Source organism: Streptomyces sp. NPDC001530, from assembly GCF_042894545.1.
GTDB lineage: Bacteria > Actinomycetota > Actinomycetes > Streptomycetales > Streptomycetaceae > Streptomyces.
In genome coordinates this window covers 1-113383 of record NZ_JBIAVS010000010.1, presented here as the reverse complement: position 1 = coordinate 113383, position 113383 = coordinate 1, and the positions used below count along the sequence as shown (strand labels likewise).

The window sequence follows — 113383 nt, the reverse complement described above, 5'->3', positions numbered from 1 at the left end:
CCCTGTTCAGGCGCCCTTGCCCTGACGTCTAGAAGAAGCCCAGCTTCTTCGGCGAGTAGCTCACCAGCAGGTTCTTCGTCTGCTGGTGGTACAGGCGTCACGCGTCGCTGACCTGCGTAAAACGTGGCCACGTATGGCTCGTTGGAGCCGTCGGCCCGGCAATGGTCCGGATCTTGTCCTCAGCGAGACGGGACTGGTCATCTGTCGACGCCGCATCCCTCGGCTCGTGGACTGCTCCAAGCGGATGTGTCGGCCCGTCGAGTGCTACATCGAGGTGGGCAGGTGCGGGGAGCGGAGCACGAGCAGGGTGATCTCGCTGGGGGCGAAGACGCGGAACGGCGGGCCCCAGAAGCCGGTGCCGCGGCTGGTGTAGAGGAGGGTGCGGGGGCCGTGGTGGCTGAGGCCGGCGACGGCGGGCTGGTCGATGCGGACCAGGTGGTGGAAGGGCCAGATCTGGCCGCCGTGGGTGTGGCCGGAGAGCTGGAGGTCGATGCCGTCGGCTGCCGCCCGGTCGATGAACTTCGGCTGGTGTGCCAAGAGCAGGACGGGTAGGTCGGGGTCGGCGCCGTTCAAGGCTCCGGCGAGGTGGGCGCGGTGGCCTGCCAGGCCGGAGGACTCGGCGGTGACGTCATCCACGCCGGCGACCACGAGGGTGTCGCCTCCGCGTTCGAGCAGCAGATGGCGGTTGCGCAGCGGCTCCCAGCCCAGCTCGTCCATCAGGTCGACCCAGCCCTGGGCCTCGCTGTAGTACTCGTGGTTGCCGGTGACGTATACACGGGCCCGGGTGGCCCGCACGGTTCCGAGTGGGGCGGCCTGGGCGCGGCGGCGTTCGGCCGTGCCGTCCGCGATGTCACCGGTGTGGCAGACCAGGTCGGCTTCCAGGGTGTTCACCGTCTCGCATACCTGTGCCGACCAGCGAGTGCGATCGAGGGGACCGTAGTGGGTGTCGGTGATGAGGACGACGCGGATGCCGTCCAACCCGGCACCCAGCCGTGGGAGTTGCACGTCGAGTCGGCGCACGCGTGGCACGCGGCGGGCTTCGGCGTACCCCCAGGCGAGTAGTACGGCGGTTATGCCGAGGACGGCCCAAGTGACAATTCGAGCCCGGTCCTGACTCTCGTCGACGCCGGCCACGGTCAGGACGAGCCACAATGGGACGCCGAGCAGAATGGACCAAGTGAACAGAACCCAACTGGTGCCCAGCAGGGTGTCACCGACGATCGCCGCCCGGTCCTGCTGGCGCCGGCCGTGGCCGCGCACCATCGCGAGCGGCATACCGACGAGGCCGAGGGCGAACAGGGCGGTGCCGGCGAGCGTGACGGGCAGCGGCCAGTGCTGGCCGCTGTGCAGGAGCACCCAGCAGGGCACGGCCCACAGCAGGACGGGGGCGATCAGGGGGATGTAGCGCATCAGGCGGTGCAGTCGGCTCTGCCGCGGCGCTTGCGCTTCACTGTCGGCGGGTCGGGTGTCGCTGGTGTCGGTCACGCTTCCCCTCACAAACCAGGCTGCCGTCCCGCGCACTGTATCCGGTCGCCCTCGGGCCGGCCGGACCGGCGTTCATGGGGGCGGCCTCTTGGGGCGAAGGGTTCTCTGCGGGATGGCAAGACTCCGCCGCAGACACCTCCCTTGGCATGAGCCGCGATCAGGGCGCTACTGCCCCGGCTTGGTACTGCCGCCAGTGGAGCGCGCGCCGGCGGGACGATGGCCTAAGCCGATGATGGCGAGTGCCGGCCTCACTGAAGCCGGTCAATGCACTCCCGCAACAGGGCGTTTATGTACCCCGAGTTGGGGAGGTCGTGCTTGGTGATGACGCCACGGCTGGTGCGAATCTGTCGGTGCATCACGTCATCCGCCTGCACCTTGAACTCCAGGAGCCGTTGCACGTACTTCTTGTCCGTCTTGGTCCACTTGTAGCTGCTGGCGGCCTGCTCGAACGACTGGCATCCCAGGATGGGCGGCACGTGGTCGATGATGGCCCGCACCAGGGCGTGACAGGCGTAGGCGTGACCGTCTCGGAAACAGGCGTTCAGCTCACGGACGAGCTGCAAGAGCTTGTCCGGACTGAGCCGGGTCTGGCCCTGCTTGGCCTCCAGCTCCTTGATGAGGTCTTCATTGACGTACTGCGGCGGTTCCTCGGCCGGGGTAACGGAACGCGGGCTGATGGCTCCCGTGACCGTCGGCAAACCAGCCGAGAAAGAATCAACGATCGAAACCCTGCCTGCGGGCCCAAGAATCCGCGACAGCGCAGGCCGTGGACTCGCCGGGATCGTCAGGGTGATGGTGCCTGCTGCCTTAGTTACCTTGGTGACCCGCTCCACATAACTGCGCAAGTCGTCAATGTCCCGGTACTCCTTGAGCCACTTGTGGAGCTCAAACCGCCAGTCGCCGGGATTCGTGCCCCACGGCTGATGACCACGTCGCAGCACCGGCTCATGCTGGAAGATGCCCGGCAAGGCCGCCACGAACTCTTCTGTGACAACGGGGAAATCGCGCTTGAAGTCATCCGAGGTGATATATGCAGCCACTGCGTGGTCGGGAGACGGCTTAATCGCCCGCTGGTGCTTAACGAAGTACTGCAGCACGGTGATGAAGTTGTCGCCGAAGATGTGTCGCAACTCGGGCGAGTGGAGGCCAGCGGCGGCGGTGAGGGCGGGACGATCGTCATCCGCCGGGTGGTGGGACCGGTCGTACCAAGCCAGACCATACGAAACGCCGCCGAGTGCAGTACCCCCGACCACCGGCAGGGACCTGAGCACCTGCTCGGCGTCGTCGTGCCCCAGATGGTCCATCATCTGCTCGACGTACCGCCAGACCGGCCACTGGCCGCTCTTCCGGTAGGGCTCGGCCATGACCTTGAGCAAGGTGAGCTGGGCATCGTGCCCTGTATTGCATGTACTTCGCGGCTATGCGGCCAGCTGAGGTCATCCATCTTCGGATCGATCAATGCCACTTGCCGAATACTGGATGGGGGATGCTCAACCTCTCGGGCGGGGTTGTCACGTCTGGCAAGGAGTGGACCGACGTCGGCGAGGTGCACGAGGTGCACGAGGTGCACGAGGTGCACTCGCCCAAGCGTTGCGCGGCAAGCGCGACGCGGCCTGTTCCCATCCCGCCGCAATTCGTACGCATGTTGCGTGCCCACGTAAAACGGTTCGACGTGGCACCTGACGGTCGACTTTTCCGGAACCAGGCTGGCAACTACGTGGACGCTGCCGCCTACGGCATCACGTGGGCGCGGGCCCGGGAACACGCCCTGACTCGTACTGAGCGCACTTCTCGCCTGGCCAAGCGGCCTTACGATCTCCAGCACGCCGGGATCTCGTTCTGGCTCTACTCCGGAGTGGCCCCGGCCGAGTGCGCCCGCCGCGCCGGCCAGAGCATCGAGGTTCTCTTTTCGCCTCTACGCCAAGTTCCTTGACGGCCTTCGAGAGCAGCCGAACCGCCTCATCGAGCAGTCCATGAACGAGTGGCAGCGCGTCAGTCAAGGTGACGTACTCGAGGGCTGAACCGGGGTTTGGTCCGTGACAGGTCCGGAGGCACTGGTCAGGAGGGGTGCAGCCGTGGGAGGAATTGGGAGTTAGCGCGCAAGCCGGGCTCGGTCGAGAGCGGGCTGAGTGAAAGGCGCCTGACGGGTGAAAACCCAGGTCAGGCGCCTTTTCGCATGCGTCTAGAAGAAGCCCAACTTCTTCGGCGAGTACGACACCAGCAGATTCTTCGTCTGCTGGTAGTGCTCCAGCATCATCTTGTGGGTCTCGCGGCCGATCCCGGACTGCTTGTATCCGCCGAACGCGGCGTGTGCCGGGTACGCGTGGTAGCAGTTCGTCCAGACGCGGCCGGCCTGGATGGCGCGGCCCGCGCGGTAGGCGGTGTTGATGTCGCGCGTCCACACGCCGGCCCCAAGTCCGTACAGCGTGTCGTTCGCGGTCTTGATGGCATCGTCGAAATCATCGAACGACGTGACCGAGACGACCGGGCCGAAGATCTCCTCCTGGAAGATCCGCATCCGGTTGTCGCCCTCGAAGATCGTCGGCTGGACGTAGTAGCCGCCCTTCAACTCCCCGTCGTACTCGATGCGTTCACCACCGGTGAGGACCTTGGCGCCCTCCTGGCGGCCGATGTCCAGGTAGGAGAGGATCTTCTCCAGCTGGTCGTTGGAGGCCTGGGCGCCGATCATCGTGTCGGTGTCGAGGGGATGGCCGGGCTTGATGAGTTCGGTGCGGGCGACCGCCGCCTCCAGGAACTCGCGGTAGTGACCGCGCTGGACGAGCGCCCGGGACGGGCAGGTGCACACCTCCCCCTGGTTGAGCGCGAACATCGTGAAGCCTTCGAGCGCCTTGTCGCGGAAGTCGTCGTTCTCGGCCCAGACGTCGTCGAAGAAGATGTTCGGGGACTTGCCGCCGAGCTCCAGCGTGACCGGCTTGATGTTCTCCGAGGCGTACTGCATGATCAGCCGCCCCGTCGTGGTTTCGCCCGTGAACGCGACCTTCGCCACCCGGGGGCTGGACGCGAGCGGCTTTCCCGCCTCCACGCCGAAGCCGTTGACGATGTTCACCACGCCCGGGGGCAGCAGATCCGCGATCAGGCTCATCCAGTAGTGGATGGAGGCCGGGGTCTGCTCGGCGGGCTTGATGACGACCGCGTTGCCCGCGGCCAGCGCCGGGGCGAGCTTCCAGACCGCCATCAGGATGGGGAAGTTCCAGGGAATGATCTGCGCGACCACGCCGAGCGGCTCGTGGAAGTGGTACGCGACGGTGTCGTCGTCCACCTCGCCGAGCGAACCCTCCTGGGCGCGGATCGCGCCCGCGAAATAGCGGAAGTGGTCGATCGCGAGCGGGATGTCGGCCGCCAGGGTCTCGCGCACCGGCTTGCCGTTCTCCCAGGTCTCGGCGACCGCCAGCTTCTCCAGGTTCGCCTCCATCCGGTCGGCGATCTTGAGCAGGATGTCGGCGCGCGCGGTCACGGACGTACGTCCCCAGCCGGGCGCGGCCGCGTGCGCCGCGTCCAGTGCGCGCTCCACGTCCTCTGCGGTGCCCCGCGCGACCTCCGTGAACGGCTGTCCGTTCACCGGACTCGGGTTCTCGAAGTACTGTCCGCGAGCCGGCGGTACGTACTCTCCGCCGATGAAGTGGTCGTAACGCGCCTGGTAGGAGACGATCGCGCCCTCGGTGCCGGGCGCCGCGTAACGGGTCATGCTGGTCTGCCTCCCGGAGAAGCGCTGCCCGCCGTTGGGCAGCTCTCGGCGCGAGGCTAGGAACGGGGACGTTGCATGGACGTTGCGGGGGCCTGGCACTGGCAGCTGTGGGGCTCGGGCCTGCGTGACGCTCGGCGCCTGCGCGGGCTCCGGTACTTGCGGGGCATCCGGTACGTGAGGGGCACTCGGTACCTGCGTGGCACCCGGCGCCTGCGTTGCGCCGGGTACCGCGTGTCGTCCGGTCCTCGGTTCGTTCGTCGGGCCACGTCGGGTCCCGGGTTACGGGTGCGAGTGACTGGGTGAGTCGTGACGGGTGACGGGTGACGGGTGACGGGTGACGGGTGACGGGTGACGGGTGACTGGTGGCCGGTAGCCGGTGGCTTGGGGGCGCGCCGAGGGGCTTGGGGCGCGTCCGTCAGCGCGGTGCCGGTCGTGCGCGCCCACGCGCTACGGGACGCGCCCGGCCCGGGGGCGCCGACAGCTCGGATTCCAACGCCTTCAGACGCGCCCGCACGGCCGCCGTCGGGCGCACCGCGGCCAGCGCCCGCCAGACGTCGAGGTCGTCCTCGCCCCATGGCACGCGGGCCCAGTCGGCCAACAGGTCGGGGTCACGGCGGGCGATGAGCGCCGTACGCAGCCCGTCGGCGAGCCTGTGCCGCAGCCGCACCACCGCCGGAGCCCCCGAACCCGGCAGCAGCGGACCGGCGTACGCCGCCGCGGCCGCCGTGACCGCGCCGGTGCCGAGCCGCCGCTCCACGACCGCGACGTCGGACTCGACCGGTGCCGTCAGCCGATAGGGACGCGAACCCAGCAGACCCGGGCCGAGGACCCGGCGCAGCCGTGCCAGTTCGGCGCGCAGCGTCACCGGCGTCACCGACTCGTCCTCGTACAGCGCGCACAGCAATTCGTCGCCCGTCAGTCCCTCCGGGTGCCGGGCCAGTAGCACCAGGATCTCGCTGTGTCTGCGACTGAGCCTGATCTTCCGGCCGCCCGCGAGCAGTTGGGCCTCGTCGCGGCCGAGCGCGGTCAGCTCGACGGTGTCGGCCATGGCCTTCGGCGGTGTGAGCAAGGCCAGTTGGGACTCCGCCGCCCGCGCCACCGCCTGGACGAAGCCGAGACTGTGCGGATGCGCGAGCCCGTCCCCACCGGTGATGTCCACCGCGCCGAGCACCCGCCCCGTGCGCGGATCGTGCACGGGCGCCGCCGCGCAGGTCCAGGGCTGGACGCGCCGGATGAAGTGCTCGGCCGCGAACACCTGCACCGGCCGGTCGACGGCAACCGCCGTACCCGGCGCATTCGTCCCGACCGCCGTCTCTGACCACTGCGCCCCCGGCACGAAGTTCATCCGCCCCGCCTGCCGCCGCGTCACCGGATGGCCCTCGACCCACAGCAGTCGGCCCTGCGCGTCGCACACCGCCAGAAGGTGCTCCCCGTCCGCCGCGAACGTCCCCATGAGCTCCCGGAACAGCGGCATCACCCGAGCCAGCGGATGCTCCGCCCGGTACGAGCCCAGATCCCCGTCCGTGAGCTCCACGCTCGCGGTGCCGTCCGGTACGACACCGGCCCGCGCCGAACGCCGCCACGAGTCGGCCACCACGGAACGCACCGGTCGCGGCACCGTGCCCGCCTCGGTGAACGCCTCGTGGGCGCGGCGCAGGGTTCGCACCCGCTCGACGGGATCGGTCCCCGGTTCCAGGGCCACCCATGGATCGGTCAATTCGGCCTCCCGGAAGGCGATGCGGCTGGAACCATCGTCACTCCCGGTGCGGGCGCGGACAAGCTGTGTGACGCCGACCCGGACAAGACGTGTGACGCCGACCCGGACAAGACGTGTGACGCCGGCCCCGACAAGACGTGTGACCGTGCTCCGCGCCTGTCGGCCGCGCGACGAGGCGCCGTGCGGACACCTGGAGGGCGTTCCGCCCCCTTGGATCAGGCGAAGTTGACGAGCCTTATGTAGCGGGTCCAGTCCCAGTGCGGCCCGGGGTCAGTGTGGTCGGTGCCCGGTACCTCGTAATGGCCGATGATGTGCTCCCGGTCCTTGGGGATGCCGTATCTGGTGCAGATCGCGGCGGTGAGCTTGGCCGACTCCTCGTACAGGGCGTTGGTGAAATAGGCGGGCCGGTCCACCCAGCCCTCGTGCTCGATGCCGATGCTGCGTGTGTTGTAGTCCCAGTTCCCCGCGTGCCACGCGATGTCGTGCTCCCTGACGCACTGCGCGACATGACCGTCGGCCGATCGCATGAGGTAGTGGGCGGACACGTTCTTCTGCGGGTTCTGGAAGATGGACAGGGTGTCGGAGTAGTTCTCCTGTGTGACGTGGATGATCACGTAGTCGAGGGGATAGCTCGTCGGCCGCTCGGAGGCCGTGTAGTTGGACGTGCTCGCCTGTGTCCATTCGGCGCCCGGGTAGTCGACGGTCGTGGTCTGCGCCGTGGCCCGCGTGTCGGGGAGTAACGAGTAGGGGAGGGCGGCGAGGGCTGCGCCCTTCAGCAGCCGCCGCCGGCTCGGGAACGATCTGGCCCGCTCCATGGAGTGTCTGCCTTTCGATGGTGGGGGGTGGCGACGCCTGCTCAGCGTCGGAGTACCGCTGCTGTGTCGCGCAGCTGCGTGTGCAGTCCGCGATGAGTCTCGCGCGCGGGCAGCAATTCCTTGCGGAGCTTGGCGAGCATGTGTAGTTGGTGTCGCAGACGTTGGCGAGCGGCGACTCGACCGCCTGGGTCGCGAACTGGTACGCGTCCAGGTTGCTGAACCCGTAGTCGCGCACCAGCCACTGCACCAGGTCGAACTGCGATATCCGGAACGCGTCCTCCAAGGGGCGTGCCGAGCCGGTCGAGATGATGTGCGTGTCGGACTCGATGCGCGGCCAAGGAGTAGCCGCCCCCTTGAGCAGTTCGACGATCACCACCGTGTTCATCGCGCACTCCGAGGACGGTTCCGAAGCGGGCCGAGGCGCGCACTCCGAAATAGCCCGCCGCCGTGATGACTGCCGCGCCCGCGAGCGACCAGGGCCACCACAGGTCGTCCGGGTACGAGGGCCACTCCTGGTGCAGCGTGCCCGCCGTGGTGAAGCCGAGTTGCAGAAGCAGCAGCGGCGGTACCAGCGCCTCGACGAACACATAGCCCCAGCCCACGAGGAATCCGACGGCCGGGTGCAGCCCCTGTGCCGCATAGGTGGCCACCGAGCCCGCGGCGGTAACTGCCGTGCCAGCTCGGCCACACACGATGCCGTGAACAGACACGCCATCAGAGCGATCAGCACGGACAGCAGCAGACTGCCGCCCGCGAAGGCCGCGCCGGACGGAATGGACGCGGCGACCGCCGCGGCCGGCGCCATGGCCGTGATGCTCTGGAACAACACCTCGCGCAGCCCGATGGCCTCACGCCGCAGCCCTGGAACCGTCTCCCCCGACATGTGAACCCCCCGATTCGCCCGCACACGCAGCCATCGGTCCGGCGGCTGCGCCTCGCGTGAATTACGGTACGGCGCTTGCCGGTTGGGCAGGAAGAGAGAGGCGTGAGTCAGTGGACAAGCCCGGGACTGTGGACAACTCGGCCACCCGAAAGGGTGGCAGCCGCCCTGTGGAGACGGTCTCGACGTACGCCGGCCGTCGGCCCGCTATGCCCCCGTGGGCTGCGACCGCCCCGCCACCGAGGCCGGATCGTCGAGCACCGCCCGCACCACCGAGTGCGCCGCGCCGAGCAGCGGACCCTCGGGCCCCAGTCGCGAGACGGACACGGCACAGGCGGGACCCGCCGTGCGTCGCGCCAACTCACGCTCCAGCGACGGCAGCAGCCATGGCGCGAGACCGGACAGTTCTCCCCCCAGGACGACAGTCTCCGGGTCCAGCAGATTGACCGCCCCGGTCAGTGCGATGCCGAGCGCGGTTCCGGCCTCGCGCAGAGCACGCCGTACCTCCGTGTCGCCCTGGGCGGCGCGCCCCGCCAGCAGCCCCACCCGGTCCTCGCCCGGCTCCAGACCGGCCGCGCGCAGGACGGCTTCCTCACCCGCGTACTGTTCGAGGCACCCGCGTCCACCGCAGGGGCACTCCGGCCCCTCCGGACGCACCGGTACATGCCCCAACTCGCCCGCGAAGCCGCGCGTTCCGCGCAGCAGCTGACCGTCCACCAGCACCGCGGCGCCGATGCCGATCTCCGCCGACACATGCAGGAAGTCACGCGGAGTCGTCTCGCCCAGCCAGAGCTCCGCGAGACCGCCGAAGTTGGCCTCGTTGTCGACGGTCAGCGCCGACACCGCTGGCAGCAGCGCGCCGAGGTCCGTGTCGTGCCAGCCAAGGTTGGGGGCGCGGACCACGGTCCGGGCGTCGCGTGCCACCAGGCCGGGCACGGCGACCGCGAGGCCCGCGGGCCACAGCCCCGCCCGCTCCGCATCGGCGATGACCTGACGTATGAGCGTCGTCAGTTCCGCTATCACCGGCTCGGGTGACCGGCCGCGGTTCGTGCCGTGCCGCACGGCCCGGGCGCGCACCGCACCGCGCAGATCGACCGCGCACACCGCGAGATGGTCGACGCCCACCTCCGCGCCGATCCCGGCGGGACCGTGTCCGCTGACGGCGAGGGCCGAGCCCGGTCGCCCCACCCGGCCGGGCCGCTCGGGGCCCAGCTCCTCGAGGAGCCCCGAGCGGATCAGCTCGTCCACCAGCGTCGACACGGCCGCCCGCGTCAGGCCGATGCGCGAGGCGACAGCCGCACGCGACAGCGGTCCCTCGGCGCTGACGGTGTGCATGACCCGGGAGAGGTTGCGGCGGCGCATGCCCTGCTGGGTATCGGGCAGCCGACGGCCGGAACCGGTCGGGTGGGCCTCGTGCAGCGGTGCGGTCATGCCTCCGTCAGTCCTCGTCCGACCGGTCCCCTCGGGGCGGTCCTCGTCAGTGCCTGGTCAGTTACGGTTCGGCTCCCGCTCCAGCAGCGGGGCCGCGTCGGAGAGTACCCCGGCGATCCTCGCGAGCGTCTCCTCGTCGCGCTCCACGGCCTCGAGCACGGGCCCGCGGGCGGTGTCCCAGCGCCGGGCGACCGCGGCCGGATCCTCGCCGGTCAGCAGGCCCGCGGCCTGCGCGGCAGCTCCGAGCGCGACCAGCTCCTTGGCCTCGGGCACCTGTACGGGCCGCCCCGACAGGCGGCGCACCGTCTCCTGCCAGGCCGTTCCCCGGGCGCCGCCGCCGATCAGCAGGAGCGGAGCGGAGCGGTCGGCGTCCGTGTCGAGCACCAGGTCGAGGGCGCCCAGCAACGAGTGGACCGCGCCGTCGTACGCCGCCTGCAGCAGCTGCCCGCCCGTCGTGTCGTGCCGCAGCCCGTGCAGCAGCCCGGAGGCGTGCGGCAGGTTCGGCGTGCGCTCTCCGTCCAGGTAGGGGAGCAGCGTCACATGGGCGCCGGGCTCGACGGCCTCGCGGTCGAGGCCCAGCAGCGCGGCGACGCGGTCGACGGCCAGAGTGCAGTTGAGGGTGCAGGCCAGCGGAAGCCAGTCGCCGCGCGCGTCGGCGAAGCCCGCCACAGTGCCGGTCGGGTCGGCGGGGCGCCGCGTCGAGACGGCGTACACCGTGCCGGAGGTGCCGAGGCTCAGCACCGGGGTGCCGGGGCGCAGACCGAGGCCGAGCGCGGCGGCCGCGTTGTCCCCGGTGCCGGGCGCGACCAGCGTGCCCCTCGAGAACGGCACGTCACCGCCGGCGTGCACGGTCCCGGCCACCTCGCCCGGGCGAACGATGTGGGGGAGCAGGGCCGGGTCGAGGCCGACGTGCGCGAGGACCTCTTCGTCGTACGTCTCGGTCCCGGACGCCCACCAGCCCGTACCGGAGACATCGCCGCGGTCGGTCGTGCCCTGTCCGGTGAGACGTTCGGTGAGGTAGTCGTGGGGCAGCCGGACGGCGGCGGCCGCACGGACGGCGTCCGGCTCGTTCTCGGCCAGCCAGGCCCATTTCGTGATCGTGAAGGACGGGCCCGGCACGCTGCCGGTCCGCTCGGCCCAGGCCTTCGGGCCGCCCAGCTCGTCGACCAGCCGACGCGCCTGCGGCGCCGACCGCACGTCGTTCCAGAGCAGGGCAGGGCGTACGGGATCGCCCTGGGCGTCGAGTGTGACGAGTCCGTGCTGCTGCCCGCCGATCGACACGGCCGCGGCCTCGCGCGCGGGCTCGCCGCACTGGTGCAGCGCCTCGCAGAGCGCGTCCCACCACTGTCGCGGGTCGCTCTCGCGGCCTGCCCCGGTGGACACGGTGTGCGGCGCCTGCCCGCTCGCCACCACCTGTCCGGTCGACACGTCGACGACCAGGGCCTTGGTGGACTGGGTGGACGAGTCCACCCCGACGACGAGCGGACCCTCGGCTGCTGACATCGGGCACTCCCTCTTCCGCGGCTCCGCGGGATCTGTCCTGGTTGTGGGGCTGCCCGGACCGGCACGGCCCGGGTCTCACACTTCGTCTCTTCCCAGAGACGCGTTCGCATACTAATTTGTTAAGCGCCATGACGAAATAGTCGGAGCTAGCAAGGAGCCGCGGCATGAACTACCAGCCCACCCCCGAGGACAGGTTCACCTTCGGCCTGTGGACCGTCGGCTGGCAGGGAAGGGACCCGTTCGGCGACGCCACCCGGCGCGCCCTGGACCCGGTCGAATCGGTGCAGCGCCTGGCCGAGCTCGGCGCCTACGGAGTGACCTTCCACGACGACGACCTGATCCCCTTCGGGTCCTCGGACAGCGAGCGCGAGTCGCACATCAAGCGGTTCAGGCAGGCCCTGGACGCCACGGGTCTCAAGGTGCCGATGGCCACCACCAACCTGTTCACCCACCCCGTCTTCAAGGACGGCGCGTTCACCGCGAACGACCGCGACGTCCGCCGCTACGCGCTGCGCAAGACGATCCGCAACATCGACCTGGCGGTCGAGCTGGGTGCCCAGACGTACGTCGCCTGGGGTGGCCGGGAGGGTGCCGAGTCCGGCGCCGCCAAGGACGTACGTGTGGCCCTCGACCGCATGAAGGAGGCCTTCGACCTCCTCGGCGAGTACGTGACCTCCCAGGGTTACGACCTGAAGTTCGCGATCGAGCCGAAGCCGAACGAGCCGCGCGGCGACATCCTGCTGCCCACCGTCGGCCACGCCCTGGCGTTCATCGAGCGCCTGGAGCGACCGGAGCTGTACGGCGTCAACCCCGAGGTGGGCCACGAGCAGATGGCCGGGCTGAACTTCCCGCACGGCATCGCGCAGGCCCTGTGGGCGGGCAAGCTCTTCCACATCGACCTTAACGGCCAGTCCGGCATCAAGTACGACCAGGACCTGCGTTTCGGAGCGGGCGATCTGCGTGCCGCGTTCTGGCTGGTCGACCTCCTGGAGAGCGCCGGGTACGCGGGGCCGAAGCACTTCGACTTCAAGCCGCCACGGACCGAGGACTTCGACGGCGTGTGGGCGTCGGCGGCCGGCTGCATGCGCAACTACCTGATCCTGCGCGAGCGTTCCGCGGCCTTCCGCGCCGATCCCGAGGTCCAGGAGGCGCTGCGCGCCTCGCGCCTGGACGAGCTGGCGCAGCCCACCGCTGCGGACGGTCTGAAGGGGCTGCTCGCCGACCGTGCGGCCTTCGAGGATTTCGATGTGGAGGCGGCCGCCGCGCGCGGGATGGCCTTCGAGCGCCTGGACCAGCTGGCGATGGACCACCTGCTGGGGGCGCGGGGCTGATCGCGCCCTTGAGGGGCTCGCGCCCCGTGAGGGGGCCGGACCCGTCCTCAGGCGGCTGGTGAGGCGTGGGCACGTCTTGGGGCGGGTGGTTCGTGAGGCGTGGGTCCACCGGCCGTTCGTGAGGTGTGGGCCCACTGTCCGTCCGGGAGTCCACGCCTCACGTTCTCCTTCTGTGGATCTCTGCGCGGAATTCGCCGGAATCATGCGATCCATGGCATGAGTCCGTACCAACTTCCGTGCAGGGGTCGCATCATGACCGGTTCGAGGCGACTCTTGACGGTATGGCCATGCCGCCCGTACCACCTCAGCCCCCTTGGTCCTCGGGAGACACGCCGCCTCCGGGTGGTGGCTTCGGCCCTCCACCGGGCGGCTACGGCCCTCCGTCCGGCGGCTACACACCTCCACCCGGTGGCTATGGTCCGCCTCCTGGCGGCTACGGACCGCCGCCTCCTGGATCGCCCGGTGGGCCCGGAGGCCATCGTGGTGGCGGACGGCGCCGCACCACGCTGTTCCTCGTGCTCGCCGTGATCGTGGCCTTGGGTGCCGTCGCCGTGGCCGTCGTGGCCACCGGAGGCGACGGCGAACAGGACAAGAAGTCCCCGACCGAGAGCACGCGCCGCTCGCCCAGCCCCTCGCTGAGCATTCCGTCCGAACTGCCGTCCGTGCCCTCGGAAGTGCCCAGTGTCGTTCCGACGTTGCCCTCGGACGTACCCAGCGGAGTGGTGCCGAGTGACCTCCCATCGCTCTTCCCGACTCTCGCGAACGACGAGGTGCCGTACTACATGCTGAAGAAGGGCGACTGTTTCGACACGGACGACAGCCTGCCCGGGCAGGCCGCCAAGCGCTCGTGCACGAAACCGCACGACGCCGAAGTCGTGAAGGTGGCCGAACTCAACGGCAGTTACTCGACCGACGCCGCGCTCAAGAAGGCCGCATCCGCGCTGTGCGAAGCAACGCTGGAACGCTCGGCGGCCCGGCAGCCCGCGGGAACCGTGCGCGGCACCCTGGTGCAGTACCCGGACTCCAGTGGCTACAAGATCGGCATCGACAACGTCGCCTGCAGCCTGTCGGCGGACATCGGCAAGGGCACTCGCAAGCTGACGAAGCCACTGAAGTGAGCGTCACGCGCGCGTGACGGCTGTTCACCGCTCACGCGCGCGTGGCCGCTGCTCACCGTTCATGCGCGCATGGCCGTTTCTCACCGCTCCTGCGCGCGTGCCGTATGAAGAGTGTCGGCGAGGTCAGATCCCGCGCGGCAGTCGTACGTAGGTAACCGTCGTCTCGATTCCGCTGTCGATCAGTCGGCCCTGAGCGTCGAACGCGCCCGCCCCGTCGGTCATCCCGAAGTCGTTGTCGTTGATGAGGGCGAGCGTGTCGTGGTCCACGCGTGCGACGCCCTCGATCTTGCCGGGCACCCCTTCGACCGTGCCCAGGTCCACGACCAGACGCTTGCGCAGCACCGGCACGCCGGCCGCCGCCGGGTCGTCGAGCTGCTCCAATGAGGGCGACGTGGTGTCGTCGTCCCAGGCCTCGCCAAGGATGTCCGCATCGCGCGTGAGCTTCACCAGTTGCAGGCGGGCGGCCTTGTCGGTGCGCTCCTCGACGAGCAGCCGATCCCCGCCGACGGCCACCACGGAGGAGATCTTCAGCTCGGAGGTGTCGTCCTCGCTCGGGTCGACCACGTTCACCGGATCGAAGCGGTAGGCGTACTCGGCCGTCACGGCCCGCTTCTTGGGCGAGAAGCGCAGCAGCCGCGTCGTGCGCGAGGCGTCTCCCGCGTCGCCGTCCGGCAGCGAGAGCGGGCTCTGTACGGCCATCACCAGGTCGCCGCCCGGGAGTTGGGCGAGCCCTTCGAAGCCGCGGTTGGTCTTCCGGTGCAGCAGAACGGCCGGCAGCGCCTCGACCACCGGGTAGTCCGTGCCTGTCAGGTTCAGCCCCTCGGGCACGTAGCGCGTGAGCACCTTCCCGCGCGCGGAAACATGGATCAGCGACCGGCCGTACTCGTCGACGAGCCAGAAGCTGCCGTCCCCGGCTCGCACGATGCCCTCGGTATCCACACCGTTCGCGTTGTACGTGAGGGGGGTCTGCGCGTCATAGGAGTACGGCGCTTCGTCGCGCCCCGGCTGGTTGGGCAGCCCGGTGACGGGCTTCCCGGAGGACGTGGTGATCGGGATCGCGTCGAGCACGTGCACGGTGTCACCGGACACCCGGATCTTCACGATCGCCGGGTCGAAACCCGGCACCGGGAACGTCCGCCGCTTCTTGCCGTCCACCTTGATCTGACCGTTGGGCCCGCGGTCGGTGACCGTCCAGAACTCGCCCTTGCGCCCGGCCGGACAGATGTCACTGCCGATGCCGCCGAGGTCCACGCCCCGGTCGTCGTCCACCGTCCCGGGCAGCAGCGCGTTGCTGAAGGCGCCCAGCGGGATGTCGCCGAGCGTCGCGGTACGCGTCACCTGGGCCTGTGACGGGTCGTCCGCCGCGCTCGCGGTGCCGGACACCATGAAGGCGGCCAGCACGGCGAGCGGCACGCCCGCGGCGACGGATCGGTGGACGTGGCGCCGGCCGACGGCATGCGGGGACATCGGGCCTCCTGAGTACAAGTTCGGTGACAGCGGCCAGAGTTGGCCCCGCCACCGAACGTCGCACGACCTGGAGGTGAACGCCGGGCGTCAACCATTCATCGGGTCTCCCTCCGCCGTGGCCAGGGCCGTTGCCGGATCCCTCACCGGCGGTCCCGCCGGGGCCCAGCGGCCCCGCTCCTTGCGGTACGGCCACCACCGGCCGTCGCGCCCCAGACGCAGCTGAGTGGACGTGCCGACCGCCGTCCAGCGGTTGTGTGTCGCGCGCAGCCGTGGCCGCTCGTCCTCGTCCCAGGCCGATTCCAGGGCCGCACGCGCGCGTGCCAGCGATTCCGCCTCCACGGCCCACTCGTCCTCGAGGACGGACAGCGCGGCCACGCCCCCGTACCGCCAGGCGCACACGGCGAGTTGCAGGTCCTCGCGATCGCGTCCCGAACCGCCGGCGAGTCGCTGGGTGATCGCCTGGTCCGGGCTGCCCGCGGCCAACCGAACCGCGTCCTGGGCGAGTGTCAACTCCGCCTCGACCGCATGTCCTCCGTGCCCGGAACCACGTGCCTCGGCGAGCAGCCGGTACGCCTCGCCCGCGGCAGCGGCCGCGAGGAACTCCACGGCGACCGGGTCGACTCCTGGCGCGGGCGTGGTCTCCGTCTCCAGCGAGGGCGGCTGCCCGGGCCCGTCGGGCAGTTCCGGAAGGGCCGGCAACGGCGGCAGGATGTCCCCGGCGGCATACGCTTCGGCCGCGTCCACGCCTTCCTGACTCAGGTCCGGCGACTCCTGCACGGGCGCACTGCCGCGCTCCTGGAGCTCCTCGAGCAGGGTGCGTTCGCCCCGCCCCCGCATCAGCAGCAGGACGAATGGATCCTGGTCCAGCAACCGCGCCATCTGGTAGCAGAGCGCGGCCGTGTGCCCGCAGTGGTCCCAGGCGTCGCAGTCGCACTTGGGCTCCAGATCGCCGAGTCCGGGCAGGAGTTCGACTCCTTCGGCCGCCGCGTCCTCGACCAGATGCGGCGGCATGTCGCGGTCGAGCAGCGCCGCGATGTGCCCGGCGCGCTCGACGGCCATGTCCAGGAAGCGGTTCCACTGCTCCTCGGACAGCTCCTGAAGCAGCACATCCGCGCGGTGGGTGGTGTGGTCGCGGTCCTGGACGACGGCCGTGATGCGCCCCGGACGCACCGACACGGCGCCCACCGCTCCGGCGCGCGCGAGCCTGCGGCCCGTCTTCACCTGCTCCGAGTCCAACGCCGCGTCCTCCAGGGCCTTCAACCATGCCTGGCCCCACCACGTCTGCGCGAAACCCCGCCCGGGCGCGGGCGGCAGCGCGGCGAACGTACGCTCCTCGTTCCGATCCGTCATCGTGCGCCCCCTCGCAGCTCCACCAAGTCGGCCAGTTCCGCGTCGGTCAGTTCCGTGAGCGCCGCCTCACCGGCGCCCAGGACGGCGTCGGCCAACTGCTGTTTGCGCCGCAGCATGTCGGCGATACGGTCCTCGATGGTCCCCTCGGCGATGAGCCGGTGCACCTGGACCGGACGGCTCTGGCCGATGCGGTACGCGCGGTCCGTGGCCTGTGCCTCGACGGCCGGGTTCCACCAGCGGTCGTAGTGCACGACGTGTTCGGCCCGGGTCAGGTTCAGCCCCGTGCCCGCGGCCTTCAACGACAGCAAGAAGACGGGGATTTCGCCTTCCTGGAAGCGCCGCACCATCGCCTCGCGCGCATTGATGGGCGTCCCTCCGTGCAGGAACTGCGTCGACACGCCGCGTGCCGCCAAGTGACGCTCAATGAGGCGCGCCATCCGCACGTACTGCGTGAAGACCAGAACGCTCGCTCCCTCGGAGAGGATGGTGTCGAGCAGTTCGTCCAGCAGCTCCAGCTTCCCGGACCTGCCCGGGATCTTGGGCCGGTCCTCCTTGAGGAACTGCGCAGGGTGGTTGCAGATCTGCTTCAGCCCGGTGAGCAGCTTCACGATCAGGCCGCGTCGCGCCATGCTGTCCGCGCCCGAGATCTCCGCGAGGGTCTCGCGGACCATGGCCTCGTACAGAGCCGCCTGCTCCTTGGTGAGCGCCACGGCACGGTCGGTCTCCGTCTTCGGCGGCAACTCGGGCGCGATGCCCGGGTCCGACTTGCGGCGGCGCAGCAGAAACGGTCGTACGAGCTGGGCGAGCCGCTCGGCCGCCGCGGGGTCCTGGCCGCTCTCGACGGCTTGCGCGTAGCGCGTGCGGAACGTGCCGAGCCTGCCGAGCAGACCCGGTGTCGTCCAGTCGAGGATCGCCCACAGCTCCGAGAGGTTGTTCTCCACCGGGGTGCCGGTGAGTGCCACGCGCGCGCGTGCGCCGATGGTGCGCAGTGCCCGCGCCGTCGCCGAGTAGGGGTTCTTCACGTGCTGGGCCTCGTCCGCGACGACCATGCCCCAGGCCACTTCGGCGAGCCGCGGCGCGTCGAGCCGCATCGTCCCGTACGTCGTGAGCACGAACTCACCGTCGGCCAGACCCTCCAGGCTCCGCCGAGAACCGTGGAAACGCCGTACCGCGATGCCAGGAGCGAACCTCTCGATCTCGCGCTGCCAGTTGCCCATCAAGGAGGCCGGGCAGACCACGAGCGTGGGGCCCGCGGCGGACTCGTCGGTCTGCCGGTGCAGATGCAGGGCGATCAGCGTGATCGTCTTGCCCAGGCCCATGTCGTCGGCCAGACAGCCGCCCAGTCCCAAGGAGGTCATCCGGGCCAGCCAGTTGAGACCTCGCGCCTGGTAGTCCCGCAACGTCGCGTGGAGCGCGGCGGGCTGCCCGACCGGCTCCTGCCCTTCCGGGTCCGCGAGCCGCTCCCGCAGGGTCGCCAGCCATCCCGTGGGACGTACCTCGACCCGGCGGCCGTCGACCTCGGTGGAGCCCGTCAGGGCGGCGCTCAGTGCGTCGATGGGCGTGACCTTGCGGTCCTGCTGTGCCTGGGCGCGGCGCACCTCCCGCGGGTCCACGAGGACCCATTGGTCGCGCAGCCGCACCATGGGCCGGTTCGCCTCGGCCAGCCGGTCCAGCTCCTGCCGGGTGAGCTGCTGATCGCCGAGCGCGAACCACCAGTTGAAGGCGAGCAGCGCGTCCGCGGACAGGAACGAGGGCGCGTCCGACGAGACCTTGCCCGGAGCTTCTTGCTCGTCCGGCGGGCCGATGACCGCGCGGGCCGTCAATTTCCGTGCCAGCTCCTTCGGCCAGTGCACGTCGACCCCGGCGAACGCCAGCGTGCGGGCGCCTTCGTCGAGAAGCTCGGCGACTTCCTCGTCGGCGAGCTCGACGGCGTCCGGCACGGCTGCCGAGAGCAGGGGAGTCAGCGGGGCCCAGGCCCGAGCCGCTCGGCGCAGCGCGAGCAAGGCGTCCATCCGCGCGCGCGGTCCGAAGCTCGAGGATCCGGCCCAGACGGCGGAGGCATCCGCCACGAGAGCCGGATCGCTCACACTGTGCAGCTGCAGCACCGCGCGGAACCGTAGCCGCGTCTCGTCCGACACCGCTGACGCCAGCCCCGGCACCTCGACGCGCAGGGAGATCCGTACGTCCGCGTCGTGTACCGCGGCGACGTCTGTGGCCCAGGCGCGCTGCTCGGGCACGTGCTGCGGCTCTGGCGCGGCGAAGGCCGGACCGCCTGCCGCGACCGCCGCCGCGGGGGAGCGGGGCAGCGCGTCGGCGACCGCGTCCAGGAAGGCGCGCAGGAGCCGCTCCGGATCGGGCAGCCGCAGTGGGTCGGCGCCGTCGACCGGGACCGCGTGCGCGTGGGGCGGCATGGCTGCGGCCAGCTCGCGGACCCGCTCCAGATCCGCCGCGCGCAGCGGACCCGCGCGCCACGCGTCGTGGTCGCCGGCCGTAAGCCCCGGCAGAAGCAGTCCGCGCGCGGCGAACTGGAGGGCGAGCACGGCGGCCGCGCCCCAGAACGCGGTCGCCCGGTGCACCTGCGTGGCGGCACGCGCGCGCGTGAGGACCGGGAGCGCGCCCCGCACAGGAAGCAGCACGGCGGGCACGGTCACGAGCTCGACACCCTTGTCCGCGGGCAGCACGACGGTCAGGTCCTCTGTGGTTCCGGACGCCACCACGGGTGGGGAGTCGCCTTCGGGGTACCAGAACGCGACGCTGCCGGTACGGGACGGCTCGGCGGGCACGAACACGGCACAGCAGCGGGCCAGTTCGGAGATCTCGGCGGGAGTTGCCGCGGGAATCCTCTGCACAGCGATGGCGCATTCCTCAAATTTGACTACTGGGGGCCGGGTCGCCGAGGGTACAGCACTCCGGAGGGCAGACGGGCACGGCCGCGCCATGACCTGGGTCACCTCGCCAGGGGGGTGTAGCCAACACCCCTACGGCGCGCCGGGGAGCCCCCGGACAGACACGGGTGGTGGCGCCATGGTCGCCGAAGGTCGCTGATTCGTACGTTTCATCAGGTCAGCCCTTTCCCTGAGAAACCGGAGACCCGCCATGCCCGAGACCGCCGCCGTCCTCGCGGAACACCCTCCACAGGCGAGCCCCGGGCAGGCCCCAGGAAGCGAGTTCGCGCCCCTCCTGCGCACCGTCAAGGACCAGGGCCTCCTGAAGCGGCGCCACGGCTGGTACGCGCGGGAGATCGCCGTGAACGCGCTGGCCCTGGCCGGTGTCGTGACCGGCGTCGCCCTGATCGGCAACTCCTGGTGGTCGCTTCTCCTTGCTCCAGTGCTCGCCGTCCTCGCCGCCCGAACGGCATTCATAGGCCACGACGCGGGCCACGCCCAGATCACCGGCGACAAATCCGCCGGCCGCCTGATCGGCCTGCTCCACGGCAACCTGCTCCTGGGGATGAGCTACTCCTGGTGGAACCACAAGCACAACCGCCACCACGCCAACCCGAACCACATCGACAAGGACCCCGACGTCGTCGCCGACGTCCTGGTGTTCACCAGTGAGCAGGCCAAGGGCCGGGCCGGCTTCCGGCGCTGGCTCACCCGCAACCAGGCCTGGCTCTTCTTCCCGCTCACCCTTCTCGAAGGCATCGCCCTGAAGGTCCACGGCTTCCAGGACCTTCGCAGGCAGCTGCCGCGTGAGCGGGCCGTGGAGGCCCTGTTGCTGGTGACCCATGTGGTCGCGTACGTGACCCTGCTGCTCACCTCCATGTCCCTGGGCAAGGCCCTGGCCTTCGCCGCCCTGCACCAGGCACTGTTCGGCCTCCACCTGGGCATGGCCTTCGCGCCGAACCACAAGGGCATGGAGATGCCCGACCCGGCTGGCGAGAACTGGGGGCACCTGCGTCGTCAGGTGCTCACCTCGCGCAACGTTCGCGGTGCCGCTCTCACGGACTGGTTCCTCGGCGGTCTGAACTACCAGATCGAGCACCACTTGTTCCCCAGCATGCCCCGCCCCCATCTGCGCCTCGCTCAGCCCCTGGTGCGCGCACACTGCCAGGAGTTGGGTATCCCCTACACAGAGACCGGGCTCGTCGACTCCTACCGGCAGGCCCTGCGCCACATGCATGAGGTGGGGGAGCCTCTCAGGGTTGAGTAGGGGGCGCGCCTCAGGGACGTATCAGGGTCGCGGTCCGGAACCGTGAGAGGCAGGCACCCGTTCTCAGGACAGAGAGCGGCAGCAGCCGCGAAGGAGGCGACACACATGTCGAAGAACGCGAAGATCGCCGCAGGAGGCGTGGCGGTCGGCCTGATCCTGCTGATCTGGCTGCCCTGGTGGGCCGCCTTCCTGATCGTGCTGGGAGTCCCGGCGGCCGCATATCTTGCGCTGGACCCCTCGCAGCGGCGCAGGCTGCGCCGCGTCACACGCAAGGAGCTCGGCCGCTGAGGAGCCACCGCCCTGGTGCTACTCCGTCCAGTGCGCCCGAGTTCATCGTGCCGCCGCTCGCGGACGTGCCATCGGGTACGGTCCGCGAGCGGGGCCGCGACGCCGGGCAGGTCCACCGACCTCGCCGATCCACACGAAAACCCTTTGCGGACCTGATCGCCGCACCACCACGATGACGGGCATGACGTATGGAAAGGAGGCCCAGCGACTCCACGGTGAGCGCTGATGGCCGAATACGAGGCGTCGCAGACGCCGCAGTCCCAGTCCCGGCAGCCCCAGACTCCGCCGGCACCGCTGACGCCCGCCTGGCTGAGGGCCCACTTCGACCCCCTGCCCTTCCCGGCACGGATGAGCGCCCTGGCGCGCTACGCCCGCACGCTCACCCCGCACGCGTACGAATCCCTCCACCGCGCCCTCGACGCCGGTGACCCCGACGAACGGCACACGGCGCTGTTCCTGGCCGTTACCCGCCGCGATCTCCGCCGGGTGACCGAGGCCCTCGCCGACCCGCTGCTGAGCCGCCGCGCACGCTCGGCCGCCCTCCGGCTGCCGATCCCGGAACACGCCCTGGAACGCCTGGCCCTGAGCGACATCAGGGCGACCCGCCACGACACGTACCGGCTCCTGAGGCTCAGCCGCCGCCGTGCCCTCGCCGCCGAACTGCTGCCACGGGTGTACGAGCGTCACGGCGCCGGGGAAGCGGCGCGCCTGCTGTCCGCCTGTCCCGCCGACACCGTAGAGGCGTGGATGCCTCGCCTCGATGTGCCCCTCGGGGCGCTGAACTCGCTGGCCCGCACGGCCCCATGCGCAGTGGCGAGATATCTCGCCGCACGCCGGGACGACCGGGCACGCCAGGACGCGTACAGGTTCATGCGCCGCTACCGGGCCGTCGCCTCGGTCGCCGCGCAGCGCGACGCACACGCGGCACTGATCCTCCTGGAACGAGCACCCGACCTCCTCACTCCACCAGCAGTCCTCTCAGCGCTCCGCCTGCCCGCCGAAGCGCTCGCGGTTCTACGCGCGGCGCGGCCAGAGACCACGGGACGGCCCTTGGAACATCTGATTCCCGCAGGACCTCTGCCACCCTCCCAACGACGAGCTCTGAAGGAACTGCCCGTCGACGACCTCGTCGCTCTGGCCGAATACTGCCCGTCCACCGGTAGCCGCGAGCGCAGCCCGGGCCGCCGCGACGTGGCGCCCGACGGGATGTTGCGACGGCTGCCGGCTGCCGAGCGGCGGCGCATCGTCGAGAGCCGCACGGTGGGCCGGGCCCGAACCCGCGGCGCCGCGCTGACCATGCTCGCGGCCCTCGACCCCGCAGATCGTGCGAGCCTGCTCGCCCCCTGGCTGGAGCGACACGGCCGACCCTCCTGGTCGACGGCGCGCCTGGCCGCGGCCCTGCCCCTGGCACAAGGCGAACCCCTGCTGCGCGCACTCGCCGCCCAACACCGCATCGACCACCGCGCTCATGCCTGGCCGGCCCTGCTGGCCTGTGCGGAACTCGAAGGGGACCCCGACCAGTTCGCTCGGATCGCCACCGATTGCGAACGGGCCTGGCACGACCAGGACGAGGTACGCCGCGCCGTTCTGCAGCAACTCGCGGGCGCCGCACCGCGATTGCTGGCCGCCCTGCCCGAACGCGTCCTGTGCGACGCCGTCCTCACCACGGTCCAGTCGCGCGACTCCACCGCCGCCACGCTGTCCGCCGCCGAACGGCTGCTCCGCCGTATCGCTGAGCGAGCCGTGGCCACCGGCCACCATGAACGGGCCGCGTACGCGGTCGAACTGCTCAGCCAAGTCGTCTCGACGGCACGGCACACAGGGCCCGTGATGCCCCTGAACGTCGACGAGGCCGCGGCCGTAGTCATCGGGTCCGCTCTGTCACCGACGGCATCGGCACGCCCCGAGCTGAGTACGGCGCTCGCCGAACTCCTCAATCACCATCTCGCCGCGCTGCCCGAACTCGACGCACAGACACGCCGGACCGCGCTCGAGGGGAACGACCCGCAACTCGCGGCCCGCGCCGCGGCCGCGTGGGTGCGGCCACCTCGATCACGGGAACAGCGCTGCGCCGAACTGGTCGGCCTGGACGCGACGTTCGCGACCGTGCCCGTGGTCCTGCGGACGATCGCGGCTCGGCGCACCGACCTTCTCGATCCCGTCCTGACCGCCGTTCGCGAACGGTTCACCGGCCGTATACGCCCCCACGCCACCGCCTGGACGCCCAAGCTGCGCCCCGGTGTCGTCGGCCGGTGGCTGCCCCGGCAGCGCGAGCAGTGGGGAGAGCACCACGTGCGCGTGGCGACCGACGAAGCGGCCCCCCTGCGCACCAGGGCCGACGCGGCGATTCTGCTCCGGGAGCCCGGCCGGCTGATGGAGCTGGCCGACAGCGCCCCGCAACCCGTGGCCGCGGCGGCTCTCACGGCGCTGGGCGAAGGTCCCGGTGCGGAGCTGAGCGTCGCGCTGCGGGACGAGCTCCTCCGGCACGCGGCGGCGGGTGGCGTGCGCGGGCGCGCCGCGATGGCCTCGGTCCGGCGGCTCCTGGAACGGCGGCCCGACCGCGAGGCCGTGTCCCTGCTGGCGCCGGTGGCAGCTTCGACCCGTACCCCGGTCGGCACCCGCAAAGAGGCGGTCCGGGCGCTGGGCACGCTCCCTGGAGACGATGCCTTTGCGGCCCTGGTGAGGGCGTGGGACGTGCCCGGACAGCATCCCGATGTCCGCGCCGTGCTGGCCCGCTGCCTCCTGGCGGGGATCCACCGCCCCGGCGTGGCACGGCGGCTCGCCGACGCCGCGGGGCAACCCGCCGTGCGGGATGCCGTCGTGCACGCGCGCGTGGGCGTCGTACCGGATGCCGGCCGCGAGGCCTATGCGGCATTCCTCGTACGGCTGGTCGAGGACGGTGACGAAGACACGGTCGTTGACGCGTGCCGTGCCCTGCCGGTCTGGCTGACCCCGGGGGCGAGCGATGCCATGAGGGCGCTCGGCGACGCGTTCGCCGACCCGGAGCGGCCCCGCAGGGTGTGGGACGCGGCGGCCAACCAACTCGCCCTGCTTCCGCGGGGTGCGGCAGCCGAAGCCGTTCTCAGGGGCGTCTTCGACACCCTGAGGGAACGCGGTGGGTCGCAGGACGCACTGGTCCGCGTCGACGCCCTGCGGCGCCTGCACGGGTGCTCAGACCTCCTGGAACCGGGCCGTGGGGGCGCGGAGAACGTGCGCCTCGCCGACGCGCTGGCGGACACGCTGGAAGGCGTGGGCCTGCGCTCCGACGCCGCGCGCCTCACATGGAACGCCGCCATGGCCTGCGTACGCCGGGGCGAGTTCGCAGCGCACTGGTGGGAACGGCTGCTGCGGCTGTGCGAGGAGGGACCGCAACGGCTGCGGGCCCTGGACCACGTGCCCGTGGATCCAGCCTGCCCCCACGTGCGGACGGCTCTGCTTGCCGCGGCAAGGGCCCTGCGGATGCGTGGAACGCCGGCGTCCGGCCGGCTCGCCCTCACACTGGTCCAATGGGGCGGGCGCGGGACCGCCTGGGACGACCCGTGGCGGGCTGAACTCGACGCCCTGTGTGCGCACGAGGACCATGACACGGCGAACGGAGCCGTGCTCGTCGACCCGGACGAGAGCCGCTGACGAGAGCCGCTGACGAGAATCGCCGACCGGAGCCGCTGACGGGGGCCGTGCCACGGAGTTCCGCGTGGCACGGCCGCTCAGCTGGGACGTACCGCCATCTTGTCGAGGGCCTCCAGGAGGCCGGGCAGTTCCGGTCCGCGACCGACTGGCAGGACCTCTCCCGGCTCCTCGTCGAGGAGGACGAACGCGATGTCGTCAGTCCTGGCGACCAAGGACCAGCCGGGGCCGTCGGCGCGCAGGGTCCGGGCGTCGCCCGTGGCGAAGGACGAGCGCACACGGCCGAGCGGAGGCGGCGTGTCCACATAGGAGCGCGCCTCCGCGAGGACCCGGCGGACGCCGCTGCGCGTCTCGCCGTCGCCGCTCTCCTCCTGATCCGCGTCCTCGACCCGGGACTCACCCTCCGACGTCACGAAATCGCCGTCGTCGATCTGCTCCCGCCAGGTCGCCCACTGCAGCGCGATCTCATCGGCGCCGAGGCGCCGCTGGGCCGGACCCCACGTGGCGGTGTCCGGTGGGCTGAGCGGGGGCCGCTCCGTGAGCTCGGGCGAGGGGTCGTGCGGGGCCGGCACCCCGGGGGCCGAAACCGCGACCTCAAGGGGCCAGCCGGGCAGCGCAGCGACGACCGTGCGCTCGTCCGGCGACAGATCGTGCTCCATTCCGCAGTCCCAGGACGCGATGGCGACGGCGACCAGCGAGACGTCGTCGATGACGACCGTCCACCGCGCGCCCCCGCCGTCCTGGCCGAGCACGAGACCGTACCCGCCGGCGAAGGGCGCGAGGCCGAGCGTCGCGCAGGCCTCCGGGTAGTCGTCTCCGAGCACGCTGGGGAACTTTGCGGGTGTCAGCAACACCGCGGTCAGCACAAACAGCGCGTCGTCGTCGAGTGCGTCGTCGTCCCCGGTGGCGACGGCGCCATCGTCCGTCCCGGCCATCCCAGCCTCCCCATCGCTACGTTCGTCGGCGCACCATAATGCGACCGCAAGGCGCTTGTCACGGGCCCGAAGCACACGCGGAGCTGCAGTTATCCGGCTGGACAGGGGCGAAACGACCGTCCCGGCCCCTGAGGGTCAGGCCACGGGCAGTCCGAGCAGTGCGCGGGCCACCGTCTGCGGCGACTCGTCGCGTTCCCGCGCCAGGGCGATCACAGCCCGGCAGGCCAGCTCGTTCACCCCGAACGACAGAGCCTCCGGCGACACCCAGGCGGCTGCCTCGTCGATCTGGTCCTGGTCGTCCTCCGCGCACGCCGACACATACGCCGCGGCCGCCTCGAACAGGTTGTGTGCGCGTTTCTCCGGCCGTGGTGTCACGGGCCGCGGCTCCTCGGACCGCTCCGCGGTCGTCTTGCGCCATATCTTGCGGAGTCTGCTTAACATGCCGGACATTGGGCCACCTTCCCCCTGAGCGATGGTCATCGCTGATCTTTCATCTGCTGCTACTCAACGTAGAGTTGGAGCCGCGGCGACAGAAGGGGGACGGCCCGTTGAAGCGTTACGAGCGGCTCGCACAGATCCGGCGGATGGACCCGGAGAAGGAGGCGTCGGAGATCTACCGGCTCACCTCCGCGTACGAGTTCCCCTGGGACTTCACTCGCGCCCTGGAACTGGCCCTCTACCGCACTTACGCCGTCCCCAGCATCGGTCGGCTCCTCGCCGAGACGGCGGAGCTCACCGACCGCACCCAGAAGCGCTACGACGACACCGCGCTGCTCCTCGACGCCATCGTCGAGCACGGCTTCGACGGGGAGGAGGGCCGTACGGCGATCCGCCGCATCAACCAGATGCATCGCAGCTACGACATCAGCAATGAAGACATGCGTTACGTGCTCTGCACCTTCGTGGTGATGCCCAAGCGATGGATCGAGGCCTACGGGTGGCGCAGGCTGTCGCGGCACGAGATCGTCGCGTCGAGCGTGCACTACCGCACCCTGGGGCGGCACCTGGGCATCAAGGACATCCCGGAGACCTACGAGGAGTTCGAGGCCTGCCTCGACGCCTATGAAGAGGCCCATTTCGGGTGGGACGAGGGTGCGCGCCGAGTCTCCGACGCGACGCTGGACCTGATGGCTTCCTGGTACCCGCGCCCGCTCGCACCGCTGCTGCGCACCTCGACCCTGGCCCTGCTCGACGAACCGCTGCTGCGCGCCTTCCGGTACGAGCCCCCGGGCACCGTCACGCGCGCGCTGGTCCGCCGCGCGGTACGCGCGCGTGGCCGACTGGTCCGCCTGATGCCGCCGCGCCGTGCGCCGCACTTCGCGCGGCAGAACTGGGAGATCAAGGGCTACCCGGACGGCTACCGCGTCGCCGAGCTGGGCACCTGTCCGGTGCCAGGTGTGCGGGGCTGCCCCGTCTCACCGGCCGCCCGCGCCGAGTCACCGGTCGTCCCCTTCGAGTGAGTCGATCGTGGCCCGCAGCCAGGCCAGTTCGGCCCGGCTCGTGGCCCGCGCGATGGTGAGGATGCCGCGCCGGAAGGGGTCGTCCAGCTCCTCGGCGCGCATCGGCCGATCACCGTCGTAGAAGAAGCTCGCGGGCTCCTCCAGGAAGGCGAGCCTGCGCCGCAGCACGGCGGCCTGCGTCGCCGGGTCGTCCAGGTGCCTGAGGAAGGCGAGCACCGTGAACCAGCGGTTCTCGTCGGTGATGTCGCGCCGCTCCGGCTCCGCGAGTCGGCGGCGCAGCTCGCGTCTGCCCGCTTCGGTGAGTGTCAGGACGTGACGCGGGGCGGCCACTGAGCCGGGCTGCGTTGCCCGTTCCAGCAGGTCCGCCTTCTCCAGCCGCTTGATCGCGGGATACAGCGTGCTCTCGGCCACGGGCTTCACATGCCCTGTCAGCGCGGTGATGCGCTTGCGCAGCTCGTAGCCGTGCAGCGGGGCGTCGTACAGAAAGCCGAGGATGGCCAGCTCCAGCATGCCCCCATTGTGCCGCACCTTCGTTGTACATCGTCTCGTCTATACATCGGTACCGATGTATCCTCCTGGAGGCGTCAGGAAGCTTGAAGCGGCACAGGGGAGTGCGTGATGAAGCAGGCCGAATTCGACGGCAAGGGAAGCCTGATCCGCTGGACGGAGGCGGCGGGTGCCGAACCGGTGCGGGTATACGTGCACGGTCTGGGTGCGGCCTCGACGGTCTACCACGCCCATATCGCGGCCCGGCCTGAACTGGCGGGCCGCCGCACCCTGTTCGTCGACCTGCCCGGTCACGGCATCAGTGACCGGCCCGCGGACTTCGGCTACACCCTGGAGGACCACGCGGACGCGCTGGCGGCGGCCCTGGACGCGGCTCACGCCACCGGCGCGGAGCTGGTCGCGCACAGCATGGGCGGCGCTGTCGCCATCGTGCTCGCCCATCGGCGACCCGACCTCGTCTCACGGCTGGTCCTGACGGAGGCCAACCTCGACCCGTACCCTCCGGTCACCGCGGGCAGCAGCGGCATCGCCTCCTACGAGGAGGACGACTACGTGGAAAACGGCGGCCACGCGCGCGTGCTGGAGAAGGTCGGCCCCTCCTGGGCGGCCACCATGCGACTCGCCGATCCGCGTGCCCTGCACCGCACGGCGACGGGGCTCAGGCACGGCACGATCCCCACGATGCGCAAGATGCTGGAAGAGCTGACGGCGGACCGTGTCTACCTTCAGGGCGAGCTGAGCGGTGAACTCCCGGGCAGGGAAGACATGGAGGCCGCCGGCGTACGGGTCGTGACTGTCCCCGGCGCCGGGCACAACGTCATGTTCGACAATCCCGACGCCTTCGCGGCGGAGATCACAGGGATGGGCTGAGGCCTCGGCCGCGCCGGGAAGGACCGACGCCTCAGCCGCGGAGGCACGGGCTGACGCGTCAGCCGCGACGTACGGCCAGCGCGAGGAAGCGGGCGTCCTCGTCGACGTACGACGTCATGTCCCAGCCGGAGGCGGCCAGCAGCGGACGGAGGTTGGTCTCCGCGCGCAGGTCTGCCGGGGTGATCTGCCGTCCCTGGCGGGCCGCGAGTGCCGCCCGGCCGATCGGGTGGAAGAGCGCCAGGGTGCCACCGGGCCGCACCACACGCGCCAATTCCCGCAGATTTTCGGCGGGGTCCGGCAGATGCGCGATGAGGCCCGCCCCGAACACGGCATCCAGCGACTCCGTGCGCAACGGCAGCGCGGCGACGTCGGCGAGCAGCAACTGTCCGTCGCGGTCCCGGCCGGCCCGTACGGCGGCCTCCAGCATGGCCGGGGTCAGATCGGCCCCGATGACCACTCCGGAGGCCCCCACGGCCGCTCGCAGCGGCGGCAGGGCGCGGCCGGTGCCGCAGCCCGCGTCGAGTACGCGGTCGCCCTCGCACAGACCCAGTTCGGCGACCGCCGCCGCGTACGCGGGCGCGTCGTCGGGGAATCTGGCATCCCAGTCGGCGGCACGCGCCGTGAAGAACTCCTGGACGTGTGTGTGGTCGTCGCTCATGTTCCGCATGATCCCTCACCGACACGAAGGACGCCGCGGTGCACACGTTCGAGCGTGACGCGATCGTTCAGGTACATCTCTTCGTCATATTCCAACAGCTTTCGAAATGCGCCCCCTTTGCGCGCCCCTGCCCGGACTAGCGTCCCGGAGCCATGGGACACCTGGACCACGCCGCCTTCGGCTGGCTGACCCCCGTGCTGTCGTACGTCATGGCCTGCATAGGCGCCGCCCTGGGGCTGCGCTGCACGGTCCGCGCGCTCGGCGCCACCGGGCGGTCGCGCCGCAACTGGCTCCTCACCGCGGCCTCCGCGATCGGCACCGGCATCTGGACCATGCACTTCGTGGCGATGCTCGGCTTCAGCGTCACCGGTACGGAGATCCGCTACAACGTGCCGTTGACCATCCTCAGTCTGCTCGTTGCCATGGTCGTCGTCGGCGCGGGCGTCTTCGCCGTCGGATACGGCCGCGACCGGGGCCGCGCGCTCGTCCTCGGCGGACTCACCACCGGACTCGGGGTCGCGAGCATGCACTACCTCGGCATGGCCGCACTGCGGCTGCACGGCCAGGTGCACTACGACCCGACGCTGGTCGGGCTCTCCGTCGTGATCGCCGTGGTCGCGGCGACCGCGGCCCTGTGGGCGGCGCTCAACATCAAGTCGCCCGTGGCGGTCGCCGTCGCCTCCCTCGTCATGGGCGGCGCGGTGAGCAGCATGCACTACACCGGAATGATGGCGGTGAGCGTGCGCGTCAGCCCCTCCGTGCAGGCCCTGCCCGGGGCCACGGCGATGCAGTTCATCTTCCCCCTCGCCGTCGGCCTCGGGTCCTACCTCTTCCTGACATCGGCGTTCGTCGCGCTGTCGCCGACGTCCGACGAACGCGAAGCATCCGCATCGGCCCAGCAGCCAATCGAGAGCGTCGCCCGCTAGCTAGGCGGGCCCGGAGCCACGACGGCCCGGATGGCACGCCCCGAACCTTTCCGAGCGAGGAGGCCATGCGCACACCCCGAAAGACCCCCACAGCCGGCGCCGAGCCGCCGCCCCAGCCCCTGGCACGCGGTCGCCGTGCGCACGCCGGCCCGCCGGCCGACGAGAGCGCGGACACCGACGAGATCCTCGCGGGGACGCCGCCGGAGACACCCACGCGCGCGGGACGGTGGCGCATCCGGCCCCGCACCGTGCGAGCCAAGATCGTCTGCCTGCTGATGGTGCCGGTCATCTCCTTGCTCGCCCTGTGGGCGTACGCCACGGTGAGCACCGCCCAGGACGTCGCGCGGCTACGGCAGTTGCAGCGCGTGGACTCGACGGTCCGAGCCCCGGTCGACGCAGCCGTCGCCGCCCTCCAGGCCGAACGCGCCGCCGCCGTCCGCTACGCCACCGACCCCGCCGCCGAGCAGCCGAGCGACCTCAAAGCACTGGCGCGGCGCACCGACCGCGCGGTGGCGAAGCTGCGACTCGGCGACCACAACACCGTCGCCGACGGTGCCGACCTGCCCCCGGGAGTCGCCGGGCGCCTCGACGCCTTCGTCACCGGAGCCGAGCAACTGCGGTCCCTGCGCACCGCCGTGCTGGACCGCCGTACCGGATGGGACGAGGCATACGGGCAGTACACCAAGACCATCGCGACGGCCTTCGGGGTGGGCGGCGCGCTCACCGGCATTCAGGACGCCGACCTGGGCTCCGACGCGCGCGTGCTGCTCGAATTCTCCCGGGCCGGGGAAGCGCTCGCCCAGGAGGACGCGGTGCTGGCCGGCGCCCGGCTCGAGGGAAGCCTGGACGGCGAGCGGCTGCGGCTGTTCACCGGCGCCGTCGACACCCGCCGTACCCTGACCGACTCCGCCGTGGCGGATCTGCGCGGGCCCGAACGAGCCGCCTGGCGCGACCTCGTGGAGGGGAGCGCGTACAACGACGTACGCGCCGTCGAGGACAAGGCGCTCGTCTCCCGCCCCGGTGGCAAGGCGATCGACGCCGCGCCGGAGGCCGACTGGAACACCGCCCATGCGCGCGTGCAGGACGGAATGCGCACGATCGAGGCGAACGCGGGCCGCGGTGTCGCGCACCGGGCCGACCCGTTCACGCGCGGTCTGCTCACCCCAGCCGGCGCCGCGGTTCTCTTCGGACTCGCCGCCGTCGTCGCGTCGCTCGTCATCTCCGTACGCATCGGACGCGGCCTCGTCGTCGAACTGGTGAGCCTGCGCAACAGCGCCCTTGAGATCGCGCGCCGCAAACTGCCACAGGCCATGCGCAAACTGCGCGCCGGAGAGGAGATCGACGTCCGCGCCGAGGCCCCGCCCGGGCCACCCGCGGAGGACGAGACCGGACAGGTCGCGGAGGCCCTCGGCACGGTGCACCGAGCCGCCCTGCGCGCCGCCGTCGAACGCGCGGAACTCGCCAGCGGGATCTCCGGGGTCTTCGTCAATCTCGCCCGCCGCAGCCAGGTTCTCGTGCACCGCCAACTGAGCCTGCTGGACAGCATGGAGCGCAGGTCGGAGGATCCGAACGAGCTGAGCGACCTGTTCCGGCTCGACCACCTCACCACACGGATGCGGCGTCACGCGGAGAGCCTGATCATTCTTTCCGGAGCCGCGCCCGGCCGGGCCTGGCGCATGCCGGTCTCACTGACGAACGTGGTCCGCGCGGCCGTCTCCGAAGTCGAGGACTACGCGCGCGTGGAGGTACGACAGCTCCCCGAGGCATCCGTGGTCGGTGCCGCGGTGGCCGACCTCACACACCTCCTGGCCGAAATCGTCGAGAACGCCGCGCAGTTCTCGCCGCCGCACACCCGGGTGCGGATCACCGGCGAACCGGTCGGCAACGGCTACGCGGTCGAGGTGGAGGACAGGGGGCTCGGCATGGGCAAGGAGACGCTCGCCGAGGCCAACCGGCGCATCGAGCAGTCCGAGGCGCTCGACCTGTTCGACAGCGACCGCCTCGGTCTCTTCGTGGTCAGCAGGCTGGCGGCCCGGCACGGCATCAAGGTGCACCTGCGGACCTCGCCCTATGGCGGCACCACCGCGGTCGTCCTGCTGCCCACGGCCCTGCTGCACGGCGGCGCGGCGGAACGTTCCCCCCGCAGGACCGACACCGAAAGGCCCGCGGAACGGGAATACGCACGCGTGTCGGCCGCCCCAGAACAGGAGTCCGTCCAGGCCATCACCGAGCGGCCCGCCCTCGTGCCCCCGGTGCAGGCCGCCGCCGAAGCCCCCGTTAACGGCTCGTCGGAAAACTCACCGCCTGGAGTCACCACGCTGCGACTGCACCGTCCCTCGGACGACTCCGAAGGCTCCGACGACCTGCCACGACGTGTACGGCAGGCGAGTCTCGCCCCCCAACTGCGCGAACAGCGCTCCGGGGAGCCGGTGGAAACGCCGGGTCCGCGGAGCGAGGACGAGCGCACCCCCGAACTCGTACGGGACCGCATGGCGGCCTACCGCGACGGCTGGGCACGTGGCGGCGGCAGGTCACCCGGCCTCGGCGCCACCCCCGACCCCGAAGCGGGCAGCGACAGCAGCGAAGGAGACCCCGCATGATCCAGGACCCGAGCATGAGGGCCGCCCAGCGGTCCGGCGAACTCGACTGGCTGCTGGACGACTTGGTGCTGCGCGTGGCTGAAGTACGACACGCCGTGGTGCTGTCGAACGACGGACTCGCGGTGGGCGCGTCCACCGGCCTGCGGCGCGAGGACGCCGAGCACCTCGCCGCCGTCGCCTCCGGCTTCCACAGCCTGGCCAAGGGTGCGGGGCGCCACTTCGGCGCCGGCGGGGTGCGCCAGACGATGGTGGAGATGGACGAGGGCTTCCTCTTCGTCGCCGCGGCGGGTGACGGTTCCTGCCTCGCCGTGCTCACCGCCGTCACGGCCGACATCGGCCTGGTGGCGTACGAGATGGCGCTGCTGGTCAAGCGTGTCGGCGAGCACCTCTACACGCCGCCGCGCGTCGCCGCACAGCCGCCCGCCACCGGATGACCGAGGACGGTCGGTGCAGATGACCGAGGAGACGCCGGGCGCCCCGCCACAGGCGGGCAGCCAGTGGTACGACAACGAGGCCGGACCGCTCGTCCGCCCCTACGCGATGACCGGCGGGCGCACGAAACCCGGACCCACCGGGGTGCGCTTCGACTTGATCGCCCTGGTCACGCTCGACACCGGCGCACCCGGCGTCGACGACGACACCTCGCTCGGCCCGGAGCACCGGGCGCTGATCGAACTGTGCCGTATCGAGACGCAGTCGGTGGCCGAACTGGCCGCGGGCGCCGACCTGCCGGTGGGCGTGGTCAGGGTGCTCCTCGGCGACCTCCTGGAGTTGGGCTGTGTCACCGTCAGCCGCCCGGTGCCGCCCGCGCAACTGCCCGACGAGCGGATCCTCCGCGAGGTGATCGAGGGACTGAGGGCGCTGTAGATGAACCACGTCGGCCTGGACCCGGACCTCTTTGTGCCCCCATCCGGACACCGAATGGGCGCGGCCGGTCACAACGGTCACATTGCGGTCCAATCCCTCGAAGGGGAGCCGCAGTTGTCATGATGCTGACTTCGCAGACCCGCACAGATATACCGACGCACGCCCGCACGGATGTGACGCGCACCCCGCACAGAAGTACTGCCGTCGACCGTTGTCGGCACTCCCGAGAGAAGTGATCGATGGTCTCCGAGAACTCCGACGCCTCGGGTGGCGAGATGACCGCCCTGGCACTGAAGATACTGGTCGCCGGCGGATTCGGCGTGGGCAAGACCACCCTGGTGGGCGCGGTCAGCGAGATCAGGCCGCTGCGCACCGAGGAACTGCTGAGCGAGGCCGGTCAGTCGGTGGACGACACCGATGGTGTGGACCAGAAGGTCACGACCACCGTCGCCATGGATTTCGGACGCATCACGATCAGGTCCGGCCTCTCGCTCTACCTCTTCGGAACACCGGGCCAGGACCGGTTCTGGTTCCTTTGGGACGAACTGTCCCAGGGCGCCCTCGGCGCCGTCGTCCTCGCGGACACCCGCCGACTCGAGGACTGTTTCCCCGCGGTGGACTACTTCGAGCACCGGCACATCCCGTTCGTGGTGGCCGTCAACTGCTTCGCGGGCGCCCGCACTTACGGCGCCCAGGACGTGTCCCGTGCCCTCGACCTCGACCGGGGTACGCCCGTGGTGCTCTGCGACGCACGTGACCGCGACTCCGGGAAGGAAGTGCTGATTCGCCTCGTCGAGTACGCCGGGCGGGTGCACACCGCCCGGCTGCTCGACTCCGTCGGCTGAGACGATGAGAAGCCGCCCTGGGTGGGGCGACCGACCGGACGTGGCCCCAAGCTCTCAGTCGGCCAGGGAGGCGTAGGCAATGACCTTCCCGATCCTTACGCGTACGAGGAGTTCACCGGGAACTCCGTTGCGTTTCCCGAACTCCTCGGCGCGCTCCTCACCCATGTAGCGGGCGCCGATGCGAGCGGCCCAGTGCCGCAACGCGTCGAGGTCCTCCGAAAGCTCGGCCCGCCCTTCCAGCACCACGAAGTCGAAGGGCGGCCGGTCGTCGTCCACGCACAGCGCGACCCGCCCGTCCCGCGCCAGGTTCCGTCCCTTGACGCTCTCCTTTCCGGTGTTGAAGACCACGTCGTCGCCGTCCAGCAGAAACCAGATCGGCGTCACATGCGGACTGCCGTCGGCTCGGACAGTGGACAGCTTTCCGGTGCGGGTGCCGTGCGACACGAACGCCCGCCATTGCTCGTCGGTCATCTTCTGTGCCATGCCGCCCATCCTCCTTGCTCGGACGGCGGCTGTGGGGAAGGCTGGCTGGTCAGATCCTCCGGCCAGGGGGAAGGACACCACGGGGAGACCGGATCATGGCGCAGAACACGGGGCTCGGCTGGTTGCTGGACGACCTCACCGAGCGCGTCGAACACATAAGGCACGCGTTGGTGCTGTCCAACGACGGGCTGGTCACGGGTGCCAGCACGGGACTCCGGCGCGAGGACGCCGAACACCTCGCCGCGGTCTCGTCGGGCCTGCACAGCCTGGCCAAGGGCTCCGGACGTCACTTCGGTGCGGGGCAAGTGCGCCAGACCATGGTGGAGTTCGATGATGCGGTGCTCTTCGTCACCGCCGCGGGCGCAGGCAGCTGTCTGTGCGTCCTCAGCGCCGCTGAGGCCGACATCGGCCAGGTCGCCTATGAGATGACTCTGCTCGTGAACCGCGTCGGCGAACACCTCCGCGTGGACGTACGGCAACCGGAAAGCGCACCCGTCGTAGACCTCTGACCTGCGTATACGTCGCCGCGGTCAAAGTTATCCACAGGCTCGCCGCGATGTCGGCCGAGCCGGATACGGTTTTTCCCGAAGCGAGCGCACGCCAGCGCGAGCATCTGACTCCACGGGGGGAGAACCACCATGTCCGGCAACACGATGACCAAGTCCGCCACGTCCTCGCTCAGCCGCGCCGCACGAGAACTCGAGCTCAAGCGCGGCGAGTTCGATCTCGCCCTGAACCTCGGATGCATCCGCTCCGTCCCCGACGAGGGCGGAGGCGGACGTCGTGTCACTCGCGCGGAGATCGAGCGAGTGCGCTCCGAGGACGGCTTTCCCGAGGCACTGCGGGAGCGCGTCAAGGCCGTCGGCACTACGGAGGGCGCCGCCCTCATGGGCGTGACGACCGCCAGGTTCACGCGCTTCGCGCGACTGGGACTGGTGGTACCGGTGAAGTTCTACTTGAACCGCTATCGGGCTGTGGTGTGGCTGTACCTCGCCGAGGAACTGCGGCAGTTCGCGGCCGACGAGCAGAACGCGCAGCTGCTGAGCGGCCGTACGCCCGAGGGACTCCGCGACCAACTGGAAGCCGGCCTGGACCTGCGCCCCCGCAACTGGCGGGGACGGCACATGGGCTTCCTGTTGCGGCAGACCGAGGCCCCCTGGGCACGGGCGGCGGTCGTGGCATCCCTGCTCGACCCCGTGCAGGTGGCGGAGATCGTCAGGGATCCGTACGAGCGCGCCCACCTGAACCGCTTCCGGCCCGAGCGGGTCTCCCACGGCGCGCCCGACTCTCCCGCCGCGCACCTCGCCTCGCGGATCATGACCGCCGAGGACCCCGACGAGATCAGCTGGCTTCGGGCCGACTTGGGCCAGGCCCTCGTCGAAGCCCGCGAGCTCCGTCCAGCACCCCGCCCGACACCGAAGGCCGCACGGTCCGAGGCGTCACCACCCAAGTCTTCACCAGCTGCGGCGTCACCCCGCATGTCCTCACCACCCGCGGCCTCACCAGCGATGGCCTCGCGGTCGGGGTCGGCCGCTCAGGAAGATCGGCCCGCGACGGAGGAGTCCGAGCGGCCACGAAGTCTGCTGGGGTGGCTGCGTCGCAGAAACCCCTGAGGCTGTCGGGCGCTTTCCCGCAGCGCGCTGAAGAGGCCTCCTGGGACGGTCGGGTACTTCCCTACAGCGCCCGGAAGAGCCCTTCCTGGACGACCGAGACGAGCAGGCGTCCCTCCAGGTCGTAGATGCGCCCGCGGGCCAGCCCGCGGCCGCCCGTCGCGATCGGGGACTCCTGGTCGTACAGGAACCACTCGTCCGCGCGGAACGGCCGATGGAACCACATGGCGTGGTCCAGCGAGGCCATGTCGAAGCCCCGCGGACCCCACAGCGGTTCCACCGGGATGCGGACGGCGTCCAGGAGGGTCATGTCGCTCGCGTACGTGAGGGCACAGGTGTGCACGAGCGGGTCGTCGCCCAGCGGCCCGACGGCACGCATCCACACCGCGCTGCGCGGCTCGGCGTCCTTGATCTCCTCGGGGGTCCAGCGCAGCCGGTCCACATAGCGGATGTCGAACGGCTGGCGCCGTGCCATGCGCTCCAACGCCTCGGGGAGCGCGCCCAGATGCTCCTTGATCTCCTGCGTCACCGTCGGCAGCGACTCCGGGTCCGGAACCTCGCGGGCCGGCGGCAGCTGGTGCTCGAAGCTCCCATCCTCAGGCTTGTGAAAGGAGGCGGTCAGATTGAAGATCGTGCGGCCCTGCTGGACGGCGGTGACGCGGCGAGTGGTGAACGACCGCCCGTCCCGGACCCGTTCGACCTGGTACACGATCGGCACGCCCGGTCGGCCCGGGCGCAGGAAGTACGCGTGCAGGGAGTGCACCGGCCGGTCGCCCTCGGTGGTACGCCCGGCGGCGACCAGCGCCTGGCCCGCCACCTGGCCGCCGAAGACCCGCTGCAGTGACTCCTGCGGGCTGCGGCCACGGAAGATGTTGACCTCGATCTGCTCCAGGTCGAGCAGGTCGACGAGCCTCTCGGCTGGGTTCGTCATGTGTGGGATTCTCCTGCGCTCACAGCTGGCCGACGTCGGTGACCCGGACAATGGCACGACCCTCCGCGTCGGAGGCCGCGAGATCGACCTCCGCGCTGATGCCCCAGTCGTGGTCGCCGTTCGGGTCGGCAAAGGTCTGGCGTACGCGCCACAGCCCGTTCTGCGGCTCCTCCTCGATCAGCAGCAGCTTGGGGCCGCGGGCGTCGGGGCCGGTACCGAGGTCTTCGTACTCGTCCCAGTACTTGTCCATCGCCTCGCCCCAGGCATCGGCGTCCCAGCCGGAGTCGGCGTCCATCTCGCCGAGCTCGTCGACGTTGTCGAGGGCGGCGAGCTCGACGCGGCGGAACATGGCGTTGCGGACGAGGACACGGAAGGCGCGGGCGTTCGCGGTGACCGGCTTGACCTGGTCGGCCTTCTCCTGGGCCTCCTCGGCCGTCATCTCCTCGGGGTTGGCGAGCTGTTCCCACTCGTCCAGGAGGCTGGAGTCGACCTGGCGCACCATCTCGCCCAGCCAGGCGATCAGGTCCTCCAGGTCTTCCGACTTGAGGTCGTCCGGGACGGTGTGTTCAAGGGCTTTGTAGGCACTCGCGAGGTAGCGCAGGACAATGCCCTCGGTACGGGCGAGCTCGTAGAAGGAGACGAACTCTGTGAAGGACATGGCCCGTTCATACATGTCGCGGATCACGGACTTCGGGGACAGCGGATGGTCGCCGACCCACGGATGGCTCTTGCGGTAGGTGTTGTAGGCGTGGAAGAGCAGCTCCTCCAGCGGCTTGGGGTACGACACGTCCTGGAGCCGTTCCATGCGTTCCTCGTACTCGACGCCGTCCGCCTTCATCGCGGCCACGGCCTCGCCACGCGCCTTGTTCTGCTGGGCCGCGAGGATCTGCCGCGGATCATCCAGCGTGGACTCGACGACGGACACCATGTCGAGGGCGTACGAAGGGGATTCGGGGTCCAGGAGCTCGAACGCGGCGAGCGCGAAGGTCGACAGCGGCTGGTTGAGCGCGAAGTCCTGCTGAAGGTCGACGGTGAGGCGCACGATGCGGCCGGTGGCGTCCGGTTCCTCGAGCTTCTCGACGATGCCGCCGTCGAGGAGCGAGCGGTAGATCGCGATGGCCCGCCGGACGTGCCGCAGCTGCTGCTTGCGCGGCTCGTGGTTGTCCTCCAGCAGATGCCGCATGGCCTCGAAGGCGTTGCCCGGCCGGGCGATCACCGACAGCAGCATGGTGTGCGTCACGCGGAAGCGCGAGGTCAGCGGCTCGGGCTCGGAGGCGATGAGCTTCTCGAAGGTGTTGTCCGTCCAGCCGACGAAGCCCTCGGGAGCCTTCTTGCGCACCACCTTGCGGCGCTTCTTCGGGTCATCGCCCGCCTTGGCGAGCGCCTTCTCGTTCTCGATGACGTGCTCGGGCGCCTGCGCCACGACGAAGCCCGCCGTGTCGAAGCCGGCTCGCCCGGCGCGGCCGGCGATCTGGTGGAACTCGCGGGCGCGCAGCGTCCGGACCCGGTTGCCGTCGTACTTCGTCAGAGCCGTGAACAACACGGTGCGGATCGGGACGTTGACACCGACGCCGAGGGTGTCCGTGCCGCAGATGACCTTCAGAAGACCGGCCTGGGCCAGTTTCTCCACCAGCCGGCGGTACTTGGGCAGCATGCCCGCGTGGTGCACGCCGATTCCGTGGCGTACGTAACGGGAGAGGTTGCGGCCGAACTTGGTGGTGAAGCGGAAGTTGCCGATGAGCTCGGCGATCTGGTCCTTCTCCTCGCGCGTGCACATGTTGATGCTCATCAGCGCCTGTGCCCGCTCCACGGCCTGGGCCTGGGTGAAGTGCACGATGTAGACCGGAGCCTGCTTGGTCGCAAGGAGCTCGGTGAGCGTCTCGGTGAGCGGAGTCAGCACGTACTCGTAGGAGAGGGGCACGGGCCGCGTTGCCGAGCGCACCACCGCCGTGGGGCGGCCGGTGCGCCGGGTCAGGTCCTTCTCGAACATCGAGACGTCGCCGAGCGTCGCCGACATCAGGATGAACTGCGCCTGCGGCAGCTCCAGGATCGGGATCTGCCAGGCCCAGCCGCGGTCGGCCTCCGCGTAGAAGTGGAACTCGTCCATCACGACCTGGCCCACGTCGGCGTGCTTGCCGTCCCGCAGCGCGATGGACGCGAGCACCTCGGCGGTGCAGCAGATGACCGGCGCGTCGGCGTTCACGGACGCGTCGCCGGTGAGCATGCCGACGTTCTCGGTGCCGAAGAGCTTGCACAGCTCGAAGAACTTCTCCGAGACGAGCGCCTTGATCGGTGCCGTGTAGAAGGTGACTTCGTCCCGGGCCAGCGCCGCGAAGTGCGCACCCGCGGCGATCATGCTCTTGCCCGAGCCGGTGGGCGTCGAGACGATCACGTTCGCACCCGAGACCACCTCGATCAGCGCCTCCTCCTGGTGGGGGTAGAGCGTGAGACCGCGTTCCCCGGCCCACGACTCGAAGGCTTCGTAGAGGGCGTCGGGGTCTGCGGTCTGCGGCAGCTGATCGATAAGGGTCACGCCCCCATCTTGCCTGTCAACCCGCTCGATGGGGGAATCGGATGCTCGTCGGAAGATCACGGAGGCTACGCTGTGGCGCCGACCAAGGGTCAGCGCACACGGGCAACTGAACAGCGGCACAAGAGGAATGGGGCGGGAAACGGCCATGATGGGACCAGCACACTCACTGTCGGGAGCCGCGGCCTGGCTCGGCGTCGGAGCGGCGGCCGCCGCGACCGGCCACACCATGCCCTGGCCGGTCCTTCTGGTCGGGGCGCTGATCTGCGCCGGCGCCGCGCTCGCGCCCGACCTGGACCACAAGGCGGCCACCATCTCGCGCGCCTTCGGACCGCTCTCACGGGGCCTGTGCGAGATCGTCGACAAGCTGTCGTACGCCGTCTACAAGGGGACGAAGAAGCCGGGCGACCCGCGACGCTCCGGCGGCCACCGCACGCTGACGCACACCTGGCTGTGGGCGGTGATGATCGGCGCGGGCACCTCGGTCGTGGCGATCACGGGCGGCCGCTGGGCGGTCCTGGCCATCCTCTTCGTCCACATGGTGCTCGCCATCGAGGGTCTGCTGTGGCGGGCGACCCGTGGTTCCAGCGCCGACATCCTGGTCTGGCTGCTGGCCGCGACGAGCGCCTGGATCCTCGCCGGAGTTCTGGACAAACCGGGCAACGGCTCGGACTGGCTGTTCACCGCGCCGGGGCAGGAATACCTGTGGCTCGGGCTGCCAATCGTGCTGGGCGCCCTGGTGCACGACATCGGGGACGCGCTGACGGTGTCCGGCTGCCCGATCCTGTGGCCCATCCCCGTCGGCCGCAAGCGCTGGTATCCGATCGGCCCGCCCAAGGCGATGCGCTTCCGCGCCGGCAGCTGGGTCGAGCTCAAGGTCCTGATGCCGGTGTTCATGCTGCTGGGCGGAGTGGGGTGCGCGGCTGCGCTCAACGTCATCTGAGGTCGGTCGCGGCTCGCGCCATCCCTCTATGGACCGCGGTGGGAGGGGCGTGCAGCAGTCCGCTCGCCGTTGCCACGTCGCGCAGCAGATCGCTCGGATAGCGGTGCGGGATCTTGATGCCCGCCCGGCTTGTGAGGAGCGGGCCGCCGTGGGTGGCGTCGCGCGGACGGCGACGGTGGGGGAGATAGGACTGGACGGCGTCACGGATCAGGGCCGGGAGCCGTACGAGGCGCTCATGGCCGCCGGAGTCGTACAGCCGCAAGGTGTCGGAGCCCCCGGCGATGTCACAGGTGGTGAGGAGGTCGTTGAGGGTGATGCGCAGGATTTCGGCGGAGCGTAGGCCCAGGCCGACCTGTAGGTAGCCGCAGACGCGGTCCACCTGGGGCTGCGGCGAGTCGGTCCTGCGGCGCTCGTCCAGCGTGGCGAGCAGGACCGCGGCCTGCCAGGGGTCGAGGCGGGATGGCGTGAGCTGGGCGTTACTGGTCAGCCGGGGGCCGCGGGCGGCGGGGTTGTACGGGAGCGCGTTCTGCCGCACGGCGTAGGCGTAGAACGAGCGAACCGCGGAGACCCGTTGTGCGGTTGACCGGTGGGGCGTTCCGGGCTCGTGTGCCCACAGCGCGATGTGCTGCGCGGCGACTCTGCCCCACGCCAGGTCCTCTTCGGTGCAGTGGATCAGCCAACGTTCGGCGGAACGACGGTAGTTCTCGCGAACACGCAACGGATAGGTGCTCGCCTCCAACCACTCTTGGAGCATCTCCCGAGGTCCCCAGGCCACCACGCACACCTCCCGGTGCATCGTCTCACGCGGTAGCCGTCCGTGTACGCGGTGTGCCTGAGCAACCGCGCACGACTATGTGACCTTCGGCCGCTCCCTAGGTCGTATCGCCCCCGCCGGAGCCCTGCCCCCCGCTCCCGTACCGCCGTTCGAACTGAGCGATCCGTCCCTCCGTGTCCACGGTGCGGGCCTTGCCCGTGTAGAAGGGATGGCTCTCCGAGGAGATCTCGACGTCGACGACCGGGTAGGTCTCGCCGTCGTCCCATTCGATGGTCTGGTCGCTCGTGGCGGTGGAGCGGGTGAGGAAGGCGTAGCCGGCGGCGCGGTCGCGGAAGACGACGGGGTGGTAGTCGGGCTGCTTGTCCTGCTGCATGGGGGCTCCTTGGGGGAGAGGAGGGGCGGGGATGGTCAGCCGGACAGGGTGTCCTCCTCGTCGACGATGTGCATGGCGGCTTCCTCGGCCGAGGCCGCGGCGCCGTCGATGCCCACGTCCGTGGCGATGAGTCCGCTCTCCTCGTCCTCATGTGCGCCTTCGTCGGGAGCCACGAGACGGCCGGAGCGCGAGGCGCCCACTTCGTTGTCGAGGGGCTCGCCGTCGGTGCCCTGGCAGTCACCGATGCCGTCTCCGTCGGGTTCGGTGATGTCGGGCAGTTCCTCCGCGAGGCGCTGGTCCAGGGTCTCGCCCTCCTGGCGCTCGGCCGCGGTCACCCCGGAGTGCTCCACAGCCCACGGTCGCTCCGGCGGCGACCAGCCCCGGTCGAGGGGATCGCCGACGCCGTCGGCGAGCAGCGTGTCCTCGGCGTCGAGCAGCCCCGCGTCGTCCTGTACCTCGGATCCGTCGGGCTGGTAGACGTCGTCTCCCCATCCGTCGGCGCTGTTCACGGCTACCTCCAGGGGGTGCGGGCGGTGTCCGGTGCCGCCGTACTGCACGGCGGGCGCGCGGGCCACTGGACACAGGCGTCGCCCCGCGCGAACCGGGTGGTTCACGAGAGTCCCCCGAGCCGGTGTCCACATCCAGCCTTCCACCCCCCGTCGGCACCGCGCAACGCCACACGGCCCGACCATGGGACCGGCCGCCTGCGACAAGGCGGCTCGGACGCCGGCCCGCTCACCCCCACAGGGCTCTTGCGGGCCCTCGACGCTCACCGGTCGTCCCGCAGTGCGGGTAGCCGGTATTCACTGGTCCCGCAGTGCGGGTAGCCGGTACTCACCGGTCCCGCAGTGCCGGCACCCCGTACTCACCGGTCCCACGGTGCCGGCACCCCGTACTCACCCGTGCCAGGACCTCCACAACGCCGCGTACGCGCCGTCGGCGGCGACCAGCTGGTCGTGGCTGCCCAGCTCGCTGATCCGGCCGTTCTCCACGACGGCGATGACATCCGCGTCGTGCGCGGTGTGCAGCCGGTGGGCGATGGCGACGACGGTGCGGCCGTCGAGGACGCGGGCCAGCGAGCGTTCCAGATGGCGGGCCGCGCGCGGGTCGAGGAGCGAGGTCGCCTCGTCCAGGACCAGCGTGTGCGGATCGGCCAGCACAAGGCGGGCGAGCGCGATCTGCTGGGCCTGGGCCGGCGTGAGCGCGAGCCCGCCCGAGCCGACCTCGGTGTCCAGGCCGTCGTCCAGTGCTCGTGCCCAGCCGTCCGCGTCGACCGCGCCGAGCGCCGCCCACAGTTCGGCGTCGTCGGCGCTCGTCCGGGCGAGCAGCAGGTTGTCGCGCAGGGAGCCCACAAAGACGTGGTGTTCCTGGTTGACGAGGGCCACGTGGGAGCGGACTGCCTCGGCGGGCATGCGGGACAGTTCGGCGCCGCCGAGCGTGATCCGGCCGTCGCGGGGCGCGTAGATCCCGGCGAGCAGCCTGCCCAGCGTGGACTTGCCCGCGCCGGACGGGCCGACCAGGGCGAGCCGGGTGCCGGGCGCGACCTGAAGGGAGACCTCGCGCAGCACGTCCACTCCGGCCCGGTAGCCGAAGTGCACCTGGTCCGCGTGGACGTCGCGCCCGTCCGGGGCCACCGCCGCGTCGCCCGCGGCCGGCTCGATGTCCCGGACACCGACCAGCCGGGCCAGCGAGACCTGGGCGACCTGCAGCTCGTCGTACCAGCGCAGGATCAGGCCCACCGGGTCGACAAGCATCTGCGCGATGAGCGCGCCCGTGGTCAGCTGGCCCACACTGATCCAGCCCTGGAGGACGAAGACCCCGCCGATCATCAGGACCGAGCACAGCACCGTCACATGGGTGAGGCTGACGACCGGGAAGAGGACCGACCGCAGCCAGAGCGTGTACCGCTCCCATGCCGTCCATTCCTTGACCCGGCGGTCGGAGAGGTCGATGCGGCGCTCGCCCAGGCGGTGCGCCTCGACGGTGCGCCCGGCGTCGACCGTCTCGGCGAGGACGGCGGCGACGGCGGCGTAACCGGCGGCCTCCGAGCGGTACGCCGACGGCGCCCGCTTGAAGTACCAGCGGCAACCGACCACCAGCAGTGGTACGGCGACCAGCACGGCGGGAGCGAGCGGCGGTGCGGTCACGGCGAGGCCGCCGAGCAGCAGCGCCGCCCACACCACACCGATGGCCAGCTGCGGCACGGCCTCGCGCATCGCGTTGGCGAGCCGGTCGATGTCGGTGGTGATACGGGACAGCAGGTCACCCGTTCCGGCCCGCTCCAGGACGCCGGGCGGCAGCCCCACTGACCGCACGAGGAAGTCCTCGCGCAGATCGGCCAGCATCCGCTCGCCGAGCATGGCGCCGCGCAGCCGTACCTCTCGTACGAATACCGCCTGCACGACGAGCGCGACGACGAACAGGGCGACGGTGCGCCCCAGATGGAGCTCGCGCGCGTGGTCCGAGACCCGCTCGACGACCGAACCCAGCAGATAGGGCCCGGCCATCGAAGCGACGACGGCCACGGTGTTGACGGTGATCAGGAGCAGGAAGGCCCTGCGGTGCCGTTGGAACAGTTCGGTCACGTAGGCGCGTACGGTCGCGGGCGCGCCGACGGGCAGGGTGTTCGCCGTCGTCGGGGCGGCCGGGTCGTACGCGGGTGGCGCCACGCCGATCATGCGGTTTCCTCGATTTCTTCCAGGGCTTCCAGTACGTCGCCCAGAGCGGCCTCGTCATCCGTCTCCCGGGTCACCACGGCCCGGTACCGCGGCTCGCTGTGCACCAGTTCGCGGTGCACGCCGACCGCCGCGACCTCGCCCTCGTGGACCAGGACGACCCGGTCCGCGTGGTCCAGAAGGAGCGGCGAGGAGGTGAAGACCACCGTCGTGCGCCCGGTGCGCAGGGAGCGCACGCCGTCGGCGATCCGGGCCTCGGTGTGCGAGTCGACGGCGGACGTCGGCTCGTCCAGGACGAGCACCTCGGGGTCCGTGATCAGCGACCGGGCCAGCGCGAGACGCTGGCGCTGGCCGCCCGACAGGGAGCGTCCGCGTTCGGTGATACGGGCGTCCATCGGGTTCTCGGCGTCCAGCGAGCCCTGGGCGAGCGCGTCCAGCACGTCGCCGCACTGCGCGGCGGCCAGCGCGGCCTCGGCAGTGACGAGACCCGACGCGGGCACGTCGAGCAGCTCGCGCAGCGAGCCGGACAGCAGCACCGGGTCCTTGTCCTGGACGAGGACGGCGGTACGGGCGGAGTCCAGCGGCAGTTCGTCCAGCGGGACGCCCCCGAGGAGGACCGAGGTGCCCTCTTCGGAAGGGTGACCGCCCAGCCGCTCGGCCAGCAGCCCCGCCGCGTCCGGATCGCCGCACACGACGGCGGTGAGCCGACCCGCGGGGGCGAGCAGCCCCGTCGCGGGGTCGTACAGATCGCCGCCGGGCACCTCGGCCGCACGGGATCCGTCGCTGTCCATGGCTCGTTCGAGGGACAGCACACGGGCGGCCCGCTTGGCGGACGGGCGCGAGAAGGAGTACGCCATGGCGATCTCCTCGAAGTGCCGCAGCGGATAGGTGAGCAGCATGACCGCGCTGTACACGGTGACCAGTTCGCCGACCGTGATCTTGCCGTCGCGGGCCAGATGCACGCCGTGCCAGACGACCGCGATCAGCAGCAGACCGGGCAGCAGCACCTGGATCGCCGAGATCAGCGACCACATCCGGGCGCTGCGCACGGCTGCCCGCCGGACGTCCTGGGAGGCGCGGCGGTAGCGGTCCAGGAACAGTTCCTCGCCGCCGATGCCACGCAGCACCCGCAGGCCGGCGACGGTGTCCGAGGCCAGTTCGGTGGCGCGTCCGGCCTTCTCGCGCTGGAAGTCGGCGCGCCGGGTGGCGCGGGGCAGCAGCGGCAGCGCGGCGAGCGCCAGGACGGGCACGCCCACGGCGACGATCACGCCGAGGGCCGGCTGGTAGACGACCAGACCGATGCAGACCAGCACCACGGTCAGGGCGGCCGCCGCGAACCGCGACACGGCCTCGACGAACCAGCCGATCTTCTCGACGTCGCCGGTGGAGACCGCGACGACCTCACCGGCCGCGACGCGCCGCGTCAGCGCCGAGCCCAGCTGGGCGGTCTTGCGGGCCAGCAGCTGCTGGACGCGCGCGGCCGCCGTGATCCAGTTGGTGACGGCGGTGCGGTGCAGCATGGTGTCGCCCAGCGCGATGCAGGCGCCGCAGAGCACCATCAGCCCGCCGGTCAGGGCGAGTCGGGCGCCGGAGCGGTCGACGACGGCCTGGATGGCGAGGCCGACGCAGAACGGCAGCCCGGAGACGGCCACGAAGTGCAGCAGACCCCAGGCGAGGGCCTTGAACTGCACGCCGAGCTGATTCCGGCCGAGCCACCACAGGAATCGGGGACCCGAGCGCGCGTCCGGCACACCCGGGTCGGGATACGGAAGGTCTTGAATCTGCATGACGTCCCAGTGGCTCGTGTCAGGGGTGGAGGGAGCCGCGAAGTCGGCGACCGACCGGCCGTGAAGGCCGGCAACAAACCGTGAAAGGTTCGCGTCGCAGCGTGGTCGGAAGCAAACGATTTATCGCCGCGGGGGAAGGAATCGGCCCCAACCGCTGGTGAAGAGCCGGGAAGTGGGGGGAGGGGGATTCGTCCGATAAGTGGTGCGACGATGGACGGCATGCGAAGGAACGGTGCGATGCGTACGGGGCTCGCCGCGGCCGCTTGCGGCGTCCTCGCCGTCGCCCTGTCGGCCTGCGGCGGCTCGGGCGGCGGGAGCGGGAGTGGGGAGAAGGGCGAGGGAGGGGCCAGTAGCGAGGCCGTTCAACCTCCGGCGCGTACCGTCGATCCGAAACGCATCCCCGACGTCGGCGACCGGTTGCACAAGCGGATCCCGTCCGACTCCCGTCAGGTCGTGGCGGTCTACGGCGAGGGCAAGGACTCCGCGAACGCCACGGTCGTCCTGTACACGAAGTCCGGCTCGACGTGGGACAAGACCCGCAGCTGGGCGGCGCACAACGGGAAGAAGGGCTGGACCGACGACCATCACGAGGGCGACAACCGCAGCCCCGTCGGCGTGTTCACGCTCAGCGACGCGGGCGGGGTGCTCGTCGACCCGGGTGCCCGGCTCCCGTACACCCGGTCGGCGTCCTTCCAGGCCCCGCGCTCCTGGGCCAAGTCGCACTGGCACGACTTCGACTACGTCATCGCCATCGACTACAACCGCGTCAAGGGCACCGCGCCGAACGACCCGACCCGGCCCGAGGGGCAGTCGAAGGGTGGCGGCATCTGGCTGCACATGGACCACGGCAGCGGTACGTCGGCGTGCGTGAGCCTGTCCAAGTCGGGCATGGAGTATCTGCTGCGCACGCTCGATCCGCATCAGCACCCTGTCGTGGTGATGGGGGACAAGGCGGATCTGAAGGCCTAGTCGTCGTGGTGGAGGGGCGACACCACGAGGTGGGGTGCCCGAATGCAGGCGTCGTCGGTGGCGAGCCGTTGCGGAGTGGCGGGCCTTTGCGGGGCGGACCGTTGCGGAGTGGCGGGCCTTCGCGGGGCGGACCTTTGTGCAGTGGTGCACCGTTGCGGGGCGGGCCAACTGCCCCGTAGAACACCGCACATGAGAAGACCGGTCATCATGTCCATGCTCGCCGGAGTGATCCTCGTGGCGAGCACCCTCCTTGGGGCGAGCCCCGCACCGGCGGCCCCCTCCTCCGGTTCCACGACCACCGAACTCGCCGCACCGCCCGCCGAGTTCGGCACCGACTGGCACGACCCGCTGACCGCCGCCCCGCCGATCACCAAGCCCACCGCCAAGTCCTGTGAAGTGACGCTGGCCGAGGCGCAGTTCCGCGACTTCACGCCGTACAAGGGCACGTACGCGCCGCCGAGCGGCTGCGGCGACCGCTGGAGCAAGGTCGTGCTGCGGCTCGACGGCAAGGTCAAGGGGCGGCAGTTCGACCGGCTCGGATATCTGCACGTCGGCGGGGTCGAGATCTTCCGTACATCCACTCCGGAACCCTCGCCCGACGGGATCGCGTGGTCCGTCGAGAAGGACGTGACGCGCTACAGCGACACGTTCCGGCAGAGCCGTGACGTCGAAATGCTCATCGGGAACGTCGTCGACGACACGTACACGGGCGTCATCGACGTCAAGGTCACGCTGACGTTCTACGAGGGCAAGCCCGCCACGACCCCCGATCGCGTCCTCACCCTCCAGGACGGCACCCTCACGACCCCGCGCAACAGCGAACGCGTCGTCGCCGAGGTGTACGCGACCGGGTCCGGCGGAGGCTGCGAGGAGTACTGGTACCTGACGGTGCCGGACCCGGCGCCGTACTCGTGTCGGGCGGACAAAGGCCCCTACCGCGAGGTGCAGATCAAGGTCGACGGTCAACTCGCCGGTATCGCCGAGCCGTTCCCGACCGTGTGGACCGGCGGCTGGTCCAATCCCTTCCTCTGGTACGTGATTCCGGGCCCGCGCGCCTTCGACATCAAGCCCATCGAGTACGACCTGACGCCCTTCGCCGGGCTGCTCAACGACGGCCGTCCGCACCGGGTCGACGTCTCGGTCGTCGGTGTTCCGGAGGGGCAGTCCGGCTGGAGCGCCCCGGTGAACGTGCTCGTCTGGCAGGACTCCGGCAGCCGGCACGTCACCGGCGCCCTCACCCGGGCCGAGGCGGGGGACCTCGTCAACTCCTCGACGTACACGCCCGGTTCGGAGTACCGGATCGACACGAAAGGCGGTCACCAGCTAACGGTCGCCGGATATGTGAACACCTCGCACGGCCGCGTGACGACCACCGTCACCCGCACCCTGGCCAACAACGCCCTGCACCGCTGGACCGACGGCGAGAACACGGACGGTCTGGATGCGACCTGGACTGACGACGAATCGGTCACGGTCGACGGGCGCGGACCGGCCCGGACCACGCGCACCCAGCGCACGTACACGATGAACGGCACCACGACACTTGGCTCCGACGACCGGCTGCGGACCGTCCTGACCCTCGGCGACCGGGCGGCGGTCGTCGAGACGCGCGGCGGTCGGCGGACCGCATGGTCCCGGCTCGACGACACCTACGCGGGCGACGCGACGTATACCGCCAATGTGCCGCGCGACCAGCGCCACGCTGTCGGCACGACGAGCGAGCGCTACCGGCTCCAGGGCTCCGCTGGCTGCTACGACCGCAGACTCGTCACCGTGCAGGGGGTGTTGACGCTGGATCACAGTGACTGCTGAGACGGGTGTCACGGCGGTTCCATGATTTACATGGACGTGACACCGGAGTATCCGACGGGATCAACAACTCCTCAATAGTGATCGGCGCGGAAGCACTTTTCCGCATACCAGAAGTTCCTTCGGAGGAGTGCCCGTGCCGCCGTCTGTACCGTCCCCGCGACGCGTCGCACGCATATTGCGTACCTCACTGTTCGCGCAGGTCGCCTGCGCGCTCGTACTCGGAATCGTCGTCGGAAAGGTGTGGCCCGACGTGGCCACGAATCTTCAGCCGCTCGGCGACGGTTTCACACGACTCATCAAGACGGTGATCTCACCGCTCGTCTTCTGCGTGGTGGTCGTCGGCATCGCCAAGGCCGGCGACCTGAAGGCCTTCGGCCGGATCGGGATCAAGGCCCTGATCTGGTTCGAGGTCGCGAGCACGGCCGCGCTGATCATCGGTCTCGTCGCCGCCAACGTCGTGGGTCCCGGTAACGGGATGAACGTCGACCCGTCCAAGCTCGACGCCTCGGCGGTCGACAGCAAGACGGGGGGCGGCTCGCTGCCGTCGACCACTGAGTTCGTCCTCAACGCGCTTCCGCAGAGTTTCATCGGATCCTTCGCCGAGAACTCGCTGCTCCAGGTGCTCGTCCTGGCCTGTCTGGTGGGCGCCGCGCTGCTGCACCTCGGCCACACCAAGGTGCCCAAGGTGTTGCCGGTCATCGAGCAGGCACAGGAGATCATCTTCGCGGTCGTCGGCTTCGTCATGCGGCTGGCGCCGCTGGCGGTCTTCGGCGCCATGGCCTACCTGGTGGGCCAGTACGGACTCGGCGTGATGAAGACGTACGCCAAGCTGATCATCCTGTGCTACGTGGCAGCGGCGCTCTTCGTCGGGCTCCTCGCCATCGCTCTCAAGGCGGTGACCGGGCTCAGTCTCTGGAAGTTCGTCCGCTACATCCGCGAGGAGATGCTCCTCGCGCTCGGCACCGCGTCCACCGAGTCCGTCATGCCGCGCGTGATGCAGAAGCTGCGCCGGGCGGGCGCCCGCGACGACGCCGTGGGGCTGGTGCTGCCCACGGGATACTCCTTCAATCTCGACGGAGCCTCGCTCTACCTGTCCATCGGCACGCTGTTCATCGCGCAGGCGGTGGGCGTCGACCTGAGCCTGAGCCAGCAGATCACCGTCGTCCTGGTGCTCATGCTCACCAGCAAGGGCATGGCGGGCGTGCCCGGTTCGGCCTTCCTCGCCCTGTCCGCGACCGCGTCCTCCCTGGGGGCCATCCCCGCCGGTGCCGTCGCCCTGCTCCTGGGCGTCGACCGCATCATGGACTCGATGCGCGTCGTGACGAACCTGCTCGGCAACTGCGTCGCGGTCTTCGCGGTGTCCCGCTGGGAGGGCGCGCTCGACACGGAGCGGGCCAAGAAGGTGCTGGACGGGGAGATCGCATTGGTGGAGGAAGACGACACTCCGGAGGCTGAGGCGGAGGCGGCTGCTCGGCCCGAGGTGGCCAAGGCCGACATAACCGCTCCGGCGGCCGGGGTCGACGTACAGGCTCAGGACGTCATGGCCGACGTACCCGCTCAGTCGGCCAAGGAGCCCACACCCGAGGCCAGTTGACCGGTTCCGGACGGGTCGCGCGCTCCAACTCCAGCAGTACGGAGTCGTAGCCGCGACCCGTCGCGTGGTCCATCCCCACCTCGTACATACTGGCCTCCCCGCGCGCGTGGAGACCGCCACGACGGCCTGGGCGAGCGACACGCCCCCGGTCCGACGCAGGCCGGGTGGTAAACGGCCGCCGCTCCCTCGGGCGCGGTGCGGGGCAGTTTGGCGGGGGCGGCTCCGAGGGTCCCCGGCAGCCATTCGGGCATGAGATCCGGTCGTACGACCTTGCGAGCCGCGCGCGTCACGGTGGTCACCCACTGGTCGTCGATACGGTCCGCGGCGGCCACGGCGAGCCGCGCCGCCGCCTCGACCGCCCGGAAGTTCCGCGCGGCCAGTGCTGCCGCCCGCTCCTCGCACGGCGAGTGCCGCGCGTGCCGGAATCCCCTCATCAGCGTGCCCGTATCGCCCGTATCGATGCCGACGGGGCAGGCGAGCCTGCCGTGCGCTGGGCGGCCTCCATTCAGCAGCGGCGCTCCACGCTGGGCATGCCGTCCACCAAGGTGTCCAGCAGCCCGCCGAGCACCTCACGCTGCTCGTCCGTCAGTGGAGCCAGGATCTCCTCCGCGGCGGACCGGCGCGCGCCGCGCAGCTCGCGCAACGCCTTGCGGCCCTCGTCCGTGACCTCGATGCGGATCACGCGCCGGTTGGTGGGGTCGGGCACCCGGCGCACCTTGCCGCTCGCCTCCAGGCCGTCGACCAGGGTGGTCACGGCGCGGGGCACGACTTCCAGGCGCTCGGCGAGATCGGCCATGCGGGGCGGGGAGCTGTAGTGCGCGAGCGTGCGCAGCAGCCGGGACTGCGCCGGAGTGATGCCCAGCTCGCGCTGCTCCAGATGGCGCTTCTGGATGCGGTGCACGCGGCGCGTCAGCCGCAGCAGCTGCTCGGCGAGCAGGCCGTCGGCATCGGGGGTGGTCATACGGGAACAATATCAGGACCCCGTTCATTGTGAGTATAGGTAACAATGAGCTAAGCTCCGTCAGTCATCGTCGTCCCGCCCCTCGAGGGACACCCTCACCTCCCGTAGGAGCCCATGCATCCCGACAAACAGACCTGGACCCCGTCACCTGCCGACGCCGAACAACCCCGGCAGGTGCGCCGTATCCTGAAGCTCTTCCGGCCCTACCGCGGCCGTCTCGCGATCGTCGGCCTGCTGGTCGGCGCCGCGTCCCTCGTCTCCGTCGCCACGCCCTTCCTGCTGAAGGAGATCCTGGACGTCGCGATCCCCCAGGGGCGTACGGGCCTGCTGAGCCTGCTCGCGCTCGGCATGATCCTCAGCGCCGTCCTCACCAGCGTCTTCGGCGTGCTGCAGACCCTCATCTCCACCACGGTCGGCCAGCGCGTCATGCACGACCTGCGCACCGCCGTCTACGGCCGGCTGCAGCGCATGTCGCTCGCCTTCTTCACCCGAACCCGCACGGGCGAGGTCCAGTCGCGCATCGCCAACGACATCGGCGGAATGCAGGCGACCGTCACCTCCACGGCCACCTCGCTGGTCTCCAACCTCACCAGCGTGGTCGCCACCATGGTCGCGATGGTCGCCCTGGACTGGCGCCTCACCGTCGTCTCGCTGCTCCTGCTGCCGGTGTTCGTATGGATCAGCCGCCGGGTCGGCAACGAACGCAAGAGGATCACCACCCAGCGCCAGAAGCAGATGGCGGCGATGGCCGCCACGGTCACCGAGTCGCTCTCCGTCAGCGGCATCCTGCTCGGCCGCACCATGGGCCGCGCCGACTCGCTCACGAAGTCCTTCGCGGAGGAGTCCGAGAGCCTGGTCGACCTCGAAGTGAGGTCGAACATGGCGGGACGCTGGCGCATGTCCGTCATCGGCATCGTCATGGCCGCCATGCCCGCCGTCATCTACTGGAGCGCCGGCATCGCCTTCCAGCTGGGCGGTTCTTCGATCTCGATCGGCACGCTCGTCGCCTTCGTCTCGCTCCAGCAGGGCCTGTTCCGGCCGACGGTGAGCCTGCTGTCCACCGGCGTCCAGATCCAGACCTCGCTCGCCCTCTTCCAGCGCATCTTCGAGTACCTCGACCTGCCCATCGACATCACCGAGCCGGAGCACCCGGTCCACCTCGACCAGGTCAAGGGCGAGATCCGTTTCGAGGACGTCGCGTTCCGCTACGACGACAAGAGCGGCCCGATCCTCGACGGCATCGACATCACCGTCCCCGCCGGCGGCAGCCTCGCCGTCGTCGGCCCGACCGGCTCCGGCAAGTCCACGCTCAGCTATCTGGTGCCGCGGCTGTACGACGTCACGGGCGGGCGCGTCACCCTGGACGGGGTCGACGTGCGCGACCTCGACTTCGACACGCTCGCGCGCGCGGTCGGCGTCGTCTCCCAGGAGACGTACCTCTTCCACGCCTCGGTCGCCGAGAACCTGCGGTTCGCCAAGCCGGACGCCACCGTCGAGGAACTGCACGCGGCGGCGCGAGCGGCCCAGATCCACGACCACATCGCGTCTCTGCCCGACGGGTACGACACGATCGTCGGCGAGCGCGGTCACCGGTTCTCCGGTGGTGAGAAGCAGCGCCTGGCCATCGCCCGCACGATCCTGCGCGACCCGCCCGTGCTCATCCTCGACGAGGCGACCAGCGCCTTGGACACCCGCACGGAGCACGCCGTCCAGGAAGCCATCGACGCCCTGTCGGCCAACCGCACCACGCTCACCATCGCGCACCGGCTGTCCACCATTCGGAGTGCCGACCAGATCGTGGTCCTCGATTCCGGCCGTACGGTCGAACGGGGCACGCACGAGGAGCTGTTGGAGCAGGAAGGGCGCTATGCCGCCCTCGTCCGCCGGGACGCCCAACTGGAGCCGACAAGATGACGATATGCCGGGTTTGGTGTGTTTAGCGGGTTAACGTGCCCGCATGCAGATGAACACTCCGCCACGGAGCACGATTCGACTGACGCGCCGGGGCCGGGTCGCCCTCATGGTGACCGGAGCCGTCGTGGCGGCCACCGCCGTGGCGGTGCCGCTGCTGACCCTGGGAGGCCCGGAGGCCGAGCCCCCGAGGTCCCTCGTCATCCCGGAGGGCTGGCGCGCCCGCCAGGTCTACGAGGCCGTCGACAAGGTCCTCCAGGTGCCCCCGGGCACCACCAAGAAGTCCCTCGGGAAGGCCAACCTGAAGCTGCCGAACGACGCCGAGGGCAACCCCGAGGGCTATCTCTTCCCGGCGACGTATCCGATCGACAAGAAGGCGACTCCGGAGTCGCTGCTGTCGTTCATGGTCGACACCGCGAACCAGAGGTTCAACAAGGCGCCGGTCGCCGCCGGAGCGCAGCGCAACGCGATGAACGTCTATCAGGCGGTCACCATCGCGAGCATCGTCCAGGCCGAGGCGGCGACCAAGGCGGACATGGGCAAGGTGGCCAGGGTCATCTTCAACCGCCTGGAGCGGGGCATGCCGCTGCAGATGGACTCCACCATCAACTACGCCCTGAACCGCAACACCGTGAACACCAGTCAGAACGACACGAGGCTCAACAGCCCCTACAACTCCTACCAGCGCATGGGCCTGCCACCCACGCCGATCGCCAACCCCGGCGAGGACGCGATGCACGCGGCGACCAACCCGCCCCCGGGTGACTGGCTGTACTTCGTGACCGTCAAGCCGGGCGACACCCGCTTCACGGCCAGCTACGAGGAGCACCAGAGGAACGTGGTCGAGTTCAACCTCAACCGCAGGAGCGCGTCCCCTACCGGCACGTCCACCGGCACCCCCGCCACCGGCACCCCCACCACCGGCACCCCCGCCACCGGCGCCCCGGCCGCCACCCCCACCCGCTGAGCCGCCGCAGGGGCATCAGGCGGCGACCGGTTCGCCCGCCAGCAGCTTCCCGATGTCCCGTACCGCGGCACGTCCGGCCCGGTTGGCGCCGATGGTGCTGGCGGAGGGCCCGTACCCGACCAGATGGATGCGCGGATCGGCGACCGCGCGCGTTCCCTCGACGCGGATACCGCCGCCCGGCTCGCGCAGCCGCAGCGGCGCCAGATGGTCGACGGCGGCCCGGAAGCCGGTCGCCCACAGGATGACGTCGGCGTCCACGCGACGACCGTCGGCCCACTCGACGCCGTCGGGCGTGATCCGGTCGAACATCGGCTGCCGGTCGAGGACCCCGTCGTCCAGGGCCTGCCGGATCGCGTCGTTGAGCGGCAGCCCGGTCACGGAAACGACGCTCTTGGGCGGCAGCCCCTGGCGGACCCGTTCCTCGACGAGTGCGACGGCGGCGCGGCCGATGTCCTCGGTGAAGGGCCCCTCCCGGAAGACGGGCGGGCGCCGGGTAACCCACGTGGTCTCGGCCGCGTACGGGGCGATCTCCATCAGGTGCTGGGTGCCGGACGCGCCACCGCCCACGACGATCACCCGCTGTCCGGCGAACCCCTCGGGGCCGGGGTACTGCGCCGTGTGCAACTGCCGCCCCCGGAAGGTCTCCTGGCCCGGATACCGCGGCCAGAACGGCCGGTCCCAGGTGCCCGTGGCGTTGATCAGTGCCCGCGCCGACCACGCATCGCCGTCGGTCTCGACGAGCAGCCGCTCTCCCGAACCCTCTCGTACGGCTTTGACGTCGACGGGGCGCCGGACGCGCAGGCCGAAGGCGCGCTCGTACCGGTCGAAGTACTCGGCGATGACCTCTGAGGACGGACGCGCGGGGTCCGCGTCCGTCAGTTCCATGCCGGGCAGGGAGTGCATCCCATGCACCTTGCCGTACGTCAGTGACGGCCAGCGGAACTGCCAGGCGCCGCCGGGCCGCGGCGCGTGGTCGAGGACGACGAAGTCCCGCTCGGGCTCGAAACCGGTGCGTCGCAGGTGATAGGCGCTGGACAGTCCTGCCTGCCCAGCGCCTATGACGACGACATCGACTTCACGCGCGCGTGCCCCGGTGTTGTTCACGCTTCCACTAACTCGACCGGGTTCCTGGATCTTCCCGGGAGTGACCTTTTGTGAGCCAGGCGACGCGTGTCTTGCGAGCCATCCGGCGCATGGCCAGTCGGCCACCCGGCACGTCGGCTTGTGGGCCACCTGGCGCGTCGGCTTGTGGACCACCCGGCGCGCCTCCGTCAGCGGCCGCCCGCCACCAGGAGCGGGGCGCCGCGCCCCGCAGTCGTACGAGGCAGCAGCCCGCGCGCCGCCAGATCCGGGATCACACCCTCCCCGAACCAGTACGCCTCCTCCAGATGCGGATACCCGGAGAGCACGAAGTGCTCGATGCCCAGCGCGTGGTACTCCTCGATCCGGTCGGCGACCTCGGCATGGCTGCCCACGAGGGCGGTGCCCGCGCCACCCCGTACGAGCCCCACACCCGCCCACAGGTTCGGTGAGATCTCCAACCCGTCGCGAGAGCCGCCGTGCAGCGCCAGCATGCGCTGCTGGCCCACCGACTCGCTGCGCCCGAGCGCCGACTGCGCTGCCGCGATCGTGTCCGCGTCGAGGTCGTCGAGCAGCCGGTTCGCCGTCGACCACGCCTCGGCCGACGAGTCGCGCGAGAGGGTGTGCAGTCGGATGCCGAAGCGAACCGTCCGGCCCTCGCGCTCGGCGAGTGAGCGAATCCAGTCGATCTTCTCCTTGACCTGTGCCGGAGGCTCGCCCCAGGTCAGATACACATCCGCGTGCCGGGCCGCGACCGGCCCCGCGGCCGCCGACGAACCGCCGAAGAAGATCTCCGGTAGCGGATCCGGCGGCAGCGCCGTCAGCCCGCCCTCGACCTGGAAGTGAGCGCCTTCGAAGTCGTACGGCTGCCCGCTCCACACCCCTCGCACGACCGACAGGAACTCGTCGGTGCGCGCGTACCGCTGATTTTGGCCGAGATGGTCGCCGAAACGCCGCTGCTCCGCCGAGTCGCCGCCCGTGACGACATTCAGCAGCAGCCGCCCCCGAGTGATCCGCTGATACGTCGCCGCCATCTGCGCCGCGAGCGTCGGCGAGATGACGCCCGGCCGGAACGCCACCAGGAACTTCAGCCGCTCGGTGTGCTGGGCCAGCGCCACCGTCGTCAGCCAGGCATCCTCGCACCAGGTGCCGGTCGGAGTGAGCACCGCCTCGAAGCCCAACTGCTCCGCGGCTTTGGCGATTTGGGCCAGATACTCGACGTCGGGGGCACGGACCCCGCTGACCGGCCGGGCGCGGTCGATGTCGTTGGAGGCGTACGCGTGCCGGTCGACGAGGGTGCGGCCGTCGCCGCCGGTTGGCAGGAACCAGTGGAGATGGACGGTCATCGGGATTCCTTCGAGACGCGGGGCGTGGTCGTGGACGGCGGCAGGCTGCCGTTGAACCGCGGGTCCACGAAGTCGGCGAAGTCGACCTTGCGGGGGATCAGCTTCAGGGTGGTGAAGGTGTCCGCGATCGCCTGCTCGGAGGCGATGAGCGGCTTGTCGACCGCGACGGCGATGCGGCTGGCGTTGGTCCGCTTCACCGAGGCGAGCGCCACCTCGTACGGCAGCCCGGTGTCCTTCGCCCACACCTTGGCCCATGCCTCCGGGTGGTCGTAGACCCAGTCCTGGGCACGCCGCAGCCGCTCCAGGTAGTCCTTGATGGCGGCGGCCTTCCTCTTGTCCCGGGATGGCGGGTTGGCGCGGACCTACGACGCACGGATGGCTGGTCGGTGCGGTTCCACGGCGTGGGGTGGCCGGTCGGGTGCGGTCCCACGACGTACGGGTGGCCGGTTCGGGTACGGACGCCGACGTATGGGTGAGGATTGGGGCATGCCCGATGCCTTCACCACCCGTGTCCTGAACGTCGCCACCGGTTCGGCGGAGACGGTCGTCGACCTCACCCGCGACTGCGAGGCCTTCCTCCGGGAGGCGGCGGCCGGCCGCGACGGTCTCCTGAACATGTTCGTGCCCCACGCGACCGCCGGAATCGCGATCATCGAGACCGGCGCAGGGAGCGACGACGACCTCCTCACCGCCCTCCACTCCCTGCTCCCCGCCGACGACCGCTGGCAACACCGCCACGGCAGCCCCGGTCACGGCCGCGACCACGTACTCCCCGCGATCGTCCCGCCGCACGCGACACTGCCGGTGCTGCGCGGGAGGCTGGAGTTGGGGACGTGGCAGTCCGTGTGTCTGGTGGATACGAATCGGGACAACCCGAGCCGTCAGGTGCGGTTGAGCTTCCTTGCGGGTTCGTGATCCGGCCTTTCGCGGGTGCGGAGGACCGCTACCTCAGCCAGCCTTCGTCACCTCCACGGAGAGGTCGTTGTCGACGGTGTAGTAGGGGCGCAGGGCGGCGCCGCCGACCGTGAGTGTCGGGTACACGAACACCTCCTTGCGGTCCGCCACGTCGTCGAGGAGGCGGGCGACCCGGATGCGAGGTGCTTCTGCCGCGGGCTGGACGAAGACGTCCCAGACGCCGCTCCCGACGCCCGTCTCGGCGGCCAACTCCTCGTAGTCGACGGTGAAGGAGAAGGTTCGGCCGTCGTTTCCGGCCCGTGGCTCCAGGGTGCGCTGGGTGCCGCTGGCGCCCCGCAGGCGCAGGCGCACGACGGCTCCCTCCAGGAGTGGGGCGCCGTGCAGGCGTGCGCCGACCGTCATCGAGCGGTCGGTGACGTCGATGCCGTCGACCTCCGCATGGGCGGGACGCAACCAGGCTCGCACCGCGAGATGACCGTCCTTGGTGACGTAAGGAATTCGGACGGCCAGCGGTGACGGCCGGTCATGGAGGTGCCCGTCGACGAGGGCCCGTAGGTCGCGCAGGCCCGGGCGCAGGCGCTGCCGCTGGGATTCGGGTCCCCGCAGCAGGTACACGTCCCACCGGCCCTCCGCGAGAACGGGTTGCGGGCCCAGGACGGCCCGTCGGCGACCGTCGTCGGCGGGCTCCAGGTCGAGGACGTGGAGGACCTTCTCGGGCTGTCCCCTCTTCGGGCGCAGCCGCAGCAGCAACTGCTGACCTTCGTGCTCTTCGTCCGACCGCAGCGGCAGGTCGAAGGTGATCCGGCCGTCCGCATCGACCGTGCAGCCGACGCGTGGTTGTGCAGCGTGTTCCGTGCTCACCGCTGTCGCCTCCGTACCACGCGCAATGCGCTGCTTGCCGCGGTGAATGCGGCGTCGCGGACGGCGAAGCCCTGGCCGGCCAGAACGCGGTGCACGCGGGCGCGTTCTTGTACGACCGGTCGCCCCGCTCTTCTCGCCGAGACCGCCTCGGCGAACAGACGCTCGGCCTGCTCGACCACAGGGCCGGGAGCGAACCGCCGCGCGTTCTCCAAGGCCGCTCGGCCCGTACGGCGACGCCGCTCGTCGTCACGGACCAGTTCGAGCAGGGCCGCGCCCAGCGCGTCACGGTCCCCGACCGGCACCAGTCGGCCGTCGACTCCGTCCTCGATGATCTCACCGGGTCCGTAGGGGCAGTCGGTGCTGACCACCGGCAGGCCGCAGCGCATCGCCTCGACGATCGTCATGCCGAACGGCTCGAAGTTGGAGGCGGCCGCACCGATCGAGCCTTTGACCCACTCCGCCTCCATGGGGGCCGCCGCGCCCATCAGGAAGACGTTGTTCCACAGACCGAGGTCCGCGATGAGCTGCCGTAAACGATCGTGTTGCTCGCCCTTGCCGTAGATGCGCAGCTGCCAGTCCGGGTGTTCGGCGGCGACCACGGCGAAGGCCTCGATGAGCAGGTCGTACCGTTTCACCGGGACCAGTCGGCCGGCCGCGACGACTACCTTCGCGGTGCCGTCCGCGGCGGGGAGCACGGGATCCGGAACGCTGTTCGGGAGTGTCTCCACCCGTACACCGGGCAGCCTCATCTTGCGCCGGTAGGCGGCGGCGTCCGCCTCGGTCACCGTGGTGAGCGCGTCGAGCCGCTGGTAGGACCTGCGCAGCGTGTTGCGCAGCCGTGGCGGATGGTTGTCCAGGGTGAGGTGCTCCTGCCCGATGCGTACGACGTGTCGCGGAGCCTGGAGCGCGAGATGCACGTTGAGCCCCGGCCGGGTGCCGATCACCACGTCGGCGTCGATCGTGGCGAGGCACTCGCCGATCCGCTGGTCGGTCAACTCGCTGTACTGCCGGTACCGGTACTCGGCGCGGGGGAACACCCTCGCCGGTTTCAGATGTAACGCGTGCTCCTTCTCGTGCCTGAGGTCCACCAACGGCCGCAGCTTCACCCTCGGGTCCAGGGTGAAGTTCGGGTGCTCCCGGTGCCGTAGCACGGAGACGATTTCCACGTCGTGTCGCTCGGCCAGTGCCTGGGCCAGGTTGAAGGTGGTGGTGATCGTGCCTCCGATTCCGTAGGCGTTGTGGAGCAGAAAAGTGATCCTCATGCGGACTAGACCACGCCAACTCCGCCACGGTTGCGGCCCGTTACCACTTCGTAGCGCTCATCGGTACTGCTCCGGCGGGCCGCGCTGTTCCACCCTCCTAATCCGTCCTCACGCCGGGGCTTCCGGGCCGGCTGCCCCGTCGTCCGGGAGGGCGGCGTCCGCATCGGCCGACGCCGGGCCGGGCTCCTCGATGACCTGGGGCAGTGCCTGTTCGGCCCAGATCACCTTGCCCTGGGGGGTGTACCGGGTGCCCCAGCGCTCGGCTATCTGCGACACCAGGAACAGGCCCCGGCCTCCCTCGTCGGTCGTCGCTGCGTAGCGCAGATGCGGCGAGGTGCTGCTGCCGTCGGCAACCTCGCAGATCAGCGTACGGTCGCGGATCAGCCGCACGTGGATCGGCTCGGAGCCGTAGCGGATGGCGTTGGTGATGAGCTCGCTCAGGACGAGCTCCACGCTGAAGCCGATCTCGGACAGGCCCCACTCGTCGAGCTTTTGGGACACGGCGTCGCGCATCCCCGCGACGGCGGCGGGGTCGAGTGGCACATCCCAGTCGGCGATCCGGTCGGGCGGCAGCCCCCGCGTACGGGCGATGAGCAGGGCGACATCGTCCTTGGGACGCCCGGGCAGCAGCTCGGCCAGCACGTCGTGGCAGCTCTCCTCGGGCGGCCGGTCAGGGTGGCCCGCCAGCGCATCGCGCAGCATGTCCATTCCCACGTCCAGGTCGCGCCTGCGGTCCTCGATGAGGCCGTCGGTGTAGAGGACGAGCTGGGTGCCCTCGGCGAGGTCCAGCTCGGCGGTCTGGAACGGCATGCCGCCGAGGCCGAGGGGAGGCCCGGCCGGCAGGTCCGAGAAGGTGGCGGTTCCGTCGGGGTGGACGAGCGCGGGCGCCAGGTGCCCCGCACGCGCCATGACGCAACGGCGCGTCACGGGGTCGTAGATCGCGTACAGGCAGGTGGCGCCAAGCACGCCCGTGGCACTCTCCGTAGCCGCCTCGTCCTGGTCGATGCGGCCGACCAGGTCGTCCAAATGGCTCAGCAGTTCGTCGGGCGGCAGATCGAGTGTGGAGAAGTTGTGCACCGCGGTCCGCAGCCGTCCCATCGTGGCGGCGGCGTGGAGGCCGTGACCGACCACATCGCCGACGACCAGCGCCACCCGGGCCCCCGGCAGGGGAATCACATCGAACCAGTCTCCGCTCACGCCCGACTGGGCGGGAAGGTAGCGGTAGCCGACGTCGACGGCGCTCTGCTCGGGCAGGGCCCGCGGCAGCAGGCTGCGCTGGAGGGTGACCGCCAGGGCGTGCTCGCGGGTGTAGCGGCGGGCGTTGTCGATGCTGACCGCGGCACGGGCCACCAGTTCCTCCGCCAGCGACAGCTCCTCCTCGTCGAAGGGCTTGTGCTGCTTGGAGCGCCAGAAGTTGGCCATGCCCAGGACGACGCCGCGGGCCTGGATCGGGGCGGCGATGAGGGAATGGATGCCGTAGTCAACGATCGCTTTGGTGCGCTCCGGGTCCTGCGCGTGCCAGCCCGTGGCGGTCGACAGGTCGGTCACCAACTCGGAGCGGCCGCTGCCGAAGCCGCGCGCCTGGGGAGTGGAGGGCAGAAAGTCGATCAGCCGGCCCTCTTCGTAGAGCGGATGGTCGTCCCGGATGCCGCACACGGCCGTGCGCCGGATGTCCGTTGCCGTGGGGGCCGGCTCCTCGCCGTGCAGCACGGCGTCGGCCAGGTCCACGGTGACGAAGTCGGCGAAGCGGGGGACGGCGACCCGCGCGAGCTCGTCGGCGGTGCGCCGTACGTCCAAGGTGGTGCCGATGCCGAGTCCGGCGTCGTAGAGCAGCTTGAGCCGCTCCCGTGCGATCTCCGCCCTGCCGGTCACAGCCTGCAGCTCGGTGGAGTCGCGCAGCGTCACCACCGTTCCCTTGGGGCCTCCGTCGCGATCCATGGGCCGCTGGTTGACCGCCAGCAGCCGCTCTCCCGCGAAGTGCACCTCGTCGGTGGCCTCGCGCCCGGAGGCGAGCAGCGCCACCATCTCGGGGTCGAGGCTCGACAGCTCCGACACGAGTCGACCCTCGACGTCCGGGGGCAGCTCCAGCAGCCGTCTGGCCTCGTCGTTCGCGAGCACCAGCCGCCCGTCGTCGGCGATGATGAGCACCCCTTCGCGCACGGAGTGCAGCACCGCGTCATGGTGGTCGTACATGCGGGTCATTTCGTCCGGGGCCAGGCTGTGGGTCTGCCGTCGCAGTCGCCTCCCCACCAGTGCCGTCCCGCCGGTGGCCACCGTGAGCGCCCCGGCCCCGGCGCCCAGGATGATCGGTAGTTGCCGGTCCACCTGATGGGTCACACTCTTGACCTTCATCCCGGCGGAGACGAGGGCCGCCACCGTGCCGTCGGCGTTCTTGATGGGGACGGTGGCCTGTACCTCGTGGCCGAGCGGGCCGTGGACGCTTTCCGTGTAGACCTTCCCCGCCAGCGACGGCCCGATGGTGCCCACGAACCGCTTGCCGATGCGGTCCGGCAGGGGGTGGGTGTAGCGGATGCCCTTGGTGTCCATGACCACGATGAAGTCGACGCCGGCGGCCTTGCGCCCCGCCTCGGTGAGTGGCTGGAGAATCTTGCTCGGGTCCGGGCTCTGCAGTGCCGCCTGGACACCGGGAGAGTGCGCGAAGGTCTGGGCTACGGCTACGGAGCGGCGCACGGCCTCGGCGGTGGTGTCCCGTTTTGACTGCAGGGCGAGCGCGAAGACAGCGCCGGCCACGAGCAGCACGACCAGGGCCACCTGGAGAACGAACACCTGCCCGGCGACGCTTCGCGGGCTCTTGCTGACCAGGGGCCTCAGGGATATGTGTCGAAAACCGGCGAAACGGTCCGCCATGTGACCTTTCTAGCACTGGTGATCCCGGGTGGCCATGGTCCGTCCGAGGACTGATCTCCACCTGGCTCGGTCTCGGGCGACTCCTCGGGCGTGCGTTGCACGGCCTCCGCCCCACCGGAAGTCCGCCGTTCTCCTGGCGGTGGGGGCGGCGTGTACGGCGAACAATGACGAGATCGGCGGGTGCGTTCCGCTCTTGGCGGTCTTCGTCGTGCAGCTGTATCCGTCGATCGAGCGGACCGCGGATGCGCGGTCAATCGATCGATCACCGCGCATGAAGTGCATGTTCCACCAGGGCTCGATGCCCACTTTGGCCGATATGATGCAATTTGTGATCATGTCTGGACGGCTGCGGCACCGTCGTCCCCCCTACGGCGGCCGGTGGGACGTTGCCCAGCTGGCACCGGTGATCCTGACTGTCATCATCGCCGGTCTGGCGTTCTCCACGCCGAGGGAGATCGCCGTCAGCCGCCTACTGCCCGCCGCACCCGCCCTTGCCGCCGCGATGTGGCCGGTGCTCCCCACGATCCTGCTGGGGACGTTCTGCCTGCTGGTCATGATCAGCCTCAGCTTCTTCTACACCGATCTGGGGACGCAGTACACGTCGGCTGCGATCATCGCGGTCACCTTGGCGGCCGCGTACGCGAGCCATGTCCGACTCCAGCGGGAGGAGATACTCCTCCAGGTCCGGCTCGTCGCCGACGCGGCCCAGAGGGTGCTGCTGCGCCCCCTGCCGCGTCGCATCGAGGACGTCGAGATCGAGTCGCTGTATCTGGCGGCCCAAGAGCAGGCCCGGATCGGTGGCGACTTCTATGAGGCGGCCGGCACACGGTACGGGGTCCGGCTGCTCATCGGCGACGTTCGGGGTAAAGGGCTGTCCGCGGTGGGGGCGGCCTCGGCGGTGATCAGCTGCTTCCGGGAGGCCGCGTACGACGAGCCCGACCTGAGGGGCATCATCCATCGTCTGGAGACCAGCATCGCCCGCCATAGCGCCGCGTTTCCGGCCCAGGATCTGCCGGAGCACTTCGCCACCGCTCTCATCGCCGAGATCCCGCACGGCGGCGGCCACGTCAGACTTCTCAACTGCGGACACCCCCCACCGCTGCTTGCGCATCGCGGGAAGATCCACGTCCTGGAGCCCACCACCCCCTCGCCGCCGCTCAACCTCGCAGCGCTCATCGGTGACCAATACTGCGTCGACACCGTCGCCTTGGCCCCGGGCGACCAGCTGCTGCTCTACACCGATGGCGTATCGGAGGCCCGGGACCGCACCGGCGAGTTCTTCCCGCTGCCGGACTGGATGCGGCGGCAGGGCCCGGAGCCGCCCCGCGCGCTGCTCGACCGGCTTCACCGGGACCTGCTTCACTACAGCGGCGGAAGACTCGACGACGACATCGCGGCCCTCGCGGTGCGGTGCCCGAACACCCAGGGCCATGAGCCCCCGGCCTAGGAAAGCAGTCCACCGGGTGGGAGGGGCGGGGGTGGCGCTCTGAGCTGGGAAAATCAGCCTTTCGGATTCCTTGGTCTCATTCCGCCGATTCAGAAATGTGCGCCGTTCGTGGTCAGGACATCACGGACGAAAATTAGCGCCGCCGTGCCCGGATGTACGCACCGTGCTAAGCTTTGTATCTCCGGTACTTTGTGGGCGGGGTTCATTGTGGTAACGAAGGGGTTCACACAGTGCGGACCCCGGGGCGCTGCCCCGAAGGAGATTTGACATGGCTACTGGCACCGTTAAGTGGTTCAACGCGGAAAAGGGCTTTGGCTTCATTGAGCAAGATGGTGGCGGCCCTGACGTCTTCGCCCACTATTCCAACATCGCCGCCCAAGGCTTCCGTGAGCTTCATGAAGGCCAAAAGGTGAGCTTCGACATCACGCAGGGCCCGAAGGGCCCGCAGGCGGAGAACATCACTCCCGCCTGACGCCGAAGCGCATGAGCTAGCTGGGACCCGCACCTTGCGGTGGGGTCCCAGCTTGTTGCTTTGTGCAGGGTTTTCCTTTTACTGCGGGGCCGTGTGGCCGGCTGCTTTTGTTATGACGTTCGGCTCGTTCTTGCAATTCATTCGGCTCAGCGTACGCCGAGAATTCCTCGATACGCGCCATATCGAGGAAGGTTCTCCATGAACCGCTCAGCCCGTACGAACGACCGTTTCTCCAAGGCCCGCAAGGATGGCTTCGCCGGGTCCGATCGGGGAGCCCGCTTCCGTCCGCAGGGCCAGGGGCGCCCCGGCGTCGGTTCAGCCGGCAGCGGGCGCCGTCCCTCCGCACCGCAGGGGGAGTTCGCGCTGCCGGTCACCGTCACCCCAGCCCTCCCCCCGGCCGCGACCTTCGGTGAACTGGACATGCCCGTCGAGTTGGTGAACATGCTCACCGGCCTCGGCCTGAACGAGCCGTTCCCGATCCAGGCCGCCACACTGCCGAACTCCCTCGCGGGCCGCGACGTGCTGGGGCGCGGGCGCACCGGATCGGGCAAGACTCTCGCCTTCGGCCTGGCGCTCCTTGTCCGCACGGCAGGACAGCGTGCCGAGCCCCGGAAACCACTGGCCCTGATCCTCGTACCCACGCGTGAGTTGGCCCAGCAGGTCACCGATGCGCTCACCCCCTACGCCCGGTTGCTGAAGCTGCGGCTGGCCACCGTGGTCGGCGGCATGTCGATCGGCAGACAGGCGGGCGCACTGCGCGCCGGGGCCGAGGTCGTCGTCGCGACTCCCGGCCGCCTCATGGATCTCATCGAGCGCCGGGACTGCCGCCTGGACCGGGTGAACATCACCGTCCTGGACGAGGCCGACCAGATGGCCGACATGGGGTTCATGCCCCAGGTCACCGAACTGCTCGACCAGGTGCGCCCCGACGGCCAGCGCATGCTGTTCTCCGCCACGCTGGATCGCAACATCGACCTCCTGGTCCGTCGCTATCTCCATGACCCGGTGGTCCACTCGGTCGACCCCTCGTCGGGCGCCGTCACCACGATGGAGCATCACGTGCTGCACGTGCACGGCGCGGACAAGTACGCCACCGCCACCGAGATCGCCGCCCGTGACGGGCGCGTGATCATGTTCCTGGACACCAAGCACGCCGTCGACCAGTTCACCAAGCACCTGCTGGGCAGTGGCGTGAAGGCCGCGGCGCTGCACGGCGGCAAGTCGCAGCCCCAGCGCACCCGCACCCTGGCCCAGTTCAAGACCGGCGACGTCACGGTGCTGGTGGCCACCAACGTCGCGGCCCGGGGCATTCATGTCGACGACCTCGACCTCGTCGTCAACGTCGACCCGCCCAGCGATCACAAGGACTACCTGCACCGCGGCGGCCGTACCGCCCGCGCCGGCGAGTCCGGCAGTGTCGTCACGCTGGTCCTGCCCAACCAGCGCCGGGACATGACCCGTCTCATGTCCGACGCGGGCATCAGGCCGCAGATCACGCAGGTCCGCTCGGGTGAGGCCGAGCTGAGCCGCATCACCGGCGCCCAGGCTCCCTCCGGTGTCCCGATCGGCGGCGGCGGGCCGGTCGCGGAGCGCCCGAAGCGCGGCGGTGCCCCCTTCCGCGGTCTGGGCACCCGGCCGGGTCGGTCCGGTCGCGCCGCCGGCGAGTCACGCCGGTCCGCCGAGGCCCGCCTGACTGCCGAGGCACGCAAGGCCGCCCGGGTCCGCCGCGGCGCATAGGCCGGGGGGCAGGCTGACAACGCCCTTGTGGGCCCTGCCACGTGACCAGCGGCCGGCCCAACCGTGATCACGCGGCCGTCAGCCGGCGGTCGGCCCCGGAGATGCTCGCCCTCCGGCGGCATGTCCTGGGCCCGCGAACTCGCCCAGGAGTCGTCAGGCCACTTGTGCGGGGGAGCGCAGCGCCGGGGCCAGGACCTCACGGACGTGGGGATAGGTGGCTGTCCGGTGCTGGAAGGAGAGGATCTTCGGATTCTGTACGACGCCGTCGCGGATCTCGATGGCGTTCTTGACGGTGGCGTCGGCCTCCCATGCCGCGGGGCCGCTCATGACCTTGCGCAGGTAGGGAAGGAGCGCCTCGCTGATTTCCCACGTGGCCGAGTTCCACAGGTGGGACGGGCTGTGATCCACCGCGTAGTAGTGGCAGCCCGACCCCACCGTGGGCATCGGCTCCCCGAAGGAGGTCGGACGGGCCCATGCGAAGCCCATGCCCTCGTCGCAGGCGACGTCGATGAAGAAGGTTCCCGGCCGGAACAAGGCGAGTTCCTGGTCGGTGACGAACATCAGCGGCGCGTCGGTGTCCTGCCGGATGCAGTTGACGACGATGTCGAACCCGGCGAGGTACTCGGCGAACGGCACGGGACCGGTCGGGGTGAGTGCCTGCAGGCGCGACGGATCGCCTTCCTGCTCCTCGAAGTGGCCCATCACGACCGACGGCATCGGCGACGCCACCGCCGCCGCGGCGCGCTGGGTGAGCACCGTGACGTCGGAGACCCCCATGGCGCCCAGGCCCGTGACCGCTCCGCGCGCCGTGGCGCCGAAGCTGATGACCACCGCGCGCAGGCGACGCCCGTAGCTGCCGGTCAGCCCACCGAGCTGCAGGGCGTGCAGCACCGAGCAGTAACCGGCGAGCTCGTTGTTCTTGTGGAACACATGGACGCTGAAGGCGCCCGTGGAGGTCCAGTGGTTCATGGCCTCCCAGGCGATGAGAGTCAGCCGTCGGTCGATGCCGATCTGGGTCATCTGTTCGTCCTGCACGCAGTGCGGCCATCCCCACAGCACTTGGCCCTCGCGCAGCGCGGCGATGTCCTCATGCATCGGCTTGGGCAGCAGCAACACATCGCACTCGGCAAGGAGTTGCTCACGGGAGCGCAGGCCGGCCACGAGCGGTAGCAGCGCTTCGTCGGCGACGCCGAACCGTTCGCCGTAGCCCTGTTCGAGGAAGATCCTCTCGCGTACGTCAGGGGCGATCCGGTCGAGGTGACCGGGGTGCAACGGCAGCCGGAACTCGTTCTCCTTGCGGGAGGAGGCGAGTACTCCGAGGCTCATCAGACTCATGCGCTTCCTCATCATTTCGTTCTTGACGTGCTGGTGGTGGCTGCCGGGTTTCCGGGCCGGGAGTGGTCGGCTTTCTGGTCAGGATTGGTCGGCCTGGTGTCTGCGTACGCGCTCGGCCAGCGGGAGGGGCGTCTCGTCCAGACCGCCCACCGACCCGCTCGCGATGCGTGCGCACGTGCCGTGGCAGGCGAGCAGTTGCCTGTCGTCGCGGTGGGAAACCACCACCGCCTCCGGGTCAGGCGCGTTCCGGTAGTCGGTGCCGCAGATGAGGCACTCCAGTCCGGAGAGCATCTCGGCGGTCGGTTCGGGGCGGCCGCGGCGGCGGCCGGAGATCGAGTCCTGTGAATACATGCGTCCTGCATCCTCTTGATCGGTTCAGGGCGTGCATGAGCCGGGGGGCCTCTCAGACACCCCGGGAACGAGGGAATCCGCTACCGCGGGGCGCGGAACGGGATACGGAAGACGGTGCGGCAGCGCGAGCCAGGGGGCATGGTTGCGGCTCATTTCCGACCGGAGCCGATGTACTCCGGCCTTGCCGTTCCCCGAGGGCGACGCCGAAACGGATGACGGCAGCGAGGCGCGCTCGGTGGCGCAACCGTACTCCCCTCCGGCCCCGGAGCCGACCCGCTCGGGCGTCGCCGGACCCTTCCCCGCGCAACCGGGAACGTTCCCGGCGCTCCGGACGTTCTAAGGAGTGGTTGTAGTTGAAGTTTGCGACGTGGAAGCGCCCGCGGAGTTCTGACAGCGGGCGTTTCGCCGTATCGGGGGGTGTTCTTCGACGGCTGGCGACCAGCAGCCCGGGATCGCGCGTGTGCGCGTTCTCCGCACTACTCGCCATCGCGAAGGAGACAGCACATGGCTCAAGGAACCGTGAAGTGGTTCAACCCGGACAAGGGTTTCGGCTTCATCGCCCCCGATGAGGGCGGCGCCGACATCTTCGTCCACCACTCGGCGATCGACACGGGTGGTTTCCGCTCCCTGGAGGAGAACCAGCGGGTGGAGTTCACCGCCAGCCAGGGCCCCAAGGGCATGCAGGCCGACCTGGTCCGCGCGCTCTGAGGACATCCCATTTTGAGGCAGGCCCGCGCCGCGGGCCTGCCTCGCGCTGTCTACGAACGGAACGGGTGCCGCTTCCGGCGCCCCGCCCCGCAGGCAGCGCCCGTGCACGCCGAAAGGAACACTGTGACCACTGACATCGGCAACCTGAGCGCCGGTCTGGCGGACCACGCCGAGATGACCAAACCCCCGCCCAGCGGCCGGGGCAGCGACTACGCCGCACTGTCCCGCGAGGTGAAGCAGAGCGGGCTGCTGAAACGGCGCCCGGGCTACTACTCCGTCAAGGTCGGGGCGAACCTGCTTCTGCTCGCTGCCGGATGGACCGCGTTCGCCCTCATCGGGCAGTCGTGGTGGCAGTTGCTGACCGCCGCCTTCCTCGCGGTGATGTTCACCCAGACCGGGTTCATCGGGCACGACGCCGGACACGGCCAGATCGCCGGCTCCAAGCGCGTCAACAACCTGCTCGGCCGCGTGCACGCCGACCTGCTGATCGGCCTCAGCTACGGCTGGTGGATCGCCAAGCACAACCGGCACCACTCCCATCCCAACCACGTCGACCGTGACCCCGACATCGCCGACGGCGCGATCGCCTTCACCCAGGACCACGCCCGCGTCCGCCGTGGACCGTATGCCTGGCTGGCCCGTAACCAGGCCTGGCTGTTCTTCCCGATGCTGCTTCTGGAAGGACTCGCCCTGCACGTCGCCGGTGTACGGGCGCTGCTCGACCGCACCGGCACCGCGACCTCGCGGGCGACCAAGCTGGCCGAGGCGGGACTGCTGACGGCGCATCTCGGCGGCTATCTCGCCGCCGTGTTCCTGGTCCTGTCTCCCCTCCAGGCCGTGTGCTTCCTCGCCGTGCACCAAGGGCTGTTCGGGCTGTACATGGGGTGCTCGTTCGCTCCCAACCACAAGGGCATGGCCATGTACGCCAAGGATGACAAGATCGACTTCCTGCGTCGGCAGGTACTGACCTCACGCAACATCCGCGGCGGCCGGTTCACCGACCTCGCGCTCGGCGGGCTGAACTACCAGATCGAACACCACCTGTTCCCGTCCATGCCTCGGCCGAGCCTGCGCCATGCCCAAGAGCTCGTGCGCACGTTCTGCGCCCGGCACGGCATCGCCTACTGCGAGACCGGACTCATCGAGTCCTACGGCCAAGTGCTGCGGCACCTCCACGAGGTCGGCGGCCCCTTGCGTCCGGAGCTGGAGTACTGATCACCTGTCTGCCGCCAGGCCGGCCGTCAACCGGCTCAGGCTCCGCGCTGCCGAAATAGGCGATCTGCCTGCGTACGCGTATCGCGCGGAGCAAGATGGAGGGTCCGGACCGACGCCTGGCCCGGCTGGGACTCTCTCTGAGAGGGGTGGCATGTCGCTGGCGTGGAAGGTCGCGGTCATCGTGGCCGCGGGTGCGGGCGTTGCCTCTACGCCTTTGTTCTGGCTGTTGGACAGTCCTGGCACAGGCCAGTTGGTCGGGGCGTCCGTACAGGCTGCTGTAGGCATCGCAGCGCTCGTGTGGGCCCTGTTGCAGCCCACGACGCAGCACGTTGATGACACAGCCAGCAACACGGGTGAAGCTCATGCGACAAACGGCGGCAGCGCCGTGACTGGTGTCAAGCGCCCCAACGGGCGGGGCAGCGGTTCAGCGAAGGCACAGAAGACCGGGAAGGCAACCGCCGACGGTGACGGCAGCAGCGCTGTCAGCGGCATTGATTACAGCTGAGTTGGCGCGGCGCGCCCGTAGGGGAGAAAGGTGCGCGGAGCGGGGTGAGACGGCGCAGACGCAAGGGTTCGCGGAAGAGCAGTAATGCGGATGCCGGTGCACAGGCGGTGGAGACAGGCAGGGCCCAGGCGATGTCGGCGTCCGCGGCGGTGACGGGGCATCGCGGACCTGTGAGTGATCTGCCCCTGGGCGGGCTGTTCGTATCGGAGACGGGCCCCGCAACGGCCACTGGGCCCGGGGCGATGGCCGTCAGCGGCAGCATGACGGTTGTACACGAGCGCCAGGGGCCGCAGCAGCCCGCTTCCTGGCCGCACCAGGTAGGGACGATGCCCCCTCAGGCACAGTCCTTCCAACACCGGGCTGTAGCCGAACGCCTGCGGATGTCTGTGGCTCAGGGGGGCACAGCGGTCTTGTCGCAGGTGCTGCGCGGGCTGGGCGGTGTGGGAAAGACCCAACTCGCTGCCGACTACGCACGCGCTGCTTGGGCAGCCGGAAGCCTGGACGTCTTGGTCTGGGTCTCTGCCAGTTCGCGCTCTGCCGTGGTGTCCGGCTATGCGCGGGCCGGGGTTGAACTCTGCCAAGGCGACCCGGACCATCCCGAGCAGGCTGCCCGGACATTCCTCGCCTGGCTCGAGGACAAGACCGCGACCACACCCTGCCGGTGGATGGTCGTGCTCGACGACGTGGCTGACCCCGAGGACCTGCGAGGGCTGTGGCCGCCTGCCGGCAGACACGGCCGGACGCTGGTGACCACCCGACGTCGCGATGCGGCCCTTGCCGGGACGGACCGCAGAATCATCGAGGTTGGCGCCTTCACCCCCGACGAAGCCCTCTCCTATCTCACTGCCACTCTGGCGGCCCACGGTCGCCACGAACCGGCGGACCACCTCGCCGCTCTCGGCACCGACCTCGGGAACCTGCCCCTGGCTCTGGCGCAGGCCGCTGCCTACATCGTCGACTCGGGCCAGAGTGCGGCTGCCTACCGAGACCTGATCGCCGACCGCACGAGGACATTGGCCGACGCGGCTCCCGACCGGCTTCCTGACGACCAGCCGTTCACCGTCACCGCCGCTTGGTTCCTCTCCATCGACCGAGCGAACCAACTGCGGCCCGTCGGCCTGGCGCATCCCATGCTCCGGCTCACCGCGTTCCTCGACACCAATGGCATCCCCGAAGCCGTACTCACGAGCCGTTCCGTTCTGGACCACCTGACCGCCGCGCGCACCGCGACCCGGCCGGACGAAACACCGGACAGCACCGTGACCGCCGAGGAGGCGGTGGGCGCACTACGGGCACTGCATCGGCTCAGTCTTGTCGATCACGACCCCAGTACGCCTCACCAGGCTGTCCGGGTCCACCAGATGGTCCAGCGAGCCACGCGCGATGCCCTCACCCCTGCCGAACTGGAGGAGCACGCACACACGGCTGCCGACGCACTCGCCGCGGCATGGCCCGCCGTCGAACGCGCCACGAGCCTCATGTCCGCTCTACGAGCCAACGCGGCGGCCCTCATGGAGCATGCGGAAGAAGCGCTGTGTCGTCCGGAGATCCACCGCGTCCTCGTCCTTGCCGGGCGAAGCCTCGGAGGGAGCGGTCAGTTCAGTGCCGCGAGTGCCCATTTCCAGCGCCTGACGCAGACTGCCACGCAATGCCTTGGCGCGGATCACCCCGAAACACTTGCCGCACGCCACTACCTCGCTCGGTGGCGCGGAGAAGCCGGAGACCCCAGCGGCGCCGCAGCAGAATTGAAACGCCTGCTGGCCGACCGGACGAGGACTCTGGGCGCGAGCCACCCTGAAACCCTCGCCACGCAACACAATCTCGCTCGATGGCAAGGGGAGGCCGGTGATGCGGCAGGCGCCGCGGCTGCATTTGCCCACCTTGTCCAACAGGTGACGCTGGTCCTCGGAGAGGATCACCCCGCTACCCTCACCACCCGCCACAACCAAGCTCGCTGGCGCGGAGAGGCCGGTGATGCGGCGGGCGCTGCCGACGCCCTCACCCGGGTTCTGGCCGACCGGATCCGCCTCATGGGAGAAGACCACCCCGACACGCTGACTGCTCGGCATGATCTGGCGCGCTGGCAAGGCGAAGCAGGAGACCTTGAGGGAGCCGCTGCCGCCACCGCCGCCCTGCTCGCCGATCGGGAGCGGGCACTGGGCCCTGACCATCCCGACACGCTGGCCACCCGCCACAACCTCGCGCAGTGGCAGGGGGAAGCCGGCGATGCCGCCGGTGCCGCGGCCGCGTTCGCAGATCTCCTGGCAGACCGCATAAGAATTCTCGGATCCGATCACCCCAGCGTGCTCGACGTCCGGCACAACCTTGCCCGCTGGCGAGGAGAGGCAGGCGATGCCGTGGGCACGGTGGCCGCTCTCACCCACGTTCTGGCCGACCGGATCCGCCTCATGGGAGAAGACCACCGCCATACCCTCGATGTCCGGTCCGGACTTGCTCACTGGCGAGGCGTGGCCGGCGACGCCGCTCGGGCCGTGGCGGAGCTCGAGGCCCTACTCCCGCACAGAAAAAGTGTTCTGGGGCCGGACCATCCCGACACGCTGGCCACCCGACACAAGCTCGCGGAGTGGCGGGCAGAGGCTGGTGACGCGACGCGTGCAGTGGCCGAACTCGCTGCCCTGCTACCCGACCGGGAGCGTGTGTTGGGCCCGAACCATCCCGACACGCTGGCCACCCGCCACTCCCATGCCCACTGCCTGGGCCTGGCCGGTGACGAACAGGCTGCTGCGGCCGCTTTCGCCGCCTTGGTGCCCGCACGCGTTCGGGTACTTGGCTCCGGTCACTTTGGCACCATCAACACACGCATTGCGGCCGCCCACTGGAGGGGAGAAGCCGGAGACATCGCTGGTGCTGCCGCCGCCTTCGCTGCCCTCCTGCAAGAGCTGACGGAACTCTTCGGCCGCGACCATCCGGCAACCCGGGGTGCACGACACGAACTCGGCCACTGGCTGACCAAGGCCCGGGAAGGGCGGTGAGAGACATGACTCGATCTCAGCGAGCCATCGTCATGACCACACGCGGGGCGTCGGCAGGCAACCCCCGACCAGCCCAATCAAGATCGGCATCTGTGGCCGGAGTACTAGGCTGGCCGTCATGAGCGCACACTTTGACGTAGTGGTCCTGGGCGCCGGCCCGGGAGGATATGTCGCGGCGATCAGGGCCGCCCAGCTCGGTCTCAGTACGGCGATCGTCGAGGAGAAGTACTGGGGCGGAGTGTGCCTCAACGTGGGGTGCATCCCGTCGAAGGCGCTGCTGCGCAACGCGGAGCTGGCCCACATCTTCACCCAGGAGGCCAAGACCTTCGGCATCCGGGTGAATGGCGAGGTGAGCTTCGACTACGGCGAGGCCTTCACCCGCAGCCGCAAGGTGGCGGACGGGCGCGTCAAGGGCGTCCACTACCTGATGAAGAAGAACAAGATCACCCAGTACACCGGCCACGGCACCTTCAGCGACGACCACACTCTCCAGGTCGCCCTCACCGACGGTGGCACGGAAACCGTCACCTTCGGCCACTGCGTCATCGCCACCGGCGCCACCACGAAGCTGCTGCCCGGCACCTCGCTCAGCGAACGCGTGGTGACGTACGAGGAGCAGATCCTGTCCGACACGCTCCCGGAGAGCATCATCATCGCGGGCGCGGGCGCCATCGGCGTCGAGTTCGCCTACGTACTGCACAACTACGGCGTCCAGGTCACCCTCGTCGAGTTCCTCGACCGCATCGTCCCGCTGGAGGACGAAGAGGTCTCCGCGGAGCTGACCCGCCGCTACAAGCGACTCGGCATCAATGTGCTCACCTCCACCCGGGTCGAGGCCATCAACGACTCGGGCGATGCGGTCAAGGTCATGGTGACCACGGGCGGCCAGCGGCAGACGCTGCAGGCCGGCAAGGTGCTGCAGGCGATCGGCTTCCAGCCGCGGGTGCAGGGCTACGGCCTGGAGAACACCGGTGTGAAGCTCACCGACCGCGGAGCGATCGACATCGACGGGCGCTGCCGCACGAACATCCCGCACATCTACGCCATCGGCGATGTGACGGCGAAGCTGATGCTCGCTCACGCGGCCGAGGCGATGGGCATCGTGGCGGCCGAGACGATCGGCGACGCGGAGACCATGGAGCTCGACTACATCATGATCCCGCGGGCGACCTACTGCCAGCCGCAGATCGCCAGCTTCGGCTGGACCGAGGCGCAGGCCCGCGAGCAGGGCTTCGACGTCAAGGTGGCGAAGTTCCCGTTCACCGCCAACGGCAAGTCGCACGGTCTGGGTGACACCGCGGGCTTCGTCAAGATCCTCAGTGATGCCCGGTACGGCGAGCTCCTCGGCGCCCACCTGATCGGCCCCGAGGTCACCGAGCTCCTACCGGAGCTGACCCTCGCTCAGCAGTGGGACCTGACGGTCCATGAGGTCGCGCGCAATGTGCACGGCCACCCGACGCTCGGCGAGGCGATCAAGGAGGCCATCCACGGGCTGGCGGGTCACATGATCAACATGTGACCCGGGACAATCGTCGCCATGACCGACGCTATGGACGACGCCGAGAGCCGCCTGGCCAGGATCGAGCGGCTGCTGGAGGACGGCGAGCGCGAAGTGGTACCCGCGTGGCGCCGGGCGACGCACGGTGAGCCGCGCTGGGCGGTGACCGCCGTGATCCTGGTGGCGGTCGCTCTCCAGCTGATGCTGCCGCACCGCCTCACCCTCCAGCCGTACTGGGTGCTGCCGGTCCTGGAGTTGGTGCTGCTGGCGGGCCTGATCGCCGCGAACCCCCGGCGGGTCGAGCCCCGGACCCGTTGGCTGCGGTGGCTGGGCCTGGCCCTGATCTGCGTGATCAGCCTGGCCAACGGCTGGGCGGCGGTCCGGCTGGTGGCGGGCTTGGTGAACGGCACCGAGGGGATGGACGCCGGGCCGCTGCTGCTGACCGGCGGCGGCATCTGGCTGACGAACGTCATCGTGTTCGCCCTGTGGTACTGGGAGTGGGACCGCGGCGGACCGATGGCGCGGGCCCGCGGTCACCACCAGTTCGCCGACTTCCTCTTCGTACAGATGCAGAGCCCGCAGACCGCGCCGCCGGACTGGGAGCCGGCGTTCCTGGACTACCTGTACCTGTCGTTCACCAACTCCACCGCCTTCAGCCCGACCGACGTGATGCCGCTGTCGCGATGGGCCAAGATGCTGATGATGCTCCAGTCCTCGGTCTCCCTGGTCACCGTGGTCCTCGTAGTGGCCCGAGCGGTCAACATCCTGAAGTGACAGGTGGATTGACCACCGCGCGTCAGCCGATGGGGGAGAGGGCGGACGATGGACGGATCACCAGGTCGTGGCCACTGAGCGGAGTGCGGTCCAGGTGTCGTCCTCGCGGGCGTAGTCCATGGCGAGTTGGAGCCGCCAGTTCGCGTGCGCGCCGTACACCGTCGCGTCCGTGACGATCCGGCCGACGAAGCGGGCCGCGTCGCCCGCGACCTCGACGGCCACTTCCTTCTCCGCGACCCCGTGGTAGACGAACCGCCCGGCTCGCATCTGCGCCGGCCACTCGGCCTTCGGCTGCACATACCCGGTGACGTGAGTGAGGGTGAAGCCGTTGTCGAGCATGTCGTCGAGAGCCTCGGTATCGCCGTCGGTCATCGCTTCCAGGTGGGCGCGGTACGCCTTGACGACCTCCTCCTGAGCGCCCTGGTCGGGGGATGTGCGCACGGTGACTCCTGTTGTCGTGGTGGTCCCGCGTGAATCAGCTGATGCTGACCGAAGCGAGGGTGGCGAGTTCCTCCGCCGTTCTGCTGCCGACGTGCCATGTCTGCCGACGTGCCATGTCTGCCAAGGTGCCAAGACTGCCGACGTGCCATGTCGCCCAGTGTGGCGGCCCTGTGACCTGCGCGAAAGCCGCGTGGGGGCCCTGTCGCACCCCGGAACACGGCTCCCCGGCACAGCGCGGTCTGCCGGGATGTGGGTGTCGGGAGCAGGCTGGATGCGCGTCGAAGATCCACGCGATCCCCCTCTTCCTCCCCCTGGCCGGAGCCCGCCATGTCCGTCCCTGTCACTCCCGCCCGGCAAGCAGTCGGAGAGGTATCAGGGCGCCGCACCACCGACGCCGGTGCGGCGCTCGCCGCGGCCGTGCTCGGCTTCTTCGTCATCACCCTCGACGCCTTGGTCGTCAACGTCGCCCTGCCTGACATCCGGGACGACCTCGGCGGCGGTGTCACCGGTGTGCAGTGGGTGATGGACGGCTACACCCTGATGTTCGCGGGGCTGCTGCTGTCCTCCGGCGCCCTGTCGGACCGGATCGGCGCGCGTCAGTCGTACGCGGCCGGGTTCGCGCTGTTCATCGCCGCCTCGGCGGTCTGCGGTCTGGCACCGAACCCCCTGTCCCGGCGCGACACGGTCCAGTGACCTGCGCGGTACGACGACAGCGGCTCCGGCTCCGGATCGCGTGAAGATGCTCCATGTCAGAATGGATGCGCACCGTTCCTCCCCGCTTCGTCGATCTCCGTACTGATCCACCGAGGTTTTCCGTGACCAAGTCCGTTGCCCGCGAGCCGCAGCGACGCAATGCGCGGTCCAACCGGGCGCGCATCCTGGCCACGGCCCGCCAGGAGCTCGGACGGAACCCGGACATCACCCTGGAGGAGCTGGCACGCGCCTCCGGTGTCGTGCGGCGCACCCTCTTCGGTCACTTTCCCGGGCGCGCGGCGTTGCTGGAGGCGCTCGCCGAGGAAGCCTCCGAGACCCTGCGGAGCACGCTGGCAGCCGGCGCGAAGCCCATGGAACCGGAGCCGGCCGAGCGGGCGCTCGCGCAGTTCGTGTTCTCGATGTGGCCGGTGGGGGACCGCTACCGGATGCTCCTGGCGCTGGCCCGGCACGACCTGGGCGCGGAACGCGTGGCCGAGATCCTGGCACCGGCCCGTGACGAGGGCACGGCCATCCTGCAGCGAGGGCAGCGGGACGGCGTCTTCCACACCCATCTGCCGCCCGCGGTGTTGAGCGCCGCACTGGAAGCGATGACGGTGGCTCTGCTGGAAGAGGTCAACACCGGGGCCCTGGAGGACGACGGGACCCGTGTCGCCGTGGCCACGCTCATCGCGGCCGGTGTGCCGGAGAAGCAGGCGCGTGTCGTGGCCGACGACGTCGCGTCGACGGTGGTCGCGGAGTCCGCCACCGACGCCTGACCTGCCGCACCGCGGCCCCCCCCCGTACGGCTTCGACTGCCCCGGCGTGCAACGCCGGGGCAGAGTCATCTGATCGTGCTGTGCCGTTCAGCCCGTGCCGCTGGGCCGGACGCGACGCCCGCAGCCGAGTCCCGTGGCCGTCCTCGATGGCCGCACGTCCGAGGTCGCCGTCGGTGTCGTCCCGGCGATGACCCGCCGGGACGACACCACCAGCACAGCGCCCGCGCTCCGTCAGGCGCGGACCAGTGGGGTGTCGACGAGGTGCTCGGCCAGGAACCAGGCCTGCAGCTCGCCGGTCCTGATCACCTGTGAGACCAGCAGGTCGTTGGTGCCGTCGTCACCCAGCTCGACGGTCCGGGCCGCGGCGTCGTGGGCGTCGATGAGGATGGTCTCGTGGGCCTCCAGCAGCCGTGACAGCATCGCCGGGACCTGCTCGACACCGTCCGGCGGCCGCGGAATCGACGTGATCTCGGCGACGTGCCGGGGATCTCCCACCGCGACGCCGCCCAGGGACTGAATCCGCTCGGCGATGGTGTCGACGAGTTCGAGCTGTTCGCTCGCGTGCTTGTCGAGGACCAGGTGCAGTTGGTAGAAGGTCGCGCCCCGCATCAGCCAGTGATGCTTCTTGTAGAGACCGTAGAGGATCTGCGTGTCCGCCAGGACCTTGTTCAGGCGCTGGCACGCGTACATCCGCGCCTCGTAGGACAAGCCGACCGGGAACTGCTTGACGGTCCCGAAATCCTGGATCACCTCGCCCTTCTGATGCAGCCACGGCTGGCTGCCGCTCACGGGCTGGGAACTGGTGGTCATGGTCCGCCTCCTGCGGTGCGTGGCGTGCGTACCCGAGTGACGCTAGGTGCCCGGACGGGGGCCGTATGGCCCGGTAGCGCACGCGGTGCTGCCTGCCGGTGCACTGTGCGCGGTGTCCTGTGCCCGGTGTTCACTCTCGGGCCAGTCCCCGTGCGCCGGCGGACTCGGGCCCTCTTCCGACCGCTCCAGCCTCGGCGGGACAGCCCACGCCAGGGGAGCCGGCGGAACGATCACGGTCTGGGCCGTGCATTTACGACCCCATCAGCGGCGTACGGCCGAGCGGGTGCCGTTTCCCATCGCCGCGGCCGGGGTCGTCGCGGCCGCCTGGTCCCCGGCACCCGCCCTGGCCGCCGGGGTGCTGCTGGCGGCGCTGGTCGTGGTGGTCGGGCCACGCCGCCGAAGAGCCGAGCCGAGGAAATGCGGCGGCGCGGGGGGACACCGTACCGGTGTCCCCCCGCGCCGTCTGTCGCTCCGTCAGCTCGTCGCGCGCACCGCGTCACGGATCAGATCGGCGACCTCCTTGGGCTGGGACACCGCCACGGCGTGCGAGGCACCCTCCAGCTCGACGATCGTGGCCCCGGCCCGCTTGGCACCGAAGCGCTCGACCTCGGGGTTGATCGCCTGGTCCGCGCCGGCCACGAGGGCCCACGACGGCTTGGTCTTCCACGCGGCCGCCGCGGCCGTCTCCTCGAACGCCCCTGCGGCCAGCGGGCGTTGCGCCGCCGCCAGGACCTTGGTGACGGAGGCCGCGACATCGGCGGCGAAGATCTCCGGGTACGCCTCGGCCTTGATGGTGACCTCGACCGCGGGCTCCGCCCCCTCGATGGGGTACGTCCACTCCTTCAGGTTGCTGACCAGCGGTGAGAGCGGGAAGCGGCCCTGCAACTCGCCGAGGCTCTCGCCCTCTTCGAGGACGTAGGCCGCGACATAGACCAGGCCGACCACGTTCTCCGTGGTGCCGGCCACGGTGATGAGCGCACCGCCGTAGGAGTGGCCGACCAGGACGACCGGACCGTCGATCTGAGCCGCCACGGAGGCGATGTACGCGGCGTCGGACGCCAGGCCGCGCAGCGGGTTCGGCGGCGCCAGCACGGGGATGCCGTGGTTCTGCAGTTCCGCTATGACCCCGGTCCAGCTGGCGGCGTCCGCGAAGGCGCCGTGCACGAGAAGGGCGGTGGGAGTGGTGGTCATGTGTGGGTACTTCTCCTTCGGACGAGGGTGTGGGGCGCCGGGTCAGCTGCCGTGCAGCGCGGTGCGCAGGGTGCCGGTGGCCAGCGTGATCGCGGCCTCGGCGGCGTGCGTCTCGCGCAGGGCGTTGAGCATCACGAAGTCGTGGATGATCCCCTGGAAGCGGACGGCGGTGACCGGAACCCCGGCTTCGCGCAGCTTGGCCGCGTACGCTTCGCCCTCGTCGCGCAGCACGTCGGCCTCGCCGGTGATGACCAGGGCCGGGGGCAGGTCCTTGAGCTGCTCGGTGGTGGCCCGCAGCGGGGAAGCGGTGATCTGGGCGCGGTCGGCCTCGTCGGTCGTGTACTGGTCCCAGAACCACTGCATGCCGTCGCGGCGCAGGAAGTAGCCTTCCGCGAACTGGTGGTAGGAGCCGGTCTCGAAGTTCGCGTCGGTGACCGGGTAGAACAGCACCTGCTGGACCAGCGGGACGTCGCCGCGCTCCTTGGCCATCAGCGTCAGCGCGGCACTCATGTTGCCGCCGACGGAGTCGCCCGCCACCGCAAGACGGGAGCCGTCCAGGTCCTTGGAGGCGCCCTGCTCGACGACCCACTTGGCGACCGCGTAGTTCTGCTCGATGGCGACCGGGTAGCGGACCTCGGGGGAGAGGTCGTACTCCGGGAAGACCACGGCGGCGTTCGCGCCGACGGCGAGTTCGCGCACCAGGCGGTCGTGCGTGTGCGCATTGCCGAACACCCAGCCCGCGCCGTGGATGTAGAGGATCACCGGCAGGGTCCCGGAGGCACCGGCGGGCTTGACGACGCGCGCCCGGACGCTGCCCGTCGGACCGCCCGAGACGGTGATCCACTCCTCGTCGATCTGCGGCTTCTCGATGTCGCCGGACTGCACCTCGTCGACCGCCTTGCGGCCCTCGGCGGGCGGCAGGTCGAAGAGGTAGGGCGGGTTGGCGGTCGCTTCGGCGAATGCGGCTGCCGCAGGCTCCAGCACCGGCTGGACCGGCTCGACGGCGTCGGACATGTGATTCTCCTGCGTCTCACGTGGTGCGCCGGTCTCTCCGGCGAGCTGAGGCGACTCCGGGTCGGACACAGAGATCCGCGGGGTCGACGATCACCACGATAAAACCGCAGGCCGACGGAAATTGCTCATGAGCGCACCGACACGGGTCTCACAGTGCACGGAAGGGAAGACAGTGCGCTGACAGGTCAAATCCGGTGCACTGCCGGGACACTTGGCGACTTGCCCCCGAAATAGTGTGGCGGCGATGCAGCCGCGGGGCGGTTTTCTGTGCACGACACAGGAATTCCGACCGGATGTGAAAGCGGCTCTGATGGAAATCGACGCTGTTCATTCCGCAGGAGGTTGTCGAAAGGTGTCCACGATGCCGGTCGGTGGGCTGGTTCCCCGCGCCACCGACAACGCCGCGGACCTCGTCGTCCGCAACGCGAAAATTCATACGGGAGACCCGGGCCGCCCGCAGGCCGAGGCGATCGCCATCCGCGACGGCGTCATCACGGTCGTCGGCGACGACAGCGACGTGGCGCCCCAGGTCGGCCCGGCCACGAAGGTGGTCGACGCCCTTGGCCGTCGGATGGTTCCCGGCCTCAACGACGCCCACCTGCACGTCATCCGAGGCGGACTCAACTACGTACTGGAGCTGCGCTGGGACGGCGTCCCCACCCTGCGGCAGGGTCTGGCGATGCTGCGTGAGCAGGCGGCTCGCACGCCCAAGGGCCAGTGGGTCCGGGTGGTGGGCGGATGGTCGGCCGAGCAGTTCGCCGAGCGGCGGCTGCCGACCGTCGCCGAGCTGAACGCCGCGGCGCCGGACACCCCGGTGTTCGTCCTGCACCTGTACCAGTCGGCCGTGCTCAACCGGGCGGCGCTCAAGGCCGCCGGATACACCAGGGACACCCCCGACCCCAAGGGCGGCCAGATCGTACGGGGCCGGGACGGCGAGCCCACGGGCATGCTGCTGGCCGCGCCCAGCGCCCTGATCCTCTACTCGACGCTGGCCAAGGCCCCGGTCCTGGAGGGTGAGGACAAGAAGACGTCGACCCGTCATTTCCTGCGGGAACTCAACCGGTTCGGGCTCACGTCGGCGATCGACGCGGCGGGCGGATTCCAGAACTTCCCCGACAACTACAGCACGGTCGTCGAACTGGCCAAGGCCGGTCAACTGTCCCTGCGGATCGCCTATCACCTCTTCCCGCAGACCGCCGGGCAGGAAATCGACGATCTCACCCGCTGGATCGAAATGGCCCGTCTCGAGGACGGCGACGAATGGCTGCGCCTCAACGGTGCGGGCGAGAACCTCACTTGGTCGGCGGCGGATTTCGAGAACTTCGCCGAGCCGCGCCCGGAACTCGCCGACTACGAGGCGGAATTCGAGAAGGCCGTACGCCTCCTCATGGAGAACGGCTGGGGATTCAGACTTCACGCCACCTACGACGAGACCATCCGCCGTGACCTGACGGTGTTCGAGAAGCTCGCCACGGAAGGGCTCTTCCCCGCCGGCAACCGGTGGCTGTTCGACCATGCGGAGACCGTCTCCGCGGACAGCCTCGACCGCATAGCCGCCCTCGGCGGCGCCATGTCCGTGCAGAACCGGCTGTCCTTCCAGGGCGAGGCGTTCGTACGCCGCTACGGCCCCGGCGCAGCCGCGGACGCCCCTCCGATCCGGGCCATGCTGGAGCGCGGCCTGACCGTCGGCGCCGGCACGGACGCCACCCGGGTCTCCACCTACAACCCGTGGATCGCCCTGCACTGGCTGATCAGCGGCCGTACCGTCGGCGACCTGGTCGTCCGCCCGCCGCACAACCGCGTCGACCGACAGACCGCGCTGTCGATGTTCACCGAGGCGGGCGCCTCGCTGACCGGCGAGGAGGGCGTCAAGGGTGTCCTGCGCCCGGGCTTCCTCGGCGACCTCGCGGTCCTGTCCGAGGACTACTTCACCGTCCCCGAGCCGGACATCGCGCACATCGAGTCCCAACTGACGGTCGTCGGCGGCCGGATCGTCTACGCCGCCGCCGAGTACGAGGGCCTCGACGAGGAACTGCCGCCGGTCAGCCCGGCGTGGAGCCCGGTCGCACACTTCGGCGGCTATCAGGCCACGCCTCGTGCCGGCCTGTCGGGCGCCCGCCAGGCCGAGTTGCTCGGCCAGGCCGTCGCCGAGTCGGAGCAGCACCGCCAGTGGCGCGCCCGACGCGGCCTGGCCCCGGAGACCGCGAGCCCGGTCTTCGACCCCTGCTTCTCCCTCTGATCTCCCGGGAGGGGCCCGCCCCTCCCGGGACACCACGCCACCTCGCGCCGTCCCACGGACGGTCGCTCTCCGCAGCGGACGCCCGTCCGCGCTCACCTCACTCAGGAAAGGCTCTCTCATGGTCGACATCGCCGAGGTCACCGCGGTCCCCAGCCCCGACCTGCTGACCCCCGACAACTGCGCCGTGCTGTTCGTGGACCACCAGCCGCAGATGTTCTTCGCCGCCGCCAGCGGCGACCGCACCGCCATCATCAACTCGACCGTGGGACTGGCGAAGGCGGCCAACGTCTTCGACGTCCCGGTCGTGCTGAGCACCGTGGCCGCCGAGTCCTTCTCGGGCCCGATCCTGCCGCAACTCGCGGCGGTCTTCCCGGACCAGAAGATCATCGACCGGACCTCGATGAACGCCTGGGAGGACCTCGCCTTCGTCGAGGCCGTCAAGGCGACCGGGCGCAGGAAGCTCGTCATCGCCGGGCTCTGGACCGAGGTCTGCGTCGTCCTGCCCACGCTCTCCGCGCTCTCCCAGGGCTACGAGGTCTACGTCGTCACCGACGCGTCCGGCGGCGTCAGCCCGCAGGCGCACGAGCACGCCATCCAGCGCATGGTCCAGGGCGGCGCGATTCCGGTGACCTGGGTTCAGGTGCTGCTCGAGCTCCAGCGCGACTGGGCGCGGACGGAGACGTACGTCCCCGTCACGGAGGTGGTGAAGGAGCACGCCGGTGCCTACGGCCTGGGCGTGGTCTACGCACAGGCGGTCATCGGCGCCCACGCGGCCGGCTGACCCCTTCGTTCGGGCATCGACGGAACGTCAGGAACAGGCAGGAACTGCGATGGACACCGGATTGTTGGTCCTCCGGCTGGTGACGGGTCTCCTCATCGCCGGGCACGGAGTGCAGAAGGTCAGTTTCCGGCTGGGGGGCAACGGACTGGCGGGCGGAACCGAGGAGTTCCGGCACGACGGCTTCCGCGGCGGCCGGCTCACCGCGCTCGCCGCGGGCGGCAGCCAGGTCGGCGGCGGCCTGTTCCTGGCGGCCGGACTGCTCACTCCCGCGGCGGCGATGGCGGCCATGGGGGTGATGACGGTCGCGTCCACCGTCAAGTGGCACAACGGGCTCTGGGTGGAGAACGACGGATACGAGTACCCGATGGTCCTCGTCGTCATATCCGCGGTGCTGGCCCTGACCGGCCCCGGCCGATGGTCGGCCGACCACCTCCTCGGGCTGACTCTCTGGCCGCTGTGGACCTCCCTCGCGGCCATCGTGATCGGCCCGGCCGGCGGACTGCTCACCCGTGTGATGCTGCGCCGCCCGCCCGCTCCCGGCAGGAGGACTCCGTATGCGCAAGCTGCTGACTGACGCGGCTCGCACGCTGGCCCCGCCCAGGGGCGACCGGCACGGACCGCTGCCGCCGCTCATGCTGACGCTGACCGTGCTGACGGGACTCGTCGACGCCGTGAGTTATCTGGCGCTCGGGCACGTCTTCGTGGCCAACATGACCGGCAACGTGGTCTTCCTGGGATTCGCCCTGGCGGGTGCCGAGGGCCTGTCCGCGCTCGCCTCCGTCGTCGCGATGGCCGCGTTCCTCGTCGGCGCGCTGGCGGGCGGCCGGTTCGGCACCCGGTTCGCGGCGCACCGCGGGCGGCTGCTGGCCATCGCCACGGTGTTGCAGGCGGTGCTCGTGGCCGCGGCCGTCATCACGGCCGCGGCCACGAACGGCAAGGTGACCACCTCGGTCCAGTACGTCCTGATCGTGCTTCTCGGCCTCGCCATGGGGCTGCAGAACGCGGTCGCCCGGCGCCTCGGCGTCCCCGACCTGACCACGACCGTCCTGACCCTGACCCTGACGGGACTGGCCGCGGACTCCATCCCGGCTGGCGGGGCGGCGCCGAGGCCCGGCCGACGGATCCTGTCCGTGCTGGCCATGTTCCTCGGAGCCCTGGTCGGTGCGGTGCTTCTGCTGCACACCGAACTCGCCCTCACTCTGGGCCTGGCGCTGCTGTTGCTGGCGGTGACGTCCGTGGCCGCCCATCGCCTCTCGGCCTCCGACGACGCCTGGACCAGACCGCAGCCCTGAACACGGTGCCGCCCGCGCATCCGGTCGCGGTGACGGGCCGTCGCTCGCTACCGGCGACGAGGCGGCACACCGTGGCCGGCCGTGTCCCGCCACTGGCTGGGAGACATGCCGTAGGCGGCCCGGAACACCCGGCTGAAGTGCGTCGCGCTCAGGAAACCCCAGCGTCCCGCGATCGCGGCGATGGTCTGCCGACCTCGCCCTCGGAGCATCAGGTCGCGCCGGCACTCCTCCAGGCGGCGGCGCTGGATCCACCGGCCGACGGTCGTGCCCTCGTCCTGGAAGAGCTTGTGCAGGTACCGCACCGAGATGTGATGGGCCCCCGCGATCACCTCGGGGGACAGATCCGCGTCGGCCAGATGCAGATCGATGAACCCCAGGATCCGCGACAGCAGCGGCGACTGCGCGTCAGGTGTACCCGTCGCGTCCCGGCCCAGTTGCTCCGCGGCGAGGGTGGCCAGGAGGTTCACCGCGTTCCAGGCAAGCATCCCGCCGGTCGAGGGCGGGGACGCGGGGGCCGTGTCGGCCAGTTCGGACAGGAACGGCGACAGCAGCGTTCCCAGCCGGGAGTCCCGGGGGACCGGAGCCGTCATCACCTGCTGTACGTCGCCCTCCCCGAGCCCCAGCGACTCGCACGGCACGAGAAAGACCTTCAGGCGGACGCGCTCGGGAAAGTCCAACAGCGGAGGGCGGTCCGCGTCGTAGAAGCAGATGTCTCCCGGCGCGAGGAAGACCTCCCGGGTCCGCCGCACGACGGGTGTGCCGGGTCCGCCTCCTCGTACACCCACGAACAGGTACTCGCCGCTCTCCCGGGCGATCAACCGGTGAGCATCCGGCCGAGGCCGCCCCCCTCCGGGCAACGGGACGAGCGCCTCGTGGCAGACGACGATGTCGAGGCCCATGGGCATCCGGCACACGCTTTCCTGCCGGGTCTCGCCGTACTCGAACCCAAGGGTGCTGATGTCGGACATCATCTGTGGCTGCCTCCGAGGCCGACCGAACGAACCGTCATTCACTGCGCTCGGAGCGTAGAAAGGCGGAAGTGCAAAAAGAGTGACAACGCAGTGACAGAGGCGGCCCGCCCGGCCGCCTAGGAACGGCCGGTGCGCGAGAAGTGATCGAGCAGGCGCTGCCGGGCGGCTCGGCGCTGCTCCGGGGAGTCGTGTGCCACGGTGAGTTCGGCGGCGAACACGCGCAGCAGGTCGTGCGAGGCATAGCGACCCGGTGCGTGTTCGGTGACGAGGTGGGCGTCGGCCAGTTCGCCGAGGAGCAGCCGGGTCCTGTCGTCGGGGAGGCCGACGAGCGCGGCGGCCGTGTCCACCGCGAGGTCCGGGCCGGGGTGCAGTGACAGCAGGCGGAACAGCCGGGCGCTTTCGGGCGGCAGGCACCGGTAGGAGCGGGCGAAGGCGGTGCGGGCGTCGCCGGCCCCTCCCGAGCCGGCGAAGGCGTCCAGGCTCCCCTGGGAATGGCGCAGTTCTGCGGCGAGGGCCGCCAGCGGAAAGTCCGGGCGGCTGATGGCGCGGACGGCCACGAGGGCCAGGGCCAGCGGCAGGCGACCGCAGCGCGCGATGATCTCGTCGGCCGCCTCGGGCTCGGCGGCCAGCCGCTCGTGGCCGGTACGCAGGGCCAGCGCGGCCCGCGCGTCCGCGGCGGACGGCAGCTCCAGGCGCAGCGGGTGGGCACCCGAGGCGATCAGACCGGGCATCCCGTTGCGGCTGGTGACCAGCGCCAGACAGCCGGGCGAGGCGGGCAGCAAGGGCCGGACCTGCTCGGTGTCGGCGGCGTCGTCGAGCAGCACGAGAAGCCGTCGGCCGACCAGCAGTCCGCGGTACAGCACGGTGAGGCCGTCCAGACCGCGCGGCATGCGGCGAGGAGGCACGCCCAGCGCCGCGAGCATCCCGCGCAGCGCCTCCGCCGGTTCCAGCGGCGCCCGGGAAGGCGCGAAACCGCGCAGGTCGACGTAGAGCTGACCGTCCGGAAACCGAGCGGCGACCTCATGGGCCCAGTGGACCGCGAGCGTGGTCTTCCCGATGCCGGCCATCCCGCTGATCAGGACCGTCGCGGGTGCCCCGGCCGAGGCCGACATCGCGTCGGTGACATCCAGGAGGCCGGCGAGCTCGGCTTGTCTGCCGGAGAAGACCTTCAGATCGGGCGGCAACTGGGCGGGCCGGACCACGGGGTCCGGCGGATAGGGCTCCGTTGCCCGCTTCCTGTGGCCGGCGGCGAGACCGGTCGGCCGCAGCTCCTGACGGAGTACGCGGGTGTGGGCAGCGGACAGTTCCGGGCCGGGGGAGACGCCCAACTCCTCGGCCAGCAGCCGTCGTACGTCCTCGTACGCCGCCAACGCCTCTGCCTGCAACCCGGAGGCGCCCAAGGCCATGACCAGCCTGGCGTGCAAGGACTCGTTCATCGGGTCGAGTGCGACGGCCCGGCGGAGTTGCGGCAGAACGTGCTCCGTCCTGCCGCACAGCAGCGCCGCGTCGGCCGCCATCCGCGTCGTGCGCACGAGCTCGCGCTCCACCGCGGCGAACACGGCGTGTTCCCGCACGGACGCGGGGATTCCCATCGCCACCGGCCCGCGCCATCCGCTCAGTGCTTCGGCGAAGTGCCGCAGCGCCACCTCGGGTCTCCCGGTGGCCACGGCCCGCTTGCCCCGCTTGGTGAGGCCCCGGAACCGCAGCAGGTCGACCTCGTCCTCGCCCGCCTCCAGCAGATAACCACCGGCACGGCTGAGCAGCCGACGTCCGGGCGCCCGATGCGGCAGCCCGGGTTCGAGCAGCCGGCGCAGCGCACCGGCGTAACGGCGTACCACGTTCATCGCGCTTGCCGGTGGCTGCCGGTCCCAGAGCACGTCGACGATCTCGCCCATCGGCACGGGGCGACCCGCGTGCACCACGAGCAGGCCCAACAGGGCACGCTGCTGAGGAAACCCGAGATCGAGCTCCCTCTCCCCATGGCACACCCGAAGGGGCCCCAGTACCTCGAACCGCATCAATTCCTTGAACCCCGTCTTGCTGTGCCGGGCAGCCGAAGGCGACGGAACCGTGCCCGCCCACCCCTCTGAGCAGCCTAAGAGTTCGGACGGACGAACACGGTCGAGCACTGCGCTCAGCGACCGGAGGCGGTGCACCCTCAGTCAACGCGCGCCCGCCGACCATGCCTTCGACGCCACCGCGGGACCCGTGGTGCCCGAGACGGAGGAGACGGTCGATTCAACGTGGCGAGCGACAGATGCTTCTGTCAGGCCTGGGACACGACCTCCGTCACGCGAGATCGCGCCGCTCGCTCTGCCTCCGCAGTCGGGCCCGCACCTGCTCGGCGTCGGAGTGGCCGAGTGAGGTGAGGATGGTGAGGGCCCGCTGCCAGGCGGCGTGGGCGTCGGTGTCGTCGCCCATCGAGACGTGGGTGTCGCCGATGTGGGTGAGGGTGCAGGCCTCCAGGTAGGGGACACCCAGCTCTTGGTAGAGGGCGAGCGCGTTGCGGTAGCCGAGCAGCGCGTGCGGATGGCGGCCGAGGTGGTGGTAGGCGTAGGCGATGCTGTCCCAGGTGCCGGCCTGGCCGTAGCGGTCGCCCAGTTCCTGCAGCATGGTGAGCGCCTGGAAGCAGTGGCGCAGAGCCTGGCGGTACTCCCCGAGCAGCGCGTGGTACCAGCCGACGGAGTTCAGGACGCTGGCCTGCGCGGCCGCGTGGCCGTCGGCCCGGAACAGTTCCAGGGCCAGTTGGTTGTGCCGGAGGGCACCGGCGAGGTCGCCCTGCTGGTCGCATTCCCAGCCGAGGCTGCGGTGGGTCTGGGCCCGCCCGATGCCGTCCCCGAGTCCAGTGAAGAGTTCCAGGGCCCGGTCGAGGTGCGGGACGGACCGGTTGTGCAGTCCCAGCCGGCCCTCCGCGCGGCCCAGCCCGCGCAGGCCGTGCGCCTCCCATGCGGGATCGGCCAGGCGCAGTGCGCAGTCGAGCGCGGTCTGTTGGGCGACCATGCCGTCGTGCCAGTGTCCCCGCCGGTCGAAGAACGGCTCCAGGGACCAGGCGAGCAGACAGGCAAGCCGATCGTGACCGCAGTCCGCGGCGGCGTCGATGACGGCGAGCAGCACCGGGTACTCGGCCGTGAGCCAGGCCAGGGCCCGCAGGTCGTCGGTGAGCGGTTCGCCGACGACGCCTGCCGGGGGCGGCTCCAGCGGCATCGGATCGCAGTGCGGTGCGAGCACCAGCCCGGCGGCCCGGGCGGTGTGCACGTAGTGCGTCAGCAGACGGTCGACGGCCGCCTGGAGCTCGGCCTCCGGGTGATGGGTGCGTACGAGTTCCGCGGCGTGGGCGCGCAGCAGGTCGTGAAAGGCGTAGCGGCCGGGGGCATGCTCGTTGATCAGGTGGACGTCGGCGAGTTCGGCCAGGAGCAGCCGCGCCCGTCGTACCGGGAGTTCGGCCAGGGCGGCCGTGGCGGGTACGGAGAAGTCGGGGCCCGGGTGCAGGGCGAGCAGCCGGAAGAGGCGGGCCGCCTCGGACGAGACGGCGCCGGTGGACCAGGAGAAGACCGAGCTGACATTCGCCGACGTCTCGCTCCCGCTGAAGGCGTCGAGGCTGCCGTGCGCCGCACGCAGTTCGGCCGCGATGGCCGACAGCGGGAAGTGGGGGTGGGCGGCGGCGCGGGCCGCGACGCAGGCCAGGGCGAGGGGGAGCCCGGCGCACAGTGCCGTGATCTCGACGACCGCCCGGGACTCGCCCGCGAGCCGCTCCGCGCCCAGCCGGCGGGCGAGGAACAACCGTGCCTGTTCGGCGTCGAGCGGGCGCAGGGTCAGCGAGTGGGCACCGTGCGCGGACACCAGCCCGGACAGCTGATGGCGGCTGGTGACGATGGCGAGGCAGCCGGGAGTGCCCGGAAGCAGCGGTCGTACCTGCTCGGTGTCGCGCGCGTTGTCCAGCAGGACGAGGAACCGCCGCCCCGCCAACAGGCTGCGGTAGAGGGCGGCTTGGGCGTCCAACCCGTGCGGGACGCGTTCGGGCGGCACGCCCAGCGCGTCCAGGAAGAGACGGACCGCCTCGCCCGCGCTCATGACCGCTCCGGAGGGGTCGAAGCCCCGAAGATTGACGTAGAGCTGCCCATCGGGGAATTGGTCGGCGACCCGATGGGCCCAGTGCACCGCGAGCGTGGTCTTGCCGATGCCCGCCATTCCGCCGATGGCGCTGATGACCACCGTCTCGGCGGGGCGCCCCTCGTCGCTCGCGAGCAGCGCCAGTACCGCGTCCAGTTCCGCACGGCGGCCGATGAACGTCGGCAGGTCGTGGGGCAGTTGTGCGGGGGCCGGTACGGAGGTCGTTCGCCTTGCGGAGGCGTCCGAGGCAGGCGCGGCGGGCTCGGCGGAACCGGGGGTCGACGAAGGGGTATCGTCCAGCACCGCCTGGTGGGCGTCGCGTAGTTCCGGTCCCGGATCGATGCCCAGCTCGTCGGCGAGCCGGGAGCAAGCGGCCTGGTACGTGCTCAGCGCCTCGGTCCGGCGTCCGGTGGCCGCCAGGGTGAGCATCAGCCTGGCCAGCAGAGGCTCGTCCAATGCGTTGGCGACGGCGGCTTCCTGGAGCTGGGGCAGGACCGCGCCCGGCAGGCCGGCATGCAGCGCCGCGTCGGCCACCTCCCGTACGGCAGCCAGGCGTTCGCGATCCACGGAACCGAAGCCCGCGCGCTCACGGATCTCCGCGGGAAGCCCGGAAGCGACCGGTCCCCGCCACAGGGCGAGCGCCTCGGTGAGGAGTTCCACAGCCTGCGCGGGCGACGCGTCCGCCGCGGCCTGCCGGGCCTCGTCACGCAACCGGCGGAAGCGCAGGAGGTCCAGCGAGTCGCCGTCGGTCGCCAACCGATATCCGCCCGCGTCCCGTATCAGCCAGCGGCCGGTGGCGCGGGTGGGGAGTCCGGGTTCCAGAAGGCGGCGCAGCGACCCGACATGGCGGCGGATCACATTGACCGCGCTGTGCGGTGGGCGTCGGCCCCACAGCACGGTGACGATCTCGCCCACGCCGACCGGCTCTCCGGCTCGCACCAACAGCAGTGCCAGCAGGGCCCTTTCCTGAGGACTCCCGAGTGCCGGCTCCGCCCCGGCCCGCTGGACCACGACCGGCCCCAGGACCGCGAACCTCACCGGTTCCATCGGCAGTTACCCCCCTCGGATCGCGCCGCCTCCCGGTATGACTTTACGTGACCCCATGTGTTACCCAGCGTTACAGGCTTGCTGTGCCCGGCTTCGCGTCCGCAAGGCGAAGGGGGAGAGCGGCGCTCCGCGTGTGACGCGGGCTGTCGCTTCGACGCGCTCTGTCCCGCCGACCAGCTCGATCAGGAAAAGATCTCCGGTCTTGCTCTCCTCGCCTGGTCCCGCGGCCGAGGACAGGGCTCACAGCTCCTTGGCGGGCCAGTCCAGCAGCCGGGCGCCGATGACCGCGGTCTGGAGCATGTGGCGGTGCGCCGGGTCGGCGGGATTGGCGCCGCCCAGCGCTGGTGGTCGACGAGCCGGGCGTGTCGAAGGCGGCGATGCGGCCCGCCTTCCGAAGGACGAAGATCCCGGTGCTGGAGACGAACCGGCGAGCCCTCACTTGGGCGGCAGGCTCGCCGCGAAGGTGTGTCCCTCGTCGATCCACTCGCCGAGCACCTTGTCGTCCGTGAGGGAGGATCCGGCGACCAGGATCCAGCCGCGCATGGGGCGGCCGGTCATGTCGAAGACCCGGGTGCCCGGCCGGGCCAGGGCAGCATCGGTGTTGTCGGGTCCGACGCGGACCATGAGGTCGTCGCCGCTCACCCCCACGGCCATGTTGCCGCGGTGCAGAAAGGCGAGACCGCCGAACATCCGCTTCTCCGTGACGTCCGGGTCCACGCCCAACCGCTCCCGGATCCGCTCGGCCAGTCCTTCGTCGTACGCCATGAGGGTCCCCGATCCATGAGGCGGTGCGGCGGGCCAAGAGCGGTGCGGCCAGAGGACGGGCGCCGTCCTCGCCGCCCGGACGCCGTTGGGTGCTGGGTTCAGGATGCCCGCGCCGGACCGAGAACGCGCGTCGTGCTCCGGACGCGGTGGAGGGTCATGAGGAGGGAAAATCCGTTCCCATTGGATGAGTGGGCCGTGACGTCGGCGCGATAGAAAGGACGCATGCCGGAGCGCGAGATCCCCGCAGAGGGCACGGACGACGTCGACGCGGTCACCCGGGCGGTGCTGACAGCGTCCCGGCTGTTGGTGGCGGTCTCCGCTCGTTCGCTCGCCGAGGTCGAGGACCGGGTGACGCTGCCCCAGTTCCGGATGCTGGTGGTCCTGGCCACCCGTGGGGCCACCAAACTTGTCGCACTCGCCGATCTTCTTCAGGTCGCACCGTCGACCGCCATGCGCATGATCGACCGGCTGATCGCGGCCGGGCTCGCCGACCGGCAGACCAACCCCGGCAACCGTCGCGAGACCCTGCTGCAGCTCACCGAGGAGGGGCGGTGCGCGGTCGAGGACGTGACCGCACGCCGCCGGGCCGAGATCGCCGCCATCGTCGAACGACTCGCCCCGAAGCAGCGCGCGGCGCTCGTCGAGGCACTCACCGCCTTCAACGAGGCCGGCGGCGAACCCCTCGTTCCGGCGATGGATGACTCCGAGCCGCATCCGCTGGGCTGGGTGGACGCCGTCGCGGGGCGCGACGCCTGAAACGCCCCCCGAGGGTGATCACCCCGTCGTCGGGGTCGGTGTCGGAGAAGTCGTGTTGACGTCCAGGCCCCGCGGCACGCTGAGGGAGAGGACCGGGGATCCCGGCTGCGGAGCTGGCGGGGTGACCTGGTCCTTGGGGAGTTTCGGCGGGCTGGTCTGCTGGAAGTTGGCCTGGTCGAAATTGACCAGTCCGGTTTTCTCCAGCACGGTGATGTGGTCCAGGACGGTGTCGTTGGCCTGATCGGCGAGCTGACGCACCAGGGTGTTCTTGGTGGTGGCGCGGATCTTGGCGATGGCCGGGAAGATCTGACCGTGGGTCACCCGCATGATGTTGACCGCGGTGGTGTCGAACTGCTTGCCGGGGCTCCCGTCCGCGGTGGCCACGAACTGCTGCTGTTGCGGGCTGGCCTGGTTGGGCAGGGTGATGCCCAGCTCGGGGGCGATCTTGCGGCAGGACTCGTCGAGGCGTGCGTGCCCGACGACCAGGTGCTTGCCGGCCTCCTTCATCTCCGCCGTGGTGCCCCGCTTCATGGCGATCAGGCCGAGGGGATGCTCCCACAGCCCGGCCGAGCGGACCTTGACGACGAAGTCCCGGTCGGCCTCGGTGAGCGGTCCGTAGCGGGTGTTGGCGATCACGCGCGACGGGGAGGTGGTCGTGTTCTGCACGCCGAGCATCGCGGGGTAGGCGAGGGCGGCAAGAGTCAGGCTCAGGGCGCCGCCCACGAAGACGGTTCCTGCCATGTTGCGCGATAGGCGCATCTTGCCTCCTGGTGTGAACGGCCGGTACGCCAGGAGATACGGACAGATCGAACCGATCCATCATTGCGCTGGGTAAATTTTGCACCCTGCTATGTGTTGTGTCTCACATCAGGTCCTCGCGGCCGGGTGGCGGCTCGACGCCCGCTTTCGGGTGACTCGACAGCCGGTCTCCGGGGCGGGACGGTTCGACGTATCCGACCATCTCAGTCGACCGTACCGTCGTCGCCCGCACCGTCGCCGCCAGGAGGTCGCCGTGCACATCCTGCTCGTGGCCAGCGCGTTCAACAGTCTCACGCAGCGCGTCCATGCCGAATTGCGCGACCACGGGCACACGGTCGCCGTGGAACTCGCCCTGCCCGACCGCCCGTTGCCGCAGGCCGTCCGGAGGCACGCGCCGCAACTCGTCCTCGCCCCGATGCTGAAGACGGCGATCCCCCGGGAGGTCTGGGCCGCGTACCCGTGCTTCATCGTCCACCCGGGGCCGTTCGGGGACCGGGGGCCGTCCTCGCTGGACTGGGCGATCCAGGAGGGCGCCGAGCACTGGGGGGTGACGGTCCTTCAGGCCGACGAGGCAATGGACGCCGGGGATGTGTGGGCGTCCGTACCGTGTCCGGTCCCGTCGGTGTCCAAGAGCGACCTGTACCGCAACGAGATCGCCGACGCCGCCCTGTCGGCCGTGCTGCTCGCCGTGGAGCGCTTCGCCTCCGGGACGTACACCCCGTGCAAGCAGGGCGGTGCGCACGCGGAGGGCACGCCCGTGCGCATCCGCCCGTACCTCGACCAGAGCGTGCGGCGGATCGACTGGGACGCGGACTGCACCCGGACCGTCCTGACCAAGCTGCGTGCGGCGGACTCGCAGCCCGGCGTGCTCGACGTGCTGCTCGGCGCCGAGTGGTACCTCCACGGCGGCCACCCCGAGGCCGGATTGCGCGGCGTCCCGGGGGAGCTGCTGGCCACCAGGTACGGGGCGGTCTGCCGGGCGACGAAGGACGGTGCCGTCTGGATTCCCGAGCTGCGGCGCCGGCGCGCTCCGGGGAAGCCGCCCACGTTCAAGCTGCCCGCCGTGCGGGCCCTCGGCGACCGGCTGCCGCCCCTGCCGGAGCTCTCCCCGCCGCGTTCTTCGGACCCGCGGCGGCGCACCTGGACCGACATCACGTACCGGGAGGAGGGGAGCGTCGGTTTCCTCTCGTTCTCCTTCCCCGGCGGAGCGATGAGCAGCGAGCAGTGCGGACGTCTTCTCGACGCCTACCGGGAGGCGTGCGCGCGCCCCACATCGGTGCTGGTGCTGGGCGGACAACGGGACTTCTTCTCCAACGGAATCCACCTCAACGTCATCGAGGCCGCCGAGGATCCCGCAGCCGAGTCCTGGGCCAACATCAACGCCATCGACGACCTCGTCGAGGCGATCCTGACCACTACGGACCGACTGGTGGTCTCCGCCGTCGCGGGCAACGCCGCGGCGGGCGGCGTGATGCTCGCCCTGGCCGCCGACGAGGTGTGGTGCCGCACCGGTGCCGTACTGAACCCGCACTACCGGCTCATGGGCCTGTACGGCTCGGAGTACTGGACGTACACGCTGCCGCGCCGCGTGGGTGCGGTGGCGGCCGAACGGCTCCTGCGCGAGGCCCTGCCGATCAGCGCCGTGAGCGCCCGCGACCTCGGGCTCGTCGACCGCGTGATCGAATGCGGTCCGCAGGACTTCGCCGCGGAGATCGGACGGCTGGCGTCCCGGCTGGCGTCGCTGCCGGGATCGCCGTCACGGATCGCCGCGAAGAAGGCGGAACTGGACCGCCAGGAGAGCAGCGAGTCCCTGGCCGCCTTCCGGGAGCGGGAGTTGGCCCGCATGCGCCGGACGTTCGACGACCCTGACGCCCCCTACCACGCACTGCGGCGCGCGTTCGTCCGCAAGGAGAGGCCTCCGCGCACGCCGCCGCACCTCGACCTCCCCGCGTCCGCGGCGGCGCGCACCGGGGCGCGGCCGAACCGGTCCGAGAGGGTCCGTGTCACCGGAACGGCCCGCGACGACCTCTCGCCACGGCCGGATGGCTGGTACCAAGAGAACTGATGGCCGAAATGCAGGCTTTCATCCAGATTTGAGGCTATTTCTCTTTCTGCGGGTTCTCATCCCTCACCTCCCCGAGGAGGCGGTCCCATGACAGCGGCGACGCCGAGCACGGCCGGCGCAACGGATGCCGGTGGTGCGCCCGCCGACGAGACGCCCACGATCCACATTCTCTGGATCAACGCCGGGCTGAGCTGCGACGGCGACTCGGTCGCGCTGACGGCGGCGATGCAGCCGAGCATCGAGCAGATCGCACTCGGCGAGCTGCCGGGCCTGCCGAAGATCGCCGTCCACTGGCCCCTCATCGACTTCGAATCCGGTCCGGTGGGGGGCGCGGACACGTTCATCGAGTGGTTCTTCAAGGGGGATCGCGGCGAGCTCGACCCCTTCGTGTTGGTCATCGAGGGATCCATCCCGAACGAGAAGATCAAGCGCGAGGGCTACTGGTGCGGCTTCGGCGACGACCCGGAGACCGGCCAGCCCATCACCACCAGCGAGTGGATCGACCGGCTCGCGCCCAAGGCCCTCGCGGTCGTCTGCGCCGGCACGTGCGCCACGTACGGCGGCATCCACGCGATGGCCGGCAACCCGACCGGTGCGATGGGCGTCCCGGACTACCTCGGCTGGGACTGGACGTCCAAGGCCGACATCCCGATCGTGTGCGTCCCCGGCTGCCCGATCCAGCCCGACAACTTCGCCGAGACACTCACCTATCTGCTCTACCAGGCGGCCGGCTCCGCCCCGATGATCCCCCTCGACGACAAGCTGCGCCCGGCCTGGCTGTTCGGCGCCACCGTGCACGAGGGCTGCGACCGCGCCGGCTACTACGAACAGGGCGACTTCGCCGACACGTACGACTCGCCCAAGTGCCTGGTCAAGGTCGGCTGCTGGGGACCGGTCGTCAAGTGCAACGTGCCCAAGCGGGGCTGGATGAGCGGTATCGGCGGCTGTCCGAACGTCGGCGGCATCTGCATCGCCTGCACCATGCCCGGCTTCCCGGACAAGTTCATGCCCTTCATGGACCAGCCCCCCGGCGCGACGCTGTCGACCAAGGCCAGCGGCGCCTACGGCGCGGTGGTCCGCAGACTGCGCTCCCTCACCCAGCACACCGTCGACAAGGAACCGAAGTGGCGTCACACCGGACGCAAGCTCACCACCGGATACCGGCCCCCGTGGTGAACCCCGCCATACCTGAACCGCATCCCCCGATCCGTCCACCACCCTCCCGGACCACCCGCGCGAAGAAGGGCACGACCCAGACGATGGCACCGACGACGAAGGCGGCCGGTGACGGTAGCGGCCTGATGGAGATGGCTTGGGACCCGATCACCCGGATCGTGGGCAGCCTGGGCATCCATACGAAGATCGACTTCAAGCAGAAGCGGGTCGCGGAGTGCTACAGCACCTCGTCCGTCTTCCGCGGCTACAGCGTCTTCATGCGCGGCAAGGACCCCCGCGACGCCCACTTCATCACCAGCCGCATCTGCGGCATCTGCGGCGACAACCACGCCACCTGCTCGGTGTACACGCAGAACATGGCCTACGGGGTGAAGCCGCCGCACCTCGGTGAATGGATCATCAACCTCGGCGAGTCCGCGGAGTACATGTTCGACCACAACATCTTCCAGGAGAACCTGGTCGGGGTCGACTACTGCGAGAAGATGGTCAAGGAGACCAACCCCGGAGTCCTCGAACTCGCCGAGCGCACCGAGGCACCGCACGCCGGGGAGCACGGCTACCGCACGATCGCCGACATCATGCGGTCCCTGAACCCCCTCGAGGGCGAGTTCTACCGCGAGGCCCTGCAGGTGAGCCGCTACACCCGGGAGATGTTCTGCCTCATGGAGGGACGCCATGTGCACCCCTCCACGCTCTACCCGGGCGGCGTGGGAACCATCGCCTCCGTACAGCTCTTCACGGACTACCTCAGCCGCCTGATGCGCTACGTGGAGTTCATGAAGCGCGTCGTCCCCCTGCACGACGACCTCTTCGACTTCTTCTACGAGGCGCTGCCCGGGTACGAGGAAGTGGGGCGCCGACGGGTCCTGCTCGGCTGCTGGGGAGCCCTCAACGACCCCGAGTACTGCGACTTCACCTACGCCAACATGACGGACTGGGGCCGGCGCATGTTCGTCACCCCCGGCATCATCGTGGACGGCAAGCTCGTCACCAACGACCTCACCGAGATCAACCTCGGTATCCGCATCCTGCTGGGCAGTTCCTACTACGAGGACTGGCAGGGCAAGGAGCAGTTCGTCACCCACGACCCGCTCGGCAACCCGGTCGACCCGCGCCACCCCTGGAACCAGCACACCATCCCCGCCCCGCAGAAGCGGAACTTCGACGACAAGTACAGCTGGGTGATGTCGCCCCGCTGGTTCGACGGCAAGGAGCACCTCGCCCTGGACACCGGCGGCGGCCCCATCGCCCGGCTGTGGTCCACCGCCCTGTCCGGGCTCGTCGACACCGGGTATGTGAAGGCCACGGGCAACAGCGTGGTCATCAACCTGCCGCGCACGATGACCAGGCCCGAGACCACTTTCGAGTGGAAGATCCCGCGCTGGAGCAACGCGATCGAGCGCAACCGGGCGCGCACCTACTTCCAGGCCTACACCGCCGCCGTCGCCCTGCACTTCGCGGAGAAGGGACTGGAGGAGGTCCGGGCCGGACGCACCCAGACCTGGGAGAAGTTCGAGGTGCCCGACGAGAGCATCGGTGTCGGCTTCACCGAGGCCGTGCGCGGTGTTCTCTCGCACCACATGGTGATCCGCGACGGCAAGATCGCCAACTACCACCCGTACCCGCCGACCCCGTGGAATGCCAGCACCAGGGACTCCTTCGGCACGCCCGGCCCGTACGAGGACGCTGTGCAGAACACCCCGATCTTCGAGGAGAACACCCCGGAGAACTTCAAGGGCATCGACATCATGCGCACCGTCCGCAGCTTCGACCCCTGCCTGCCCTGTGGCGTCCACATGTACGTCGGCGGCGGCAAAACCGTACAGAAGATGCATGTGCCCACCGGCCTGAGCGGACTGGGCGGATGAGCGCGGGCACGGCGGTCGACGCGACGAAGACAGTGGACGCGGTGCGGACCGGGCGGCGGATCGAGGACGTGCTCGACCGACTCTCCGCCACCGGAGACCCGGCCGCCCGCGCGGCGGCCGAGGAACTCGTGCAGGCCCTCATGGACTTCTACGGGGCGGGCCTGGCCCGGACGCTCCACCTGTTGTCCGCGCCCGCGGACCGCAGGCCACCGGGCGATCCGGTGGCGGCTCTGCTCGGCGACGAACTGGTCGCGAGCCTCCTCGTCCTGCACGACCTCCACCCCGAGGACCGGGCGACCCGTATCGCCCGCGCGCTCGACACCGTCCGTGAACACGACCTGGACGTCGTGGACTTCGACGAGTCGACCGGGACCCTCCGGCTGCGGGCGGCCGCGGGCGGGGGATGCGGCTGCGCCGGAGGCGGTACGACGGCCCAGCAGGCGGCCGAGGACGCGCTCGCCTGCTTCGCGCCGGAGGTCACGGTCGTCGAAGTACTGCCCGCCGGCACGTCGAGGGAGCCCGCACTGCTCCAGATCGGCACCCGCCCCGGGAGCCGCGCCACCGCCCACCCGGCTCCGGCGCACACCCCATGAGCGCGCCCCCGGCACCCCGCGGCCCCGGTCTGCGCAGGTTCCTGACCGGGCGTCAGCCACAGCCGGAGCGGTGCGGGCTCTGCGCGGTGGCAGTGGACGAAGCGCACCACGGCCACTTGGTGGACACCGAGAAACGGGCCCTCGTCTGCGCCTGCCCGTCCTGCGCCCTGCTGATGGAGCAGCCGGGCGCCGCCGCGGGCCGCTTCCGCGCCGTTCCGGACCGCTACCTCACCGACCCGGCCCACCGCCTCGACGACCGTGCCTGGGGGGCGCTGCAGATCCCGGTCGGCGTCGCCTTCTTCTTCCGCAACACCGCGCTCGACCGGCTGGTGGCCCTCTATCCGAGCCCGGCAGGGGCCACCGAGAGTGAACTCGACCCGGAGACCTGGGCGACCGTCCTCGGCGACAGCCGCCTCGCCGAGCTGCTCGAACCCGATGTGGAGGCGCTGCTGCTGCGCCGCACCGACGGCCGCCACGAGTGCTATCTGGTACCGATCGACATCTGCTACGAACTCGTCGGCCGCATGCGCCTGTTGTGGCAGGGCTTCGACGGCGGGGCCGAGGCCCGCGCCGCCCTCGGCGCGTTCTTCGAGCAGGTCGGGCAACGCGCCCGGACCGTGGGCGAGGAGGGCCGGCCGTGACGGAGCTGTCCTTCGCCTGCACCGGCGTGCGCGCCGACCGCTATGCCGCAGGACCGACCCTGGTCTTCCGGCTGCGCATCACCGCGACCGGCGACGAACCGGTGCACGCCCTGGCGCTGCGCTGCCAGATCCGCATCGAGCCCGCCCGGCGCGGCTACGAGCCGGCCGAGGCAGCCGCGCTCGCCGACCTCTTCGGCGAGCGCTCGCGCTGGGGCAGCACCGTCCAACCGGTGCAGTTCGCCCAAGTCCCCGTCATGGTCCCCGCGTTCACCGGGCAGACCGAGACGGATCTCGTCGTGCCCTGCACCTACGACATGGACATCGCCGCGACCCGCTACTTCGCCGCGCTCACCGGCGGCGAGGTGCCCCTGCTGATGCTCTTCTCCGGGACGGCGTTCACCGGAGCGGGCGGCTTCCGCGTCGAACCCGTCCCCTGGGACCGGGAAGCGGCCTTCCGGATGCCGGTCGCGACCTGGCGGGAGATGGTCGAACAGCATTTCCCCGGTTGCGGCTGGATCCGGCTGCCCCGCGACACCATGGACGCCCTGCTCGCGTTCCGCTCACGACGGGCGCTGCCCTCCTGGGAGGCGACCGTACGGGCCCTGCTCGACGAGGCGGGCACCGCGGCCCCGCCCCGGCAGGGCCCGGCTCTCACCGGCACCACCGGAAGGACCGCTCCGTGAGCGTGACCGCGTTCGCCCCGGAGACCGAGGAACGCCTCGCCCTCGCCCGGCAGGTGGCCGACGCCGTCCTCTTCGAGGGCTATGTGCTCTACCCCTACCGGGCCTCGGCGGCCAAGAACCGGCTGCGCTGGCAGTTCGGCGTACTCGTACCGCCCGCCTGGGGCGCCGAGTGCGAGGAGCACGACTTCCAGCACACCGAATGCCTGATGGAACCCAAGGCGGACGCCACCCTGGCGGTCGAGCTGCGCTTCCTGCGCGCCCGGCGGCGGACGGTCCAGCAGGCGCGCCCGGACGGCGGCTTCGACACGGTCCCCGAACTCCGGCTCGGGGACCGGATCCTGGTCCCCTGGGACGAGGGAACCGAGGAACGCGTCGAAGCGGTCGTGACGGTGGACGACCTCCTGGGCGACGGGATCACCATCCCCTTCGACCGCCCCGCCGGGGAGGAGCACGAGCCCGTCCTCGACGAGGCCGGCCGCCCCGTCGGCCGCGTCATCCGCCGCTACCAGGAGATCAGCGGCGCACTCCGGCTGTCCGCGTGCGCACTCGACGGGCCCTACCGGGTCATGCGGCTGACCGCCGTCGTCGAGAACACCAGCACCTGGACACCCCCGGACGGTGCGGCCGCCGGCCGTGACGCGGCGCTCCCGCACTCCCTGGTGGCCTCCCACCTCCTCATGGCGCTGAGCTCCGGGTCGTTCCTGTCGATGACCGATCCCCCCGAGTGGGCGAAGGGCGCGATCGCGTCCTGCCGCAATCTGCACACCTGGCCCGTACTCGCCGGCGAACCCGGCCGCGCCGACGTGGTGCTCTCCTCACCGATCATCCTGGAGGACCACCCGGCCGTCGCCCCGGAAAGCCCCGGGGCCCTGTACGACGCCACCGAGATCGACGAGATCCTCGCGCTGCGCACGGCCGCCCTCACCGACGAGGAGAAGCGCGAGGCCCGCGGCACCGACGAGCGGGCGGCCGCCGTGATCGACTTGGCGGACTCGATGCCCCCCGAGGTCCTGGAGCGCCTGCACGGGGCGGTGCGCGGCCTGCGTGAGGTGACGGGATCGGCCCCCGCTCCGGCCGCGACCGGGTTCCCCGATGAGCACGGCGTGCGGCGTCCGGACACCCCGTGGTGGGACCCGGCGAGCGAGGCCGGCTTCGACCCGGGACGCGACCGCGTCGTCGTGGACGGCCGGTCGCTGGGCGCGGGAAGCCGGGTGCTGCTGCGAGCGGGGCCGCGGCGCACCGACGCACAGGACCTGTTCCTGACGGGGCGTACGGCGAAGGTCGAGGCCGTCCTGCACGACGTGGACGGCGGAGTGCACCTGGCGGTGACGATCGAGGACGATCCGGGCGCCGACATCCGCCGTGAGCAGGGACGCTTCCTGTACTTCCAGCCCGACGAGGTCACACCGCTGGAGGACGACGCATGAGCCTTCCCCCGGACTCGCCCTGCCAGGAGAGCGGCAGGGTGCTCGTCGCCGGTATCGGGAACATCTTCCTCGGGGACGACGGCTTCGGCGTCGAAACCGTGCGCGTACTCGCCGCGAGGCAACTGCCGCCGCACGTCGAGGCCGTGGACATCGGCGTACGGGGAGTGCACCTCGCGTACCAGGTCCTCGACGGCTACGACACCCTCATCCTGGTGGACGCCACCGCGCGCGGCGAGGACCCCGGCACCCTGTACGTGATCCAGCACGACACCGCCGGCGGAGGCGAGCCGCACGGCGCACCGCTCGACGGCCACCGGATGACCCCCGACACCGTGCTCGCGCTGCTGGCAACGCTCTGTGCCGCAGCCGGCGGGCAGCCGCCGCGGCGCACGCTGGTGGTGGGATGCGAACCCGCCTCGGTGGCGGAGGGCATCGGTCTCAGCCCGCCGGTCTCCGCCGCCGTACCGGAGGCCGTCCGGCTGATCGAAGAGTTGCTGCGCGCCGAGGAGCCGGGAGAGCCCGCGCCGCGGGCCACGGCCGGCGAAGCCGCGAAGTGAGGAGAGACAGAATGATCAAAGCCCTCGTGGGCGGCGCGCTGGCCGCCGCTGTCGCCGCCGTCGTCGTGCAGTCCCTGCCCGACATCAGACGCTACCTGCGGATGCGCCGCATGTGAGCCGGCCCCCGGCCGAATTCGCCGCTGCGGCGAACGGCGTACGCGGCCGGGCGGCGACGGCGTGCCGGTCAGCCGCCCTGTGCCGCCTCCCCTCTAATGAGGGGCGGCGGACGCCTGGCCCGACGGGCCGGTCGGCTCGGTGGCGGTCGGTGGCGAGCGGCCTCCGCCAGGACGGAGACCGATGCACGAGATGTCCATCGCGCTGGCCGTGATCGGCCAGGTGGAGGAGGCGGCGGAGCGGGCCGGAGCCGTCACGGCGGTGCGCTCGGTGCGACTTCAAGTGGGCGAGCTGGCCGGTGTCGTACCCGATGCCCTGTCCTTCTGCTTCGAACTGGCCTGCGCCGGGACCGTGCTGGAAGGCGCCGAACTGGTCACCGACGCGGTGCCGGGACGAGCCCGCTGCGCACCGTGCGCGCACGAATGGGCCGTCGGCATGCCGCCCCTGCTGAGCTGCCCGCGGTGCGATGGGGCCACCACCGACCTGCTGTCGGGCCGTGAGCTGCAGATCGTCAGTGTGCACTGGGAGGACGGCCCGACGCACGCACACACCCGCGAACCGATCCCCGAGGAGCGCTGAACCATGTGCCGTGTGGTCGACCTGCAACAGGCCGTACTCGCCAAGAACGACGCGACCGCGCACACCCTGCGCGCCGCACTGGCGGCCCGCGGCACCACGGTCGTCAATCTGCTGTCCAGCCCAGGCAGCGGCAAGACCGCCCTGCTGGAACGGGAGTTGGTGCTGGCGCGGGAGCAGTCCGTGCCGGTCGCGGCGCTCACCGCCGACCTTGCCACCGAGAACGACGCGGAGCGGCTGGCGCGCTCGGGCGTCCCGGTCAAGCAGGTCCTCACGGACGGGCTGTGCCATCTGGAGGCCGGGATGCTCGGCCGCCACCTGGAGGGCTGGCTGCCCGACGGCATCCGGCTGCTGTTCGTGGAGAACGTCGGCAACCTCGTCTGCCCGGCCTCCTACGACCTCGGGGAGACCCTGAGAGTCGTGCTCGCCTCCGTGGCGGAGGGCGAGGACAAGCCGCTGAAGTACCCCACCGCCTTCGGCCTCGCCCACCTGGTGGTGGTCACCAAGACCGACATCGCCGAGGCCGTCGAATTCGACGAGGCGGCGTTCCGCGCGCACGTCGAACGGGTCAACCCCGGGGTGGACGTGCTGCTGACCTCGGCCCGCCGGGACCGGGGCGTCGGTGCCCTGCTCGACCGGGCGCTGGCGGCCGCGGACGGCGCCACCCTCCACACTCCCGTCATGGCGCGTCGGCCCGACGGCTCCTCGTACTCCCACGATCACACCCATGAGCACCCGCACGGCTCCGGCGCCATGGCACAGTCCCGCTCGTGAGCGGTCCGCAGTCCTCGACCGCAGTCGCCGCCGAAGCGCCGCTGCGCCGTCGGGTCACCGTACGGGGCGTGGTCCAGGGCGTCGGCTTCCGGCCGTACGTCTACACCCTCGCCACCGGCCTCGACCTGACCGGGCACGTGACCAACACCCCCGAGGGCGTCATCGCGGAAGTCGAGGGAGCACCCGCGGCCGTCGCCCGGTTCTGCGACCGGATCGCCGTGCACACACCGCCGCTGGCACGAGTGGACTCCGTCCACCACCAAGAGGTGCCCGCCACCGGCGACTCCGCGTTCACCATCCTCGCCTCCCGCACGGACGGACCGGCCGGGACGCTGATCCCCCCGGACACCGCGACCTGTGCCGAGTGCCTGCGCGAACTCGCCGACCCCGCCGACCGGCGCCACCGCCATCCCTTCATCAACTGCACGCACTGCGGCCCCCGGTTCACGATCGTCACCGGCCTGCCCTACGACCGGGCGCACACCACCATGGCCGGCTTCCCGATGTGCCCCGACTGCGCCCGCGAGTACGCCGATCCGGCCGACCGGCGCTTTCACGCGCAACCCGTCGCCTGCCCGGCCTGCGGCCCGCGACTGCGCCTGCTCGTCCCCGTAGAGGGCCTCGGCGGACCACCGGCAGACGTGTCCCCGGAAGCGGATCCCGTCGCCGAGGCGCGCGGACTCCTGGCGAGCGGCGCGATCCTCGCGGTCAAGGGACTGGGCGGCTACCACCTGGCCTGCGATGCCACGGATCCGGGAGCCGTCGCCCTGCTGCGCCGCCGAAAGGGCAGGGGGGACAAGCCGTTCGCCGTCATGGCCCGCAGCGTCGACGACATCGAGCATCTCGTCCGGCTCGGTCCCGAGGAGCGGGGCCTGCTCGGCAGTGCCACCAGGCCCATCGTGCTACTGCGCCGCCGTACGGAGGCGTTCGTCGGGCCGGGGGCACCACGTCCGGCCGCGTCCGTCGCACCCGGCAGCCCCGACCTCGGCGTCATGCTGCCGTACACCCCCCTGCACCATCTGCTGTTCGGCCTGCCCGGCGAACCCGACGGGCCCCGGCTGGTCGTCATGACCAGTGGCAATGTGTCCGGTGAGCCGATCGTCACCGACGACCAGGAGGCGCTGGAGCGGCTGGCGCACCTGGCCGACGGCTGGCTCACCCACGACCGGCCGATCCATGTGCCGTGCGACGACTCCGTGGTGCGCGTGTGCGACGGCGAGCCGCTGCTGGTGCGCCGCGCCCGCGGCTACGCGCCCCTCCCACTGACCCTTCCGGTGCCCGTGCGCCCGGCCCTCGCCGTCGGCGGGGACCTCAAGAACGTGCTCTGCCTCGGCGAAGGCCGCCGGGCCTGGCTCTCCGCCCACATCGGGGACATGGACGACCTCGCCACCCAGCGGGCCTTCGAGCGCGCCACGGTACAACTGGAGTCGATCACCCCGGTACGACCGGAACTGCTGGCGGCCGACCGGCATCCCGGGTACCGCTCGGCACGTTGGGCCGACCGGAACGCGGCGGGCCGACCCGTCGTGCGCGTCCAGCACCATCACGCCCATGTCGCCGCCGCGATGGCCGAACAGGGCCTGGACGGCAGTCGGCCGGTGATCGGTGTCGCCTTCGACGGCACCGGCTACGGAGACGACGGGGCCGTGTGGGGTGGGGAGATCCTGCTCGCGGACTACGACGGCTTCACTCGGTTCGGGCATCTCGCGTACGTGCCGCTGCCCGGCGGCGATGCCGCGGTGCACCGGCCGTACCGGATGGCGCTCGCCCACCTGCGGGCGGCCGGGGTCGGCTGGTCGGACGACCTCGCCTGCGTCGCCGCCTGCCCGCCCGACGAACGCCGGGTGCTGGAACGGCAGTTGGAGCGACACCTGAACTGCGTCCCCACCTCCAGCATGGGCCGGCTCTTCGACGCCGTGTCGTCCCTCGCGGGCGTCTGCCACCGGGCCGGATACGAAGCCCAGGCGGCGGTCGAGCTGGAGGCCGCCGCGCTGACGGCAGCCGCCGGGGACAGCGCGGCGTACGCGTTCGGGGTGCGGGCGGATGCCGGTGCCGGGCTGGGCGGCGGTGCGGTGTGGGCGGATGCGGGTGCGGGGCTGGGCGGCGGTGCGGTGTGGGCGGATACCGGTGCCGAGCCGGGTGGCGGTGCGCCGGGGGCGGATACCGGTGCCGAGCCGGGTGGCGGTGCGCCGGGGGCGGATGGCGCACCCGGCGTGGCGGAAGCGGCGCCTTTCGTCGCGGATCCGGCCCCCGTCCTCGCGGCGATCGTCGACGACCTTCGAGCGGGCGCGGGAGCGGCCCTGGTCGCGTCCCGATTCCACAGGGCCGTCACCGGACTCGTCCACCACATGTGTGCGCTGGCGCGAGAGCGGCACGAAGTGGAGACGGTCGCTCTGACCGGCGGCGTGTTCGCCAACTCCCTGCTCTCCTCCGCGTGCGCGGCGGCCCTGGCCGCGGACGGCTTCACGGTCCTGCGCCACCACCTGGTCCCGCCGGGCGACGGCGGTCTGGCCCTCGGCCAGCTCGTGGTCGCCGCGCGTGCCAAGGACCGTACCCGAGCCACCGACTGACGAACCGACCCGGCGGCGCCGGGCGACGACGCACGACCCAGAGCGAGGAGAGGCCCATGTGCCTGGCGGTACCCGGCAGAGTGCTGGACATCGAGGAACGTGACGGCACCCGGATGGCCAACGTCGACTTCGGCGGTGTGGTCAAGGAGGTGTGCCTGGAGTACCTGCCCGACCTCCAGGTCGGTGAGTACGCCATCGTCCACGTCGGATTCGCCCTGCAGCGCCTCGACGAGGAATCGGCGAAGCAGACGCTCGAGCTCTTCGCCACCCTCGGCATGCTGCAGGAGGAGTTCGGCGACCCCTGGGACATGGCCGCGGAGGCGGGCGCAGCCCTGCCGCCCGCGGGAGAGGAGGCGCGGAAGTGAAGTACATCGACGAGTTCCAGGACCCGGACCTGGCGCGTCGGCTGCTCGACGACATCCACTCCACGGTGACCAGACCGTGGTCGCTGATGGAGGTCTGCGGAGGCCAGACGCACACCATCATCCGCCACGGCATCGACCAACTCCTGCCGGACCAGGTCGAGTTGATCCACGGCCCCGGCTGCCCCGTGTGTGTGACCCCCCTGGAGGTCATCGACAAGGCACTGGAGATCGCCTCCCGCCCGGGGGTGACCTTCTGTTCCTTCGGCGACATGCTGCGCGTGCCCGGCACCGGACGCGACCTCTTCCAGGTACGCGGCGAAGGCGGCGACGTGCGGGTCGTCTACTCGCCGCTCGACGCCCTGCGGATCGCCCAGCAGAACCCCGACCGCGAGGTGGTGTTCTTCGGCATCGGCTTCGAGACGACCGCGCCTCCCAACGCGATGACGGTGTATCAGGCCCGCAGGCTCGGCATCCCGAACTTCAGCCTCTTGGTGTCCCATGTGCGCGTGCCGCCCGCCATCGAGGCGATCATGCGGTCCCCGAGCTGCCGGGTCCAGGGCTTCCTGGCGGCCGGGCACGTGTGCAGCGTGATGGGCGTGGGGGAGTACCCGGAGCTGGCGGAGCGCTTCCGCGTCCCCATCGTCGTCACAGGATTCGAGCCCCTGGACATCCTGGAAGGTGTGCGCCGGACCGTGGCGCAGCTGGAGCGCGGTGAACACACCGTCGACAACGCCTACCCCCGTGCCGTCCGCCCGGAGGGGAACCCGGCCGCGCGGGCCATGCTGGAGGACGTCTTCGAGGTCACCGACCGGGCCTGGCGCGGTATCGGTGTGATCCCCGACAGCGGCTGGCGGCTGTCCCCGAAATACCGTGACTACGACGCCGAGTACCGTTTCTCGGTCGACGGCATCCGGACCCGGGAACCGGCCGCATGCCGCAGCGGCGAGGTCCTGCAGGGCCTGCTCAAGCCGCACCAGTGCGAGGCGTTCGGCACCCTCTGCACACCCCGGACCCCGCTCGGAGCCACGATGGTCTCCAGCGAGGGCGCCTGCGCCGCGTACTACCTCTACCGGCGCCTGGACATCACCCCCGCGCCCCGGGAGGCGACCCCCGTTGTCTGACACCACCGACCTGATCACGCCCTCCCTGGACCCGGCGGCCTGGACCTGCCCGGCTCCGCTGCGCGACCAGTCCCGCATCGTCATGGGCCACGGCGGAGGCGGGGCGCTCTCCGCGGAGCTGGTCCAGCACATCTTCGCGCCCGCCTACGGGGGAGACGTGCTCGCTCAGTCGGGCGACGCCGCCGCGTTGTCGCTCGGCGGCCTCCGACTGGCCTTCTCCACCGACTCGTTCGTCGTACGCCCGCTGTTCTTCCCCGGCGGCAGCATCGGCGACCTCGCCGTCAACGGCACCGTCAACGATCTCGCCATGAGCGGAGCCCGGGCCGCCTACCTCTCCTGCGGCTTCATCCTGGAGGAAGGCGTCGAGATGGAGACCGTCGCCCGCGTGGCCGAGGCGCTCGGTGCGGCGGCGCGGGCCGCGGGCGTCGAGGTGGCGACCGGCGACACCAAGGTGGTGGAGGCCGGTCACGGCGATGGGATCTTCGTCAACACGGCTGGTATCGGGCTCATCCCGGCGGGCGTCGACCTGCGTCCGCAGCGGGTCGTGCCCGGCGATGTCGTGATGGTCAGCGGCGCGATCGGCGTGCACGGCGTGGCGATCATGTCCGTGCGCGAGGGCCTGGAATTCGGTGTGGAGATCGAGAGCGACTGCGCGGCGCTCGGAGGTCTGGTCGAAGCCATGCTCGCCGTCACCCCGGATCTGCACGTACTGCGCGATCCCACGCGGGGCGGGCTGGCGGCCGCGCTGAACGAGATCGCGGCGGCCTCGGGCACCGGGGTCGTCATCCGGGAGCGCGACGTCCCCGTACCGCCCGCCGTCGCCAACGCCTGCGCCGTGCTGGGCCTGGACCCCATGTACGTCGCCAATGAGGGCAAGCTGGTGGCCTTTGTCCCTCGCGAGCACGCCGACGCCGTACTGGACGCGATGCGGGCGCATCCGCTGGGTACGGAGTCCAGGATCATCGGCGAGGTCGTGGACGCCCATCCCGGCATGGTGGTGGCCCGCACCGGGCTGGGCGGCACCCGAGTGGTCGATATGCCGATCGGGGAACAGCTGCCGAGGATCTGCTGAGAAGCGGCCGGTCGAAGAGGCGGTGGGGAGACGGCGCTGACGCCTCGTCTCCTTGCCGCCTGGCCATCCGGCAGGCGCGCCCGCCGTGGGGAGCGCCGGTCGGGTGGCGAGCCATCCCGTTCACGAGCTCAACTCCCCGATGATCGAGTTGAGATGGACGTACTCCGGCAGCGAGGCGATGTCGGCGAGGTCGTGGCGGAAGACCGCCGTGTCCGTGCCGTTGTGGTCGGGGACCCGCGTGAACCCGTTGCGCGTTGGGTGAGTTGGGCGACGCCGGCCACGTCCGGCTCACCCACCGGGGCCAGCTGCGCCCGTATGTCCAGCTGCCGCACGTACTCCTCCAGCGAGTCGAAGCTGTCGAGGAAGTCCTCGCGGACCAGCTCGTCGTTCGACGTGTCTCGTGGTCCTTCGACGCCACACGTGCGGCCACACGTGCGCCACGCGCGCGCCACACGTGCGCGGAAACTCATCCCGGGAGGCCGCAGGGCTTCACGCCGGCCGTGTCGCGCTGTGGATCGTCGACTCTCCGGCGTAGAAGATCGACTCTTCGCGTACATAGGCCCCCGGGCTCGGGGCGTGGATCATCATGCCGTTGCCGATGTAGAGGCCGACGTGGCTGACGTTGCCGTAGAAGAAGATCAGGTCGCCGGGGCGGATGTCGGCGAGGGGGATCGCCGTGCCGACGGTCGCCTGCTCGTGCGCGGTGCGCGGGAGTGCGACCCCGGCGGTCTTCCAGGCGGCCTGGGTGAGACTGGAGCAGTCGTACGAGTCCGGTCCGGACGCGCCCCAGACGCACGGCCTGCCGATCTGCCCACGGGCAAAGGCGAGTGCCTTCGCGGCCTTCCTGCCGTACCCGGTGTCCGCTGCGCTGTCCGCGCCGATGGGCATGCCCGCGGCGCTGAACGTGTCCGTGATGAACGTGTCGGAGATGAACGTGTCCGTGATGGGGGTGGCCGCTTGCTGTTGGTGCCACTCGTCTCCGGCCTGGAGGAGGCCCGGCTCCTCGGCGGTACGCCAGGCGTCCACTGCCGGCCGGGAGTCGATCGCAGCGCTCTGCTGTGCGACGTGCCTGGAGAGCAACTCACGGGCCGTTGCGATCTTTTGCTGGATCTGCTCCTTGGACGTCTTCAATGAAGTCCGCTGCGGCTCGGCGGCCGGTGCGGGCAGGGCCTTGGCGGCTTCCTGCCGTGTCCCCGGCGCGGCCGGCAGCGCCGCGACGGCCCTGGCGGTCAACTCCGCCGCGGGACCGGCAGCCATCCCGGCGGCAGGCCCGGCGGTCAACTCCGGGACGGCTCGGGCGGCAGCCTCCAGCTCGCGGTGGGTGGGTGCGGCGTCCGGACGTTCCGCCGGGCGTGCGGGTCGCGTCTCGGCCGGGCGGTTCGGCATCCTGTCGGCCGGCAGCCGTGCGGGCACGGTCGGGCCCAACTGCGCGCGCCCCACGTCGAACCACTGCCTGGTGACGTCGTCGAGGGCGGTGTCGGTGCGCCCGCGCTCGTTGTCGGGCACCGGATTGACGCGCCTGCGCGTTCCCGTGGTCATCGCGCGGGTCGCGTTGTAGTTCCCGGTGGCGTTCTCGGCCTGGTCGTAGAGGCTGCTGATCCGCTGCCGGACCTCTTCGCGACTCGGCTCGTCTGCCGGGCGAGGCGTGACGGTTCGTTCCGGCGCCATGGGAGACGCGCTCCTTCCGTGCTCCGCCTACCGAGTCGGCTGTCGGGTTCGGGCCGACGGTTCCGGAAGGTATGCCCTACGGCCCTTGCCCTGCTGGGCAGTTGGGCCGATTCACCCCGGGTCGTCGGGTCCCCGGCTCCGGCTGCCACGGGGGTGCACCGGATGCGGCGGCGGCCGCGCGAACCGGCGGGGTTCGCCGGAGGGAGTCGTGCGGCCTGCCCGTCAACTTAGCCAATTTGTGTGCCTCGTGTGAAGGTTGAAGCGCGAAGTGTCCGATATGTATTTGTGACCTTCGTCGTACTGGCTGTCCCCAGGCCCACACGACGTCCATACGGCGGCGGCGGCGAACGGGCGGTCGCGCGCCCGGAGTTGATGGTCACGTCATCGGCTGCATCGACGGTCCGGAACTGCCGTCACGTCATCGGCTGCATCGACGGCCCGGAATGCTCCAGTCCTGGCAGCAGCCAACTCTGGAACGGCGCCAGTACGGCCAGGACCAGGAACACGACACCGACGACGGCGCTGAACACCGGTCCCAGCCGCCACAGCTTCTCGATGAAGATGACGACCGCGAGTCCGGCCATCGCCGCGATGTTCATGGTGCCCAGCGGCACGAGGACGATCATGAGCGCCCAGCAGCAGCCGACACAGTAGAGCCCGTGGTGGGCGCCGACGCGCAGATCGCGGGCGCCCGGCCGGTAACCGGCGTAGCGCACGAGCTGGCCCACGGGGCTTCGGCAGTGGCGCAGACAGAGGTTCTTGAGCGGAGTGAACTGGTGGAGTCCGGCGAGCAGGAAGGCTCCGGCGCCGATCCAGCGCCCGGTTTCGGGGTGGCTGTCGACCAGATCGCCGGTCGCGGTGAGGATCCCGTACACGACGAGCCCGAATGCCGCCCAGGCGATCAGGTATCCGCCCGCGAACTGGGCGATCCGGGCCGCGCGGGCGGCACCGGACGACTGACGCCCGATGGCCCGGGCCCAGGTGACCGCCACCGGCGCCACGGACGGGAACATCATGGCGATCGTCATGATCACCCAGAGCAGCAGGAACAGCGGCAGGCCGAGGCCCATCGTCCCCGGTCCCACCCCGGTGTCGTCGGCCTGCCCCACGACAAGGAGCCATGCAAGCAGGGCGAGCACCAGCATCAGGGACCAGGCGACGGTCATCTCGCGGGCGGGGAGGAGATTGCCGGGCCGCATGGGCGCAGCGAGGGATGCCCGGTTACGGAACGCGATTCCAGGTCACCACAGAAGCCGCCCGATCGCGCGGTGGCCGCGCTGCCCGGGAGTTCTTGGATTGCCTGCGAGAACGGGACGGAGAATGGAGCTGATGACCCGCGTCTGCGAGCGGATGCGGTGTCCCACGGCGATGTGTCCCCGCGAGATGACCGACCACCCGATCACCCGGTGCAGGCCGCGAGGAGGCGATGACATGGCTGAGACGGCAAGCGCTGTTCCGCAGTGGCATGTGTCCGGGGACTGGTTCGACACCTGCAAGTGCGATGTGCCGTGCCCATGCTCGTTCGCGCAGCCTCCCACCTACGGTGACTGCGACGGAGTCCTGGCCTGGCACATACGGGAGGGGCACTACGGCGATGTGCCGCTGGAAGGCCTCAATGTGCTGATGCTCAGCTCGTTCGTCGGCAATGTGTGGGCCGAGCACTCCGACGCGTACGCGGCCGTCTTCTTCGACGAGAGGGCCGACGACGCGCAGCGCGAGGCACTGCAGATGATCTTCAGCGGTCAGGCCGGCAGCTGGCCCGCCGAGATGATCAGTATGTTCGGAGCCGAGATGCGCGGCATGGACTACGCCCCGATCGAGATGCTGGTCGACGAGGACCTCGGTGGGTGGAAGGCCACCGTTCCGGGCCGGGTCGAGGCCGGCGCGCTGGCGCTCACCGGGCCGACGACACCCGAGGGCGAGCGTGTGCAGACGACCAACCTGCCGGGATGCGAGACCGGTCCGGGTCAAGTTGCGACCTGGGGCCGCGCGACGACGGACCGCGCCGACGCCTTCGGCTTCCACTGGGACCGGGAGGGTCAGTCCAGCAAGCACATCACCTTCGACTGGTCGGGTCCGAACTGAACCGGGCCGCGTGGGGCAAGGCGCGTCGGGGGGGGGGGGGGGGGGGGGAAGGGGGGGGGGGGGTGTTGGTAGGGAAGGCCCCGGAGCGGCGGATTGGTTGTGTTTGTTTTTTTTGGGGGCGGGGAGGCCCGGGTTAGACGGCGAGGTGGCCGGAATA

The 113383-nt window shown here is 70.5% G+C and carries 95 protein-coding genes, 5 pseudogenes and 1 riboswitch; of the genes and pseudogenes, 55 read left to right on the top strand and 45 right to left on the bottom strand.

What is annotated here, in order from left to right; genetic code table 11:
• Positions 1-264 precede the first annotated feature (264 nt).
• Together ACFY0T_RS21480 and ACFY0T_RS21475 are read right to left on the bottom strand one after the other, a co-directional pair.
• Positions 265-1485, bottom strand: coding sequence for a metallophosphoesterase (locus tag ACFY0T_RS21480; protein ID WP_388872722.1), 1221 nt, complete (start codon positions 1483-1485; stop codon positions 265-267).
• Positions 1486-1733: 248 nt separating this feature from the next.
• Positions 1734-2849 carry a hypothetical protein gene (locus ACFY0T_RS21475; RefSeq protein WP_388872719.1) on the bottom strand — a complete coding sequence of 372 codons (1116 nt, stop codon included), beginning with the start codon at positions 2847-2849 and terminating at the stop codon, positions 1734-1736.
• A 41-nt stretch (positions 2850-2890) separates the two neighbouring features.
• Between ACFY0T_RS21475 and ACFY0T_RS21470 the strand changes: the two genes are divergently transcribed.
• Positions 2891-3418, top strand: coding sequence for a hypothetical protein (locus ACFY0T_RS21470; RefSeq protein ID WP_388872716.1), 528 nt, complete (start codon positions 2891-2893; stop codon positions 3416-3418).
• 249 nt (positions 3419-3667) lie between these two features.
• On the opposite strand, the gene adh is transcribed toward ACFY0T_RS21470, so the two are convergent.
• From adh to ACFY0T_RS21445, 5 genes and pseudogenes are all read right to left on the bottom strand, one after another.
• A complete protein-coding gene (gene adh, locus ACFY0T_RS21465) occupies positions 3668-5191 on the bottom strand; it encodes an aldehyde dehydrogenase (RefSeq protein WP_388872713.1) in 1524 nt (507 codons plus the stop codon).
• Between the two features lie 415 nt (positions 5192-5606).
• The gene (locus tag ACFY0T_RS21460; RefSeq protein ID WP_388872710.1) at positions 5607-6908 is read right to left on the bottom strand and encodes a GAF domain-containing protein; all 1302 of its coding nucleotides are present in this window, start codon (positions 6906-6908) and stop codon (positions 5607-5609) included.
• 215 nt (positions 6909-7123) lie between these two features.
• On the bottom strand, positions 7124-7723 hold the full coding sequence (locus ACFY0T_RS21455; protein ID WP_388873425.1) for an N-acetylmuramoyl-L-alanine amidase: 600 nt from the start codon (positions 7721-7723) through the stop codon (positions 7124-7126).
• Positions 7724-7764: 41 nt separating this feature from the next.
• Positions 7765-8117, bottom strand: a pseudogene (locus ACFY0T_RS21450) (acetamidase); the annotation flags it as partial.
• A 67-nt stretch (positions 8118-8184) separates the two neighbouring features.
• A pseudogene (locus tag ACFY0T_RS21445) lies at positions 8185-8373 on the bottom strand (amino acid permease); the annotation flags it as partial.
• A gap of 48 nt (positions 8374-8421) precedes the next feature.
• Between ACFY0T_RS21445 and ACFY0T_RS21440 the strand changes: the two are divergent.
• A complete protein-coding gene (locus tag ACFY0T_RS21440) occupies positions 8422-8610 on the top strand; it encodes a hypothetical protein (protein WP_388872707.1) in 189 nt (62 codons plus the stop codon).
• Positions 8611-8810: 200 nt separating this feature from the next.
• On the opposite strand, the gene ACFY0T_RS21435 is transcribed toward ACFY0T_RS21440, so the two are convergent.
• Complete coding sequence (locus ACFY0T_RS21435; protein ID WP_388872704.1) at positions 8811-10034, bottom strand: ROK family protein; 1224 nt, start codon at positions 10032-10034, stop codon at positions 8811-8813.
• A 57-nt stretch (positions 10035-10091) separates the two neighbouring features.
• Complete coding sequence (xylB, locus tag ACFY0T_RS21430; protein ID WP_388872701.1) at positions 10092-11537, bottom strand: xylulokinase; 1446 nt, start codon at positions 11535-11537, stop codon at positions 10092-10094.
• A 164-nt stretch (positions 11538-11701) separates the two neighbouring features.
• Here xylB and xylA point away from each other — a divergent pair, with 164 nt between their 5' ends.
• Positions 11702-12868 carry a xylose isomerase gene (gene xylA, locus ACFY0T_RS21425; protein ID WP_388872698.1) on the top strand — a complete coding sequence of 389 codons (1167 nt, stop codon included), beginning with the start codon at positions 11702-11704 and terminating at the stop codon, positions 12866-12868.
• Between the two features lie 515 nt (positions 12869-13383).
• On the top strand, positions 13384-13986 hold the full coding sequence (locus ACFY0T_RS21420) for a hypothetical protein (protein WP_388872695.1): 603 nt from the start codon (positions 13384-13386) through the stop codon (positions 13984-13986).
• A 123-nt stretch (positions 13987-14109) separates the two neighbouring features.
• Here the strand turns inward: ACFY0T_RS21420 and ACFY0T_RS21415 are convergent, their stop codons facing one another.
• From ACFY0T_RS21415 to ACFY0T_RS21405, 3 genes are all read right to left on the bottom strand, one after another.
• The gene (locus ACFY0T_RS21415) at positions 14110-15453 is read right to left on the bottom strand and encodes an esterase-like activity of phytase family protein (protein ID WP_388872692.1); all 1344 of its coding nucleotides are present in this window, start codon (positions 15451-15453) and stop codon (positions 14110-14112) included.
• An 87-nt stretch (positions 15454-15540) separates the two neighbouring features.
• Positions 15541-16803: an SWF or SNF family helicase gene (locus tag ACFY0T_RS21410; protein WP_388872690.1), complete on the bottom strand. Its 1263-nt coding sequence runs from the start codon at positions 16801-16803 to the stop codon at positions 15541-15543.
• Positions 16800-19652, bottom strand: coding sequence for a DEAD/DEAH box helicase (locus tag ACFY0T_RS21405; protein WP_388872687.1), 2853 nt, complete (start codon positions 19650-19652; stop codon positions 16800-16802). Before ACFY0T_RS21405 ends, ACFY0T_RS21410 begins: the two co-directional genes overlap by 4 nt.
• Positions 19653-19899: 247 nt before the next feature.
• Here ACFY0T_RS21405 and ACFY0T_RS21400 point away from each other — a divergent pair, with 247 nt between their 5' ends.
• The 3 genes from ACFY0T_RS21400 (at position 19900) to ACFY0T_RS21390 (ending at position 24873) form a co-directional block, all read left to right on the top strand.
• Positions 19900-20955 carry a fatty acid desaturase family protein gene (locus ACFY0T_RS21400; RefSeq protein WP_388872684.1) on the top strand — a complete coding sequence of 352 codons (1056 nt, stop codon included), beginning with the start codon at positions 19900-19902 and terminating at the stop codon, positions 20953-20955.
• A 105-nt stretch (positions 20956-21060) separates the two neighbouring features.
• The gene (locus tag ACFY0T_RS21395; RefSeq protein WP_151473737.1) at positions 21061-21243 is read left to right on the top strand and encodes a hypothetical protein; all 183 of its coding nucleotides are present in this window, start codon (positions 21061-21063) and stop codon (positions 21241-21243) included.
• 225 nt (positions 21244-21468) lie between these two features.
• On the top strand, positions 21469-24873 hold the full coding sequence (locus ACFY0T_RS21390; RefSeq protein ID WP_388872681.1) for a hypothetical protein: 3405 nt from the start codon (positions 21469-21471) through the stop codon (positions 24871-24873).
• A gap of 77 nt (positions 24874-24950) precedes the next feature.
• Here the strand turns inward: ACFY0T_RS21390 and ACFY0T_RS21385 are convergent, their stop codons facing one another.
• Together ACFY0T_RS21385 and ACFY0T_RS21380 are read right to left on the bottom strand one after the other, a co-directional pair.
• Entirely contained in the window at positions 24951-25805 is an 855-nt protein-coding gene (locus ACFY0T_RS21385; RefSeq protein WP_388872679.1) for a hypothetical protein, read from the bottom strand.
• Between the two features lie 135 nt (positions 25806-25940).
• Complete coding sequence (locus ACFY0T_RS21380) at positions 25941-26246, bottom strand: hypothetical protein (protein WP_388873422.1); 306 nt, start codon at positions 26244-26246, stop codon at positions 25941-25943.
• A 107-nt stretch (positions 26247-26353) separates the two neighbouring features.
• On the opposite strand from ACFY0T_RS21380, the gene ACFY0T_RS21375 reads away from it, so the two are divergent.
• Complete coding sequence (locus ACFY0T_RS21375; protein WP_388872676.1) at positions 26354-27265, top strand: oxygenase MpaB family protein; 912 nt, start codon at positions 26354-26356, stop codon at positions 27263-27265.
• Here ACFY0T_RS21375 and ACFY0T_RS21370 read toward each other — a convergent pair.
• Positions 27242-27775, bottom strand: a complete 534-nt coding sequence (locus ACFY0T_RS21370; protein WP_388872673.1) for a PadR family transcriptional regulator — start codon at positions 27773-27775, stop codon at positions 27242-27244. The genes ACFY0T_RS21375 and ACFY0T_RS21370 overlap by 24 nt on opposite strands.
• Positions 27776-27883: 108 nt before the next feature.
• Between ACFY0T_RS21370 and ACFY0T_RS21365 the strand changes: the two genes are divergently transcribed.
• Entirely contained in the window at positions 27884-28642 is a 759-nt protein-coding gene (locus tag ACFY0T_RS21365) for an alpha/beta fold hydrolase (RefSeq protein ID WP_388872670.1), read from the top strand.
• A gap of 58 nt (positions 28643-28700) precedes the next feature.
• Here the strand turns inward: ACFY0T_RS21365 and ACFY0T_RS21360 are convergent, their stop codons facing one another.
• The gene (locus tag ACFY0T_RS21360) at positions 28701-29300 is read right to left on the bottom strand and encodes a class I SAM-dependent methyltransferase (RefSeq protein ID WP_388872667.1); all 600 of its coding nucleotides are present in this window, start codon (positions 29298-29300) and stop codon (positions 28701-28703) included.
• A gap of 152 nt (positions 29301-29452) precedes the next feature.
• Between ACFY0T_RS21360 and ACFY0T_RS21355 the strand changes: the two genes are divergently transcribed.
• The 5 genes from ACFY0T_RS21355 to ACFY0T_RS21335 all read left to right on the top strand — a co-directional run bounded on the left by ACFY0T_RS21355 (position 29453) and on the right by ACFY0T_RS21335 (position 34538).
• On the top strand, positions 29453-30226 hold the full coding sequence (locus ACFY0T_RS21355) for an MHYT domain-containing protein (RefSeq protein ID WP_388872665.1): 774 nt from the start codon (positions 29453-29455) through the stop codon (positions 30224-30226).
• 65 nt (positions 30227-30291) lie between these two features.
• Positions 30292-32826 (top strand): nitrate- and nitrite sensing domain-containing protein, encoded by a 2535-nt coding sequence (locus tag ACFY0T_RS21350; protein ID WP_388872662.1) that lies wholly within the window; start codon positions 30292-30294, stop codon positions 32824-32826.
• Complete coding sequence (locus tag ACFY0T_RS21345) at positions 32823-33260, top strand: roadblock/LC7 domain-containing protein (protein WP_388872660.1); 438 nt, start codon at positions 32823-32825, stop codon at positions 33258-33260. Before ACFY0T_RS21350 ends, ACFY0T_RS21345 begins: the two co-directional genes overlap by 4 nt.
• Before the next feature lie 19 nt (positions 33261-33279).
• Complete coding sequence (locus ACFY0T_RS21340) at positions 33280-33693, top strand: DUF742 domain-containing protein (RefSeq protein WP_388872657.1); 414 nt, start codon at positions 33280-33282, stop codon at positions 33691-33693.
• A gap of 239 nt (positions 33694-33932) precedes the next feature.
• Positions 33933-34538, top strand: coding sequence for an ATP/GTP-binding protein (locus tag ACFY0T_RS21335; protein WP_369244847.1), 606 nt, complete (start codon positions 33933-33935; stop codon positions 34536-34538).
• A 54-nt stretch (positions 34539-34592) separates the two neighbouring features.
• Here the strand turns inward: ACFY0T_RS21335 and ACFY0T_RS21330 are convergent, their stop codons facing one another.
• Entirely contained in the window at positions 34593-35021 is a 429-nt protein-coding gene (locus tag ACFY0T_RS21330; RefSeq protein ID WP_388872654.1) for a PPOX class F420-dependent oxidoreductase, read from the bottom strand.
• Between the two features lie 95 nt (positions 35022-35116).
• On the opposite strand from ACFY0T_RS21330, the gene ACFY0T_RS21325 reads away from it, so the two are divergent.
• Both ACFY0T_RS21325 and ACFY0T_RS21320 read left to right on the top strand, forming a co-directional pair.
• Positions 35117-35530 (top strand): roadblock/LC7 domain-containing protein, encoded by a 414-nt coding sequence (locus ACFY0T_RS21325; RefSeq protein WP_388872651.1) that lies wholly within the window; start codon positions 35117-35119, stop codon positions 35528-35530.
• A gap of 129 nt (positions 35531-35659) precedes the next feature.
• A complete protein-coding gene (locus tag ACFY0T_RS21320; protein ID WP_388872649.1) occupies positions 35660-36634 on the top strand; it encodes a DUF6397 family protein in 975 nt (324 codons plus the stop codon).
• 61 nt (positions 36635-36695) lie between these two features.
• Here the strand turns inward: ACFY0T_RS21320 and ACFY0T_RS21315 are convergent, their stop codons facing one another.
• A complete protein-coding gene (locus tag ACFY0T_RS21315) occupies positions 36696-37562 on the bottom strand; it encodes an acyl-CoA thioesterase (RefSeq protein WP_388872646.1) in 867 nt (288 codons plus the stop codon).
• 19 nt (positions 37563-37581) lie between these two features.
• Positions 37582-40095, bottom strand: a complete 2514-nt coding sequence (locus ACFY0T_RS21310) for a DEAD/DEAH box helicase (RefSeq protein ID WP_388872644.1) — start codon at positions 40093-40095, stop codon at positions 37582-37584.
• Positions 40096-40240: 145 nt separating this feature from the next.
• Between ACFY0T_RS21310 and ACFY0T_RS21305 the strand changes: the two genes are divergently transcribed.
• Positions 40241-41035: a metal-dependent hydrolase gene (locus ACFY0T_RS21305; RefSeq protein WP_388872641.1), complete on the top strand. Its 795-nt coding sequence runs from the start codon at positions 40241-40243 to the stop codon at positions 41033-41035.
• Here the strand turns inward: ACFY0T_RS21305 and ACFY0T_RS21300 are convergent.
• The 5 genes from ACFY0T_RS21300 to ACFY0T_RS21280 all read right to left on the bottom strand — a co-directional run bounded on the left by ACFY0T_RS21300 (position 41028) and on the right by ACFY0T_RS21280 (position 46645).
• Positions 41028-41810 carry a tyrosine-type recombinase/integrase gene (locus ACFY0T_RS21300; protein WP_388872638.1) on the bottom strand — a complete coding sequence of 261 codons (783 nt, stop codon included), beginning with the start codon at positions 41808-41810 and terminating at the stop codon, positions 41028-41030. The two genes, ACFY0T_RS21305 and ACFY0T_RS21300, sit on opposite strands and share 8 nt — an antisense overlap.
• Positions 41811-41907: 97 nt before the next feature.
• Positions 41908-42183, bottom strand: a complete 276-nt coding sequence (locus tag ACFY0T_RS21295; RefSeq protein ID WP_388872635.1) for a type B 50S ribosomal protein L31 — start codon at positions 42181-42183, stop codon at positions 41908-41910.
• 35 nt (positions 42184-42218) lie between these two features.
• Positions 42219-42692, bottom strand: coding sequence for a DUF5709 domain-containing protein (locus ACFY0T_RS21290; RefSeq protein ID WP_388872633.1), 474 nt, complete (start codon positions 42690-42692; stop codon positions 42219-42221).
• A 387-nt stretch (positions 42693-43079) separates the two neighbouring features.
• Positions 43080-44861: an ABC transporter ATP-binding protein gene (locus ACFY0T_RS21285; RefSeq protein WP_388872630.1), complete on the bottom strand. Its 1782-nt coding sequence runs from the start codon at positions 44859-44861 to the stop codon at positions 43080-43082.
• A complete protein-coding gene (locus tag ACFY0T_RS21280; RefSeq protein ID WP_388872627.1) occupies positions 44858-46645 on the bottom strand; it encodes an ABC transporter transmembrane domain-containing protein in 1788 nt (595 codons plus the stop codon). The genes ACFY0T_RS21285 and ACFY0T_RS21280 overlap by 4 nt, the downstream gene beginning before the upstream one ends.
• Before the next feature lie 219 nt (positions 46646-46864).
• Here ACFY0T_RS21280 and ACFY0T_RS21275 point away from each other — a divergent pair, with 219 nt between their 5' ends.
• The 3 genes from ACFY0T_RS21275 (at position 46865) to ACFY0T_RS21265 (ending at position 51020) form a co-directional block, all read left to right on the top strand.
• Positions 46865-47614 carry a hypothetical protein gene (locus ACFY0T_RS21275; protein ID WP_388872624.1) on the top strand — a complete coding sequence of 250 codons (750 nt, stop codon included), beginning with the start codon at positions 46865-46867 and terminating at the stop codon, positions 47612-47614.
• 189 nt (positions 47615-47803) lie between these two features.
• Positions 47804-49426, top strand: a complete 1623-nt coding sequence (locus ACFY0T_RS21270; RefSeq protein WP_388872621.1) for a peptide-N4-asparagine amidase — start codon at positions 47804-47806, stop codon at positions 49424-49426.
• A 133-nt stretch (positions 49427-49559) separates the two neighbouring features.
• A complete protein-coding gene (locus ACFY0T_RS21265; protein ID WP_388872618.1) occupies positions 49560-51020 on the top strand; it encodes a cation:dicarboxylate symporter family transporter in 1461 nt (486 codons plus the stop codon).
• Positions 51021-51107: 87 nt separating this feature from the next.
• Here the strand turns inward: ACFY0T_RS21265 and ACFY0T_RS21260 are convergent.
• Positions 51108-51502, bottom strand: a pseudogene (locus ACFY0T_RS21260) (FAD-binding oxidoreductase); the annotation flags it as partial.
• A 23-nt stretch (positions 51503-51525) separates the two neighbouring features.
• Positions 51526-51981, bottom strand: coding sequence for a MarR family winged helix-turn-helix transcriptional regulator (locus ACFY0T_RS21255; protein ID WP_388872615.1), 456 nt, complete (start codon positions 51979-51981; stop codon positions 51526-51528).
• A 114-nt stretch (positions 51982-52095) separates the two neighbouring features.
• Between ACFY0T_RS21255 and ACFY0T_RS21250 the strand changes: the two genes are divergently transcribed.
• Both ACFY0T_RS21250 and mltG read left to right on the top strand, forming a co-directional pair.
• On the top strand, positions 52096-53895 hold the full coding sequence (locus ACFY0T_RS21250) for an ABC transporter ATP-binding protein (protein ID WP_388872612.1): 1800 nt from the start codon (positions 52096-52098) through the stop codon (positions 53893-53895).
• Positions 53896-53938: 43 nt separating this feature from the next.
• Positions 53939-54859: an endolytic transglycosylase MltG gene (mltG, locus tag ACFY0T_RS21245; RefSeq protein ID WP_388872609.1), complete on the top strand. Its 921-nt coding sequence runs from the start codon at positions 53939-53941 to the stop codon at positions 54857-54859.
• Between the two features lie 15 nt (positions 54860-54874).
• On the opposite strand, the gene ACFY0T_RS21240 is transcribed toward mltG, so the two are convergent.
• The 3 genes and pseudogenes from ACFY0T_RS21240 to ACFY0T_RS21230 form a co-directional block, all read right to left on the bottom strand.
• Positions 54875-55963 carry an NAD(P)-binding domain-containing protein gene (locus ACFY0T_RS21240; RefSeq protein ID WP_388872606.1) on the bottom strand — a complete coding sequence of 363 codons (1089 nt, stop codon included), beginning with the start codon at positions 55961-55963 and terminating at the stop codon, positions 54875-54877.
• A 167-nt stretch (positions 55964-56130) separates the two neighbouring features.
• Positions 56131-57285: an LLM class flavin-dependent oxidoreductase gene (locus tag ACFY0T_RS21235; protein WP_388872603.1), complete on the bottom strand. Its 1155-nt coding sequence runs from the start codon at positions 57283-57285 to the stop codon at positions 56131-56133.
• Positions 57282-57623, bottom strand: a pseudogene (locus ACFY0T_RS21230) (ABC transporter substrate-binding protein); the annotation flags it as partial. The pseudogene ACFY0T_RS21230 and the gene ACFY0T_RS21235, both read right to left, overlap by 4 nt.
• 148 nt (positions 57624-57771) lie before the next feature.
• Between ACFY0T_RS21230 and ACFY0T_RS21225 the strand changes: the two are divergent.
• Positions 57772-58200: a YjbQ family protein gene (locus ACFY0T_RS21225; RefSeq protein WP_388872600.1), complete on the top strand. Its 429-nt coding sequence runs from the start codon at positions 57772-57774 to the stop codon at positions 58198-58200.
• Between the two features lie 33 nt (positions 58201-58233).
• Here ACFY0T_RS21225 and ACFY0T_RS21220 read toward each other — a convergent pair whose 3' ends face one another.
• The 3 genes from ACFY0T_RS21220 to ACFY0T_RS21210 form a co-directional block, all read right to left on the bottom strand.
• The gene (locus tag ACFY0T_RS21220) at positions 58234-59061 is read right to left on the bottom strand and encodes a transferase (RefSeq protein WP_388872597.1); all 828 of its coding nucleotides are present in this window, start codon (positions 59059-59061) and stop codon (positions 58234-58236) included.
• Positions 59058-60323, bottom strand: coding sequence for a glycosyltransferase family 4 protein (locus ACFY0T_RS21215; RefSeq protein WP_388872595.1), 1266 nt, complete (start codon positions 60321-60323; stop codon positions 59058-59060). Before ACFY0T_RS21215 ends, ACFY0T_RS21220 begins: the two co-directional genes overlap by 4 nt.
• A 108-nt stretch (positions 60324-60431) precedes the next feature.
• The gene (locus tag ACFY0T_RS21210; RefSeq protein WP_388872592.1) at positions 60432-63191 is read right to left on the bottom strand and encodes a SpoIIE family protein phosphatase; all 2760 of its coding nucleotides are present in this window, start codon (positions 63189-63191) and stop codon (positions 60432-60434) included.
• 328 nt (positions 63192-63519) lie between these two features.
• Between ACFY0T_RS21210 and ACFY0T_RS21205 the strand changes: the two genes are divergently transcribed.
• The 3 genes from ACFY0T_RS21205 to ACFY0T_RS21195 all read left to right on the top strand — a co-directional run bounded on the left by ACFY0T_RS21205 (position 63520) and on the right by ACFY0T_RS21195 (position 66847).
• Positions 63520-64638 (top strand): PP2C family protein-serine/threonine phosphatase, encoded by a 1119-nt coding sequence (locus tag ACFY0T_RS21205; RefSeq protein WP_388872589.1) that lies wholly within the window; start codon positions 63520-63522, stop codon positions 64636-64638.
• 268 nt (positions 64639-64906) lie between these two features.
• Complete coding sequence (locus tag ACFY0T_RS21200; protein WP_388872586.1) at positions 64907-65110, top strand: cold-shock protein; 204 nt, start codon at positions 64907-64909, stop codon at positions 65108-65110.
• 198 nt (positions 65111-65308) lie between these two features.
• Entirely contained in the window at positions 65309-66847 is a 1539-nt protein-coding gene (locus ACFY0T_RS21195; protein ID WP_388872583.1) for a DEAD/DEAH box helicase, read from the top strand.
• A 153-nt stretch (positions 66848-67000) separates the two neighbouring features.
• On the opposite strand, the gene ACFY0T_RS21190 is transcribed toward ACFY0T_RS21195, so the two are convergent.
• Both ACFY0T_RS21190 and ACFY0T_RS21185 read right to left on the bottom strand, forming a co-directional pair.
• Complete coding sequence (locus ACFY0T_RS21190; protein ID WP_388872580.1) at positions 67001-68182, bottom strand: N(5)-(carboxyethyl)ornithine synthase; 1182 nt, start codon at positions 68180-68182, stop codon at positions 67001-67003.
• Between the two features lie 78 nt (positions 68183-68260).
• Positions 68261-68533, bottom strand: coding sequence for a hypothetical protein (locus tag ACFY0T_RS21185; protein ID WP_388872578.1), 273 nt, complete (start codon positions 68531-68533; stop codon positions 68261-68263).
• A gap of 504 nt (positions 68534-69037) precedes the next feature.
• Between ACFY0T_RS21185 and ACFY0T_RS21180 the strand changes: the two genes are divergently transcribed.
• The 6 genes from ACFY0T_RS21180 (at position 69038) to ACFY0T_RS21155 (ending at position 76226) form a co-directional block, all read left to right on the top strand.
• Entirely contained in the window at positions 69038-69241 is a 204-nt protein-coding gene (locus ACFY0T_RS21180) for a cold-shock protein (RefSeq protein ID WP_388872575.1), read from the top strand.
• A 174-nt stretch (positions 69242-69415) separates the two neighbouring features.
• Positions 69416-70456 (top strand): fatty acid desaturase family protein, encoded by a 1041-nt coding sequence (locus ACFY0T_RS21175; protein ID WP_388873419.1) that lies wholly within the window; start codon positions 69416-69418, stop codon positions 70454-70456.
• Between the two features lie 151 nt (positions 70457-70607).
• Positions 70608-70961, top strand: coding sequence for a hypothetical protein (locus tag ACFY0T_RS21170; protein ID WP_388872573.1), 354 nt, complete (start codon positions 70608-70610; stop codon positions 70959-70961).
• A 419-nt stretch (positions 70962-71380) separates the two neighbouring features.
• Positions 71381-73954 (top strand): tetratricopeptide repeat protein, encoded by a 2574-nt coding sequence (locus tag ACFY0T_RS21165; RefSeq protein ID WP_388873416.1) that lies wholly within the window; start codon positions 71381-71383, stop codon positions 73952-73954.
• Between the two features lie 118 nt (positions 73955-74072).
• Positions 74073-75473, top strand: a complete 1401-nt coding sequence (lpdA, locus tag ACFY0T_RS21160) for a dihydrolipoyl dehydrogenase (RefSeq protein WP_388872570.1) — start codon at positions 74073-74075, stop codon at positions 75471-75473.
• Between the two features lie 18 nt (positions 75474-75491).
• On the top strand, positions 75492-76226 hold the full coding sequence (locus ACFY0T_RS21155; RefSeq protein ID WP_388872568.1) for a hypothetical protein: 735 nt from the start codon (positions 75492-75494) through the stop codon (positions 76224-76226).
• A 57-nt stretch (positions 76227-76283) separates the two neighbouring features.
• Here ACFY0T_RS21155 and ACFY0T_RS21150 read toward each other — a convergent pair whose 3' ends face one another.
• Positions 76284-76667, bottom strand: a complete 384-nt coding sequence (locus ACFY0T_RS21150; protein WP_388872565.1) for a nuclear transport factor 2 family protein — start codon at positions 76665-76667, stop codon at positions 76284-76286.
• 327 nt (positions 76668-76994) lie between these two features.
• On the opposite strand from ACFY0T_RS21150, the pseudogene ACFY0T_RS21145 reads away from it, so the two are divergent.
• Both ACFY0T_RS21145 and ACFY0T_RS21140 read left to right on the top strand, forming a co-directional pair.
• A pseudogene (locus tag ACFY0T_RS21145) lies at positions 76995-77327 on the top strand (MFS transporter); the annotation flags it as partial.
• Positions 77328-77482: 155 nt separating this feature from the next.
• Complete coding sequence (locus ACFY0T_RS21140; protein WP_388872562.1) at positions 77483-78136, top strand: TetR/AcrR family transcriptional regulator; 654 nt, start codon at positions 77483-77485, stop codon at positions 78134-78136.
• Between the two features lie 231 nt (positions 78137-78367).
• Here the strand turns inward: ACFY0T_RS21140 and ACFY0T_RS21135 are convergent, their stop codons facing one another.
• The 3 genes from ACFY0T_RS21135 to ACFY0T_RS21125 all read right to left on the bottom strand — a co-directional run bounded on the left by ACFY0T_RS21135 (position 78368) and on the right by ACFY0T_RS21125 (position 81151).
• A complete protein-coding gene (locus tag ACFY0T_RS21135) occupies positions 78368-78946 on the bottom strand; it encodes a Dps family protein (RefSeq protein ID WP_388872560.1) in 579 nt (192 codons plus the stop codon).
• 474 nt (positions 78947-79420) lie between these two features.
• Entirely contained in the window at positions 79421-80137 is a 717-nt protein-coding gene (locus tag ACFY0T_RS21130; protein WP_388872557.1) for an alpha/beta fold hydrolase, read from the bottom strand.
• Positions 80138-80179: 42 nt separating this feature from the next.
• Entirely contained in the window at positions 80180-81151 is a 972-nt protein-coding gene (locus ACFY0T_RS21125; protein WP_388872554.1) for an alpha/beta hydrolase, read from the bottom strand.
• A 361-nt stretch (positions 81152-81512) separates the two neighbouring features.
• Between ACFY0T_RS21125 and ACFY0T_RS21120 the strand changes: the two genes are divergently transcribed.
• The 4 genes from ACFY0T_RS21120 to ACFY0T_RS21105 all read left to right on the top strand — a co-directional run bounded on the left by ACFY0T_RS21120 (position 81513) and on the right by ACFY0T_RS21105 (position 85463).
• The gene (locus tag ACFY0T_RS21120) at positions 81513-83390 is read left to right on the top strand and encodes an amidohydrolase (RefSeq protein WP_388873412.1); all 1878 of its coding nucleotides are present in this window, start codon (positions 81513-81515) and stop codon (positions 83388-83390) included.
• Positions 83391-83508: 118 nt separating this feature from the next.
• Positions 83509-84171: a hydrolase gene (locus tag ACFY0T_RS21115; RefSeq protein ID WP_388872551.1), complete on the top strand. Its 663-nt coding sequence runs from the start codon at positions 83509-83511 to the stop codon at positions 84169-84171.
• Between the two features lie 49 nt (positions 84172-84220).
• Positions 84221-84745, top strand: coding sequence for a DoxX family protein (locus ACFY0T_RS21110; RefSeq protein ID WP_388872548.1), 525 nt, complete (start codon positions 84221-84223; stop codon positions 84743-84745).
• The gene (locus tag ACFY0T_RS21105; protein ID WP_388872545.1) at positions 84726-85463 is read left to right on the top strand and encodes a YoaK family protein; all 738 of its coding nucleotides are present in this window, start codon (positions 84726-84728) and stop codon (positions 85461-85463) included. Before ACFY0T_RS21110 ends, ACFY0T_RS21105 begins: the two co-directional genes overlap by 20 nt.
• Before the next feature lie 47 nt (positions 85464-85510).
• Here the strand turns inward: ACFY0T_RS21105 and ACFY0T_RS21100 are convergent, their stop codons facing one another.
• The 4 genes from ACFY0T_RS21100 to ACFY0T_RS21085 all read right to left on the bottom strand — a co-directional run bounded on the left by ACFY0T_RS21100 (position 85511) and on the right by ACFY0T_RS21085 (position 92356).
• The gene (locus ACFY0T_RS21100; RefSeq protein WP_388872542.1) at positions 85511-86434 is read right to left on the bottom strand and encodes a helix-turn-helix domain-containing protein; all 924 of its coding nucleotides are present in this window, start codon (positions 86432-86434) and stop codon (positions 85511-85513) included.
• A gap of 116 nt (positions 86435-86550) precedes the next feature.
• A complete protein-coding gene (locus ACFY0T_RS21095; protein WP_388872539.1) occupies positions 86551-88368 on the bottom strand; it encodes a BTAD domain-containing putative transcriptional regulator in 1818 nt (605 codons plus the stop codon).
• A 355-nt stretch (positions 88369-88723) separates the two neighbouring features.
• Positions 88724-91591, bottom strand: a complete 2868-nt coding sequence (locus ACFY0T_RS21090) for a BTAD domain-containing putative transcriptional regulator (RefSeq protein WP_388872537.1) — start codon at positions 91589-91591, stop codon at positions 88724-88726.
• A 435-nt stretch (positions 91592-92026) separates the two neighbouring features.
• Entirely contained in the window at positions 92027-92356 is a 330-nt protein-coding gene (locus ACFY0T_RS21085) for a TfoX/Sxy family protein (protein ID WP_388872534.1), read from the bottom strand.
• Between the two features lie 222 nt (positions 92357-92578).
• Here ACFY0T_RS21085 and ACFY0T_RS21080 point away from each other — a divergent pair, with 222 nt between their 5' ends.
• The gene (locus ACFY0T_RS21080) at positions 92579-93112 is read left to right on the top strand and encodes a MarR family winged helix-turn-helix transcriptional regulator (RefSeq protein ID WP_388872531.1); all 534 of its coding nucleotides are present in this window, start codon (positions 92579-92581) and stop codon (positions 93110-93112) included.
• Positions 93113-93130: 18 nt separating this feature from the next.
• Here the strand turns inward: ACFY0T_RS21080 and ACFY0T_RS21075 are convergent, their stop codons facing one another.
• On the bottom strand, positions 93131-93871 hold the full coding sequence (locus tag ACFY0T_RS21075) for a DUF4142 domain-containing protein (RefSeq protein ID WP_388872528.1): 741 nt from the start codon (positions 93869-93871) through the stop codon (positions 93131-93133).
• 253 nt (positions 93872-94124) lie between these two features.
• On the opposite strand from ACFY0T_RS21075, the gene ACFY0T_RS21070 reads away from it, so the two are divergent.
• The 15 genes from ACFY0T_RS21070 (at position 94125) to hypE (ending at position 109473) form a co-directional block, all read left to right on the top strand.
• On the top strand, positions 94125-95936 hold the full coding sequence (locus ACFY0T_RS21070; RefSeq protein WP_388872525.1) for an enoyl-CoA hydratase-related protein: 1812 nt from the start codon (positions 94125-94127) through the stop codon (positions 95934-95936).
• Positions 95937-96023: 87 nt separating this feature from the next.
• On the top strand, positions 96024-97112 hold the full coding sequence (locus tag ACFY0T_RS21065) for a hydrogenase expression protein HypE (RefSeq protein WP_388872522.1): 1089 nt from the start codon (positions 96024-96026) through the stop codon (positions 97110-97112).
• A gap of 83 nt (positions 97113-97195) precedes the next feature.
• On the top strand, positions 97196-98980 hold the full coding sequence (locus tag ACFY0T_RS21060) for a nickel-dependent hydrogenase large subunit (protein ID WP_388872519.1): 1785 nt from the start codon (positions 97196-97198) through the stop codon (positions 98978-98980).
• Positions 98977-99573: a hypothetical protein gene (locus tag ACFY0T_RS21055; RefSeq protein ID WP_388872516.1), complete on the top strand. Its 597-nt coding sequence runs from the start codon at positions 98977-98979 to the stop codon at positions 99571-99573. Before ACFY0T_RS21060 ends, ACFY0T_RS21055 begins: the two co-directional genes overlap by 4 nt.
• Positions 99570-100214 (top strand): DUF5947 family protein, encoded by a 645-nt coding sequence (locus ACFY0T_RS21050; RefSeq protein WP_388872513.1) that lies wholly within the window; start codon positions 99570-99572, stop codon positions 100212-100214. Before ACFY0T_RS21055 ends, ACFY0T_RS21050 begins: the two co-directional genes overlap by 4 nt.
• Complete coding sequence (locus ACFY0T_RS21045; protein ID WP_388872510.1) at positions 100211-100897, top strand: DUF6084 family protein; 687 nt, start codon at positions 100211-100213, stop codon at positions 100895-100897. The genes ACFY0T_RS21050 and ACFY0T_RS21045 overlap by 4 nt, the downstream gene beginning before the upstream one ends.
• Positions 100894-102324 carry a hypothetical protein gene (locus ACFY0T_RS21040; protein ID WP_388872507.1) on the top strand — a complete coding sequence of 477 codons (1431 nt, stop codon included), beginning with the start codon at positions 100894-100896 and terminating at the stop codon, positions 102322-102324. Before ACFY0T_RS21045 ends, ACFY0T_RS21040 begins: the two co-directional genes overlap by 4 nt.
• Positions 102321-102881, top strand: coding sequence for a hydrogenase maturation protease (locus ACFY0T_RS21035; protein WP_388872505.1), 561 nt, complete (start codon positions 102321-102323; stop codon positions 102879-102881). Before ACFY0T_RS21040 ends, ACFY0T_RS21035 begins: the two co-directional genes overlap by 4 nt.
• Positions 102882-102892: 11 nt before the next feature.
• Positions 102893-102997 (top strand): DUF6893 family small protein, encoded by a 105-nt coding sequence (locus ACFY0T_RS21030; protein WP_388872502.1) that lies wholly within the window; start codon positions 102893-102895, stop codon positions 102995-102997.
• Positions 102998-103178: 181 nt separating this feature from the next.
• A complete protein-coding gene (hypA, locus tag ACFY0T_RS21025) occupies positions 103179-103574 on the top strand; it encodes a hydrogenase maturation nickel metallochaperone HypA (RefSeq protein WP_388872499.1) in 396 nt (131 codons plus the stop codon).
• A 3-nt stretch (positions 103575-103577) separates the two neighbouring features.
• Positions 103578-104345 (top strand): hydrogenase nickel incorporation protein HypB, encoded by a 768-nt coding sequence (gene hypB, locus ACFY0T_RS21020; RefSeq protein WP_388872497.1) that lies wholly within the window; start codon positions 103578-103580, stop codon positions 104343-104345.
• On the top strand, positions 104342-106915 hold the full coding sequence (gene hypF / locus ACFY0T_RS21015) for a carbamoyltransferase HypF (protein ID WP_388872494.1): 2574 nt from the start codon (positions 104342-104344) through the stop codon (positions 106913-106915). Before hypB ends, hypF begins: the two co-directional genes overlap by 4 nt.
• A gap of 56 nt (positions 106916-106971) precedes the next feature.
• The gene (locus ACFY0T_RS21010; protein ID WP_388872491.1) at positions 106972-107280 is read left to right on the top strand and encodes a HypC/HybG/HupF family hydrogenase formation chaperone; all 309 of its coding nucleotides are present in this window, start codon (positions 106972-106974) and stop codon (positions 107278-107280) included.
• On the top strand, positions 107277-108401 hold the full coding sequence (hypD, locus tag ACFY0T_RS21005) for a hydrogenase formation protein HypD (RefSeq protein ID WP_388872488.1): 1125 nt from the start codon (positions 107277-107279) through the stop codon (positions 108399-108401). Before ACFY0T_RS21010 ends, hypD begins: the two co-directional genes overlap by 4 nt.
• Positions 108394-109473 carry a hydrogenase expression/formation protein HypE gene (gene hypE / locus ACFY0T_RS21000; RefSeq protein WP_388872485.1) on the top strand — a complete coding sequence of 360 codons (1080 nt, stop codon included), beginning with the start codon at positions 108394-108396 and terminating at the stop codon, positions 109471-109473. The genes hypD and hypE overlap by 8 nt, the downstream gene beginning before the upstream one ends.
• A gap of 489 nt (positions 109474-109962) precedes the next feature.
• On the opposite strand, the gene ACFY0T_RS20995 is transcribed toward hypE, so the two are convergent.
• Together ACFY0T_RS20995 and ACFY0T_RS20990 are read right to left on the bottom strand one after the other, a co-directional pair.
• The gene (locus ACFY0T_RS20995) at positions 109963-111141 is read right to left on the bottom strand and encodes a C40 family peptidase (protein ID WP_388872482.1); all 1179 of its coding nucleotides are present in this window, start codon (positions 111139-111141) and stop codon (positions 109963-109965) included.
• Between the two features lie 24 nt (positions 111142-111165).
• Positions 111166-111311, bottom strand: a riboswitch (cyclic di-AMP (ydaO/yuaA leader).
• A 243-nt stretch (positions 111312-111554) separates the two neighbouring features.
• On the bottom strand, positions 111555-112340 hold the full coding sequence (locus tag ACFY0T_RS20990; protein WP_388872479.1) for a DUF2182 domain-containing protein: 786 nt from the start codon (positions 112338-112340) through the stop codon (positions 111555-111557).
• A gap of 232 nt (positions 112341-112572) precedes the next feature.
• On the opposite strand from ACFY0T_RS20990, the gene ACFY0T_RS20985 reads away from it, so the two are divergent.
• On the top strand, positions 112573-113226 hold the full coding sequence (locus ACFY0T_RS20985; RefSeq protein WP_388872476.1) for a DUF1326 domain-containing protein: 654 nt from the start codon (positions 112573-112575) through the stop codon (positions 113224-113226).
• Positions 113227-113383: the final 157 nt, after the last annotated feature.

What these genes read in the sequence shown, in the direction of transcription:
- ACFY0T_RS21075 (WP_388872528.1), bottom strand. Translation starts at nt 93,871, where the DNA reads ATGCGCCTATCGCGCAACATGGCAGGAACCGTCTTCGTGGGCGGCGCC.
- xylA (WP_388872698.1), top strand. Translation starts at nt 11,702, where the DNA reads ATGAACTACCAGCCCACCCCCGAGGACAGGTTCACCTTCGGCCTGTGG.
- ACFY0T_RS21340 (WP_388872657.1), top strand. Translation starts at nt 33,280, where the DNA reads ATGACCGAGGAGACGCCGGGCGCCCCGCCACAGGCGGGCAGCCAGTGG.
- ACFY0T_RS21215 (WP_388872595.1), bottom strand. Translation starts at nt 60,323, where the DNA reads ATGAGGATCACTTTTCTGCTCCACAACGCCTACGGAATCGGAGGCACG.
- adh (WP_388872713.1), bottom strand. Translation starts at nt 5,191, where the DNA reads ATGACCCGTTACGCGGCGCCCGGCACCGAGGGCGCGATCGTCTCCTAC.
- hypA (WP_388872499.1), top strand. Translation starts at nt 103,179, where the DNA reads ATGCACGAGATGTCCATCGCGCTGGCCGTGATCGGCCAGGTGGAGGAG.
- ACFY0T_RS21380 (WP_388873422.1), bottom strand. Translation starts at nt 26,246, where the DNA reads ATGTTAAGCAGACTCCGCAAGATATGGCGCAAGACGACCGCGGAGCGG.
- ACFY0T_RS21010 (WP_388872491.1), top strand. Translation starts at nt 106,972, where the DNA reads ATGTGCCTGGCGGTACCCGGCAGAGTGCTGGACATCGAGGAACGTGAC.
- hypB (WP_388872497.1), top strand. Translation starts at nt 103,578, where the DNA reads ATGTGCCGTGTGGTCGACCTGCAACAGGCCGTACTCGCCAAGAACGAC.
- ACFY0T_RS21315 (WP_388872646.1), bottom strand. Translation starts at nt 37,562, where the DNA reads ATGACGAACCCAGCCGAGAGGCTCGTCGACCTGCTCGACCTGGAGCAG.
- ACFY0T_RS21115 (WP_388872551.1), top strand. Translation starts at nt 83,509, where the DNA reads ATGGTCGACATCGCCGAGGTCACCGCGGTCCCCAGCCCCGACCTGCTG.
- mltG (WP_388872609.1), top strand. Translation starts at nt 53,939, where the DNA reads ATGCAGATGAACACTCCGCCACGGAGCACGATTCGACTGACGCGCCGG.
- ACFY0T_RS21385 (WP_388872679.1), bottom strand. Translation starts at nt 25,805, where the DNA reads ATGGCCGGGACGGACGATGGCGCCGTCGCCACCGGGGACGACGACGCA.
- ACFY0T_RS21125 (WP_388872554.1), bottom strand. Translation starts at nt 81,151, where the DNA reads ATGTCCGACGCCGTCGAGCCGGTCCAGCCGGTGCTGGAGCCTGCGGCA.
- ACFY0T_RS21185 (WP_388872578.1), bottom strand. Translation starts at nt 68,533, where the DNA reads ATGTATTCACAGGACTCGATCTCCGGCCGCCGCCGCGGCCGCCCCGAA.
- ACFY0T_RS21435 (WP_388872704.1), bottom strand. Translation starts at nt 10,034, where the DNA reads ATGACCGCACCGCTGCACGAGGCCCACCCGACCGGTTCCGGCCGTCGG.
- ACFY0T_RS21120 (WP_388873412.1), top strand. Translation starts at nt 81,513, where the DNA reads ATGCCGGTCGGTGGGCTGGTTCCCCGCGCCACCGACAACGCCGCGGAC.
- ACFY0T_RS21255 (WP_388872615.1), bottom strand. Translation starts at nt 51,981, where the DNA reads ATGACCACCCCCGATGCCGACGGCCTGCTCGCCGAGCAGCTGCTGCGG.
- ACFY0T_RS21345 (WP_388872660.1), top strand. Translation starts at nt 32,823, where the DNA reads ATGATCCAGGACCCGAGCATGAGGGCCGCCCAGCGGTCCGGCGAACTC.
- ACFY0T_RS21470 (WP_388872716.1), top strand. Translation starts at nt 2,891, where the DNA reads ATGTACTTCGCGGCTATGCGGCCAGCTGAGGTCATCCATCTTCGGATC.
- lpdA (WP_388872570.1), top strand. Translation starts at nt 74,073, where the DNA reads ATGAGCGCACACTTTGACGTAGTGGTCCTGGGCGCCGGCCCGGGAGGA.
- ACFY0T_RS21050 (WP_388872513.1), top strand. Translation starts at nt 99,570, where the DNA reads ATGAGCGCGCCCCCGGCACCCCGCGGCCCCGGTCTGCGCAGGTTCCTG.
- ACFY0T_RS21030 (WP_388872502.1), top strand. Translation starts at nt 102,893, where the DNA reads ATGATCAAAGCCCTCGTGGGCGGCGCGCTGGCCGCCGCTGTCGCCGCC.
- ACFY0T_RS21395 (WP_151473737.1), top strand. Translation starts at nt 21,061, where the DNA reads ATGTCGAAGAACGCGAAGATCGCCGCAGGAGGCGTGGCGGTCGGCCTG.
- ACFY0T_RS21410 (WP_388872690.1), bottom strand. Translation starts at nt 16,803, where the DNA reads ATGACGGATCGGAACGAGGAGCGTACGTTCGCCGCGCTGCCGCCCGCG.
- ACFY0T_RS20985 (WP_388872476.1), top strand. Translation starts at nt 112,573, where the DNA reads ATGGCTGAGACGGCAAGCGCTGTTCCGCAGTGGCATGTGTCCGGGGAC.
- ACFY0T_RS21360 (WP_388872667.1), bottom strand. Translation starts at nt 29,300, where the DNA reads ATGAGCGACGACCACACACACGTCCAGGAGTTCTTCACGGCGCGTGCC.
- ACFY0T_RS21100 (WP_388872542.1), bottom strand. Translation starts at nt 86,434, where the DNA reads ATGATGTCCGACATCAGCACCCTTGGGTTCGAGTACGGCGAGACCCGG.
- ACFY0T_RS21035 (WP_388872505.1), top strand. Translation starts at nt 102,321, where the DNA reads ATGAGCCTTCCCCCGGACTCGCCCTGCCAGGAGAGCGGCAGGGTGCTC.
- ACFY0T_RS21085 (WP_388872534.1), bottom strand. Translation starts at nt 92,356, where the DNA reads ATGGCGTACGACGAAGGACTGGCCGAGCGGATCCGGGAGCGGTTGGGC.
- ACFY0T_RS21250 (WP_388872612.1), top strand. Translation starts at nt 52,096, where the DNA reads ATGCATCCCGACAAACAGACCTGGACCCCGTCACCTGCCGACGCCGAA.
- ACFY0T_RS21390 (WP_388872681.1), top strand. Translation starts at nt 21,469, where the DNA reads ATGGCCGAATACGAGGCGTCGCAGACGCCGCAGTCCCAGTCCCGGCAG.
- ACFY0T_RS21305 (WP_388872641.1), top strand. Translation starts at nt 40,241, where the DNA reads ATGATGGGACCAGCACACTCACTGTCGGGAGCCGCGGCCTGGCTCGGC.
- ACFY0T_RS21225 (WP_388872600.1), top strand. Translation starts at nt 57,772, where the DNA reads ATGCCCGATGCCTTCACCACCCGTGTCCTGAACGTCGCCACCGGTTCG.
- ACFY0T_RS21355 (WP_388872665.1), top strand. Translation starts at nt 29,453, where the DNA reads ATGGGACACCTGGACCACGCCGCCTTCGGCTGGCTGACCCCCGTGCTG.
- ACFY0T_RS21065 (WP_388872522.1), top strand. Translation starts at nt 96,024, where the DNA reads ATGACAGCGGCGACGCCGAGCACGGCCGGCGCAACGGATGCCGGTGGT.
- ACFY0T_RS21455 (WP_388873425.1), bottom strand. Translation starts at nt 7,723, where the DNA reads ATGGAGCGGGCCAGATCGTTCCCGAGCCGGCGGCGGCTGCTGAAGGGC.
- ACFY0T_RS21325 (WP_388872651.1), top strand. Translation starts at nt 35,117, where the DNA reads ATGGCGCAGAACACGGGGCTCGGCTGGTTGCTGGACGACCTCACCGAG.
- ACFY0T_RS21235 (WP_388872603.1), bottom strand. Translation starts at nt 57,285, where the DNA reads ATGACCGTCCATCTCCACTGGTTCCTGCCAACCGGCGGCGACGGCCGC.
- ACFY0T_RS21210 (WP_388872592.1), bottom strand. Translation starts at nt 63,191, where the DNA reads ATGGCGGACCGTTTCGCCGGTTTTCGACACATATCCCTGAGGCCCCTG.
- ACFY0T_RS21155 (WP_388872568.1), top strand. Translation starts at nt 75,492, where the DNA reads ATGACCGACGCTATGGACGACGCCGAGAGCCGCCTGGCCAGGATCGAG.
- ACFY0T_RS21370 (WP_388872673.1), bottom strand. Translation starts at nt 27,775, where the DNA reads ATGCTGGAGCTGGCCATCCTCGGCTTTCTGTACGACGCCCCGCTGCAC.
- ACFY0T_RS21275 (WP_388872624.1), top strand. Translation starts at nt 46,865, where the DNA reads ATGCGAAGGAACGGTGCGATGCGTACGGGGCTCGCCGCGGCCGCTTGC.
- ACFY0T_RS21270 (WP_388872621.1), top strand. Translation starts at nt 47,804, where the DNA reads ATGAGAAGACCGGTCATCATGTCCATGCTCGCCGGAGTGATCCTCGTG.
- ACFY0T_RS21280 (WP_388872627.1), bottom strand. Translation starts at nt 46,645, where the DNA reads ATGCAGATTCAAGACCTTCCGTATCCCGACCCGGGTGTGCCGGACGCG.
- ACFY0T_RS21330 (WP_388872654.1), bottom strand. Translation starts at nt 35,021, where the DNA reads ATGGCACAGAAGATGACCGACGAGCAATGGCGGGCGTTCGTGTCGCAC.
- ACFY0T_RS21350 (WP_388872662.1), top strand. Translation starts at nt 30,292, where the DNA reads ATGCGCACACCCCGAAAGACCCCCACAGCCGGCGCCGAGCCGCCGCCC.
- ACFY0T_RS20995 (WP_388872482.1), bottom strand. Translation starts at nt 111,141, where the DNA reads ATGGCGCCGGAACGAACCGTCACGCCTCGCCCGGCAGACGAGCCGAGT.
- ACFY0T_RS21195 (WP_388872583.1), top strand. Translation starts at nt 65,309, where the DNA reads ATGAACCGCTCAGCCCGTACGAACGACCGTTTCTCCAAGGCCCGCAAG.
- ACFY0T_RS21180 (WP_388872575.1), top strand. Translation starts at nt 69,038, where the DNA reads ATGGCTCAAGGAACCGTGAAGTGGTTCAACCCGGACAAGGGTTTCGGC.
- ACFY0T_RS21320 (WP_388872649.1), top strand. Translation starts at nt 35,660, where the DNA reads ATGTCCGGCAACACGATGACCAAGTCCGCCACGTCCTCGCTCAGCCGC.
- ACFY0T_RS21415 (WP_388872692.1), bottom strand. Translation starts at nt 15,453, where the DNA reads ATGTCCCCGCATGCCGTCGGCCGGCGCCACGTCCACCGATCCGTCGCC.
- ACFY0T_RS21295 (WP_388872635.1), bottom strand. Translation starts at nt 42,183, where the DNA reads ATGCAGCAGGACAAGCAGCCCGACTACCACCCCGTCGTCTTCCGCGAC.
- ACFY0T_RS21400 (WP_388872684.1), top strand. Translation starts at nt 19,900, where the DNA reads ATGCCCGAGACCGCCGCCGTCCTCGCGGAACACCCTCCACAGGCGAGC.
- ACFY0T_RS21080 (WP_388872531.1), top strand. Translation starts at nt 92,579, where the DNA reads ATGCCGGAGCGCGAGATCCCCGCAGAGGGCACGGACGACGTCGACGCG.
- ACFY0T_RS21175 (WP_388873419.1), top strand. Translation starts at nt 69,416, where the DNA reads ATGACCAAACCCCCGCCCAGCGGCCGGGGCAGCGACTACGCCGCACTG.
- ACFY0T_RS21335 (WP_369244847.1), top strand. Translation starts at nt 33,933, where the DNA reads ATGGTCTCCGAGAACTCCGACGCCTCGGGTGGCGAGATGACCGCCCTG.
- ACFY0T_RS21135 (WP_388872560.1), bottom strand. Translation starts at nt 78,946, where the DNA reads ATGACCACCAGTTCCCAGCCCGTGAGCGGCAGCCAGCCGTGGCTGCAT.
- ACFY0T_RS21090 (WP_388872537.1), bottom strand. Translation starts at nt 91,591, where the DNA reads ATGGAACCGGTGAGGTTCGCGGTCCTGGGGCCGGTCGTGGTCCAGCGG.
- ACFY0T_RS21170 (WP_388872573.1), top strand. Translation starts at nt 70,608, where the DNA reads ATGTCGCTGGCGTGGAAGGTCGCGGTCATCGTGGCCGCGGGTGCGGGC.
- ACFY0T_RS21060 (WP_388872519.1), top strand. Translation starts at nt 97,196, where the DNA reads ATGGCACCGACGACGAAGGCGGCCGGTGACGGTAGCGGCCTGATGGAG.
- ACFY0T_RS21190 (WP_388872580.1), bottom strand. Translation starts at nt 68,182, where the DNA reads ATGAGTCTGATGAGCCTCGGAGTACTCGCCTCCTCCCGCAAGGAGAAC.
- xylB (WP_388872701.1), bottom strand. Translation starts at nt 11,537, where the DNA reads ATGTCAGCAGCCGAGGGTCCGCTCGTCGTCGGGGTGGACTCGTCCACC.
- ACFY0T_RS21130 (WP_388872557.1), bottom strand. Translation starts at nt 80,137, where the DNA reads ATGACCACCACTCCCACCGCCCTTCTCGTGCACGGCGCCTTCGCGGAC.
- ACFY0T_RS21475 (WP_388872719.1), bottom strand. Translation starts at nt 2,849, where the DNA reads ATGGCCGAGCCCTACCGGAAGAGCGGCCAGTGGCCGGTCTGGCGGTAC.
- ACFY0T_RS21105 (WP_388872545.1), top strand. Translation starts at nt 84,726, where the DNA reads ATGCGCAAGCTGCTGACTGACGCGGCTCGCACGCTGGCCCCGCCCAGG.
- ACFY0T_RS21365 (WP_388872670.1), top strand. Translation starts at nt 27,884, where the DNA reads ATGAAGCAGGCCGAATTCGACGGCAAGGGAAGCCTGATCCGCTGGACG.
- ACFY0T_RS20990 (WP_388872479.1), bottom strand. Translation starts at nt 112,340, where the DNA reads ATGCGGCCCGGCAATCTCCTCCCCGCCCGCGAGATGACCGTCGCCTGG.
- ACFY0T_RS21285 (WP_388872630.1), bottom strand. Translation starts at nt 44,861, where the DNA reads ATGATCGGCGTGGCGCCACCCGCGTACGACCCGGCCGCCCCGACGACG.
- ACFY0T_RS21110 (WP_388872548.1), top strand. Translation starts at nt 84,221, where the DNA reads ATGGACACCGGATTGTTGGTCCTCCGGCTGGTGACGGGTCTCCTCATC.
- ACFY0T_RS21200 (WP_388872586.1), top strand. Translation starts at nt 64,907, where the DNA reads ATGGCTACTGGCACCGTTAAGTGGTTCAACGCGGAAAAGGGCTTTGGC.
- ACFY0T_RS21055 (WP_388872516.1), top strand. Translation starts at nt 98,977, where the DNA reads ATGAGCGCGGGCACGGCGGTCGACGCGACGAAGACAGTGGACGCGGTG.